We start from the raw sequence: 113,074 nt of genomic DNA, 5'->3' as shown, positions 1-113,074 counted from the left end.
GCAAATTTGCTGGATCACGCACTTACAAAATATTTGAAAAGCACGAAGCAATTAGATGAAGCCACCGTTCCGAAACACGTGAATAATGTAAGAGGGTTTATTCTGCGGATCATATACAGACATGGGAGCTGCACCATAAAGGATATTTTGAAGGAGGTCACACTGTCTCCCTCTGCCACGACCACAGCTCTGAATCATTTAGAGCAGGAAGGGTTTATTGAGAGATCCAGAAATAATAATGACCGCCGCACTGTATGGATTACGCTTTCTGAATCGGGCCGGGGAGCGGCTGAACAAATGATCGAAAACCGCCAGCAGCTGATTGACGGCATGTTTGAACGTTTAACAGCCGAAGAGAAAGAGACGTTCTTGGCGATTATTGCGAAGCTGGCTCAATAGGGATAATAAAAGCCGGTGCGCGAAGCGCCGGCTTTATAGAGATTATTCCATATCGCTCAGGCGTTTGCCTGCGACGGCATAATGGTCTTTTCTCATTTCTTCTATAAAGACAACAATTTTTTCTTCAGAAGCACCGGTTGTTTCCTTTACGGCTTCTGTTACTTTCTCGACAAGATTGCGTTTTTGCTCGTCTGTACGGCCTTCGAGCATTTTGACAGTTACGTATGGCATAGGTGCTGAATCCTCCTTTATCTCGTTTCCTCTCTTTAGAAAAAGAGGCTTCTTATAGTATACTGAATAAAGTAAATTCTTGCATTTTGAGAAAGAGGGATATCTCACTTGGACCGTTTTTTATATTATCCGTTATCTTTAATGCCATACCTCGTCATCACGCTAATTGTGTCGTTTACGATGCACGAGCTTGCCCACGCTTATGTCGCATACAAATTCGGTGACGATACGGCGAAAAAACAAGGAAGACTGACGCTGAATCCCATTAAACACCTTGATCCGTTCGGAACCATTTTGATTTTGGTGGCCGGCTTCGGGTGGGCGCGCCCCATTCCCGTGAATCGCCGCTTCTTTAAGAAGCCTCGGCTTGCCGGTGTGCTCGTATCTATAGCCGGGCCCGTCAGTAACCTGATTCTTGCGTTTATTGGTTTCTTTTTGTTAGTGTTGATGCATGCGTACGGAATGGAAATGCTTGCGGCGTTCAGCACGGGGCTGGATCAGTTTTTTTCTATTTGGATACAGCTGAATCTTGTCTTGTTTTTATTTAATCTGCTGCCGCTTCCTCCGCTCGATGGCTATCGAATTATAGAAGATCTCGTTCCGCCGGGCGTGCGTGCCAAAATGACGCAGGCGGAGAGCTACGGCTTTATCGTATTTTTGGTGCTGTTTGTGACGCCGCTAGGATCTTACGTGCTGTGGCCGATGCTCAATGCAGGAAGAGATTCGATTTTAAAGCTGTTTTCAGCGATATTTCAACCGCTTTTGTAGGAGGTAGAACTTCATGGAAGAAAAAAAGAAAAAATCAATCGGGTTTAATATTATCAAAAGTGACCCGACAGACGGACACGGCGGTTTTGGCGTAGGGGCACTCAGCCTTGATAACATTTCTCCAGTATTCGTCGATGTAGAGGAAAAAGAAGCGTTCGTAGACATCGGTGCCATGCATGCCCGCAGCACCGTTGAAAAAGGAATTAAATTTCTCCCGAATAAAGAAGAAGTTCCGAACGGAAAACCATACTGGCTTGTGTGGGTGACGATTGACAGAAGAGAAGAGGGGCCTTATTACGCTGGTGTGACAGCCTGTGAAATGACGGTCGACAGAAGCATCAGAAGAGGCTACAAGTCACTGCCTGAGCATGTGAATCTGATGGATAAATCCATGAAACGGAAAATCATCGTTGATAAAATGGACGACAGCTCGAAGCGTGTACTAGGCGAATTTCTGAAAAAGCATGATCAGGGCCTATGGGACCGTTCCTCAGATGAGTTAAAAACGAGCCTGCTTCCAGAAAACAATTAATTTATGAATTTTCTGTGAACTTTTAAAGTATTTGAGATATTTTTCGTAAACATTGAGTAAACTGGTGATACAGAAATAGGACATGGAAAATCCCGAGCCGAAACAAGACTCGGGGTTTTTCATTTTTAGGGGGATATGATGTACGAAACCATTCGAGTCGGCGATTGGTTGATAAAAGCCGACGTGGAAGAAACGAGAAAGCAATATGAGAAAGATATAGAGGATATGTGTGAATGCGGTAACTGTCTTAACTATTACGAGGCAGTGAATGAACTGCCAGTCCAAAAAGCACAAGTATTAGAAAGTTTCGGCCTCATTCCGTCCAAATGCACAGATATAAATTATCATGGGGTAAAAGATCATCTGCACTTTTATATAGCGAGTTATTTTATAGTAGGCCGTATTGTTGAAGGAAAACAAGAATGGAATCCGAAAAAGATTGATTTCTCGTGGCATATTTCATTTTCAGTGCCGCAACACCAAATTTACATTCCTAAGGGTTTTCCAAAACCAATTATTCAGCTCGATTGTGTTACGCTTCTTCCATGGGTCATTGACCAACCATACGAATAACCCGGCCTCCGAGGAGCCGGGTTATTTTCAATGATGTCGCCCCAGCCATTTGTCCCACCACTTTTTCTCGGAAGCAGGCTTTTCTTTGGATGGAAGCCGGTCTTTTGTTTGTTTTGCGGGTTCTGCCCCGTAGCACACGTTTGCGGGTTCTGTCCCTTTCACAAAATATGTGTAATGCTTAGCGGCACAGCCGGGACCTGATGAGTAGCCTGTTTCCGGATCAATGTACACACCGGTTACGCCTTTTGGCGGCTTGAACGCGGTTTCCGGTTCGCCTTTGAGCGCGTCCTCCATGAAGTCCGCCCAAATGGTTTTAGCATAGCTTTTTTCTTCGACCGAGTCGATGGTGCTGTTTTTGTCATAGCCGGTCCAAACACCGGCGGCCAGCTTCGGATTGAAGCCGATCATCCAGCTGTCTGCGCTGGTGGTTCCTGATTTTCCGGCATACGTTCTTGTCAGGCGGTTGGCTATCGTTCGCCCCGTAACCGACGTATATCCATTTAAATCGGTATCAAACATGCCTGTCATCATACTCGCTGTGACAAAAGCGGCTTTTTCATCAAGCACCTGTTTATGCTGATTCGGGTTTTCGTACAGCACGTGGCCGGCTGCGTCCGTTACTCTTAAAATAAAAGTCGGTTCGATTTTCTTTCCGCCATTTGCGAGCATGGCATAGGCGTTGACCATCTCAATCGGACGTACGGGTTCGGTGCCGAGTGCCAGGGACGGCAGTGCTTGAAGATGGGCGGTAATGCCGAATTCCTTTGCCGTCTTTACAAGTTTGTTCGTGCCGAGAAAAAGATGCGTTTTCACAGCGTAAATATTGTCGGAAAGCGCCAGCGCCTGCAGAAGCGTAATCGGCTTGTTGGCATAGTATCCGTTATAGTTGCTTGGAGAATAGGTTTCTCCCTTTGCATCAATTTGAAACTCGGTTTCTTCGCTTTTCATCAAAGTGACTGGCGTAAATCCGCTCTGAATCGCTTTATAGTACAGCAACGGCTTGATCGTCGAAGCAGGCTGGCGCTTCGCCTGTGTCGTCCGGTCAAACGGGCTTTTTTGATAATCCCTGCCGCCGACAAGGGCGAGAACGTTTCCGGTGCGGGGATCAATGGCTGAAAACCCGACTTGAATGTCAGATCCCGCGTTAACCGTTTCGGTAATGGTCTCCTCGGCGATGCGCTGCATCCGTTTATCTACCGTTGTATAGACGTTTAACCCGCTCGTTTCAATTTGCTCCCGTGTCATGCCGAGCTTTTTCTCCAGCTCTCTCATCGCATTGTCGTAGAAATAAGGAGCCTTTCTCTTGGAAACTTGCTTATTCAAAGGCTGATAGGAAAGAGGTTCCTTGATCAATTCATCCGCTTTCTTTTGGCTGATCATCTGCTGCTTTTCCATCATCCGCACAATCGTTTTCTGGCGTTCCTTGGCCTTCGTCTCATTGACATACGGTGAATAGCCGGAAGGGCCTTTCGGGATACCTGCCAAAAGCGCCGCCTCCGCATCCGTCAGGTTTTTGGCATGCTTGCCGAAATACAGGCGGGAAGCTGCTTCAATGCCGTAGGCGCCGTGTCCGTAGTAAATCGTATTTAAATAGCCTTCTAATATCTCGTCCTTAGAATAGTTTTGTTCCAGACGGATCGTGTAGAACGCCTCATTCCATTTCCGTTTCCACGTTTTGTCGTGTTCAAGGTATAAGTTTCTCGCATATTGCTGGGTGATGGTGCTTGCACCCTGAACCTTGGCAAATGCTTTGAGGTCAGCAAGCGCCGCGCCGGCCATGCGTTTATAATCAAAGCCGTGATGATCGTAGAAATTCTGGTCTTCAATCGCCACTGTCGCTTTTACGATCGTCGGATTCATGTCCTTTAAGGGGACCCAATAGCGCTTTTCGCCGTAGTTCGTTTCCCCGAGCTTTGAGCCGTCACTCGCATACAAAATCGTGGATTGCGGCACTTGCACCGAGGGAGCGCCCTGGTATTTGGCTATCAAAATGACAGTCATAAACACAGCAGCTGCCGCCAAGGCCGCAAAAGCCCCTAAAAAGATAAAGGCGCGAACGGTTTTCAGCGTCAGTCTCAGCCGTTTATTTGTCATTGCATCCACAACGGGTTCCCCCTTTTTTTATGTTTCTACTATTATGAGAAAAAAAGATCGTTTTTAAACATCGCAGAACAGGACGCATCTTTACTTTTTCCCCGCCATCCTCTATACTTTTTCCTTAGGTGAAAATGAGATTTCAACCGAGAATAAAAGCTGATAAGACGCTTACAATAAATGAATACAGCCTCGAAAGGGAGATGACAATTGAGCGAACTTTGGTACACAGAGAAGCAGACGAAAAACTTTGGCATTACGATGAAGGTTAACAAGACGTTACATACAGAACAAACGGAGTTTCAGCATTTAGAAATGGTGGAAACAGAAGAGTTCGGCAACATGCTTTTTTTGGACGGCATGGTGATGACATCTGAAAAAGACGAATTCGTTTATCACGAAATGGTGGCGCATGTCCCATTATTCACGCACCCAAATCCGGAGCACGTTCTCGTAGTCGGCGGCGGTGACGGCGGCGTTATCAGAGAAATCCTGAAGCACCCAAGCGTGAAAAAAGCGACACTTGTAGATATTGACGGCAAGGTTATCGAATACTCTAAAAAGTTCCTTCCTTCTATCGCAGGCAAACTGGATGATCCGCGCGTTGACGTGCAGGTAGATGACGGATTTATGCACATTGCAAAATCTGAAAATCAATATGACGTCATCATGGTAGATTCGACTGAACCAGTCGGACCGGCTGTAAACCTGTTTACAAAAGGATTCTACGCAGGAATCGCTAAAGCGCTGAAAGAAGACGGCATTTTTGTCGCACAGACGGACAACCCATGGTTTACACCGGAATTAATCACAAATGTACAGCGCGACGTGAAGGAAATCTTCCCGATTACGAAGCTGTATACGGCGAACATTCCGACATATCCGAGCGGTTTGTGGACATTTACAATTGGCTCGAAAAAATATGATCCGCTTGCAGTGGAAGACAGCCGTTTCTTCGATATTGAGACGAAATATTACACAAAAGATATTCATAAAGCGGCGTTTGTTCTGCCGAAATTTGTGAGTGACCTGATTAAATAATGAAGGTATGGCGCAGGAGCGAATCTTGCGCTTTTTTACAGGAAAGCGAGGGTATTATAGATGAGATTTGATGAAGCTTATTCAGGAAAAGTATTTATCGCGAGCCGTCCCGAGTGGGAAGAGGCGGACGCCATTCTTTACGGCATGCCGATGGACTGGACAGTCAGCTATCGCCCGGGCTCACGCTTTGGTCCAAGCAGAATCCGTGAGGTGTCAATCGGCCTTGAGGAATACAGCCCATATTTAGACCGCGATCTGGCTGACTTGAACTTCTTTGACGCCGGCGACATTCCGCTGCCGTTCGGAAATCCGCAGCGAAGCCTGGATATGATTGAAGAGTACGTGGACAGCATTTTAGAAAAAGGGAAGTTCCCAATGGGTATGGGCGGGGAGCACCTCGTGTCATGGCCTGTCATTAAAGCGATGTACAAGAAATACCCAGACCTTGCGATTATCCATTTTGACGCACATACAGATCTTCGTGTTGATTATGAGGGAGAACCGCTTTCTCACTCCACGCCGATCCGTAAGGCGGCAGAATTGATCGGACCGCACAATGTGTATTCATTCGGAATCCGTTCCGGCATGAAAGAAGAGTTTGAATGGGCGAAGGAAAACGGCATGCACATCTCAAAATTTGAAGTGCTTGAACCGCTGAAACAGGTGCTTCCGAAGCTGGCGGGCCGTCCGGTTTATGTCACAATTGACATTGACGTATTAGACCCTGCACACGCACCGGGTACAGGAACGGTTGACGCCGGCGGCATCACGTCTAAAGAACTGCTTGCATCCGTCCATGAAATTGCGCGTTCAGAGGTAAACGTAAAGGGCGCTGATTTAGTGGAAGTCGCACCGGTGTATGACCACTCAGAGCAAACGGCAAACACAGCCAGCAAAATCATCCGTGAAATGCTGCTTGGGTTTGTGAAATAGTTTTTAATAAAAAAGGGTCTGAATTACATCCAGGCCCTTTTTTATCTTTTAATTATTTAAAGTCATTTTATAAGAAATTCTTTTATTAGATTCGTCGTCTATTACAGTATAATAAGCAGATACTTTTGATGATTCAGGATTGAAATTTTTATAATTTACTTTTTCGTCGGGATACAAACTTAATCCTACATATCCTAGTACTGTTTTCCCTGGTGGAATCTCTGTATTGAATTGATACTTATCCGGCAAATCATAATTATAAGGCATCAATTGTTTATTATATTGATACTGACCAAAAAATAAAAAGTTTTTTCCGTCCGGTGAAAGATCTTCTAGAGTAATTTTATGATTAGAAGTATTTTCAGCATTAAAAGGCAAAATGTATATATATTTTATGGAATTTGTATCTTTATCAAATGACTTTACCGGCTTTAATGGTTTTAAAATATGGAATTTTATTCCTTTTCCTGTATCGATTGTTTGGTTTGCGGCAATATTAATATTTTTTGGAGTATATTTATCATTTTGGGCATTCACTGTATAGAAACGAACACAGCTGAATGTTACTATTATTAATAAAACAATAAAGAAAATCCAACGTTTATTCATCTGTATCCTCCAGTTTACCTTCACTAATATCAATAATTCTGTCGACAACACTATTTTCACATAGTGTATCATCATGACTAGCCACTACAATCGTTGTGCCGTTTTCTTTTTCGGTTTTTAGGATATCCAGTATAAGATTAATCCCTTTTTTGTCTAAGGCATTTGTCGGTTCATCTAAAAGAAGTAATTTGGGTTTTTCCATTATTGCTTGAGCAATTCCTAAGCGTTGCTTCATCCCTAAAGAATAGCGTTTGACTTTACGCTTATCTTCGGGGTCTAACCCAACTTTTCTTATTACTTCTTTGATTTCTTCATCAGATACTTTTTTCTTGATAGAAGCAAGGAATTTCAGATTTTGAAATCCCGAATAGACAGGGATGAAGCTCGGATATTCAATTAACAGACCTGTATGTTCAGAGAAGTCAATATCTTTTCCGATCACGAGGCCGTTAACAGAAACTTCGCCTTTTGTTAATGTTAGCAGTCCGGCGATGGCTCTTAAAATCATTGTCTTTCCAGATCCATTATGGCCTCTTAACACGACAAATTCGTTTTCTTTAATTGAAAAACTGATATCATCTAATACATGATTTCCCTTTAATTTTTTTACTATATTTTTACACTCGATATACGACGTCATATTTACTCTCCTAAAATATCTGTTTTTTTAATAAAAACTAGGCTAATAAAAGTACAAGCTGCACAGAAAATAAGTGCAATTAATAAAAAGTCAGAGGCATGAAAAAAACGACCATCTGAGTAGTTAATGTTCATGCGCGAATAATCAATAAAAGCCCACTTTCCAGCCATAGCAAATGAAGCGATGAATAAAGAGCTGTGAAAAAAAATAGATATTACAATATAAGCAACAATAATAATAAATGCTGATATAAAAGATATCATGAAAGTTAAAGTTTCTAGCAAAACTGCATACATAAACGAAACTAAGATTTGAATTAACATAAATAATATTACCTTGCTGTTCAGTTCTGCTGTAAAGCCATTAAATGAGGTAAATAACATAATGTATATAAAAAGCCATACACACCAAATAGATACAATCAGAACAAACAGTGACAGAAGTTTGCTGAATATATATACTCCTTTTTTGGGGAGTTTTGGAAGGATATAAGCTCCAGAAATTTGAATGTCACTAAACATAAAATTACCCACAATCAACAAAGGCAGCACTTGAAAACTAATCCATTGTAGAGGGATAGATAATCTATGCTGTGTATATAAGATATGTAGATCAAAGAAATTCATCGAATGAAATAGTGTGGTCAGGCTGTCGAAAAAACTTTGATGTTCTAGCTGTCCCGTCTTATTGCTATTCCAGAGGAAGCATAAAAGAAGGAGGGCAACAGCTAAGCTAATGACAAAGTATGTAATCTTACTTTCATTGAAACGCATGACAATATCACGTTTCAGCATATTCATAAAAGACAATCAGTTTGCTCCTTTCTCCTCAACCTGCTGTAAATAATTGCGTCGCTTTATAGATTCTATAGAAATCCCGAATAATAACAACATAATCCCTAATCTAATCAATAATAATTCAGCCGAATCACTTAATTCCAGTACAAAACCATTTAAAAAGAGCATACCATTACATGCAAGGTAATCAATTAAAAATAAAAGAATGAATAGAAAAACTACAATGATTTGATTCAAATACAGTAAAATAAATGAAACAACATAACAAATGAAAATAAATGCAAAGACATGAGTGATGAAAGATATCGGGGTCATATACAATAGTCCCGTATCATTGAATACACATAAAGTATATAATTCACCCATAATGATAATCCCGTATACTGCTGAAAATAAAAGTGTTTTTAAAAGGTATATCATTGTTAGATAAGGTGCATTGTTTACTCGGATTACAGTATAAATTGAAAAGTAATCGGATGAGATCAAAACAGAAAATACAACGGCAGCAGGGCATAAAATAGAAACGAGATGCCAATAGGAAAAAATATTTTCCAGTACAAAACTATCATCACTACCATTTTCTTGATGAAAAAAGAAATAAACAGCAATTAACTGCAGCAGTAATGCGACGGTGATACCCGGCCACTTCATTCTTAATGTTGATTTTAGAGTATTATAATAAAACACGGCGTTTTTTTCCCCACATATAAAGTAAAGTAGTTACAATGAACACGCTAAGGTTCAAATAAATAAACTTATCTACACTCAAAAACCCTCCATCGTTAACAATATATTTCATTGGATTGTAATGGTTGTTGAGTAAAGTAAAGCCTATCAAATTAATTAAGAAAGGTATGATATAAACAAAATATTTCTTTTTAATAAAAAATGATAAAGCTAATCCAATGGAAGAGAGAATGGCACCGTACAAACCATTTAGTATAAATAAAATGAGAGTATAAATCAGCGAGTTTTCATAATAAAGGTTTGCTAAATCAGTTCCGCCCAAAACGATTGGGTCCATATAATTGACGATTCCGTCCGGATTTACTGAAGGATATGTCATCATCAGCAAGTAAAGGTTTAATAATAACGGTAAAAAAATAACCAAAAAAGAAATCACAACATTCAATCCGAATAATACTGTAAAGTATTTCTTTTTAGTTGTTTTTGTTATAACATTCATAAAAAATCCAGTATTTTTATCTTCACGGTACATACCGGACATTGGAAGTGATGCTAATAACGGAAGAATGAGAATCCAGACAGTCTGAGCTGAGGTTGTATTTCCTTCTGCAATATTCGATAAAAACGGTGAGTTATGGATTTCATAAGGAAGATTGATCTTCTGATGAAAGAAGAGTATACCTAGATAACTGACGATCATAAGAACGATACTAATGAATAAAGAAAAATAAATCTCTTTATTTTTCAATAAACGCTTTAAAAAGAAAGAAATCATGTGCGAGGCTCCTGTTTTTTTATTAAAACTCTGTGTGAGTTTTGGATAGTTTTATTTTAATAAACAATCTTGAAGAGTGGATATTATTTTTACCTTAAAAAGCGATCTTACATGTTTAATGTAAGATCGCTTTGTTTTGAGAAAGCTATTAATAGATTGTGTAATTTCCCTTAGGTTTTACGCTGTCAGGACTCCAATCAGTTGAGAAGGAATCACTGCTGCGGCTGTAACCGCCAAACCTTACGGGTACATTTCTCCCGTAATCTTCAACAGCAGTGTTGGAAAATAAGTATGTATGACCCGGGTGTACTGTTCCTTCGTGAGTTCCACCACCGGATACATTGTGCCAGTCGCGCCCGCCAGAGTGAACGTTTTTATCTGCCTCTGCCCATACATTAAATTTACCTCCATCATCTTTCTTTAGGAGATGCATATACATGTAGCTTCTATTTTGTTTTCTTCGAGCAGTTGTATAGTCGTAAGGGCTGTACCATCTGAAAGTAAAATGCACCCTTGAATCGCTCGTATTTGCTTTTGCATGAACCGCCTGTGTAACACCCAGTGAGGAAACTGCGATCCCAAACATGATGATGAGTAAACTAATCCTTTTTTTGAATTGAACTTTCAAAATAAATCCTCCATTTTTAAACTTCAATTGAAGTGATACTGAACTTAAGTCATATATATATTAGTTCAAAAAAAAGGAAAAGTAAACATATTTTTATTTTCGTATAATAAAAATTATCTTGTTTCCTATGTTTGTGGGTTAGGTAACCAATTTGAATTAGTTAGTAATAATATTTAGAGATTCAAAAAATAAAACTTTTGTCCCGATTGTTTATTTAACAAAAAAACAACCGGTGAAAACCGGTTGTTTTCATTAAATCATTCCTCGTTGTGCAACTTCAATTTGGTGTGTAGGTGCATTTGCAATAGTTGTTGCCACGAACACAGTGCTTAGAGCCAGACAAAAGAGTAATAGTTTAGACTTCAATTTCATACAAACTCACTCCTCCTTGAATAAGTTGCCTTACTTGTTCCACCTTCAAAAAATAAGCAGAAGCTTTTTGAAAATTTTTACGTTCATGATAATATTTTGCCACATCAATAGCGAAATCTTCAAGATCAGCATACAACATTTTACTTTCGAGAAAATTAAAAAATCCTTGAATTGCTTCTTCATCCGGGCCTGATAAGTATAAAGATTTCAAAAATTCAAACTCTGATAAATATATTACATCTCCGGCCTTTTGTGAATAAGCCATTCCCTTACTATGATATTCATGAGCTTTATCCATTTTTCCTAATTTATAATGGATCTGTGTAATTAAAAAATACGCTTGAGGTAAGGAAGGAAGAATATTTGATTCTTCAAAAACAGCTATTGCTCTTTTGAAATAAGGTATGGCATCCTCATATTGGCTTTGGCTGTTTTTACAAAGCCCGATATTGTACAAAGTTCTCCCCATTAATTGGGGCTGCTTTTCAGCTTCTGCCATAGAATAAGCTTTTTGAAAATGTGAGATGGCATCCTCATACTGTTTTAAATCTAAAAAATTGGTGGCAAATAAAGAATGACACTGCAGCAATCTTATATTATAAGCTTCATGTTCTTTGTATATTTCATATGCTTGCCGTGCATAGTCCATTGAAAAATACGTTTGTTTCATATAGTAATAAGATTCAGACATCTTAAAGAAAAACTCAGCTTTCTCTATCCGATCCTTAACGAATATCAGCTTGCTTTCGGCCTTTTTGAAAAATTTAATAGCCGACAGATATTCCCGCTGGTCCAGCTCATACATGCCTCTGAAGAAATTAAAATAGTACTCAAGCAGACCAGTTAAACGAGCCTGTTTTTTATCAATCTCAAGCAGCAGATCAGACAGTCTCGGCTGTTCCTCAATCCTCATTTTTTCTAACGGTTCAAGGTACTCAAGCATTAGGTTGTGCCGAAACTCCATCAGTGAATAGTACAAATGAAGGTCTTGATCTTCTTCCATTTGATCCAGCTCTTGCTTGATTTCTCGTCGCAAATATTCTGCATCGGGTATGCTGAATCGGCGTATGTACATATACCATTCGTTAATCTTTTCTCCGATGGAAGAAGAAGATATGACACCTGTCACGTTTGCAAATCCCTCCCTTCATAATTCTATATATGTCATATTTTATCATCAACATTCTTGTGAGAAGCGCAAAAAAACCGCAATTTTTTCTTTCGTTACACCGCATGTTTGGAGATATATTTTCAAAAAGAAGCTTTTACCCTCAGTAATTTGTACAAGCAAACACGTTACTCTTCCATATTCTGTTATATCTGCGTGAGCAGTGTATGTCTGAAAAGGAAGTGAAGGAATGAGAAAAAATAAGCTTTCCTTTAAAGAAAAAGCAGGAGCAGAACAAGAAGAGTGCTTATGTTTTTGTGAGGGAGAAGCAAGCCGAGAAGCCATGTTTCAAGCGCCGATTGAGTTACCTGAAGGATTTGTCGTTGATCCGGCTGAAGCTGTTGCAAACGTGACGTGGAATGCAGACAGCCTTTCTTGTGTCAGTGACCGTTGCTTAATTCAAACGGGGCCAGAGCCTGATGAGGTCGGTGTTCAATTTGCAGTGCGCCTGCAGGGAACCGTTACGCTACTCGTCAGTGTCTCACCTGTGCGAAATCAATATGGACAAGGGGACGGGGCTGTTTCCGTCATTCACAATGCAGAAATCGATCAAGTCGTCTATTATTCCGATGAACCGGATGATTGCCCGGATATCAGTGACATCACGATTGAGAACCTTGTTGTTGTTCCGCCGTTTTACGGCAGTCCTTTATCGGTGACGGGGACGATTGTGCTTGTACCGGAGCCGGAACCCGTCTACGCGTTTACAGCGAATCCAAATGATCAATCAGTTTCTGTGATTGATACAAACACCCATACTGTTGTGACAACGATTGCTCTTCCGTACAATCCGGCAGGTATTGAAATTACGCCAGATAAAAGCGCTGTGTTTGTCTTACATCCCAACAATAATGTGATTTCTGTCATCGATTATGACACATTAACTGTGACAGCAACTATATTGCTGGATCAGCCGCCTCGATTGATTAGATTTATCCCTAATCATGAGTTTGCTTATGTTTTCACCGGTACTGCCATTTATGTGATTGGAATTGATACGTTGACTGTTGAGAGGTCTATTCCTGTAGAAGGTTTTGATATTGCAATTGACCCCAATGGGTTGTTCGCCTATGTTCTTAATTTTGGGTTAGTGCAAAAAGTGGACTTATCTACCGGTGAAGTCTTAGGAACGATTGAACGAGAGCTTATCGTATCATCCATAGAAACAGATTCTACGGAGCGGTATGCGTATGTATTAGAACAAGAATTCTTATTCAATTATTTGACGGTTATTGATTTAAATACGTTTACGATCAGGGATACCCAAGAGCTGGAGCCTGACGGGCTATATGTAATGTTTACGAGTGGATCAGAGGTGTATTTACATGACAGCTTCACTGGCAATTTATATTCTGTCAGTCCGAATGGAGCAGGTGTAATTGGAAATCTTCCGCAATCAGCAACAGACTATGCGTTTACCCCGAATGGCGATTTTCTGTATGCAACTCGTTTTATAGAGCAGAGCATCATTGTTTACAACACAGATGATTATTCTGAGGAAACTGTGATATCTCTTGGGGTTTCACCGGGTGCCATTACGATTTAACCGCTGCATGTTGTGCATTTCTAAAAGGACGTGAAATCATGAAAAAGAATGATCTTTCTGCTTTACAGGAAAATTGTTTCTGTTTTTGTGATGAGGAAATTAGCCGGGAAGCGCCGTTTCAAGTGCCGATAGATATCCCTGAGGGCTTCAAGGTTGATTCGGCAGAAGCGTCAGCGGCTGTTACATGGAGTACAGACAATTTGTCCTGTATCAGTGAGCCTTGCTTAATCCAGACTGGGCCGGAACCAGAAGATATCGGTGTTCGATATGCCGTGAGAGTACAAGGGACCATTACGCTTCTTGTCAGTGTGTCGCCTGTACGAAATCAATATGGACAAGGAGACGGGGCTGTTTCGGTGATTCATACCGAAGAGATTGATCAAGTTGTTTATTATGCAGCACAGTCTGACCGCTGTCCTGATTTTAGTCAAATGACAGTGGAAGATCTTCTCATTGTACCGCCTTTCTACGGCAGTCCGCTTACGGTGGCCGGGACACTTGTTTTACCGCCATCGCCAGACCCTCAATCATATGTGTTTACTGCCAATACTGGAGACAGCACGGTTTCGGTCATTGATGCAGATTTAAACACTGTTGTAAAAACAATCCCGTTTTCTGCTGTGCCAACTAATCTAGGCGTTACTTTCGATAAAGCATTCACGTATATCCTCCATGGAAATACCAACCTTGTCTCAGTGATTGATAATAAAACATTAACTATCATAAATACCATTACTGTTGGAGGAGGGCCGAGAAAAATCGAATTTGATCCAACAGATGAGTTCGCATACGTGATGGCCGCCGGATCTATATATGTGATTAACACGGCCTCTCAATCGGTCATTGATGTCATTCCGATACCCGGCGCTTTAGACTTTGCTCTTGATCCGAATGGACAGTATGTCTATACCGCTAATGGAAGCAGTTGGTCGGTTGATAAATATGATGTAAATACTGGGCAGTTGGTAGAAAGTATCATAGATTCATTTGAATTTCCCAGTTTAATTGCAACTCCTTACGCTGGAAATTTTGCGTACGTGTTGAATGGTGAGTTGTGGCCGAAAGGTGTAACGGAGATTAGTTTGTCTCCATTAAGCAGGGGAGGGGACTTCAGCCGTTTATTTGAAACGCTGATGACGATTGTATTTTCTCTCGATAGTACTAGAGCTTATTTTCTAGAGCCATATAGTGAACCGTTTCTCATTAATAACTTATATGTAGTTAATACGGCCAGACAGAGGATCATTGCAAACGTGTCTCTCCCCGGCGCCTTTGACCTCGCCGTAACGCCGGACAAACAGTATATTTATGCGGCACAGCCCAACGACAATGCTGTGACCGTGTACCGCACAAGTGATTATACAGCCGTGACGGTGATTCCGGTTGGCGCGGGTCCGTCTGCGATTGCGATGTAGCTATTTTATAGATCAAGAGAAGCGGTGCTGCGATAAGAGAATCGTTTATAAATAAATGATCCGATTTGCTGAATGGCAGCCAGGATAATCAGAAACAGCAGTTCACTTATAGAGAAACTGAGCATCCACCAAATCCCGGCTGCGGCCAGCGCTCCCGCAAACACTTTTCTGAACAGGCTGCCGTGCCGGAAAAGCTGCCGCAAATAAGTTCGCATGCAAAACAATAAATACAGAATCAGTAGCATCGCAAGTCCCATTGAAAGGGCAGGGGGCGTGTGAAGGCGGAAAGGGACGGCTTTAACGATTTCGAACATGCAGCCGAATATGATGACTTGGCACAACACGGCAGCCATCACGTATGTTTGGCGGACGTTTTTATAGCTGTCACGCAGCGATTTGACGTCTTCTGCATATCGGCTGCACAAGTTGTGTTGCTGAAAGTCACAGCAGCTTTGATGAGACTGTGTGAGTTTCTGAAAAGCTGCTGTCATGTTTTTCACGGATTGGGTGACATAATGAAGATAGAGAAAAGCAGGCAGCATCAGGAGGGCAGCGGTACAAGCCAGCAGCCCGAGCCGCACAGCGTCATTGTTGATCATCTGTACATATTGGGCGGCGGCTTCGGCAACGGCCTGAACCCAGCCGAAGGAATAAGCCGCCATACCTATAAGCAGCAATAAAAGGGTAAAGACAGTGCTTTTTTTCATTGTCTGATCGCCTCTTTCTGAGAAACGTGAATGATCGCTTTGTTAGAAGATGCCATTGCATCAATGAGAGACAAGAAAACCTGCGCATCCATATCTTGAATGATGTGGTACATGTCAAGAAACGAGCAATCGCACCTGTCACACTCGGCTGCCCACTCGAAGCATTTACGCACATAATCGCTGTCATAAATGATCGCGTCAGTCAAAGAGTGCTTGCCGTATTGAAGCCAGGACGTAACCTGTTCTTTCTGCTGCGTGACATAGTATGATGCGACATCGATATAAGCTGAAGAATGGGTCCCTTGACTGTGAAGGATCAAGAAACCGCCATCCTCATATATATAAGTCTCGGCTGACAAGCGATCGATTTCTAGGCGGTACGTTTGCTGAATCTCTTGAAAAAACGGTGAATCTAATTGAAATAGAATACGAGACGCGATATCCCAATAAAGCTTTATCGTCAACAGATCGTTTTGCCTGAGAAGTGCGCCGATCTGTAATCCGGTCCAGGTATCTTCCATCCGCTCCTCATCACCCAGCACCATTTTTTGTGAGAGGGCTGGAGGGCATGCCGGGATGATTTTTCTTTCAGCATGATAATCCGGACGCTTTTCCAGCTGGAGGTGAGGAGGCAAAAGCGTTTCTGTATTTTCTGAGCCTCCAATTAAAAACAGCGTCATCCGATGGGCTTGGTAGGCAGCCTTATAGGCTTTTTGTAAATCATTGATGTCCAGCGCCTCAATATCTTCGATTCTGCCTGCAGGGAAAACGGCAGCTGGTGAGGAGGGAGAAAGCATGCTGATCAGCTGATAATGATATGAGAGCTGATGGTTAAGGTGTGCTGTTTGAATTTCGCTTGTAATCACAGCTTTTTCCTGAGCGACAATCTTCTTGTCAAATGAGTGGTTCCATAAAGCATCAAGCAGGATGGGGATCGTTTGTCTGAGCCGATCCGGTAATGAGGTAAACATGAAATTGGTATCGGTGTAGGTAGTGAATGCGTTTAAAAGCGCGCCATGCGCAAAAAAATCACTGTACAGATTGCGGCCGTTATGCCAGAAGAGAAGATGCTCTAAAAAATGCGCTGTGCCATACGGAAGCAGTGTATCACCGGATTCTGCCCGTATACATACATCCCGGCTTCCAAAATCGATTTTTACATTGCACAGCCGCAGGTGGGCGCGGGGGAATTTCAATCTGAATATTTTTAGTCCGCTGTCTGTGTATCTGATATCGGTTCGTTCATCCAGTTGTTGAAAAAAGGCTTTCTTTTCCATCTCTTCATCCCCTTACTACATGAGCTCCGATATAATTGATGGTCGCTATGAATTGCAATACATCACGGCATGTAACCGCTGAGATGCCATCCAGCAAGGCTTCTTTCGTGCAGGAGAAGCGGCGCAGGATCCCCATATAGGCCAATAGACCTTCGGGAGAATCGAATTGCAGCAGCAATTCATTGCGTAAAAACTGCTTTGCCTGTTCTAGTTCCCGCTCATCTGTATGAAAAGCTGAGACAGCTTCCAAAACGCGCGGGGGAATGTCTTTCTCATGAAGCTGATCTGTACATATTGAAACAAGCAGCAAATTGTTCATGACATCGTAACGGGTGATAACGTGATAGACTGCCAGATCCTTCTCTCTGAAGTGCTTGAATAAAGCGGAATGGCCGTACTTTCCCAGTAATCCGTCTATTAGCAGTATTTTGATATAATCGCTGGCATCTTTCATCTCTCCGAAGTCAAATCCGAGTGTCAAGACGGAAGGACCTGCAGCGCTGCGTGTCTCTGTTTCAAAAACATGCCGGTTTACGGGTATTCTTCCGGACGTTACAGCGGACGTTTGCGGGGCATGTCCCCGAACATCACATGCTTGTACTTGTCCCAATATGTTCAGCTGTTTTTGCTGGGACACTAAATCAACGATAAAGTCCGTTGCGTCGAGAAACCGTTTAGGATGAATCGCCTTTATCCTGTCTCTCCGGCCAAACATGCGTGTGCCGTACATCGGGTTTCCGAAGACCTCCTCAGCCAAGCGCGCCGCCGAGTAGGAGAAGGGATCAGTGAATTTCTTTTCGATTCTCAGCAGCAGCTCATTCCTGGCCTTTTCAACTGCTTCGAATGAAAGAGAAGAAGGGAAAGACAAGTCTGCAAAAGTTTTCAGCAGGGCGTCAACATGAAGATTCCCGTTATATAATGGGTGAATCAAACGGGTCCCGCAGGTTTTCAGCTGCTGATCAAAAAAGAGATTTGCTGAGTACATGAAACGGCTGCCGGCAGCACAACCGAAAGCGTCAATGATTTGCTCCTTCAGGTACGCGGCGGCGCCGTAAAAATAAATTGTTTCTTCCTCAGGTTCCGCCGCGCTTTCGATCGGTTTCAGAAAGCTCGCGGCGATTGATATAGTTGAAAATTGATGAGTCTTCAGCAGGTTAACTTCCAAGCCGTTCTCTTTTGCTTGTATCAAAGAAACCACCATCCTGTTTTTGCAGGTAATAGACTATGACCAGACCGGCTATCGGAATGACCGCCAAGGATACAGCGGTGCCGGCTAATGTGGCTAAGAATAGGGGAAGACAAAACAGATAAGACCGATATTTTGAGAAACCGCTCCATAGCTGCTGCTCCGTCTGCCAGCTGAAGGAGGGCCTTTTTTCATCCGCAGTTAACCTGATAAAAGCTCCCGCCAGCAGCAACTCAATGCACTGCAAAAAAGTGAGAACTGAAATCGGACGGCCGCTGATGAAACCCACAATCATCACGACAAGGAGAAATCCGCCTGCCAATAGGCCTGAATAAAAGCGATATTTCGCCCAAAACATCATTTTCCGCTTGATCGGAAGTGTGATGAGCAGCATCCGGTCATTTTTTTCAATCGAGTACAAAAGGGCGATCGGCGAGCAGATGAGCAAAAGCGCGGAAATCACGATATAAATCACTTGCTGATTGAAGATGCCGGTATTCATCATCTGGAACGAAAAGAAGCCGCTGAATACCGCCATTACCGCGTAATTTAACAGCATCGCTTTAGAAGAGATAAATCGGTTCCACTCTCTTTTGTAAAACGAAAATTCAGATCGCCGCATAAATGAATGCATCTTGCCCTGCTGCGGAGGCGCCTGCAGAAAGACAGGAAAGTCAATGATCACCGCCCACAGCATATGCACCGCGCAAAGCGGAAGCGTGGCGGCCGGCATCAAAGCGGCGCTGAGACATACACAGGCGAATATCGCCGCATGCAGCAGAAACATCAAGTTCTTCTTTTTGACGAAGTGGTTGCTTAGCACAACTCCGAAAATAATGGAGTAAACGGTAAAAAACGAAAACCTGCCGAGCCAAAACAATGTTTGCGCCCCTGACAGCGTTCCGTTTCCAAATAAGAACAGCGGTAAAATAAAAAAGAATAAAGTTCTTCTCAAACAGGTATCGACAAACAAAACGACACTCTGGGCGAGCCAAAAGCTCCGTGAAGAAATCGGCAGCAGGCAGCTCAGTTTCATATAAGATTCCTTCCATTGAGATGTCACAGAAAGAAACACCATATATGCGTTCATTAAGAGAAGCGCGAGTATGATATACGTTTTGCGCAACACCGATTCATCAATGCCGGCCTGGCGGATCAGCCCGATTTCAAACACGGCCAGAATGACAAGGCCTGCGGCAATGCGGATGGCGTCCTTTTTCCCTTGCCGGCTGTAAAGCTGTTTGAACAGCAAAGACATGATGGGGATTATGTTATTCATGGCCGATCACCTCGAAAAATTCCCGCCGCAGATCGGTCTCCTCTCCAATCGGAATGACCTTTTGGATCTGTTTGTTGTGAAGAATAGCCGCATAATCACAAAATCTTTGCACGACATCGAGCAGATGAGAAGAAAACAAAATGGTCCCGCCTGCTTCACAGTACTCGCGCATTTTCTGATAAAAAACCTCTATCGATTCCACATCCAAACCGACGAGCGGCTCATCCAAAATAAACAGGGGAGCGCGCAGCAATAAGCCTGTCATCAATACAACCTTTTGCCTGTTCCCCAAGGACAGCTCCGAAATTCTCCTGTTGATGTATTTCGAAAAATGAAAGGCCTCGGCCAAACTGGCAAACTGCTGCTCTGAAAAATCCTTTTGATAAAGCGAATGGACGAAAGACACATAGTCCTTCGCCGTAATTTCTGTAAATAGCAGCGGATAATCGGCGGCGAAGTAACGGTGAGTCTTCAGCTGATCTGATGTTTTCTGCGGCATGCCGGCCTCCGCTTCAATTCCGCACAGTGTAAAGCGCCCGCTGAAATTGCGGTTCACGCCTGTCAGCGTATTAATCAGTGTCGTTTTTCCGGCGCCGTTTACCCCAAGCAACCCGTAAACGGCGCCTTTTTCTAAATGTAAATCCACTTGTTCTAAGATGACGTTGTCCCGTTCATACCAAACGGATACATCGTGTATATCCAAAATGCTCATCGCGAGTCAGCCTTCCGCGCGCGCATCCCGAACAGAATGGCAATGGCAATGAAAATCAGCGTAAACAGATAATCGCTTTTGACAAAATAGACGACTGCGCCGATGACAAAGATAAATGAAAGGATATACAGTAAAATTCTTCTTTGTGCTGGTGACAAATCGTTTCCCTCCTAAATAAGCTGGACCACGTCTTCTAATTGTTCATTTTTCGCCCAAGAGCAAATGTTTTTCCGGTGATATTTGTTAGAGTTCAGCCCTTTTAAGTAACAGCCTCCGCAATAGCCGCTGAACGGGCATTTGTCTTTCATGCAATGTTCGCTGAACCGCGGCGCTTGCGCTTGCCACAATTTATGGACGAGAGGGGAGTTAAAGATGCTTTCATAGGAATCATGAAAAATATTTCCCAATGAAAATTCCTTTGGAAAGAGGGCGCAAGGACGTACTTCGCCGAACGGGCTGATCACAATGGACTTCCAGCCAGCGCCGCAATTTGCCGCGCGTTTTCGTTCATAAGGAATAATCGGAATCAGATCTTTAAACTCATCAATCACATTTTGCTCGTATTCCATAAACTTGCGGTGCTGCTCGGCGTCTTTCGTTGGATGGACAATATCCCTGCCTCTTCCGAAATCGTCAACCCAATTGTAAGAGAACGCCTTCGCCCCGAGATCCCGAACCTTTTGGGCCATATCGTGGATTTCCCACATGTTTTTTTCGAAGACAGACATGGCGACTCTGACAAATATACCGTGGTCACTCAACAATTTTATCGTTTTACAAGTTTGGGCAAAAGAGCCTTTTCTCCCTCTAAAGGAGTCATGGACCTCGGAATTGACACTATCAAGAGAAATGCCGACGATGATTTTTTGCTTGTAAGCCTTCAAAAGCTCCAAACTCTCTTTTCGCATGAGTGTTCCGTTTGTTAAGACAGCGACTTTTTTGAACTTTTTACACACATAGTCAAGAATCTCATTGGCGTTTGGATGGACAAAAATTTCTCCGCCTGTGATTTCGCATGTCAATACACCGTTATCAAACAGCATATCAGCCGTTTTTTTGAATTGCTCAATCGACACGGTGCCGAGCGCTTCAGGTGAGCTTTCCAAATAACAGTGGGCGCATTTCAAATTACAGCGGTGCGTCAGTTCAAAGGTGGCGTGGAGCGGCATCGGAAATTCATTGCTTCCGCTCGTGGTGATTGTATGGCGGCTGGCCCGGTTTCCAAGCTGAATAACCTGCTTGTTCTGGAGCATGTTGAGCATGTCGTAATACCAATCTTTATGGTCTTCCGGTGATTCATCATACACTGCACATTGCTCAGCTAAAATCTGCTCAGCTGTTTTTTGGCCATCCATGCGCATGCAGAGCTCGTAAGCCGTTTTGTTGAGATCCAAATACTCAAAGTCAGAAATGGAGACATTATCGCGCAAGTAGTCGATTTCTAACACGCCGCCCTCAGGAAGCTGGTGAACTCTTACACTTTCATTAATAAATGGAAACATCTGCTCTATAAACAAAATACCATCCCCTATACATATGATTCAAATGAAAAACGGTTGTGTATGTATATCCAAGAGGTAGATTTTAGTTAAAAATTGTAATTTACTTAAAAAGGGCATAGTAGAATGACTATGCCCTTTTGGGAGATCCTTACCCCCATAGACCGAATAGACCTGTTGCACCGGCAATTTCAAAATCAGGGATAGGACCGTCCACTAGACAAGCGGCTCCGATCGAGCATGTTGCACAACCTTTGTTTTCTACAATGACAGCTTTTTTCATAATTGAATCCTCCCTTTTTTTGTTTTTCTAGCAGATCTATGTTGTACTTTTATCTTAAAACTATCAAATTACTAATTCAATACATATAATTTGAAAAAAATGTGAAAAGGAAATGATAGATTTCGGAAAAATGTAACATTTCCTAAAGGTAATTAGTGATATGATTTTCTCTTCTATATAAGGAAATGCTTTTTATGAGGTTTATCTTCAAATCTGATGAGCAATGATGGTAAGATAGAAGCAGTTGAAGTTTACAAACCGAATGATTATACTATTCAAGTCAAAGTGGAATGATGAAAAGGACGTGTCAGAATGAAGCAAGAGACACCGATAACACTCCATGTGAAGTCTGTGATCGAGGATGACGGAAACCAAGAAGTCATCGAATTCCGCACCACCGGATTTTACTATGTAAAACAAAATAAAGTGTATCTATCTTATTATGAAGAACACGACTTAGGCAAAGTCAAAACGATTGTGAAAGTAAGCGAAGGCGAAGTCCTGGTCATGAGGTCAGGCGCTGTCAAAATGAATCAGCGTTTCGTAACGGGAGCTTCCACAATTGCTAAATATAAAATGTCATTTGGTGAGCTTGAGCTGAAAACAAGCACAAAATCGATTCAATCTGATCTCGATGAAGAAAAAGGCCGTATCAGCATCGCATATGACATGCATGTCGGAGACGAGCAGGAGCATTTACATAATATGACGATCACGTATGAGGGAGGAACTCACGCATGAACATTGCGGAACAAATGAAGGACGTGCTGAAAGAAGAAATTAAAGCGGCCGTTCTGAAAGCGGGACTGGCTGAAGAAAGCCAGATTCCCAATGTTGTTTTAGAAACACCGAAAGATAAAACACACGGCGACTACTCAACGAATATGGCGATGCAGCTGGCAAGAGTGGCAAAAAAAGCGCCGCGTCAAATCGCTGAAGAGATTGTCGCTCATTTTGATAAAGGAAAGGCTTCGATTGAAAAACTGGATATCGCCGGCCCGGGTTTTATCAATTTCTATATGAACAATCAATATTTAACAAAGCTGATTCCGTCTGTACTGGAAGCAGGGGAAGCATACGGGGAAACAAACATCGGAAACGGTGAACGAGTTCAGGTAGAATTCGTATCAGCGAATCCGACGGGAGACCTTCACCTCGGGCATGCGCGCGGGGCGGCTGTCGGCGATTCCTTGTGCAACGTGCTTTCAAAAGCGGGTTACGATGTAAGCCGCGAATACTACATTAACGATGCGGGAAACCAAATCAACAATCTGGCGCTTTCTGTTGAAGTCCGTTACTTTGAAGCGCTCGGATTGGAAAAACCGATGCCGGAGGATGGCTACCGCGGCGAGGATATCATTGCGATCGGAAAGCGTCTCGCTGAGGAATACGGTGACCGTTTCGTTAACGAAGAGGAAAGTGAACGCCTCGCGTTTTTCCGTGAATACGGCCTGAAATACGAGCTGGACAAGCTTCGCAAGGACTTGGAAAACTTCCGTGTGCCGTTTGATGTGTGGTATTCCGAAACTTCACTGTACCAAAATGGAAAAATCGACACGGCGCTTGAAGCGCTCCGCGAAAAAGGCCATGTCTATGAAGAAGACGGCGCGACTTGGTTCCGTTCCACGACGTTCGGCGATGATAAAGACCGCGTATTGATCAAGAAGGACGGCACGTACACGTACCTGCTTCCTGATATCGCGTACCATAAGGACAAGCTTGACCGCGGCTTTGATAAGCTGATCAATGTTTGGGGCGCCGATCACCACGGCTACATCCCGCGTATGAAAGCGGCAATCGAAGCACTGGGCTATGAAAAAGGAACGCTTGAAGTAGAAATCATTCAGCTCGTTCACCTTTACAAAAACGGCGAGAAAATGAAAATGAGCAAACGGACCGGTAAAGCCGTAACGATGCGTGACCTGATTGAAGAAGTCGGCTTGGATGCTGTTCGTTACTTCTTTGCAATGCGAAGTGCGGACACCCATATGGATTTTGACTTAGATCTTGCTGTATCAACATCTAACGAAAACCCTGTGTATTATGCACAATACGCGCATGCCCGTATTTGCAGCATGCTTCGCCAAGGGGAAGAGCAGGGACTTAAACCGGCGGCAGATCTTGATTTCAGCCATATTCAATCAGAAAAAGAATACGATCTGCTGAAAACGATCGGCGGCTTCCCAGAGGCAGTGGCGGAAGCAGCAGAAAAACGAATTCCGCACCGTGTCACAAACTATATTTATGATCTGGCTTCTGCTCTGCACAGCTTCTACAACGCAGAGAAAGTCATCGACCCTGAAAATGAAGAGAAAAGCCGCGCGCGCCTGGCTTTAATGAAGGCAACGCAAATTACGCTGAACAATGCGCTTCAGCTGATCGGCGTATCGGCTCCGGAAAAAATGTAATCACGATCAAAAGGACAAAGTCTTCGGGCTTTGTCCTTTTTTTATGAGAAAAACGTGTGATGTAATTCACAATCCTGTTTGGCGAGTTTTTGTATGATAAGACTGATTATTGAATCATTGAAAGGGGCAAGCCAAATGATCAACCGTCAACACATTCAATTATCGTTACAGTCATTAAGCTTGGTGGCAGGGTTTATGGTTTGGGTGCTGATTTCATCACTCATTTCCCAAATCACATTAGATATTCATTTAAGCAAGGGCGAGATTTCTTTGGTGACGGCGATTCCTGTGATCCTCGGGTCGCTTCTCCGCATTCCTTTAGGGTATTTAACGAACAGGTTTGGCGCGCGGCTCATGTTTATGGTCAGCTTCATCCTGCTTTTATTTCCTGTATTTTGGATCAGTATCGCGGACTCTCTGTTTGATTTAATCGCAGGCGGCTTTTTCTTAGGGATCGGGGGAGCGGTGTTTTCCATTGGAGTGACCTCCCTCCCGAAATATTATCCGAAAGAAAAGCACGGTGTCGTCAATGGGATTTACGGTGCAGGAAATATCGGGACAGCCGTTACGACATTTGCAGCGCCGGTTATCGCTCAAGCCGTCGGGTGGAAATCAACCGTGCAGATGTATCTGGTTTTGCTGGCTGTCTTTGCCTTACTGCACGTTTTGTTCGGCGACAGGCATGAGAAGAAGGTCAAAGTTTCTGTTAAGACTCAAATCAAAGCCGTTTACCGAAATCATGTGCTATGGTTTCTGAGCCTGTTTTATTTTATTACGTTCGGTGCCTTTGTCGCCTTCACTATCTATCTGCCGAACTTTCTGGTGGAGCATTTTGGGCTGAATCCTGCAGATGCCGGCTTGCGGACGGCTGGCTTTATTGCGGTTTCTACGCTGCTCAGGCCTGCGGGCGGATTCCTGGCTGATAAAATGAGCCCGCTCCGCATCTTGATGTTTGTTTTTGCCGGGCTTACATTATCAGGCATTATCCTATCGTTCTCGCCGACAATTGGCCTTTATACGTTTGGATCATTAACCGTGGCTGTCTGCTCAGGCATAGGAAACGGGACTGTTTTTAAACTGGTGCCTTTCTATTTTTCCAAGCAAGCGGGGATTGCCAATGGGATTGTGTCTGCCATGGGCGGATTAGGCGGCTTTTTTCCTCCGCTCATATTGGCGAGTGTGTTTCAGGCAACAGGCCAGTACGCGATCGGGTTTATGGCGCTTTCAGAGGTGGCGTTAGCCAGCTTTGTCCTTGTCATATGGATGTATTGGCAGGAAAGAATGAAAACACACACGGAGAGAAACAGCCAGAGCATCAACTAACACTGGGGCATTCACAAGATTGTTAGTTTTTTCTCGATGGGTACAAATCAATTCACGTTACAATAAACACACAACGTGACTTTCTTCGAGGTGAGCTCATGAATTTTCTCTCTGTTCGACCATCTGATAGTGATCTTATTTCCAGCGATCTGCATGAATTGCTGGAATCGATCAGCACGAAAAGAAAAATGGAAAAACACACGTATTTGTTTCGAGAAGGAATGGATGCAGAAGAGCTTTTTCTGATTCAATCAGGACTCATTGAAATCGGCAAGCTGACATCTGATGGAAAAGACCTGACGCTTAGAATCTGCCAAAAGCATGATATCGTCGGAGAATTAACACTTTTCACTGAAGAACCAAGGTATATGCTCAGTGCAAAAGTGCTAGAGGATGGCGAGGTGCTCGTCATTAATAAAAATAAGCTGGAAAAAGAATTAATCCAAAACGGCGCTTTGACATTTGAGTTCATGAAATGGATGAGCACGCACCTCCGGAAGATTCAGTCCAAAATCAGGGATCTGCTTCTTCATGGCAAAAAGGGGGCGCTCTATTCTACCCTTATCCGCTTATCAAACAGCTACGGAGTGGAGCGAAGCGACGGCATTCTGATTAACATTGTCCTGACAAATCAGGATTTGGCAAAGTTTTGTGCGGCTGCACGGGAAAGCATCAACCGTATGCTGGGAGATCTCCGCAAAAAAGGGGTTATTTCGATAGACGAATCCGGAAAAATTATTTTACACAAGCGGGACTATTTACGATGTGAGATTGAGTGTGAAAATTGCCCGCTGGAGATTTGCAATATTGACTGAAAAAAACAAGGACAGCGGTGTCCTTGTTTTTTTACCTTGTCATAAAGAGGCACATGACGGCAAAAAAGAAGCAGGCATTCACGATTTCCAGAATGCCAATCGTTTTTACGGGCCAATCTCTTCCATGAAAAAACCATGCCCGCAAGCTGCTCGGGATAAAAGCGAGAAACGCCCATCCTGCTCCGAAAAGAGCGGATAAAAAGGGGAGCAGCAGGTGATATCCCCATGACCAGTATGCAAGTGTCCTGTTTTTTCTTTCACGAATCACCGATTTCACATAAAAGGAACTCCCGATAAAAAATAAAGCAGACTGCAAGAAAATAAACCAAGCCCAGCCGTCGAGGGTTCCCATCCCCAGCCAGCAGCTCGCAAACCCGCCCGAACAAAAGAACAAGACACCTGCAACATCATTCAATAGGGCTCGTTCGTTTTTTCGGCGGGCAAAATACATATGTATGAGAAACAGCGGCAGTAAAGAAACGCCCACCCAGATGAGAGGCGGCTTATGAAAGACCGAGATCATCAAAAAGCAGCAGGCGGGAAAACCGTAATAACACATCCACTTTTGATATGGTTTGCTTTGTTTCTTTTTTAAGGCAAGCGTAAAGGGATAAACCGCTAAGTATAGGAAAAGCCAGCCTAGGAAGAGCGGAATATGCCAAATAACGGGGCCTCCCTTGGCCATGCCGAGTAAAAATGGGATCAGCAGCATCGCCCACGCGCCGTGCTGCTTCGGAATCAGCGCCTTCATCGAAATCCTCCTTTTTTCTTTCATTATAAATGCAGTCACCCTCCTGATAAGTGACATTCATCATACAGGCTGTGAAATACATCACTGCTGTACAGGCTCAGTCGAGCTACACTAAAGCTATCCTTAGCACAGGAGGTTTTCCTATGAATCAGTGTGACTATTTATTATTTCTGAAACAACTTCCTATGTTTAATGAAGTGCCTCTATCCATTGTCGAAACCTTGCTGAAAAACGGCACGTTTATCCGCGGCTCATGTGATCAGTCTCCATCTTTTCTTCATTCTCAATCTGTCTATATTGTATTAAAAGGCAGTGTCCGTTTCGTGGACAGCAGGCTCCCTGAAGGGTCGAAAACCGTTGCGCTGTGGGAAAAAGGCGATGTGTTTCCGATTGATGAAAAAGGCGGGCTTTATTTATCGCCCTTTATCTCAGTCAATGCCACTTCAGACATTCTGATTCTCAATATCCCATATTACATATTTAAGAAAATGATGTCTTACCATCCGCAGCTGCAAATGAACTTTTTGGCTATGCTTCAGCAAAATGTTTTTTGTTCCTATCAATTATTTTTGCGGTATCTGCATACATCACAGGATGAAAACGCTGAGCCCGGTTCTTAAATAGAGCCGGTTTTTTTGATCTTTGAATGAAAGGCGGCTAATGACCCAAGCGTCCTGCCTGAACGCAGCCTTCCTTCTCCTTTGTGTGAACATTTTGTGAAAAAAGCAGAGTGTGTGACATAGTTCACAAGGAAACACGCTGTCTCTGTTTATAGTGAACTTAGCATCACCTGACTCGGAAGGAGTGAACTCTCATGAAGAAAAAGAAAAGGAGTCCGTTGTTTAGGAGATTGAATTATTTCTCTCCTATCGAACACCATTCAAATAAACATAGCCAAACCACCCGCGAAGATCGCGATTGGGAGAATGTATACAGAAACAGATGGCAGTACGACAAAGTCGTTCGCTCCACCCACGGCGTTAACTGTACAGGGTCTTGCAGCTGGAATATTTATGTCAAAAATGGAATTGTTACGTGGGAAGGGCAAAATTTGAATTATCCATCAACAGGCCCGGATATGCCTGATTTTGAACCGAGAGGCTGCCCGCGGGGGGCCAGTTTTTCATGGTATATCTACAGCCCGCTGCGTGTGAAATATCCATACGTGCGCGGTGTACTGATTAATTTATGGCGGGAGGCACTGCAAGAACATCAAAATCCATTGGAAGCCTGGAAATCGATCGTCGAAAACCCTGAAAAAGCGAAGTCCTATAAACAGGCGAGAGGGAAAGGCGGGTTTGTGCGCGCTGAGTGGCCGGAGGTGCTGAAGCTGATTTCAGCCTCTCTGCTGTATACAGTGATGAAATACGGGCCTGACCGAAACGTCGGTTTTTCTCCGATTCCGGCCATGTCCATGATCAGCCATGCATCAGGCTCCCGGTTTATGTCGTTAATCGGAGGCCCTATGCTCAGTTTTTATGACTGGTATGCGGATCTTCCTCCAGCATCCCCGCAAATTTGGGGTGACCAGACGGACGTTCCGGAAAGCAGTGATTGGTACAATTCCGGCTATATCCTCACATGGGGCTCCAACGTTCCGTTAACGAGAACGCCTGACGCGCATTTTTTGGCGGAGGCCCGCTATAAAGGCGCTAAGGTCATTTCGATCAGTCCGGATTTTGCGGAATCCTCAAAGTTCGCGGATGACTGGCTGAGTATTCGCCAAGGGACTGACGGGGCACTTGCGATGGCGATGGGTCATGTCATTCTGCAGGAATTTTACGTGAACCAAGAAACTGAACGTTTTATTGAGTACGCGAAGCAATACACTGATTTTCCATTTCTCGTCACCCTGTCAAAAGAAAATGGCGTATACACAGCGGGACGGTTTCTGCATGCGAAGGACATCGGGCGGCAGACAAAGCATGATCAGTGGAAGCCTGCGGTTTGGGATGAACAAACAAGTTCATTTGCCATACCCCAAGGGACAATGGGCTCGCGCTGGGACGGGCAGCAGAAATGGAACCTGCACATGATTGATGAAGAAACCGGGGAACCGATTGAACCCCGTCTCTCTGTGCTGGGAATAGAGGACGAAATCGGCACGGTGCGCATCCCGTATTTTTCAAATGACGGAAACAAAGTGCTCGAGCGGGATCTTCCTATTAAAAAAATGAACCTGAACGGTGAAGAAACGTACATCACGACCGTGTTTGACTTGATACTGGCTAACTACGGCGTGAACCGGGGTATCGGCGAACGATTGGCTGTCTCCTATGATGATCCTGAGCCGTTTACGCCTGCCTGGCAGGAACAAATGACAGGAATCAAAAAAGAAGCTGTCGTTAAGATTGCCAGAGAGTTTGCTCAAAATGCGATCGATACAGACGGCCGGTCCATGATTATCGTAGGGGCCGGCATTAACCACTGGTTCAACTCCGACACGATCTACCGAGCGGTGTTAAATCTTGTTTTACTTGTAGGCGCCCAAGGCGTAAACGGCGGAGGCTGGGCCCATTACGTGGGGCAGGAAAAGCTCCGACCTGCTGAAGGGTGGCAGACGATTGCAACTGCAAAGGACTGGGAGGGCGTGCCCAAGCTGCAAAACGGCACCTCATTTTTCTACTTTGCGACAGATCAGTGGCGTTATGAGGACCAGCCGATCAGTGATTTGGCATCACCGATTGCTGCGTCATCCCGCTACAAGCACCACGCTGATTACAATGTGCTGGCCGCGCGGCTGGGGTGGCTTCCGTCTTACCCGACTTTCAATCAAAATGGCATCGATCTGTATAAAGAAGCTGAAAAAGCAGGGGCAGAAACACCTGAAGACGTTGGTGCGTACGTGGCCTCACAGCTCCAAGAGAAAAAACTGAAATTCGCGATTGAAGATCCTGATAATGAAGTGAATTTTCCAAGAAATCTCTTCGTATGGCGGGCAAATCTGATCTCAAGCTCAGGAAAAGGGCATGAATATTTTCTCAAGCATTTGCTTGGGACGACAAACGGCTTGATGAATGACGATAGCGACAGCATCCGCCCTGAAGAAATCAAATGGCGGGAGCAGGCGCCGGAAGGAAAGCTCGACTTGTTAATCAATCTTGACTTCCGAATGGCCGGTACGGCGCTGTATTCCGATATCGTGCTGCCGGCGGCGACATGGTATGAAAAACACGATCTCAGCAGCACAGATATGCATCCGTTCATTCATCCATTTGCTCCTGCGATCTCGGCTCCGTGGGAATCGAAGTCAGACTGGGATATTTTCAAGGCGCTGTCAAAAGCCGTTTCCGATCTGGCAGAAGAAGTCGATATGGAGCCCGTGAAAGAAGTGGTTGCGACGCCGCTCCTCCATGACACCATGCAGGAATTGGCCCAGCCATTCGGCAAAATCAATGACTGGAGCAAAGGCGAATGTGAAGCCATTCCGGGAAAAACGATGCCGAACATCCAAGTCGTTGAACGGGATTACAAACACATTTTTCATAAAATGACTGCACTTGGTCCGAACGTTGCTTTAAAGCCGAGCGGAACAAAAGGGATGAGCTGGTCAATAGCCGATGAATATGAATCACTCAAACAGAGATTGGGAGAAATCACCTCGGACAGTGTCGCAAAGGGATGTCCAAATATAAGTGAAGCAAAGCAGGCAGCAGAAGCGATTTTAACCCTATCATCCACTTCGAATGGAAAGGTCGCAGTAAAAGCATGGGAATCACTTGAAAACATCACGAACCTGAAGCTGAAAGACCTGGCGGAAGAACGCGAGGAAGAATGCTTTACGTTCGAACAAATTACAGCCCAGCCGAAAACGGTGATCACGTCTCCAGCGTTTTCCGGCTCTGAAAAAGGAGGGCGCAGGTATTCGCCGTTTACAACGAATGTTGAAAAATTAATTCCGTGGCGGACGCTGACAGGCAGACAATCCTATTATGTCGATCATGAACTGATGATGGAATTCGGTGAAACGATGGCGACATTCAAACCGATCCTCCAGCATCGCCCGTTTCTGAGCAAGCGGCCTGATCAAGAGGGAAAAGAAATCGTCCTCAATTATTTGACGCCGCATAATAAATGGTCTGTCCACAGCATGTATTTTGATTCTCTGCCAATGCTGACGCTGTTCCGCGGCGGGCCAACCGTGTGGATGAATAAAGATGATGCAGAGGACACGGATATCAAAGACAACGATTGGATTGAATGCTTTAACCGAAATGGTGTTGTCGTCGCGAGAGCCGTTTTGTCTCATCGGATTCCTAAAGGAATGGCGTTTATGCACCATGCCCAGGACCGCCACATCAACGTGCCAGGAACAAAGCTGACGAATAACCGCGGAGGCACCCATAACAGCCCGACAAGGATTCACGTCAAGCCGACACAGATGATCGGTGGCTACGCCCAGCTCAGCTACGGCTTTAACTATTACGGTCCAACGGGGAATCAGCGCGACCTGAACGTCGTCATCCGCAAGCTGAAGGAGGTCGATTGGCTTGAAGATTAAAGCGCAAATCGGTATGGTCATGAACTTGGATAAATGCATCGGCTGCCACACGTGCAGCGTCACCTGCAAAAACACGTGGACAAACCGTTCCGGTGCGGAATATATGTACTTCAATAATGTAGAAACAAAGCCGGGCATCGGCTACCCGAAGCAATGGGAGGACCAGGACAAATATAAAGGCGGCTGGACATTGAAAAAAGGAAAGCTCGAGCTGAAATCGGGCTCGAAAACCAATCGGCTTGCAGGCCTTTTCTATAATCCGAATCAGCCGTCGATTGATGATTACTATGAGCCCTGGAACTATGATTATGAAACATTAACGAATAGCCCGCAGAAAAAACACCAGCCGGTAGCACGCCCGAAATCGTCCTTGACGGGGGATTTTATGAATATCGAATGGGGACCGAACTGGGAGGATGATCTCGCGGGCGGCCACATAACGGGACTTGAAGATCCCAACGTACAAAAGATGGAGGAATCGATCAAAACAGAATTCGATGAGGTCTTTATGATGTATTTGCCCCGTATTTGCGAGCACTGCATCAACCCGGCGTGCGTATCATCCTGTCCATCCGGCGCCATGTACAAACGCGAGGAGGACGGCATTGTGCTTGTGGATCAAAACGCATGCCGTTCATGGAGATATTGCGTATCATCCTGTCCTTATAAAAAAGTCTATTTTAACTGGCAAACGAACAAAGCGGAAAAATGCACACTCTGCTTTCCGCGTTTGGAGGCGGGACTGCCGACCATCTGCTCTGAGACGTGTGTTGGCAGAATCCGCTACCTCGGCGTCATGCTGTATGACGCGGACAAAGTGGAGGAAGCGGCATCTGTTGAAAATGAAAAGGATCTCTACCATTCACAATTGGACGTTTTTCTTGACCCAAATGATCCTGAGGTTGCCAAGCTGGCAAAAGAACAAGGCATTCCGTCTGATTGGATAGAGGCTGCGCAGCAATCGCCGATCTATAAAATGATCATTGACTGGAAGATTGCGCTGCCGCTTCATCCAGAGTACCGCACGCTGCCAATGGTGTGGTACATTCCGCCGCTCAGTCCGATTATGAATCTCTTTGAAGGAAAAGGCAGCCGGCAATCCGCAGAAGATATTTTTCCGGCTATCGACCAAATGAGAATCCCGATAGATTATTTGGCGCAGCTGTTAACAGCCGGTGATACGGATCATATTCGGTCAACGTTAAAGAAAATGTCTGTCATGCGCCAGTATATGAGAGCGATCCAGACGAATAAATCAATCGACCCGGAACTGATCTCCAGTGTCGGCTTAACAGAACAGCAAATTGAAGATATGTATCGGCTGCTTGCGATTGCCAAATATGATGACCGCTTTGTGATACCGAGCAGTCATCGAGAAGAAGTTTCAGATTTATATGCTGAACAAGGGAGCTGCGGCTTATCATTTTCAGGCGGCCCCGGCTCCTGTTTCTAACTTTTGATAAATGAGGTGTAACAAGATGAACACCACAGACCGGCAAATTACGTTCTCCGCTCTTTCCTCTCTTCTCTCTTATCCGGATGAAGAGTGGAGAGCCGAGATTCCCGAATGGAAGGCTCTTATCCATGAAATCGGCAACCGGCAAATCCGGAAGAAGCTGCTGCACTTTTTCGAGGCGTCAGCCAGCTTTTCACCGGAAGCGCTGATTGAACACTATGTCTATACATTCGACTTTGGGAAAAAAACAAATATGTATGTCACCTACTTTAACTCGGGCGAGCAAAGGGAACGCGGCATTGAATTGCTGCATTTAAAAAACGCATACGAACAATCCGGTTTTCTGCCGACAGAGAAAGAGCTGCCTGATTATCTGCCGCTGATGCTGGAATTTGCTGCGGCTGCAGAAATTGAAGCAGCGAGAAGCGTGTTTGAGAAATATCTGTCCAATGTGAGGGAGCTGGCATCCCGTCTCGAAAAAAATGACAGTATATACGCTGAACTGCTGCACGTGCTGCTGGCCGCGCTTGAAAACATCGGCGTACGTGAAAGCGTTGAAGGGGCTGTTCAGGCATGAGCGGGCAGATCCTCTGGGGTATTATGCCATACATTGTATTGACGATCTTTATCGGCGGCCATATTTACCGCTACCAGCATGACCAATTTGGCTGGACGGCGAAATCAAGCGAGCTGTTAGAAAAGAAAAAACTTGCGGCGGGCAGCACACTTTTTCACTGGGGACTGCTGTGCGTTGTCGGCGGGCATGTCATGGGGATTCTGATCCCGGAAGGCGTGTATGCTTCCCTTGGCATTTCAGAGCATATGTATCACAAAATGGCGATTGGCGCTGGCTTGCCGGCGGGCATTGCGGCATGTACCGGACTTGTCATCCTGACGTACAGAAGGCTGTTTGACAAAAGAATCCGCAAAACGAGCTCGCCATCCGATATCCTTACGCTCCTCCTGCTGCTGTTCATGATGCTGTCAGGCGTTGCGGCCACGTTTCTCAACATTGATTCGAAAGGCTTCGATTACCGGACCACAGTCGGGCCCTGGTTCAGGGAAATCGTTTTGTTCAGGCCTGATGCCTCTTTGATGGAGAGTGTCCCGCTATGGTTTAAGTTTCATATTGTGATAGGATACGTCGTTTTTATCCTGTGGCCGTTTACGAGATTGGTTCATGTGTTCAGTCTGCCGCTCAAGTATCTGACCCGCAGCTACGTTGTATATCGGAAACGCTCGTGAAAATCCCCCTTGCAAGAGGGGGTTTTTTCTGCCAAGGTAATGGCTGGGCGGCCGGGAATCCTGTTGTGTTTGTATTTGGAAATAACATCAAGAATAAAACGGATTTTACTCATTTTAAACCGGCGGAACAGCAGATTATGACTCAGCCTGACTAACTCCTTATTTTCTTTCTGATCAATATCCCGTTTTATATATTTTCTCTCATCAGAATGGGCATCAAATTCACTCTATCCACCGTATTTGCAGTCACAGCGCCGCCTCTTTTTCGGCGCTTGCCGGAGTGCTCAGCGGGTTCAGCCTGCCGCTCATGTTGTCACTCGGCGTTGCCTATAGTCTTGCTTTATTTCTGCAGAAACGATGCGGATGAATTCCTTGACAGTTAGTTTTTTCTAAACCTCTCCTCCTTCGGCGGAGAGGTTATTTACTTACAAGGTTTATCGATTAGAAAAAAGAGGTAATACAGAGGTAATTGAATCAGATTGGAGAGAATCAGGATGCTGAAAAGGAGACTGGAATTTTTCTTTTTATATATGATGCTCATCGGGGCATATGTCATTTGGTTTTTTCCGGTTTCCAGGCTTGAGTTTTACGGAGGATTGCTTTGCTATATAAGCATTATTTTGTTCAGCATCTATTCATTAATTCTTGAAAACCGCACCTCGCAGCACACGCTGCTGTGGATCCATATTCTTGTCTTTTTTCCAATCGCCGGCTACGTGTTTTATCTGTTTTCGGGACAGCTTTATGTAAAGGGAAAGCTGTTTAAGACAAAACGAATGTACAACAGGGAAAAGCTCAGGAAGCTGTTTGACAAGGAGGAAACGCCCGAAGTGACAGGGCTGAAGGACAATCAAGAGAGGTTCTTTACATATTCCATCAGGGCTGCCCATATGAATATCAATACGAAAAGCAACATCAAAGTGCTGAAAAACGGCGAAGAAACCTTCCCGGACATTTTCAAAGCAATGAGAAAAGCGGAATCTTACATACATATTGAATACTACATGTTTAAATCAGACATGCTCGGACGCGGCATGATGGATATTATGATGGAGAAAGCGCGCCAGGGTGTCGAGGTGAGGTTTTTATACGATGCGGCAGGAAGCATGAAGCTGGCAAGAAGAGATATTATGAGAATGAAACAAGCGGGGGTGGACATCGTCCCGTTTTCTCCGCTGAAATACGGGTTTTTCAACCAGAAGCTGAATTTCAGAAATCACCGGAAAATCGTGATCATCGATGGGAAAACCGGTTTTGTGGGCGGATTAAATGTTGGAAAGGAATATATCAGCAGAGATCCGTACATCGGATTTTGGAGAGATACACACCTGCGGCTTGAGGGGGAAATTGTGCAAACGCTCCACGCTATCTTTATGCTGGATTGGGAATACGTCTCCAATGAAGTGCTAATTGATCAAGAGGAGTACAATACCCCGGTTCCCGTGGAAGGAGGAGGCATTTATCAAATTGTCGCGACAGGCCCTGACATGAAGGAAAGCATGAGCGACCTTTATTATGAAATGATTTCTTCAGCGCAGAAATCAATATGGATCGCCACGCCCTATTTTGTCCCCAATGAATCCATTCGCACGGCGCTAAAAGCAGCGGCGACAAAGGGGGTAGAGGTAAGGGTTATGGTGCCGGAGAAGAACGACAGCTTTTTGACCCAATACGCGTCGAGGTCCTATTTCCCGGAGCTGCTTCTTGAGGGCATTGAAGTGTACTCCTACCAAAAAGGCTTCATGCATCAAAAAGTCATGATCATTGATGGTGATCTCGCCTCCGTCGGCACCGCGAATATGGACATGCGCAGCTTTCAGCTCAACTTTGAAGTGAATGTGTTCTTCACGGATGCCGAAGCGATCCGAACCCTTGAGATCCATTTTGAAGAGGATATGCAGGAAAGTGAAAAGCTCAGCCCTGTCGGCTTTTATAAAAGAGGCGTGGCTGACCGGACAAAAGAGTCATTTGCCCGCCTGTTTTCAGGTGTTCTGTAAGAAAAAAGAAATCTGATCTTTCAAAACAGCCCGTGTATAGTATAATTGAGAAATATTATCAGTTATTTATACATTGGGGGAAGATAGGGTGCTGCGGCAATTTTTTTCATATTATAAACCATATAAAACGTTGTTCTTTCTCGACTTTTTCTCAGCGATCGCGGGAGGTTTAATGGAGCTGAGTTTTCCTTTGATCGTCAATTATTTTATTGATACCTTGCTGCCGGGCAGGGACTGGGGGCTGATCATCGCGACCTCAATCGGGTTATTTGCGGTGTACGCGCTCAGCTCGGCTCTTCAGTATATCGTGACCTACTGGGGACACATGCTTGGTATCAATATTGAGACTGATATGAGAAAGTCGCTTTTTGACCATTTGCAAAAGCTCTCGTTCAAATTTTACGACAACAACAAGACGGGAACGCTGATGTCGAAGCTCACGAACGATTTAATGTATATCGGTGAAGTCGCTCATCACGGACCGGAAGACTTATTCATTGCGGTCATGACCATTCTCGGGGCGTTCGGAGTGATGCTGTTTATTAACTGGCAGCTTGCTTTATTAACGTTTATCATTATGCCGATCGTCATTTGGCTAGCGCTTTATTTCAACAAAAGAATGACCAAAGCATTTACCACGCTGAACAAGGATATCGGAGACTTCAGCGCGCGTGTAGAAAATAACATCGGCGGTATCCGGCTTGTGCAGGCGTTCGGAAATGAAGCATTTGAAAAAGAACGCTTCGCCGTCAACAACCAGCGTTTCCGTGCCACAAAGCTTTCTTCCTACAAAATCATGGCGAAAAACGGGTCAATCAGCTATATGCTGACTCGGTTTGTCACGCTGTTTGTTCTTTTGTGCGGGACGTGGTTTGTCATTCGCGGCTCCTTATCGTACGGGGAATTTGTGGCGTTTGTGCTCCTGACGAATGTGCTGTTCAGGCCTATTGACAAAATTAATGCCATTATCGAAATGTATCCGAGGGGGATCGCGGGTTTCAAAAGCTATATGGAGCTCATGGAGACAGAGCCGGACATTCAGGATTCACCTGATGCGAGAGATGTTTCCGGCCTGAAGGGCAATATCCGCTATAAACATGTTTCGTTTGGCTATGATGACCATCACAATGTCCTCAATGACATCAACCTATCCATTCAAGCGGGGGAAACGGTGGCGTTCGTCGGTCCGTCAGGTGCGGGGAAATCAACGCTTTGCAGTCTGCTTCCGCGTTTTTATGAAGCATCGGAGGGCGACATTACGATTGACGGCATCAGTATAAAAGACATGACGCTTTCTTCGTTGCGCGGGCAGATTGGCGTCGTGCAGCAGGACGTTTTCTTATTCTCGGGCACGCTTAGAGAAAATATCGCCTACGGCCGATTAGGCGCATCAGAAGAAGACATTTGGCAAGCTGTGAAGCAGGCGCATCTGGAAGAGCTCGTCCATAACATGCCCGATGGGTTGGATACTATGATTGGCGAACGCGGCGTGAAGCTTTCCGGCGGGCAAAAACAGCGTCTGTCAATTGCAAGGATGTTCTTGAAAAATCCGTCGATCTTGATTCTCGACGAAGCCACCTCAGCTCTTGATACAGAGACGGAAGCGGCGATCCAAAAGGCCCTTCAAGAGTTGTCTGAGGGGCGCACGACGCTTGTCATCGCCCACAGGCTGGCAACGATCAAAGACGCGGACAGAATTGTAGTCGTCACAAACAACGGTATTGAAGAACAAGGCCGTCATCAAGACCTGATCGAAGCCGGAGGCCTATACAGCAGGCTGCATCAAGCGCAATTCGGGCAAATGGTGCATCGATAGGAGGAGAACATGGAAAGAAAAACTGTGCTGTACATTGCTGTTTCATTGGACGGGATGATCGCAAAAGAAGATGGAAGCATCGATTGGCTGGATGAATTTGAAGGTGAAGGTGACAACGGCTACAGTGATTTTTATCAGACTGTTGATACAGTCATTCTAGGGCGGAGCACATATGAGCACGTTAAAGTGCTAACACCGGTTTTCCCGTATCAGGATAAAACCTGCTATGTTTTTACAGGATCGCCCGACAGTTATCAAGATGAACATGTGACGTTTATCAATGAGGGAGCCAGAGCCTTCACTGCCCGTTTGAAACAGGAAAAAGGCTCAAACATCTGGATAGCTGGCGGGGCAGAGCTTGTGAATGACTTTATGAAAGAAGATGCCATCGACGAATTCATCATCACTGTTATTCCCGTCGTTTTAGGAAGCGGCATCCCGCTGTTTCACGAACTAACAAATGAAACAAAACTGCGGTTAAAAGGGACAAAACAATTTGGACAAGCGGTTCAGCTCCATTATGTAAGAGCATAAGAAAAAGGATAGACAGATGTCTATCCTTTTTTGTATGTAAGTTAGAGCGCTTCTCTCTCAGCAGGCTCGATGAGATTTTGGAATTTTTCAATGAGCTGTGATGCTTTTGTTCCTTCAACTACGATCAGATATTCCTTTTCATTATGAGCCATGCGGAATGTTTCAAGCTCAATTAAGCTTTTGATTTTGCACATCGTTTTCTTTGAATAAATATAAACCTCGTGGCTTCCGGAATGGCACATTTTATAAAGATGAATCAAATTTCTTAAAGTAAAGGCCTGTGCGGCTACTTTCAGAGACTTGATATTTTTCATGATCTTTCTCCTCCATCGATTGTTGTCTTATATAGCCTAAGTTCCCAAAGCTGACAAGTCGTAAACCTATTTTTGCACATTTATGATTTCCATTGCAGCGCACCGCCCCCGAGGCGTTTGACACCACGGATGGAGCTTAATTCATCCATCAAACGGAGAAGCGCCTTGTCTTTCTGCTTTGCTTCAATCATGAAATCAATATTCGTTCCCCATTGCCTAAAGCGTTCCAACAGCGGCAGCAAAAAGTTGGCGTCAACATAATCGGCATGGCTGCGTATCGCTTGTTCCGATTTTGGGGAAGACAAGTGAACCTTTGGCTGAAGGCCGATCCGCTCCCACGTTTTGATCATGCGGGGCAGTGCTACATTCAGGTCGGCGTGATCGTCTGGATTGGCGTAAAAATGATGAAAGTCAAAGACAAACGGAACATCCTCCTGCTCACAGACCTGAAGCGTTTCTTCCGTTGTATATGTTTTATCATCATTTTCAAGTGTCATCCGCTCTTTGATCTCCTGCGGCAGCTGTTTTATATTTTGATGAAATTGTGCAGTGGCGGTGTCTTTATTTCCGTAAGCGCCGCCAATATGAATGTTGATAACGGAGCGATCAGCAATGCCCATGGCTTCAAGCATGCGGTAGTGATACGCCATATCGGTTACCGCATTTTTTGTGAGGGATTCCTTCGGGCTCGTAAACAGAGTGAATTGATTTGGATGAAAGCTTGTTCGCAGTTGATGGGTTTTAACAAGCTCTCCAATCTCCCGAAACTCTTTTTGAAACGGTGTTACAAAATCCCACATCACGTCGGGATGCGTAGCCAGCGGCACAATCGAACTGGAAAAACGGTACAAAGGGATGCCGTGTCCGATGATATAGTGAAGGGTTCTCATCGTATTGCGCAAATTGGCTTTTGTCACAGTCAGAAGCGCTTCTTTTCTTTCAGTCTTTGAAAGCTTTGAATAACGCGCGAATGTCAATGTTTTAGCGGGAGACGCATCCCAAAGGCTCATCGCATTTGAAACGAACCCGAATCTGAAAATCATAGGAACTCTCCTTTATAAGAAATAAGATAATGCCCTGCCGAGCCATTCCGCCGGGCGCTGCCTGAATGTGCGCTTGCTGAAATCCTCCATCGTCAGCCGCTCCGACTTTTTCATATCCTCCTCAATCGTGGCATAGACTTCACTTGTAAACGCTTCGTCATCAATTTCGACATTCACCTCTTCATTTAAAAACATGCTTCGTTTATCGAAGTTGGCTGTTCCGATTATGCTGAGGTGGTCGTCTATGATGAGGGCTTTTACATGATAAAACCCTTGATAATAACGATAAATAAGACAGCCGGCATCCAAGAGCTCCGAATAATACGTAAAAGCCGCTTCTCGTACCAGCGGATGGTCTGATTTCATCGGTACAATGATTCTCACGGATACGCCGTTTTTTCTTGCGTTAATGAGGGCCTCTTGAAGCGGCTTTGATGGAATGTAATAAGGCGTGCAAACCGTAAGGCGATTCTTCGCTTGGGCAATATTGGCCAAGTATTTGTTTTCAAGGGAATAACCGTCGGTCGCATATATCTTGTGAGAAATAGTCCCTTGCTGAAGCTTTGGCCAAACATCCGAACCCAGTTGGATTCCGGTATTTCGTTTTAGATCAGAAGCAAAAAGCGTTTGAAGATCATGTACGCCTTCTCCCATCATGCGCAGATGATAATCCTCCCAATTGCCGAACTTCGCCTTCTTTCCAAGATATTCTTCGGCGATATTAAACCCGCCGATATAACCAATTTTTCCGTCTATCACTGTAATCTTCCGGTGATTCCGTTTTTGCATGTGAAAAAAGAAAAAAGGAAAACGGGGACGATTCATCACATGGACATGGACGCCGGCATTTTTCATCGTCTGCAGCGCCGTTTTTTTAATTGCCCGGCAACCAGCCCAATCCAGAAGTAAATAAACGGAGACGCCAGCTTGGGCTTTTGTTTTCAGCAAGGTATACATATTGTGGCTGACCTCATCATTTTTCATAATAAAAAACATCATGTGAACAGAAGAGGCGGACTGGCGAATATCATTCATCATCCGCTCAACGAGATCAGCGCCGCAGTGGATCAATTCGATGTCACTCTTCTTTTTTGAAAAAACAGGCTCGTACGCCTTTTTTCTGTATCCGGCACGGCCCATGAAGATATCAAGCAGAATCAAGGCAAAGAAAATAACGACAATGATCATAATCACGATAAATACCTTCATACCGGCACTCCTTTCCGTAGTAAAGGTAGTGTGCCCGAACAGCAGGAATTTAATTATTGACTGAACACTCATTCATTATTTATCATAAAGATAATCTTATACAGATTCGGGGGTAGGGGATCGCGGTCTTTATCAGTAAAAAGGGGGAATTGGAATGAGCGGCTTTCTCATCGCAAATGCATTATTATTTCTGATTGTAACCGCTTACGCTGTCTATTTGTTTGTGTACTTGGTCAAAACGAGACTGGCCTACATCAAGCTCGGCCAGAAAGAACAATTTGATCAACGGTTCAAGGAACGGCTTCACGCCATTTGGGTGAATGTATTCGGGCAGAAAAAACTGCTCAAGGACAAGAAAAGCGGAGTCATTCACGTCATGTTTTTCTACGGATTTATATTGGTTCAGTTTGGAGCTATTGACTTTATCATCAAAGGACTGGCTCCCGATCGGAATCTGCCGCTTGGCCCTGTCTATCCCGCCTTCACCTTTTTTCAGGAAATTGTTACGTTTCTCATTTTAATTGCTGTTGGGTGGGCATTCTACAGACGTTATATCGAAAAGCTCGTGAGGCTGAAACGCGGTTTCAAAGCCGGACTCGTTCTCATTTTTATCGGAGGATTAATGCTGACCGTTCTGCTTGGGAACGGGATGAATCTGATTTGGCATGAGCATGGGCTTTCTTGGAGCGAGCCAATTGCCTCAGGTATTGCGTTTATGCTTAGCGGTGTCGGGAAAACAGGCGCGGCGGTGATTTTCTATATCGCTTGGTGGATCCATCTTCTGTTCTTGCTTAGCTTTTTAGTGTACGTGCCTCAGTCGAAGCATGCCCATTTAATCGCCGGCCCGGCAAACGTCTTTTTCAATCGGATGGAATCTGCCGGAAAACTTGAAAAAATTGATTTTACCGACGAAACGAAAGAAAGCTACGGAGCGGGAAAAATTGAGGATTTCAGACAGTCTCAGCTGCTTGATCTGTACGCGTGTGTCGAGTGCGGCCGCTGTACCAATATGTGTCCTGCAACAGGCACCGGAAAAATGCTTTCTCCGATGGACTTGATTTTGCGTCTCAGAGACCATCTCACGGAAAAAGGCGCTGCCGTCACCTCGCGCTCCCCATGGGTGCCCGCAGCAGCGTTTCGGCATACGAGAGGCAATCAGCTGGCTGCTTCGTCAGCGGGCAGCGGATCGCAGGAAGCCGCAGCGGCGCTTGATTACAATCCAAGCTTGATCGGCGACGTCATCACAGAGGAAGAAATTTGGGCATGCACCACTTGCCGAAACTGTGAGGATCAATGCCCGGTCATGAATGAGCACGTGGATAAAATCATCGATCTCCGCCGCTACCTCGTACTGACAGAAGGAAAAATGGACAGTGACGCCCAGCGCGCAATGACAAGTATTGAGCGGCAGGGGAATCCGTGGGGACTCAACCGCAAGGAACGTGAAAATTGGCGTGACGAGGCGCCGGATGCTGAGATTCCGACTGTAAAAGAAATGAAAAAAGAAGGAAAAGAATTTGAGTACCTTTTCTGGGTAGGCTCCATGGGGTCTTACGACAACAGAAGCCAGAAAATCGCAATTTCCTTTGCCAAGCTGCTCAATCACGCGGGCGTGTCCTTCGCGATCCTCGGCAATAAAGAAAAAAATTCAGGAGACACGCCGCGCCGCCTCGGAAATGAATTTTTGTTCCAAGAGCTGGTTGAGAAGAATATTTCTGAATTTGAAAAAAATGATGTCAAAAAAATCGTTACGATCGATCCCCATGCATACAATTTATTTAAAAACGAATATCCGGATTTCGGATTTGAAGGCGAGGTTTATCATCATACAGAAGTGCTGGCCGAGCTTGTGAAAAACGGAAAATTAAGACCGCAGCACCCGCTTCATGAGACGATTACCTTCCATGATTCGTGCTATTTGGGCCGGTACAATGAAGTCTATGATCCGCCGAGAGAGATTTTGAAAGCCATTCCGGGCGTGCAGCTTGTTGAAATGGAGAGAAACCGGGAAACCGGCATGTGCTGCGGAGCTGGCGGGGGATTAATGTGGATGGAGGAAGAAACAGGAAACAGGATTAACGTCGCCAGGACAGAGCAAGCGCTCGCAGTCAATCCATCGGTGATCAGTTCTGGCTGTCCGTATTGTCTCACAATGCTTGGGGACGGCACAAAGGCGAAGGAAGCCGAAGACCAAGTCAAAACGTACGACGTCGTCGAGCTTCTGGCTCAATCCGTTTTAGGCGCTGATCTGAAAATGGGGGAGAAGCAATGAATTTTTCATTATCAGAAGAACATGAGATGATACGAAAATTGGTGCGCGATTTTGCGAAGCATGAGGTGGCCCCGACAGCAGCAGAACGAGACGAACAAGAACGCTTCGATCGCGAGCTGTTTCGGGAAATGGCAAATCTGGGGCTGACGGGAATTCCGTGGCCTGAAGATTACGGCGGAATCGGAAGTGACTATTTAGCCTATGTCATCGCGGTGGAGGAGCTGTCAAAAGTGTGCGCCTCCACCGGTGTGACGCTTTCCGCCCATATCTCTCTTTGCAGCTGGCCGCTGTTTGCCTTTGGGACAGAGGAACAGAAGACAGAGTACTTAACACAGCTGGCCCTCGGAGAGAAAATCGGCGCATTCGCTTTGACCGAAGCAGGGTCTGGCTCTGACGCCGGCAGCATGAAAACAACTGCTGAACGAATCGGCGATGACTATGTGTTAAATGGTTCCAAAGTGTTTATCACAAACGGCGGCGTTGCTGATATTTACATTGTTTTTGCCGTCACCGATCCCGAGAAAAAGAAAAAAGGTATTACCGCTTTTATAGTAGAAAAGGATTTTGAAGGATTTTTTACAGGCAAGAAAGAAAAGAAGCTGGGCATCCGTTCTTCACCGACAACGGAAATCATGTTCGAAGATTGTGTAGTGCCCGCATCAAAGCGTCTCGGAGAAGAGGGAGAAGGCTTCAAAATCGCGATGAAGACGCTTGACGGAGGCAGAAACGGCATAGCTGCACAAGCCGTAGGCATCGCCCAAGGAGCGCTTGATGCGGCGCTTCAATATGCAAAAGAGCGAAAGCAATTCGGAAAATCGATCGCCGAGCAGCAGGGCATCGCTTTTAAACTCGCGGATATGGCGACAATGATAGAAGCTTCAAGGCTATTGACCTATCAGGCTGCGTGGTTAGAATCATCGGGCCTTCCATATGGAAAAGCTTCCGCCATGTCCAAACTGATGGCTGGGGATACGGCGATGAAGGTAACGACCGAAGCCGTGCAGATTTTCGGCGGCTACGGCTATACAAAAGATTATCCGGTAGAACGCTATATGCGTGATGCAAAAATCACGCAAATCTATGAAGGCACTCAAGAAATTCAAAGACTGGTCATCTCCAGAATGCTCGCGGATTAACGGAAAACATCTCTCAGTCGGATCACTCTTGTAAAATTATTTAAATTAACGCTGTTAAGGGTAGCATATTCTGTTTTATTTTGTTTATAATGAGAGGTATGGTTTGTATAAGAACGATACAAAATCGCTTTCATTATTGATAAAACAGATACATATAAGTAATAGAAAGGGAGTGTCCGACCTTGGGTATCAAACAATATTCACAGGAAGAGCTAAAGGAAATGGCTTTAGTTGAAATCGCTCACGAATTATTTGAAGAACATAAAAAACCAGTTCCTTTTCAGGAGCTTTTAAATGAAATCGCATCTTTGCTCGGCGTGAAAAAAGAAGAGCTTGGAGACCGCATCGCTCAATTTTATACAGATTTAAACATTGACGGCCGCTTCCTGGCGCTTTCTGACCAGACGTGGGGGCTTCGCAGCTGGTATCCGTATGATCAGCTTGATGAAGAAACTCAGCCGACAGTCAAGGCGAAAAAGAAAAAAGCGAAGAAAGCAGTCGAAGAAGATCTTGATCTTGACGAGTTTGAAGAGATCGACGAAGACGACCTTGATTTGGATGAAGTTGAGGAAGAACTCGATCTTGAAGCTGACGATTTTGACGATGAAGATCTTGATGAAGACGACGATGATCTTGAGATCGAAGAAGATATTATTGATGAAGATGATGAAGACTATGATGATGAAGAAGAGGAAATTAAATAGTATCAGATTTCATCTTCAAAACGATCTTGACTTTCATAGTCGAACTATGTAGTATGTATTTTGGGCTCTTCAAAAACGAAGAGAGAACATAGTACGTTATGCTCCCTTTCAAGAAATTGAAAGGGAGCTTTCTTATTTTCACCCCTCATTTTTCTTATAAATCATTTAAAAGGCTAAATGATTTTTTATAAAATAGTACATTTTAAAAATGTAGCTAAGAGCGAAGAGAGGAGCAAACGAAATGACGAAATATATTTTTGTAACCGGGGGAGTTGTATCCTCACTTGGAAAGGGTATTGTAGCAGCTTCATTAGGGCGTTTGCTGAAAAACCGCGGACTGAACGTGACGATTCAGAAATTCGATCCATACATCAACGTTGACCCGGGAACAATGAGCCCGTACCAGCACGGTGAAGTATTCGTAACGGATGACGGCGCTGAAACAGACTTGGACCTTGGTCACTATGAGCGTTTTATCGACATTAACCTGAATAAATTCAGCAACGTGACAACAGGTAAAATCTATTCAACAGTTCTTAAAAAAGAACGCCGCGGAGATTACCTTGGCGGAACCGTACAGGTCATTCCGCACATCACAAACGAATTGAAAGACCGTGTTTACCGCGCAGGGAAAGAGACAAACGCAGATGTTGTCATTACAGAAATCGGCGGTACTGTCGGAGACATCGAATCACTGCCATTCCTTGAAGCGATCCGCCAAATGAAGAGCGACATCGGCCGTGAAAACGTAATGTACATCCACTGTACGCTCGTACCTTACATTAAAGCTGCTGGCGAATTAAAAACAAAACCGACACAGCACAGCGTAAAAGAATTGCGCAGCTTGGGCATTCAGCCAAACATCATCGTCGTTCGTACAGAAATGCCGATTTCTCAAGATATGAAAGATAAAATCGCGCTTTTCTGCGATATCGATACAAAAGCGGTTATTGAATGTGAAGATGCGGACAACCTTTACTCCATTCCGCTGGAGCTTCAAAAACAAGGGCTTGATAAGCTTGTTTGCGAGCACATGAAATTGGCATGCAAAGAAGCGGAAATGTCCGAATGGAAAGAGCTTGTTAACAAAGTCAGCAACCTGTCTCAAACGATTACAATCGGCCTTGTCGGCAAATACGTTGAGCTTCCTGACGCATACATTTCTGTTGTCGAGTCTCTCCGCCATGCGGGCTATGCGTTTGACACAGATGTAAAAGTGAAATGGATCAACGCGGAAGAAGTGACAGAAAACAATATCGCAGAACTCACAAGCGGAACAGACGGCATCATTGTGCCGGGCGGATTCGGAGACCGCGGTGTTGAAGGCAAAATCGTCGCGACAAAATACGCGCGCGAAAACAACATTCCGTTCTTGGGCATTTGCTTGGGCATGCAGGTGGCGTCTATTGAATACGCACGAAACGTATTGGGCTTAAAAGGCGCTCACTCAGCGGAAATTGATCCGTCAACTCAATACCCGATCATTGATCTTCTTCCTGAACAAAAGGATGTGGAGGATCTTGGGGGAACGCTTCGTCTCGGCCTTTACCCTTGTAAGCTTGAAGAAGGCACGAAAGCCTTTGAAGTGTATCAGGATGAAGTGGTGTACGAGCGCCACCGCCACCGCTATGAGTTTAACAATGAATTCAGACAGCAAATGGAAGAGCAAGGCTTCGTATTCTCAGGCACAAGCCCTGATGGACGCCTTGTTGAAATCATCGAGCTGAAAGACCACCCTTGGTTCGTAGCTTCTCAGTTCCACCCAGAGTTCAAGTCAAGACCGACAAGACCTCAGCCTCTATTCAAAGGCTTTATCGGAGCGTCTGTCGAAGCTGCAAATCAGAAGTAATAAAAAAGACTTGCCGTTTGTCAAAAGCGGGCAAGTCTTTTTTATTTGTTTCCGGCAAGTTCCAGCATGTACAATAAGATATTATGCATACTCTTGCAGAATTTCTTTTAGTGTAAACGATAAAGCGTGATAGACATACAGTGCTGTCATTAAAGAGGGAAACCCGTAACGGGTGCCGTCTTCATCCGGAACAAGCGGCATTTTTAATTTAGAATCAATATGCACATCACAATACTGTTCTATTCCCGCACTGTCTTTGGCTGCGGGCGATACGCATACGACTCCCGCACCTTTTTCATAAAGCTCTTTTGCGAGCGCCTGTTCTTCGGCTGTGCCCGTCCCTGAGCAAAACATCAGCACCCTGTCGCTTTCTGTCACTTCCTCAGCGCTTTCTGGAAAGGCTTTGACAGATGGGAAGGGTTCTTTGCTTTCAGTGGCCTCAAAAAAGACGCCCTGCAGCTCATTTGCTCCGTATAAATAAATGGAATGCCCGCTGATCACCGCTTGAGCAAGCAGCCGCGCCCCATCTTCAATCGCGTCAGATTCCTTATCCTGAATGCGGGAAAAAATACCTGTTAACTGCGTCGTGAATATTTTCAACATAAGTGAATCCTCCTTTATAACGTACAATATCAGTATACAACAAAAGAGAAAATGCTCAGAAAATGTCGTAAAGTAGACTATTATAATTAAAGGAAATAGGAAAATCAAACAGAATACATACAATACTGCTTACTTTTGACGAAAATCATAATATTGGGGTGTAAAATGATGAATGAAAAAATTTTAATCGTTGATGATCAATACGGCATTCGTATTTTGCTAAATGAAGTGTTCAATAAAGAAGGCTACCAGACGTTTCAGGCTGCGAACGGCCTGCAGGCGCTTGACATTGTGACAAAAGAACGGCCCGACCTTGTGCTTTTGGACATGAAAATTCCCGGCATGGACGGAATCGAAATCTTAAAACGGATGAAGGTCATTGACGAAAACATCCGGGTCATTATCATGACGGCATACGGAGAGCTCGACATGATCCAGGAATCGAAGGAATTGGGCGCTCTGACGCACTTTGCCAAGCCGTTTGACATCGACGAAATCAGAGACGCCGTCAAAAAATATCTGCCCCTGAAGTCTAACTGACAAAAAGAAGAAACAAATGAATCATGTCATTATGTTGCCGATTTGTCGAAAAGTTGGTATCCTAGTTATGGAGAAAAAGCGATCTGAGTATTTACATATGACAGCAATATATGGGTCATGCTAGGGTGGAAAGCTTTTTTCGCTAGAAGACAATCAGGCTACATAAGGAGGACATTCGACATGCCTTTAGTTTCTATGACGGAAATGTTGAATACAGCTAAAGAAAAAGGGTACGCTGTAGGACAATTTAACTTAAACAACCTTGAGTTTACTCAAGCGATTTTACAAGCAGCTGAAGAAGAAAAATCTCCAGTGATCCTTGGTGTTTCCGAAGGTGCGGGACGCTACATGGGCGGCTTCAAAACAGTCGTTGCTATGGTAAAAGCACTTATGGAAGAGTACAAAGTGACAGTTCCTGTTGCGATTCACTTAGACCATGGTTCAAGCTTTGAATCTTGTGCGAAAGCGATTCATGCAGGTTTCACATCTGTAATGATCGACGCTTCTCACCATCCATTTGAAGAAAACGTAGCAACAACTGCTAAAGTTGTTGAGCTTGCTCATTTCCACGGAGTATCTGTAGAAGCTGAGCTTGGAACAGTAGGCGGACAAGAAGATGACGTTATCGCTGAAGGCGTAATCTACGCTGATCCTAAAGAGTGCCAAGAGCTTGTTGAGCGCACTGGCATCGACTGCCTTGCACCTGCATTAGGTTCTGTTCACGGCCCTTACAAAGGTGAGCCAAACCTTGGCTTCAAAGAAATGGAAGAGATCGGAAAATCAACTGGTCTTCCGCTAGTTCTTCACGGCGGTACTGGAATTCCGACTGCTGACATCAAAAAATCAATTTCACTTGGTACAGCTAAAATCAACGTGAATACTGAAAACCAAATTTCTTCTGCAAAAGCTGTTCGCGAAACATTGGCAGCTAAGCCTGACGAGTACGATCCACGTAAATACCTTGGACCAGCTCGTGAAGCGATCAAAGAAACAGTTATCGGTAAAATGCGTGAATTTGGTTCTTCAAACCAAGCTTAATTCAATTGGAACTTTTTATAGCCGCCTGACAGCTTGACAGGCGGTTTTCCGTCTATCTTTAGAAAGCGCAATCATATTCGCAGTTCAGAAAATTTCTTAATCAGGGAGGCTTTTTGAAAATGTTATTCTTTGTTGATACAGCCAATATCGATGAAATTAGAGAAGCGAATGAATTAGGAATTCTCGCCGGTGTAACGACGAATCCTAGTTTAGTAGCAAAGGAAGCTAACGTATCATTCCACGACCGTCTTCGCGAGATCACAGACGTCGTGAAAGGGTCTGTAAGCGCAGAGGTTATTTCTTTGAAAGCTGAGGAAATGATCGAGGAAGGAAAAGAACTGGCGAAGATCGCTCCGAACATTACGGTGAAAATCCCAATGACGTCTGACGGTTTAAAAGCGGTAAGAGCACTTACTGACTTAGGCATCAAAACAAACGTTACATTGATCTTCAATGCCAACCAGGCGCTTCTTGCTGCCAGAGCGGGGGCAACATATGTATCTCCATTCCTGGGACGTTTAGATGACATCGGCCACAACGGGCTTGACCTGATTTCAGAAGTTAAACAGATTTTTGACATTCACGGCCTTGACACGCAAATCATTGCAGCGTCAATCCGCCATCCGCAGCACGTGACGGAAGCTGCTCTTAGAGGGGCTCATATCGGCACAATGCCGCTGAAAGTCATTCATGCGCTCACTAAACACCCGTTAACAGACAAAGGAATCGAACAATTCCTGGCAGACTGGAACAAATAATGAAAGGGGCGGCAAACAGCTTTATGCCTGTTTGCCGCGGCCTTTGTATTTCACCGACCTGATACAGCGGATCTTCAGATGCTGACGCCGCTTTACAGAGAAGGAATCATTGGGCTGCAGAAGCTGATATTGGAATGAAGGGTATGCGTACTGCTTTTGCCGGATGACGACGATGTCTCTCGAGCCGGCGGGTCTCTGTGCATCTTTTGAAACCTGTACCCCCCCAAAGCTTCGCTATTTTCTTCCTGATATTTTACAATGTGTTGTATTCTTTCTCTTCGAATTGGCTAGATTTTGGACATGAGCTTTATTTGCAGAGACAGAATAAAATGACATTTTATTTAGCTCCGCAGCTATCTTCTTATGGAAGGAGACTATCATGGAAAAGTTGAATATTGCCGGCGGTGACTCGTTAAACGGTACAGTACATATCAGCGGCGCTAAAAACAGCGCTGTTGCGTTAATACCCGCAACCATTTTGGCAAATTCCGAGGTGACAATTGAAGGGCTTCCAGAGATTTCAGATATTGAAACGCTGCGTGACCTGTTAAAGGAAATCGGCGGCAACGTGCATTTTGAGAATGGGGAAATGGTTGTTGACCCTACGTCGATGATCAGCATGCCGCTTCCTAACGGGAAAGTAAAAAAGCTTCGCGCGTCATATTATTTAATGGGGGCGATGCTCGGCCGCTTCAAGCAGGCGGTCATTGGATTGCCTGGCGGCTGTCACTTAGGGCCCCGTCCGATTGATCAGCATATCAAAGGCTTTGAAGCACTCGGAGCTGAAGTAACCAATGAACAAGGCGCCATTTATTTGCGAGCTGAAAGGCTGAGAGGCGCAAGGATTTATTTAGATGTCGTAAGCGTTGGGGCAACGATTAACATTATGCTCGCCGCTGTTTTGGCAGAAGGGAAAACGATCATCGAAAACGCTGCCAAGGAGCCTGAGATCATTGACGTCGCGACATTGCTTACCAGCATGGGCGCCAAAATCAAAGGTGCGGGTACCAATGTGATTCGAATCGACGGCGTGAAGGAACTGCACGGCTGCAAGCATACGATCATTCCGGACAGAATTGAAGCCGGGACATTTATGATTGCAGGGGCTGCAATGGGCAAGGAAGTCATTATCGATAACGTCATCCCCACTCATCTTGAGTCGTTAACGGCAAAGCTGAGAGAAATGGGCTATCATATCGAAACAAGCGACGACCAGCTCCTCATTGTCGGCGGGCAGAAGAACTTAAAGCCGGTTGACGTCAAAACCCTCGTATACCCGGGGTTTCCGACTGATTTACAGCAGCCGATGACGGCGCTCCTGACAAGGGCGAAAGGGACGAGTGTCGTCACAGACACCATCTATTCGGCAAGATTCAAGCACATTGATGAGCTGAGACGAATGGGTGCCAATATGAAAGTAGAAGGCAGATCTGCCATCATCACAGGTCCTGTCGAGCTTCAAGGCGCAAAAGTGAAGGCGAGTGATCTGCGTGCCGGAGCCTGCTTGGTGGTAGCCGGACTAATGGCTGATGGCGTCACGGAAATTACGGGACTGGAGCATATTGACCGCGGATACAGCAGCCTTGAGAAGAAGCTTGAGGGGCTTGGAGCGACAATTTGGCGTGAAAGAATGACTGACGAAGAAATAGAACAGCTTCAAAATTCATAATGGTTTCTTGTGAGAGGAGATCGTGTTGAAATGGAAAGAAGTTTATCAATGGAATTGGTACGTGTAACCGAGGCTGCGGCATTGGCATCAGCAAGATGGATGGGCCGGGGAAAAAAAGATGAGGCTGATGAAGCAGCAACAAGTGCAATGAGAGACGTTTTTGATACAGTGCCGATGAAAGGGACCGTTGTAATCGGTGAAGGGGAAATGGACGAAGCGCCGATGCTGTATATCGGGGAAAAACTCGGAAACGGGTACGGCCCTCGCGTTGATGTCGCAGTTGACCCTCTTGAAGGCACAAACATCTTAGCAAGCGGCGGCTGGAACGCGCTGACGGTGATCGCGGTCGCAGACCATGGCACGCTTCTGAATGCTCCTGACATGTATATGCAAAAAATTGCAGTCGGTCCGGAAGCGGTGGGCTGCATTGACATCGAAGCACCTGTCATTGACAACCTTAAAGCGGTGGCAAAAGCGAAAAACAAGGACGTTGAGGACGTCGTTGCCACAATTTTAAACCGTGAAAGACACGAAAAAATCATTTCCGAGCTTCGTGAGGCCGGCGCCAGAATCAAATTGATCAATGACGGCGATGTCGCAGGCGCCATCAACACGGCTTTCGACCACACGGGCGTTGATATCCTGTTCGGATCAGGCGGCGCTCCCGAGGGTGTGCTTTCCGCTGTTGCGCTAAAAGCACTCGGCGGAGAAATCATTGGTAAACTTCTTCCGCAAAGCGAAGAAGAAATCACTCGCTGTCACAAAATGGGCCTTGATTTAAGCAAAGTCCTTCGCATGGAAGACCTTGTGAAGGGTGATGACGCGATTTTTGCAGCTACAGGGGTTACTGACGGCGAGCTGTTAAAAGGAGTTCAATTCAAAGGCTCTGTCGGTACAACTGAAAGCTTAGTTATCCGTGCAAAATCAGGCACTGTTCGTTTCGTTGACGGCAGACACAGCTTGAAAAAGAAACCAAATCTTGTAATCCGTCCATAACAAACAGAAAAAGCGGGTGTGAGCCCGCTTTAACTTTTGCAGAAAAGCGTCAACTCTATCAATTCCGTGTCAAAACCTTATTTCAGTTGAATAATTTTTTGAAATAAGGTAAAAATAAAGAGTGCTGCGAATTTTACTGCGTAATACCTTCTTTTAAGCACTAGGAAAGTTTCAATTTCTACCGCATACAGACGATATAAGTATTGATCTTCTCATGTTTTTGTCCTCGCTTCCTTCAAAACTCATTAAGACAATCCTTTTAACAAAAGCGCCGATCATGGGTGGAAGTGTTACCGATAGAAGTTCCTTTATGTTAAAAAAAGAATGTGCTTTGGCGGATGTTGTGCAAAAGCAGCAGATGACATGTTCAGAGTAAGATATTGACTATGAAAAGCGTGGTGTTTTTATGAAAGACGTATCTATTTCCTCTTTGGAAAATATGAAATTGAAAGAGCTTTATGAACTTGCAAGACATTATAAAATCTCCTATTACAGCAAACTGACAAAAAAAGAACTCATTTTCGCCATTCTGAAAGCGAATGCAGAACAAGAAGATCTGCTGTTTATGGAAGGCGTTCTTGAGATCATCCAGTCTGAAGGTTTCGGCTTCCTGAGACCGATCAACTACTCTCCAAGCTCAGAAGACATTTACATCTCAGCTTCACAAATCCGCCGTTTCGATTTGCGGAACGGAGACAAAGTATCAGGCAAGGTTCGCCCGCCAAAAGAAAATGAGCGCTACTATGGACTTTTGCACGTTGAAGCAGTAAATGGGGATGATCCCGAATCTGCAAAAGAGCGTGTGCATTTCCCGGCTCTTACGCCACTTTATCCGGATCGTCAAATGGTGCTTGAAACAAAGCCGAACTTCTTGTCTACAAGAATTATGGACATGATGGCGCCGGTTGGATTTGGACAGCGCGGATTGATTGTTGCGCCGCCGAAAGCCGGAAAAACGATGCTGCTGAAGGAAATTGCCAACAGCATTACAGCGAACCAGCCTGAAGCAGAGCTGATCGTGCTTTTAATTGACGAAAGACCTGAGGAAGTAACCGATATCGAGCGCTCTGTAGCTGGGGATGTCGTCAGCTCAACGTTTGATGAAGTGCCGGAAAACCATATCAAAGTGGCCGAGCTTGTGCTTGAACGTGCGATGCGTCTCGTGGAACACAAAAAAGACGTCATTATCCTGATGGACAGTATCACACGGCTTGCCCGCGCCTACAACTTAGTGATTCCGCCAAGCGGAAGAACGCTTTCCGGGGGGATTGACCCAGCGGCGTTCCACCGTCCGAAACGCTTCTTCGGGGCTGCGAGAAATATCGAAGAGGGCGGCAGCTTAACCATCCTTGCTACGGCTCTGGTCGATACAGGTTCACGTATGGATGATGTCATTTATGAAGAATTCAAGGGAACAGGCAACATGGAGCTCCATCTTGACCGCTCTCTTGCCGAGCGCCGCATCTTCCCTGCCATCGATATCCGCCGTTCAGGAACGCGCAAAGAAGAGCTGCTTGTGCCTAAAGAGCATCTTGATCGTTTATGGTCTATCCGCAAAACGATGTCTGATTCACCTGATTTCGCAGAAAAGTTCATGAGAAAAATGAAAAAAACCAAAACAAACCAGGAATTTTTCGATATTCTCAATCAAGAATGGAAACAGGCAAATCTATCATCTGCTAGAAGGTAAATTGTATTTGCAAAAGAAGTAAATCACTGATATAATTTTCTCATATGCGTTTCGGACAAATGCTCCGAAATAATAACTCTGTTTCCACACGGGATTCAGGGCGGAAGGAGATGGATACAATGAAAGCAGGAATTCATCCTAATTTCAAAAAAGCAACAGTTAAATGCGCTTGCGGAAATGAATTTGAAACAGGCTCAGTAAAAGAAGAGGTACGCGTTGAGATTTGCTCTGAATGCCACCCATTCTACACTGGCCGTCAAAAATTCGCTTCTGCTGATGGTCGTGTTGATCGCTTTAACAAAAAATACGGTCTTAAGTAATAATAGATTTCTCAACAGGCAAGCAGCAGTCTTGCCTGTTTTTTATATTGTCTAAAACACAGCTGGCAGAGAGAGGGGAGCGAAGCCTATGTACATAATGAAACAAAGCGGGTGGCTTGAGCTGATTTGCGGCAGCATGTTCTCGGGGAAATCTGAAGAGCTGATCAGAAGAGTGAAGAGAGCGACTTACGCCAAGCAGGAAGTCAGGGTATTTAAGCCTGTAATTGATAACCGATACAGCGAAGCTGCTGTTGTCTCCCATAATGGAACATCGATGACGAGCTATGCCATTTCGTCTGCTGCGGACATTTGGGATCACATCAGTGAAAGTACAGATGTGGTTGCGGTTGATGAAGTGCAGTTTTTTGATCAGGAAATTGTTGAGGTTTTATCATCTCTTGCCGATAAAGGCTACCGTGTGATAGCAGCAGGCCTTGATATGGATTTTAGGGGAGAGCCGTTCGGTGTCGTCCCGAATATCATGGCGATTGCGGAAAGTGTGACAAAGCTGCAAGCCGTCTGTTCTGTTTGCGGATCACCGGCGAGCAGAACACAGCGCCTCATTGACGGCAAACCTGCTTCTTACGATGATCCGGTCATTTTGGTTGGTGCATCTGAATCATATGAAGCAAGATGCAGACATCATCACGAAGTCCCAGGAAAATCTAAAAAATAGTCCAAAACATGGGTATAAAGATAGAATGCACCGGCTAAAAACACCGGTGTTTTTTTTATATTCTGATAATATTCAATTAAAAAATTTAAATAAGTATATTAAAAAATTAAGTAATTTTCTTCCCTTGAATTTTGATTTTGACAGGCATACAATAGCTTACGTAATGTAAATAGTTTTGAGACATTGTTCGAATAATTGTCACAAAGTCGCATAAAGATCATGATCGGTCATATTTTAGATGGGTTATTACTTAACTTGGTTAACTATTTCAAGAAAGAAGGAGATTTGCTTGAATAACATAAAAAAAACGAAAGAAGGCCACTTAGAAACAACTCTTAGAGGAAAAGAAGTTTTATCTATTCCTACTTTAAATAAAGGCGTTGCTTTTTCACTAGAAGAAAGACAAGAACTCGGCTTAGAAGGGCTTCTGCCGCCAACTGTACTTTCTCTTGATCAACAAGCACAACGCGCGTACGAGCAATTCCAAGCGCAGCCTGACCGCCTTCGTCAAAATGTTTACTTAAGTGATCTTGCAAACCGTAACGAAGTTCTTTTCTATAAATTGCTGAAAAACCATCTTCGCGAAATGCTTCCTGTTGTGTACACGCCAACAGTTGGTGAAGCGATTCAGGAATACAGCCATGAATATAGAAGACCTCAAGGAATCTACTTGTCAATCGACAACATTGACGGTATTGAAAAAGCGTTTGAAAACCTTCATGCGACAGCAGGCGATATTGATCTTATCGTTGCTACTGACTCCGAAAGCATTCTCGGTATCGGTGACTGGGGTGTAGGCGGTATTAATATCGCAATCGGTAAATTGGCTGTTTATACTGCTGCAGCTGGTATTGACCCTAGCCGTGTTATCCCGGTTGTGCTTGATGTCGGTACGAATAACGAAAAACTTCTAAACGATCCTTTATATATTGGTAACAAGCATGAACGTGTTCAAGGTGAACGCTACGAAGCTTTCATTGACGCTTATGTAAAAGCTGCATTGAAATTCTTCCCTAAAGCGCTTCTTCACTGGGAAGACCTTGGCAACAAAAATGCACGCAACATCATGAAAAAATACAATCATGAAATCCTGACATTTAATGATGATATTCAAGGTACTGGCGCGATTACACTTGCAGGTGTGCTTGCTGCTATGAAGAAAACCGGCGCTTCTATTAAAGATCAGCGTGTTGTTATCTTCGGTGCTGGTTCTGCTGGTATCGGTATTGCTGACCAAATCCGTGACACAATGGTGCTAGCCGGATTATCTGAAGAAGAAGCTAACAAACGTTTCTACACACTTGATTACAGAGGCTTGCTGACTGAAGACATCGAAGGCATCCTTGATTTCCAAAAACCTTACCTTCGCAATGCGGATGAAGTGAAAGACTGGAAGCGCGATGAAAAAGGTCAAATTCCATTCGATGAAGTGGTTCGTCAAGCGAAACCAACAATCTTGATTGGTACTTCAGGGGTTTCAGGTGCATTCACAGAGGAAATTGTAAAAGAAATGGCATCTCACGTAGACCGTCCGGTTATCATGCCGATGTCTAACCCGACTCACCTTGCTGAAGCTGTTCCTGAAGATCTGTTCAAATGGACTGACGGAAAAGTGCTTATTGCAACAGGAAGCCCATTTGACAATGTAGAATACAACGGTGTTTCTTATGAAATCGGACAATCTAACAACGCATTCGCGTTCCCTGGTCTTGGACTTGGTTCAATTGTAGCTGAAGCGCGTATCATTACACCTGCTATGTTTGCTGCAACTGCTGATGCGATTGCTGAAATGGTTGATCTTGAAACACCTGGAGCAGGATTGCTTCCAAGCATTGATAAGCTTCAAGAGGTTTCTATCCAAGTTGCGATTGCCGTTGCTGAAGCAGCAATTAAAGACGGCGTGGCAAATCGTCAGCCTGAAGATGTGAAACAAGCGGTACTTGATGCAATGTGGACACCTGAATACAAAAAAGTCATCGCGAAATAATTAGCGAGTAAATTTTTCTGTCCGAGGGAAAGCTTTTTGTAAAGCTAAAGTATACGGACATAGGATTTGGAGGAGAATATTTTGAGCATCTTAGATATCTTAATCCTCCTGGCGCCGATCTTCTTTGTTATCGTGCTGGGTTGGTTTGCAGGACATTTTGGAAGTTATGATGCCAAGTCGGCAAAAGGGGTAAGTACGTTAGTAACGAAATACGCACTTCCAGCTCACTTTATCGCTGGTATTTTGACAACTTCCAGAAGTGAATTTTTATCACAAGTACCTTTAATGATTTCTTTAATTATTGGGATTGTTGGTTTCTATATCATCATTCTTTTGGTTTGCAGATTTATTTTCAAGTATGATTTAACGAACTCATCTGTATTTTCTTTGAACTCTGCACAGCCGACATTCGCATTTATGGGTATCCCGGTATTGGGAAGCTTATTCGGAGCGAATGAAGTTGCGATTCCGATCGCGGTCACAGGTATCGTGGTTAACGCGATTCTTGATCCGCTCGCGATCATTATCGCTACTGTTGGTGAGTCTTCTAAGAAAAACGAAGAGAGTGGCGACAGCTTCTGGAAGATGACAGGAAAATCAATCCTGCATGGTCTTTGTGAGCCGCTTGCAGCTGCTCCGTTAATCAGTATGATCTTAGTGCTGGTTTTCAATTTCACTCTTCCTGAGCTGGGTGTTAAAATGCTTGATCAGCTTGGAAGCACAACATCTGGTGTTGCTCTCTTTGCTGTCGGTGTTACCGTTGGTATTCGTAAAATTAAACTCAGTATGCCGGCTATCGGTATTGCGTTACTAAAAGTTGCGGTTCAGCCTGCATTAATGTTCTTGATTGCTCTTGCTATCGGACTTCCGGCTGACCAAACAACAAAAGCAATCCTTCTTGTTGCATTCCCTGGTTCTGCCGTTGCAGCCATGATTGCGACTCGTTTCGAGAAACAAGAAGAAGAAACTGCAACTGCGTTTGTGGTCAGTGCGATTCTGTCATTGATTTCACTTCCAATCATTATCGCGCTTACTGCGTAACAAAAAAAGCTCCCTTTACGGGAGCTTTTTGCTTTAGGTTTGAAATTTGAACAGTGACAGCAGCGGTTTTTTTCTCGTTTTGGTTTTTTCAGAAGCAGCAGCAGTCTCGGGGATCGGCTGAGCGGTGAATTCTTTCATTTGTGAGGTCAGTGATTGCAGATCTGCAAGAATATCATCGATTTCTCTGCGGTGCTGAAGCAGCTGGTAAGATACACCTTCATCGGCTTTTTGTTTCAGCTGGCGTTCCAGTTCCGACATTCTTGCCATCAATTCACTTTCGTCCTGCCTTTGCTGTAAAAGGGTGTCCAGCTTTTGTTCAAGCTGCTCGATTCTTCGTTCTGTGTCGCTATTTGTTTTTTGGACAAGGAAGCCTGTGCGCTTTTTAGCGCTTTTCGGCAGATGAATATCCTGAATCGCCGTGCCTTCAGAGATTTGTTTTTGAACGGATTTTAGAACCTTCACGTCTTCTGCCGTGAACGAATAGTGTCCGAGCTCATTGCGTTCGGCCGGAAGATTCAGCTGCTTCACCCACCGCTGCACCGTTTTTGCGGAGACGCCGAGTTCACTTGCTACCATATTTGTATTCATGATCCCATACCTCCTTTTAAGCTAGGTATTCGACCATAGAATGAGGTTCCCTTCCCGTTAGACAAAACAAGAAAAGATTCGGCAAAGAAAGTGGGTATCTCCTTTTTTTCTTCAAAAACTGTTATTGTTCATACAGTTCTAATGGAAGCTGGTCAGGATCAAAAAAGAAGGTGAAACGTTTGCCGGTCAGCGGGTCTGTTCTGATTGGCTCTGTTTCGATTCCTTTTTCATGAAGCTCCTGAACCGCCTTATCCAAGCTGCTGACTGTAAAGGCGAGGTGGCGCAGGCCTGCGGCTTCAGGCCGGGTTTGTCGTTCGGGCGGATCGGGAAACGAGAACAGCTCAATGACATACGAGCCGTTAAGCGACAAATCAAGCTTATAGGAGCCGCGCTCTTCGCGGTACGTTTCTTGAATCACCTGAAAACCAAGCTTATGTACGTAGAAAGCTTTCGACTTTTCGTAATCTGAACATATGATTGCAATATGATGTATGGATTTCAGCAACATCATCCCTCCTCGAATTCCAGTATAGCAGAGGGGGCTTTTCCAGCTGGGATTGAAATGCTTTTGACTGGGGTTAATCACTATACTATAATGAGAATGTTACGCACAGGAAAACAGAGGTGAAGACCGTGTTAGACCGTTTAAAATCAATTGAAGAACGATACGAGAAATTAAATGAGCTTTTGAGCGATCCAGAAGTAGTCAACGATCCGAAAAAGCTGAGAGAATATTCAAAAGAGCAATCTGATATACAAGAAACAGTTGACGTATATAGACAATACAGAGATGCGTCAGAACAGCTGGCTGATGCAAAAGCGATGCTTGAAGAGAAGCTGGACGCTGAGATGCGCGACATGGTGAAGGAAGAGATTTCTGAACTTCAGAAGGAAACGGAAACACTGTCAGAACGGCTGAAAGTGCTCTTGATCCCGAAAGATCCTAATGATGACAAAAACGTTATTATGGAGATCCGCGGGGCTGCGGGAGGCGAGGAAGCCGCTTTATTCGCGGGCAACCTGTACAGAATGTATTCCCGTTATGCCGAGCTTCAGGGCTGGAAGACAGAGGTCATGGAAGCGAATGTAACCGGAACAGGCGGCTACAAAGAGATCATCTTTATGATTACGGGAAGCGGCGCGTATTCTAAACTCAAATATGAAAACGGCGCCCACCGCGTACAGCGTGTTCCGGAAACAGAATCAGGCGGACGCATCCATACATCCACTGCAACAGTAGCATGTCTTCCTGAGGCAGAAGAGGTAGAGGTTGACATCCATGAGAAGGATATCCGTGTCGATACGTTTGCTTCAAGCGGACCGGGCGGACAAAGCGTTAACACAACAATGTCTGCGGTTCGTCTGACTCACTTGCCGACAGGTGTAGTTGTATCATGCCAGGATGAAAAATCTCAAATTAAGAACAAAGAAAAAGCAATGAAGGTTCTCCGTGCCAGAATCTATGATAAATTTCAGCAGGAAGCCCAGGCTGAATATGATCAAACACGGAAATCAGCAGTCGGATCTGGTGACCGCTCTGAACGTATCCGCACATACAACTTCCCGCAAAACCGTGTGACGGATCACAGAATCGGTTTGACGATTCAAAAGCTTGATCAGATTCTTGAAGGAAAACTTGACGAAGTGGTTGAAGCGCTGATTGTTGAAGATCAGGCAAGCAAGCTTCAGCAGTCGGAAGGTTAAGATGAAGACGATATTCGAAGCCCTGAAATGGGCTTCTTCTTATTTAACCGAAGCGGGAAGAGAAGAAAATGCTGCCGAGCTCCTATTGCTTTATGATACCGGAATGGAGAGAAGCAAACTGCTCGCAAGCTTACAGGAACCGATTGGTGAAGACGAGCTGTATCGCTTTAAGCGTCACGTTGAGATGCATAAAGAGGGCGTGCCGGTTCAATACATTATAGGAAAAGAGTTTTTTTATGGACGGGAATTTATGGTGAATGATGATGTGCTGATCCCGCGGCCGGAAACTGAAGAAGTTGTCTTTCATTTGCTTGAAAAATATCGGAGTGTCTTTTCTGAAGACGGCAAGCTCGAAGTTGTTGACGTTGGTACAGGGAGCGGCGCAATAGCCGTCACGCTTGCGCTTGAAAACCAAAGCTTTTCTGTGTCGGCGGTCGATATTTCGAAAGAGGCGCTGCAAGTCGCCTCTGCCAATGCAGAAAAACTCGGAGCAAATGTGCGCTTTTATCAGGGCGATCTGCTTGAGCCTTTTATTAAGGCGGGAAAAAAAGCGGATATCATTGTCTCAAACCCGCCATATATATCAGAGGAAGAAATGGCTGATCTATCGGAAATTGTCCGTTTTCATGAGCCGCTGCACGCGCTCACCGATGGCGGAGACGGGCTGAAATTTTATAAGCGGTTTATGGAAGACATTCCGCTTGTCATGAAGGATAAAGTATTTGTCGTTTTTGAAATCGGCTGGAACCAGGGAGCGGCGGTCAAAGACCTGATCCTCAAGGCGTTTAAGGGAGCGGAAGTGGAAGTGCTGAAAGATATTAATGGAAAAGACAGAACCATATGCGCTCTGATTCATAAAAATAAATAAGCAGCTTGCTGGCGAGTGAATGGATCAAGCTGTTTAACACCAGCAAAGGGGATGTAAACATGAAAAAGGCCCTGACAGCAGGAATCCTGCTCATTGCGATTGAGAGCATGATTGGCACCATTTTTCCGCAGGCTCTTTCATATGAAGCGATTTTTGGCGTTGCGTCTCTCGTTTTAGTGGGGCTCGCGATCATTACATCGGGTTTGGCTGTAAGCGGAAGCGATCAGCGGGCAAACTACCATTCAGAAACCAAAGAAGGCCGTACATCTCGCATGAAAATGGCGGCCGCTTTCTTTGTTGCGGCGATACCTTCCATTCTATGTTATTTGCTGACGATTTTGTTTTAATAAAAAAGGAAGCCTCTTAGGCTTCCTTTTTTTGCAGTAAAACAGAGTCCCATATCCAATAGATAAGAGCTGTTAATACAGCGAAAAGATAGAAGGCTGTATTTTGAAACAAAGATTGTCCCGAAGGCTGAAGCACGCCGAAAATGATCGCGTTGGCAATAAAAGCAGCGGCAAGGTAATACAGCAGATACAAAGGGCTGAACCGTTTCGGCTTTTTATTCATCATGATTTGAAGCGGCAGTGCGAAGATCAAATAAGGAAACAGAAAATAAAATGCCATTGTGATGAGAGCGGCAATGATAAATGAATGAATATAAATTACTGAATAAAGAACGGACATCGTGAATGCTGATAACAGCACTGTATAATTGTATTTCATCTTAAACCTCCTAAAACACTATCGTACCATAAATAAGATTAACAGCTTGCTAGATTTTTTTCACCCTGCACGTTTACCCCCGGCTCTCCTTGTCCATAATAGGGCTAGAAACAAAGCACGGAGAGGAACGGTGGGGACCGATGAAAAAAACAGTAATCATTTGTATATATATCTTTCTTTTATTATCTGGAGCGCTCGTAGGGCTGGCAAAAGAAGAGACGGCACAAAAATCGGAAAATCAGCCGGTGGTCATACCGGATCAGGCGATTCGTTTGAGAATATTGGCAAACAGCGATAGTGATCAAGACCAGCAATTAAAACGTCATATAAGAGACGCGGTGAATAAAGAAATCACAACTTGGGTAAAGGATATTACTTCTATTGAAGAAGCGCGTCGCGTGATTCGTTCAAAGCTGCCTGAAATCAAAGCAATTGCAAAGGAAACAATGGAGAAAGAAGGAGCGAATCAGTCGATATCCGTTGATTTTGACAAAATCTCGTTTCCGACAAAGCTTTACGGCAACATGGTATATCCTGCCGGTGAGTATGAAGCGATTTTGATTACGCTTGGAAACGGAGACGGCGCCAACTGGTGGTGTGTGCTGTTCCCGCCCCTCTGCTTTCTCGATTTTTCTAACGGGGAAGCCGTCAAAGAACAAGAAGATAAAGAAGCCTCAAAAAAGCAGACTGAAAAAGTGCTTGAGGACGTAACCGCTAAAGCGGAAAAAGCCAAAAAAGAAGAGAACGAAGAAAAAGAAGACGGCACAGAAGTGAAATTCTTTTTAGTCGAATGGATTTCCGACCTTTTTTCCTAATCATCTGGTCTAAAAATAGATTTGCCTCATAGATTGGAAGAAAGAACGCAAAAACGGGGTGAACGGATGTTTTATCAACTGCGGGTGGCAAGGGAAAAAGACGGAGATGTGCTCGAGGCATTTTTAAAACAGGCAAAAACCAGCTATGAAGGCGTGAAAGAAGGCTTCACTCAATTTCTTATGCTGGAGGACAGTGAGAAAAACATTGCCGGATGCCTCGGTATTGAAAAAATAAGCTGTGACCAGGGGCTGCTGCGATCACTTGTCATATCGGACAAGCTTCACCAAGGCCACATTGTCACGCTTTTTCAAAGCATGGAGGTGCTGTGCGAAAAGCATCAGATCAAAACCGTGTACCTAGTAGCAAATCAGCATTCCTCTGCGGACTTTCTGACGGCTATGGGTTTTGAAAGAGCTGAGAGTGTACCGGAGGAGCTGTTTTCTTCTGATCACTTCTGTGAATCGCGGCAAACAGAAGGAGCCGTTTTGATGAAAAAAGCGTCTGGATAAGTGCAGTTTATACACATACTTATCCACTTCTTTATTAGCGTTGTCCACAATTTGTGGATAACGCTTGTTTTATTACAGGACATCTTTTATACTTTCAAAAGGATTACACGCGTAAAACAATCGTTTTATTGTTGTGAATAAGGAGTTTGGTCAGAAATGAAAACGAAAAGATGGTTTGTGGATGTAACTGACGAGTTATCCACAAATGATCCACAAATTGCACAAGCAGCCGCTTTGCTCCGAGAAAATGAGGTCGTTGCCTTTCCGACAGAAACAGTATATGGCCTAGGCGCAAACGCAAAAAATACGGATGCCGTCAAAAAAATATATGAGGCGAAAGGACGGCCGAGCGATAATCCCCTGATTGTCCACATTGCGGATATCAGCCAGCTTGAGGATTTAACGGGCCCAGCGCCGGAAAAGGCGAAAACATTGATGAAACGGTTTTGGCCGGGAGCACTTACGCTCATTCTGCCTTGCAAACCTGATGCGCTTTCACCTCGTGTAACGGCAGGTCTTGAAACGGTTGCCATTAGAATGCCGGATCATCCGCTTGCCCTTGCATTGATTCGCGAATCGGGACTGCCGATTGCAGCACCGAGCGCCAATCTATCAGGCAAGCCAAGTCCCACAAAAGCAGAGCATGTGGCTCACGACTTGGATGGCCGCATAGCCGGTATTATGGATGGAGGCCCTACCGGAATCGGGGTCGAATCAACCGTGCTTTCATGTGCGGACGACATCCCTGTTCTCTTGCGTCCTGGCGGCATTACGAAGGAACAAATTGAAGCGGTGATCGGGCCGATCCATGTGGATAAAGGGCTCAGCGACCAAAACGTGAAGCCGATTTCTCCAGGGATGAAATATACACATTATGCGCCGACAGCGCCTCTTGCCATTTGCGAAGGCAGCCCAGAGCGCATTCAGCACCTCATTCAAGAATATCAACAGGGCGGAAGACGGGTCGGTGTCCTGACGACAGAAGAAAACGCGGGCGTTTATTCTGCTGATTATGTGAAGAGCTGCGGAAGACGGGCTCAGCTTGAGACTGTTGCGGCAGGGCTGTATGATGCTTTGCGCAGCTTTGATGAGAATAAGGTGGACTTTATTATTGCGGAATCCTTTCCGGACACAGGTGTCGGTCTTGCTATTATGAACAGGCTGATGAAAGCCGCCGGAGGAAGAGTGATTCGCTGAAAGCAGTCAGATGTTCTAACCCTTTTTGGACACGCATAGGCTAAAAAAGCGGGGCGTGTCCAAGGGGGTTATTTATGTATGTCGGATTTGTTTATAGGCGAACTGATTACATTAAGCATCATGGCGTTTGCTTTAGGGATGGATGCTTTTTCTGTCGGCCTTGGAATGGGCATGGTCAAACTTAGAAAGAAGCAGATATTCTATATTGGTTTCATCATCGGCCTCTTTCACGTCATCATGCCTCTCGCAGGGATGGCGGCCGGTAACATGCTGTCAGGGCTCCTCGGCGTGTTAGCGGTTTATATCGGTGGGGCGCTGCTTTTTGTTCTTGGGGTTCAAATGCTTATGGCCTCTTTTAAACAGTCAGAAGAACGATTCATGTCACCGGCAGGGCCGGGCTTATTGCTGTTTGCCATCGGCGTCAGCCTTGACAGCTTTTCCGTCGGCTTGAGCTTGGGGATATACGGCTCGCATCCGCTCCTCACAATTACCCTGTTCGGGCTGTTCAGCATGATGTTGACATGGCTGGGCCTGCTGGTCGGAAAACAAGTGCAGTCATGGCTTGGCACATACAGCGAAGCGCTCGGGGGCATCATATTAATCGTGTTTGGATTAAAGCTGCTTTTGCCAATTTAATATACCAATAAAAGAAACGAAGTCGCCGTTTCTTTTTTCTTCATATATAATAGAGAAAAATAAGGGGTGACTGACATGGATATTATTTTTGTCTGTACTGGAAATACGTGCCGCAGCCCAATGGCTGAGGCGCTTTTTAAATCAATTGCAGAAATGGAAGGGCTGAATGTCAATGTCCGCTCGGCAGGCGTGTTTGCTTCACCTAATGGGAAAGCGACGCCTCATGCAGTCGAAGCGCTGTTTGAAAAACACATTGCCCTTAATCATGTGTCTTCTCCATTAACTGAAGAGCATATGGAGTCGGCTGATTTGGTTCTGGCTATGACCCATCAGCACAAGCAGATCATTGCCAGCCAATTTGGACGTTATCGTGATAAAGTGTTTACGTTAAAAGAATATGTCACAGGCAGCCATGGTGATGTCATCGATCCGTTCGGCGGCTCAATTGACATCTATAAACAAACGCGAGATGAGCTTGAAGAGCTTCTTCGGCAGCTGGCAAAACAGCTGAAAAAAGACCGCAGATAAGTTGTCAGAAAATCTGTAAACAGGTCATTTGCAAATCCTGCGTGAAGGAGTAGAATATAGTGAAAAGCACATCATATGGTGTGAATCAAAGAGCGGACAGGCTGCGCGGTCAATAAAGCGGGCGGGCCGCATCACACACGCTGGGAGGAAAAGCAGATGAAAGTAGCCATTGCATCGGATCATGGCGGCGTTCACATTCGAAATGAAATCAAAGAGTTAATGGACGAATTGCAAATTGAATATATTGATATGGGCTGTGACTGCGGCAGCGGCTCTGTCGATTATCCGGATTATGCTTTTCCGGTGGCCGAAAAAGTGGTTAGCGGCGAAGTTGACAGAGGCATTTTAATTTGCGGGACAGGCATCGGCATGAGCATTTCCGCTAATAAAGTAAAAGGGATTCGCTGCGCGCTGGCGCACGATACCTTCAGCGCGAAGGCGACGAGGGAGCATAATGACACAAACATCCTTGCGATGGGTGAACGGGTGATCGGACCTGGTTTGGCTCGGGAAATCGCAAAAATCTGGCTGACTACTGAGTTTACCGGGGGAAGACACCAAACGCGTATTGGAAAAATCTCAGATTATGAAGAGAAAAACCTGTAGGGGTGCTGTTTAATGAATGAGTTGAAACAAACGTGGAAGACGATGCTGTCTGAGTTTCAGGACCAAGCGGAATTGAAACAAGATCAGCTCTTCGTCCTTGGATGCAGCACGAGCGAAGTGGCCGGCAGCCGGATCGGCACATCGGGCAGTGTAGATATCGCTGAAAGCATCTACAGCGGACTTGCTGAGCTTCGGGAAAAAACGGGAATCCATCTGGCGTTTCAATGCTGCGAGCATTTAAACAGAGCGCTTGTCGTCGAAGCAGAAACGGCCAAGCTGTTCAGGCTTCCAACCGTTTCTGCCGTGCCCGTTCCAAAAGCGGGCGGAGCGATGGCGTCTTATGCGTTTAAGCAGATGAAGTCTCCTGTTCTTGTTGAAACCATTCAGGCTGACGCCGGAATTGATATAGGCGATACGTTTATCGGCATGCATCTGAAGCCGGTGGCTGTCCCTGTGCGTGTCTCTCAAAACAGCCTCGGTTCAGCTCATGTGACATTGGCGCGTACACGGCCGAAACTAATCGGCGGAGTGCGGGCGGTTTATGAGTGCGAATGAAAGGACTGCATAGCCAGTCTTTTCTTTTATTTTAAGACAGTGAAATAAATTCCGAACTTTAAATTAAATTTAAGTTATTAATATTCGTTTTTACCAATAAAAATTTAGATTTTTTAAAAATAATCTTTTACATCGGCCTTAAAAACCATGTACAATAGTGATGGTAAAAACAAAGAACAGGATACGGATAGGAGAGGATCTCGCTGATGAAACATTTACCTGCGCAAGACGAACAAGTGTTTAACGCCATTAAAAATGAGCGTGAACGCCAACAGACTAAGATCGAATTGATTGCTTCTGAGAACTTTGTAAGTGAAGCGGTTATGGAAGCACAAGGATCTGTTTTGACAAATAAGTACGCAGAAGGATATCCGGGCAAACGCTACTACGGCGGATGCGAGCACGTCGATGTCGTTGAAGATATCGCCCGTGACCGCGCGAAGGAAATCTTTGGAGCGGAGCATGTAAACGTTCAGCCTCATTCAGGCGCGCAAGCAAACATGGCAGTGTACTTCACGATTTTGGAGCAAGGCGATACTGTACTTGGGATGAACCTCTCCCACGGCGGCCATTTAACACACGGAAGCCCAGTCAACTTCAGCGGTGTTCAATATAACTTTGTTGAGTACGGCGTAGATAAAGAAACTCAATATATTGATTACGATGACGTGCGTGAAAAAGCCCTCGCTCATAAACCGAAGCTTATCGTAGCAGGAGCAAGTGCGTATCCTCGTACAATCGACTTTAAGAAATTCCGTGAAATTGCTGATGAAGTCGGCGCTTACTTCATGGTGGATATGGCACATATCGCAGGACTTGTTGCGGCAGGCCTTCATCCAAACCCGGTTCCTTACGCTGATTTCGTTACAACAACAACACATAAAACACTTCGCGGTCCTCGAGGCGGTATGATCCTTTGCCGTGAAGAGTTTGGCAAGAAAATTGATAAATCGATTTTCCCTGGAATTCAAGGCGGCCCGCTGATGCACGTTATTGCCGCAAAAGCTGTTTCATTCGGTGAAGTATTGCAGGACGATTTCAAAACATATGCACAAAACGTCATTTCAAACGCGAAACGTCTGGCTGAAGCCTTAACGAAAGAGGGCATCCAGCTCGTTTCAGGCGGAACAGACAACCACCTTATCCTTGTTGATCTTCGTTCGCTCGGACTGACTGGTAAGGTTGCGGAGCATGTACTTGATGAAATCGGTATTACGTCTAACAAAAACGCGATTCCATATGATCCTGAAAAACCTTTTGTAACAAGCGGCATCCGTCTTGGTACAGCTGCTGTAACCAGCCGCGGTTTTGACGGAGACGCATTAGAAGAAGTCGGTGCTATCATTGCGCTTGCATTGAAAAACCACGAAGATGAAGGAAAACTTGAAGAAGCAAGACAGCGTGTAGCTGCTCTGACTGATAAATTTCCTTTATATAAAGAATTAGATTATTAAGATCCTAAAACCCGCTGGGGCTTATGCCCGGCGGGTTTTTTGACGATGTTCTTGAAACTCAATGTCTTTTTTTGTAGAATCAATAGAAGTGTGTAATTGTTGATGGGACAATAAAAAAGGAGCTGAAACACAGTATGGGAAAGGTTTATGTATTTGATCATCCTTTAATTCAGCACAAGCTGACATATATACGGAATGAAAATACAGGTACGAAGGATTTTAGAGAGCTAGTAGATGAAGTGGCTACACTCATGGCATTTGAAATTACCCGCGATCTTCCTCTGGAAGAAGTGGATATCAATACACCGGTTCAGGCTGCGAAATCGAAAGTCATCTCAGGGAAAAAACTCGGAGTGGTTCCTATCCTCAGAGCAGGATTGGGAATGGTTGACGGCATTTTAAAGCTGATTCCTGCGGCAAAAGTGGGACATGTCGGCCTTTACCGTGATCCAGAAACCTTAAAACCCGTGGAATACTATGTCAAGCTTCCTTCTGATGTGGAAGAGCGTGAATTCATCGTGGTTGACCCGATGCTCGCTACAGGCGGTTCCGCAGTTGAAGCCATTCACAGCCTTAAAAAACGCGGTGCGAAAAATATCCGTTTCATGTGTCTTGTAGCAGCGCCGGAGGGTGTGGAAGAATTGCAGAAGCATCATTCGGACGTTGATATTTACATTGCGGCGCTAGATGAAAAATTAAATGAAAAAGGATATATTGTTCCAGGTCTCGGAGATGCGGGTGACCGCATGTTTGGAACAAAATAAAAAATGAAATCCCCAAAAGGGGGTTTCATTTTTTTATCCAGTTTTTTGCTATTCGGTGAATCTGTATACAATTATAGGTGAAAATGTGAACATTCTGTGGAGACGTAAAGTATAAAAAGTTTTTTAACTTTAAACAGATTGACACATGTTAGGGGCTATTGTATGCTAAACGAGGGTATTATGAGAAGGTTTTCATAGCTTTCATTATAGTCCTCATCCTCAATGTAAATCCTCTCAGCAAACCCGTATTATGAGGATTTATTTAAGCGAATGAAACAGCATCCCTGCAAGGCTTGCGGATGAATGATTTTTTCGAACAGGCCCGTTTTGCCGGTCAAAAAAGGTCTTCTACTAAGGGTTAACCGCTGATTTTTGCCGTATCCAAGCTATACATTATTTTTTCATCAGGAGACAGATAATTGATGGACGATCCCAAGCTTACATTTAGCAGACAACGCAAATATTTATTGTTCATTTTGGCAGTGTATGTACTGGGTTATGGTTTAACAGCGTATAAAACCGTTTTTTTAGGCCTTATTCTGGGAACTGTTTTCAGTTTGTTTAATTTTTTACTGCTCGTCAGAAGAATGAATGCTTTTGACAGAGCTGTTGAGAAAGGAAAGTCCATACGATCTCTCGGGAGCGCAGCGCGGTGGTGCAATGCGATTCTTGCTGTGGCTGTTGCCTATAAAAATCCCGAATACTTTCATATGGCAAGTACAGTTATTGGATTAATGACAATATACCCTGTCATTATGATAGATTCCTTTATCCAGCTTAAACGTTCATCAATGGAAGAGAGGTGAAAACCCTTTGAATCATGGTTACAGAACTATAGAATTTCTAGGTCTTACTTTTAATCTGACAAACATTCTGATGATTACTGTGGCGAGTGTGATTGTTTTATTGATTGCTATATTGACGACAAGAACGCTTTCGATCCGTCCCGGAAAAGCCCAGAACTTTATGGAATGGATTGTTGATTTCGTCCGCAATATTATTGGCAGTACAATGGATTTAAAAACAGGGGCTAACTTCTTGGCACTTGGTGTCACATTGCTGATGTACATATTTGTGTCGAATATGCTGGGGCTGCCGTTCTCTATTACAATCGGACATGAGCTCTGGTGGAAGTCTCCGACAGCCGATCCTGCCATTACATTAACGCTAGCCGTGATGGTTGTTGCTTTAACCCACTACTATGGTGTGAAGATGAAAGGGCTCAAGGAATATTCCAAAGACTATTTAAGACCTGTTCCATTCATGCTCCCGATGAAAATCATCGAAGAGTTTGCGAATACGCTGACTCTAGGTTTGCGGCTGTATGGTAACATCTTCGCCGGTGAGATTCTTCTCGGCCTGCTTGCGGGATTAGCAACAAGCCATTATTCGCAAAGCGTGGCTCTCGGTCTTGTCGGTACAATCGGTGCCATTCTGCCGATGCTGGCATGGCAAGCATTCAGTTTATTTATTGGTGCTATCCAGGCATTTATCTTTACAATGCTGACGATGGTGTACATGTCTCATAAAATCAGTCATGATCATTAAAACATTATATCCAAACGGATAACATTTTAAAGGAGGAACTTTTTCATGAATTTAATAGCAGCTGCGATTGCAATTGGTTTAGGCGCACTTGGTGCAGGTATTGGTAACGGTTTGATTGTTTCACGTACGGTAGAGGGGATTGCCCGTCAGCCGGAAGCAGGTAAAGAACTGAGAACTCTTATGTTCATGGGTATCGCATTAGTTGAAGCCCTTCCTATTATCGCTGTCGTTATCGCATTCTTAGCGTTCTTTGGCTAAGCATAAAAGCCTTATATGAACTAAAAATGGCGAAGATCATTCCAAGAGAACCTTCGCCATTGCTTTATGTCTGATAAGCATCCCGCCTTGCCGGCTGAAAAGAGACAAGTGCGGCTGCTGGATCAGCAAAGAAAAACCTGCAGAAGGGAGTTGCCGTAGTAGATGTCTCAATTACCACTTGAACTAGGATTGTCGTTTAACGGCGGAGATATCCTGTTCCAACTGTTAGCTATGTTAATCTTATTAGCGCTTCTGAAGAAATACGCTTTAGGGCCGCTATTAAACATAATGAAACAGCGTGAAGACCACATCGCTGGAGAAATTACGTCTGCTGAAGAAAAAAATAAAGAAGCGCAGCAGCTTATTGAAGAGCAGCGCGTTCTTTTAAAAGAAGCAAGACAGGAATCCCAAACTCTTATCGAAAACGCAAAGAAACTGGGAGAGAAGCAAAAAGAAGAGATTATTCAGGCTGCACGTGCAGAATCTGAACGTCTGAAAGAAGCAGCAAGAACTGAAATCGTGAAGGAAAAAGAACAGGCGGTTTCTGCTCTCCGTGAGCAAGTAGCGTCTCTTTCTGTCATGATTGCGTCGAAAGTGATCGAAAAAGAACTGGATGAACAAGCGCAAGAGAAATTGATCCAGGACTATCTTAAAGAGGTAGGAGAAAGCCGATGAGTGGATCAGCTGTCTCTAAACGATATGCATCAGCTCTTTTTGATATAGCCAATGAGTCCGCTCAGCTGAATCAAGTAGAAGAAGAGCTAACTGTTGTAAAACAAGTATTTCAAAATGAAAAAGCGCTTAATGATGTGTTGAACCATCCGAAGGTGCCGGCTGCGAAGAAAAAAGAGCTGATCCAAAATGCATTTGGCTCTTTGTCACAGTCCGTGCTTAATACGATTTTTCTTTTGATTGACCGCCATCGTGCCGCGATTGTGCCTGAGCTCACAGATGAGTTTATCAAACTCGCAAATGAGGCCCGTCAAACAGAAGACGCAATCGTATATTCAGTGAAACCGCTGACGGATGCTGAAATTTTACCATTATCACAAGTGTTTGCAAAAAAAGCCGGAGTCGCTTCACTGAGAATCAGAAATGAAGTGCAGACGGATTTAATAGGCGGCATTAAAGTCCGCATTGGAAACCGGATTTATGACGGCAGCGTAAGCGGGAAGCTTCAGCGCATTGAACGTCAATTAGCCGGGGAAAATCGATAGAAGGGGTGAAACCTAAGTGAGCATCAAAGCTGAAGAGATTAGCACGCTGATAAAACAGCAAATACAAAATTATCAATCTGATATTGAAGTTCAAGACGTAGGTACAGTCATCCAAGTCGGTGACGGTATTGCACGTGTGCACGGCCTTGACAACTGTATGGCCGGTGAACTTGTCGAATTTTCAAACGGTTGGGTATGGCTCAAAACCTTGAGGAATCAAACGTAGGTATCGTCATCTTAGGACCTTTCAGTGAGATCCGTGAGGGAGACGAAGTAAAAAGAACAGGCCGCATCATGGAGGTTCCTGTTGGTGAAGAGTTAATCGGCCGTATTGTAAATCCGTTAGGCCAGCCGGTAGACGGACTTGGCCCGATCCTTACAAGCAAAACTCGTCCGATTGAGAGCCCTGCACCAGGCGTTATGGACCGTAAATCCGTTCATGAACCGCTTCAAACCGGTATCAAAGCGATCGATGCACTGATTCCAATCGGCCGCGGCCAGCGTGAGCTGATCATCGGTGACCGTCAAACAGGTAAAACATCTGTTGCGATCGATGCGATCCTGAACCAAAAAGACCAAGACATGATCTGCGTATATGTTGCGATCGGTCAAAAAGAATCAACAGTCCGCGGCGTAGTAGAAACATTGCGTAAACACGGCGCGCTTGATTATACAATTGTTGTAACGGCGTCTGCGTCACAGCCGGCACCGCTTCTGTACCTGGCACCGTATGCTGGGGTTACAATGGCAGAAGAATTTATGTACAGCGGCAAGCACGTTCTTGTTGTATACGATGATCTTTCTAAACAAGCGGCTGCTTACCGTGAGCTGTCCTTGCTTCTTCGCCGTCCGCCAGGCCGTGAAGCGTTCCCTGGGGATGTATTCTATCTTCATTCCCGTCTGCTTGAGCGTGCAGCAAAGCTTAGCGACGCGAAAGGCGCAGGATCAATTACAGCTCTGCCGTTCGTAGAAACACAAGCTGGAGATATCTCTGCTTATATTCCGACGAACGTCATTTCCATCACCGACGGACAGATCTTCCTGCAATCTGATTTGTTCTTCTCAGGCGTACGTCCAGCGATCAATGCCGGATTGTCTGTATCCCGTGTCGGCGGCTCAGCGCAAATCAAAGCGATGAAAAAAGTATCAGGTACTTTGCGTCTTGACCTTGCGTCATACCGTGAGCTGGAAGCATTCGCTCAATTCGGTTCTGACCTCGACCAAGCGACTCAGGCAAAACTGAACCGCGGTGCGCGTACAGTTGAAGTGCTGAAGCAGGATCTGAACAAGCCGCTTCCGGTTGAAAAGCAAGTAGCCATTCTTTATGCGCTGACAAAAGGATATCTCGATGATATTCCTGTGGCGGATATCAGACGTTTTGAAGAAGAGTACTACATGTACCTTGACCAAAACCATAAAGACCTGCTTGACGGAATTGCGAAAACAGGAAACCTTCCTGCTGATGAAGACTTCAAAGCTGCAATCGAAGGCTTCAAACGCACATTTGCACCAAGCAACTAACTCGAATGCTGATGAGAGAAAAAGGTTCTCTTTTTCTCTCTTTTTACGCAGATGAAGAGAAAAGGTGGTGAAATCTTTGGCCTCATTACGCGATATTAAGTCAAGGATCACGTCAACGAAAAAAACAAGTCAGATTACAAAAGCCATGCAGATGGTATCTGCGGCTAAGCTGAATCGTGCTGAAAACAATGCAAAATCATTTGTGCCATATATGGATAAAATCCAAGAGGTTGTGTCAAACGTCGGAAGAGTTTCCGGAAACGTGAAGCACCCGATGCTTCTCAGCAGAGAAGTGAAAAAAACGGCATACCTTGTCATTACGTCTGACCGCGGTCTTGCCGGCGCTTTTAACAGTTCGGTTTTACGGAGTGCTTATCAGGCCATGCAAGAACGTCATCAGTCTAAGGATGAGTATGCGGTGATTGCCATCGGAAGAGTGGGCCGTGATTTCTTTAAGAAACGTGAGATTCCGATCATTTCCGAGTTAACAGGACTTGGGGATGAAGTAACGTTTACAGAAATTAAAGATCTTGCCCGTCAAACGATCCAAATGTTTATAGACGGTGCGTTTGATGAATTGCACCTTGTTTATAACCATTTTGTCAGCGCCATTACTCAAGAAGTAACGGAGAAAAAACTTCTGCCGTTATCTGATTTGGGCAACGGCGGCGGAAAAAGAACGGCGTCTTATGAATTTGAACCATCTGAAGAGGAGGTTCTGGAGGTTTTGCTTCCTCAATATGCAGAAAGCTTAATCTTCGGTGCGCTTCTTGACAGTAAAGCAAGTGAGCACGCTGCAAGAATGACGGCGATGAAAAATGCGACAGACAACGCGAAGGAACTTATCGATTCACTTTCGCTTTCTTACAACCGCGCTCGCCAAGCAGCCATCACACAAGAAATTACGGAAATTGTCGGCGGAGCAGCCGCTTTAGAATAGAAAGATTTTGTCAGGAGGGATAGCGATGAAGAAAGGACGCGTTAGCCAGGTATTAGGACCGGTCGTCGACGTGCGTTTTGAAGACGGTCACTTGCCTGAAATTTATAATGCGATTAAAATTTCACAGCCAGCTGCAAGTGAAAACGAAGTAGGTATTGATTTAACGCTTGAGGTCGCTCTTCATTTAGGTGATGATACAGTCCGTACAATCGCAATGGCATCTACAGATGGTGTTCAGCGCGGTATGGAAGCTGTAGATACAGGAGCGCCAATCTCAGTACCGGTTGGTGATGTAACACTTGGACGTGTATTTAACGTTCTCGGAGAAAATATTGATTTGAATGAGCCGGTTCCTGCGGATGCGAAAAAGGATCCGATTCACAGACAGGCGCCTTCATTCGATCAGCTTTCAACAGAAGTTGAAATTCTTGAAACAGGTATTAAGGTTGTTGATTTGCTTGCTCCTTACATTAAGGGCGGTAAAATCGGATTGTTCGGTGGTGCCGGTGTAGGTAAAACCGTATTAATCCAGGAATTAATCAACAACATCGCGCAAGAGCACGGCGGTATCTCTGTATTCGCCGGCGTAGGAGAGCGTACTCGTGAAGGGAACGACCTTTTCTACGAAATGAGTGACTCTGGCGTTATCAACAAAACAGCCATGGTATTCGGACAAATGAACGAGCCGCCGGGCGCACGTATGCGTGTTGCTTTGACAGGCCTTACAATGGCTGAGCACTTCCGTGATGTACAAGGACAGGACGTACTGTTCTTTATCGATAACATTTTCCGTTTCACACAAGCGGGTTCAGAGGTTTCAGCCCTTCTTGGCCGTATGCCTTCAGCGGTTGGTTATCAGCCGACGCTTGCAACTGAGATGGGTCAGCTCCAAGAGCGTATCACGTCTACGAACGTTGGATCAGTTACATCTATCCAGGCGATCTACGTGCCTGCCGATGACTACACTGACCCGGCGCCGGCAACAACGTTCGCTCACTTGGATGCGACAACAAACCTTGAGCGTAAATTAACTGAAATGGGTATTTACCCTGCGGTTGATCCGTTGGCATCTACATCACGCGCCCTTGCTCCTGAAATTGTTGGAGAAGAGCATTATGCGGTTGCGCGTGAAGTACAGTCAACGCTTCAGCGTTACAAAGAGCTTCAAGATATCATTGCGATTCTCGGTATGGATGAATTAGGCGAGGAAGACAAACTTGTCGTTCACCGCGCTCGTCGTATCCAGTTCTTCCTTTCTCAGAACTTCCACGTGGCTGAACAGTTCACTGGACAAAAAGGTTCTTACGTGCCTGTAAAAGAGACGGTACAAGGCTTCAAAGAAATCTTAGCCGGTAAATATGACCATCTTCCAGAAGATGCATTCCGTCTTGTAGGCCGTATCGAAGAAGTTGTTGAGAAAGCAAAAGAAATGGGTGTAGAAGTTTAATCTGGTCCTAGGAGGGTAAAAGCATGAAGACCGTTAAAGTCAATATCGTTACTCCCGACGGCCCAGTATACGATGCGGATATCGAAATGGTGAGTGTGAGAGCCGAAAGCGGCGATCTCGGTATTTTGCCAGGCCATATTCCAACCGTGGCTCCTCTTAAAATCGGCGCTGTCCGTCTGAAAAAAGACGGGCAGACTGAAATGGTTGCCGTCAGCGGCGGATTTGTCGAAGTCCGTCCTGATCAGGTCACCATCCTTGCCCAGGCTGCCGAGACAGCGGAAGGCATCGATAAAGAGCGCGCTGAAGCTGCACGCCAGCGGGCGCAGGAGCGTTTGAATTCTCAATCAGATGATACTGACATTCGTCGGGCTGAGCTTGCGTTACAGCGGGCTTTGAACAGATTGGATGTAGCAGGGAAATAAGAAAAATCCTTCTCTTTATGAGAAGGATTTTTTTATGAACGCACAAGAGAATCAAACAGCGATAACAGCGGGCGATCCTCTTTTGGACGCAGGTATAAACCATCACAGGCATTCATTGTATGCCACGATTTGCGATGTCTTCTAAAGCCAAGTGTATAAGCGCCGTCTTTATAGGGATAAGGTTTTACAACCCATTCAGCATCTTCATGGCGGGCAATCACGCAATCTATAAGATAAACACTGATCATTTTCTCGAATTCTTCAATAGGAAGATTCCAATCAGCAAGCAAAAGCTCTTGTATACTTTGAAAATAAAGGTTTTCAAGCTCTTCAAGGCTTTCTCTCGTATAGGTAAGAGAAATGTTAAAAAACTGACACAATTCATTCAGTTCTTCAATCTGTGACTGTCTATAATCATAATAGAATGCAATTGCTTCCCATTCCTGATCAAAAATTGGCAGGTCCTCACCATATTGCTTTTCAGGCTGAAAAAAAGAATGATTCACATTTGCCAGCTCCTTTCCAATAAAGTATACCATGTAAAAGAATCGCACTTTAAGCGGGGATTAGCCCTAGATTTGGCTGATTATTCCGTTCTGTATAAAATGTATCATCTTTATCTGTGCTTCTTATATAATAAGAAAGGGTATGAACGCAGAGAAAGGAGTGTAATAGATGAGTGTATTGGGACAGCAGGCTGCAATCGGCATTGTCGTTCACCTGATTTTTATAGCAGTGACTTGGTGGGCGTTGCAAGCCGTCAATATAGATCCGTTAATCAAAAAAGGCAAAGTCGTGCAGGCTAGACTCCTGATGATTTTGCTGACAATTGCCATTGGAACGGCCGTTGCCAATTTCTTTTTAGATTATCTCAATTATTCACAGCAGCTTCCCTATCTATTTTAATAGGTTTTGAACATTATTATCATTAAATGGTTGGGAGAAGCGGGTTGAAGCGAATAGCTCGAGTTTTGACGAAGATTTTTACGTATGGCGCCTCTTGCCTCCGGTAAAACTGGGGATAAGGGGGAGAGATGAACATGAAGAAAAAACAAGTAAGCCACGCTATTATCATTTCCGTCATGTTAAGCTTCGTCATTGCTGTTTTCCATACCATTCATGCGAGTGAATTAACGCCGTTAGCAAAAATGGCAGAGGGGATGGAACGCCAAGATGTGTCAATAGATAAGTGGACATTGCATGCAAAACAAAACATGTCACTGACCGAAAAAGAATTTTATCAAAAAGTGCAACGTTTAAAATCAGAGTATCGTCAATATGATTGGGTGATTGCACGGGAAGATAAAATGATAAAGGCAATTGGCACATATACTGACAAAAAAAATCGTACTTCTTTTAGACTGCAGCTTGTCACAACCCTCAAAAAACACAATCCAACTTCGTATTTATTATATGAGCAAATGAGTCTAGAGACACCGGATAGCTGGAATGATACATATGAACAGTTTGAACGGGAGACACTTGGGATATTCCAAGAAAAAGTAGTTATTTTTACTTGTCTAAATGGTCACTTAGATGATAATATGAATATTGTTTTGCAAAAAAAAGCAAATCAGTTATTAAATGAATTTCAAGCAAGATCAGTAGAACATGTAGTTGAGCCAAATTTCGTTTCTATTTCTGCGTTTACAGATGAGTGGGAAGAGTACATTATGACCTCGAAACATAAAATGAATTTGCAAATTGCACTTAGAAGTGCAGGAATGGGCGGAAAACATACCGTTACGGTTGGCACACCAATCGTTACGACTGAATATTAATATAGAGAATTTAGGGACGCGGAGGGGAATACCTTGGAAAAAATCATCGTCCGCGGCGGTCAGAAGTTAAACGGCACAGTCAAAGTTGAAGGCGCTAAAAATGCCGTTTTACCTGTTATCGCTGCATCTTTATTAGCAAGTGAAGAAAAAAGCGTAATTTGTGATGTACCTACGCTCTCCGATGTATATACAATTAACGAAGTGTTGCGTCATTTAGGAGCAGATGTGCATTTTGAAAATAATGAAGTGACTGTAAATGCTTCATACGCTTTGCAAACTGAAGCACCTTTTGAATATGTTCGTAAAATGCGTGCGTCTGTGCTTGTCATGGGGCCGCTTCTTGCGCGTACAGGTCATGCAAGAGTTGCACTTCCGGGCGGATGCGCAATTGGTTCCAGACCGATTGATCAGCATTTAAAAGGTTTTGAAGCAATGGGCGCAGAAATCAAAGTCGGTAATGGCTTCATTGAAGCTGAAGTAAAAGGCCGACTGCAAGGCGCAAAAATTTATCTGGACTTCCCAAGTGTAGGAGCTACAGAGAACCTGATTATGGCAGCCGCTCTAGCTGAAGGAACAACAACGCTGGAAAACGTGGCAAAAGAACCCGAAATCGTTGATTTAGCAAACTATATCAACGGCATGGGCGGAAAAATCCGCGGAGCTGGCACCGGCACCATCAAAATTGAAGGAGTCGAAAAGCTTCACGGCGTAAAACACCATATTATTCCTGACCGTATTGAAGCGGGCACATTTATGGTTGCTGCTGCAATCACTGAAGGAAACGTATTAGTAAAAGGAGCGGTTCCTGAGCACCTCACCTCTTTAATTGCAAAAATGGAAGAGATGGGTGTAACAATTAAGGATGAAGGTGAAGGCCTGCGTGTCATCGGCCCGAAAGAACTTAAACCGATTGACATCAAAACAATGCCTCACCCGGGCTTCCCGACTGATATGCAGTCACAAATGATGGCGCTTCTGCTTCGTGCAAGCGGCACAAGCATGATTACAGAAACCGTTTTTGAAAACCGTTTTATGCATGCGGAAGAATTCCGCCGTATGAATGGTGATATCAAGATTGAAGGACGTTCTGTCATCATTAACGGTCCTGTACAGCTTCAGGGAGCTGAAGTTGCAGCGACTGATTTGCGTGCAGGTGCAGCGCTGATTCTTGCGGGGTTAGTGGCTGAAGGTCACACACGTGTTACTGAATTGAAGCACTTAGACCGCGGTTACGTTGATTTCCATCAGAAGCTTGCCGCTCTGGGCGCAGACATCGAACGTGTAAATGATGAGTCTGCTTCTGAGCAAGAGAATAAAGAAGTCGTTTCTGACTTAAATGCATAAACTTACTTGAAAATCAGTATGTCACTCTGGCATACTGGTTTTTTATTTTTTGTGTATTATCATCATTATGCGCAAAATAGCAAAAAAGAATACGTAAATGACAAATAAAGTTTCTGTCCAAAACGAGAGTCATATTAGCTTGTCCCTGCCCATAGACTAGACTAGAGTCGAATCCCGAGCAGGAGGCAGCTGAATATGAAACAATTCGCAATCACACTATCCGTACTATGTGCATTGATTCTCTTGGTTCCCACATTCTTGGTTATACCATTCCAGCATAATAAGGAAGCGGGGGCCAGCGTAGAATCAGAAAAGACAGCAGTCAGCACGAAACCAGCATCGAAAGGAGCAGAAACATTGAAAGCATCACCTGTTTCTATTCCCGTCTATCGAACCGCAAATCAATCCGTAGAAGACATTCCGCTTGAAGAGTATGTGATTGGAGTCGTCGCCTCCGAAATGCCGGCAACCTTTGAATCTGAAGCACTGAAAGCCCAGGCTCTCGCCGCCAGAACATTTATTGTCAGACTGATGGTGTCAAATTCAGCGGTTGAGGCTCCTAAAGGCTCACTGGTGGATGATACACAGATGTTCCAGGTGTATAAAAACAAAGCGGAGCTGAAAAAACAGTGGGGAACAAGCTATGAGACAAAACTGAAGAAAATCACAGCTGCGGTAGCCAGTACGCAAGGCAAAATCTTAACGTACAACAACCAGCCGATTGAAGCATCCTTTTTCTCCACAAGCAACGGCTACACAGAGAATGCAGAAGCTTATTGGACAAGTGCTATCCCATATTTAAAAAGCGTCAAAAGCCCATGGGATAAAAAGTCTCCGAAATATAAGGCAACGAAAACCTTTACAGCGGCAGAATTTCAGCAAAAGCTTGGCGTCAAGCTGGATGGATCTAGCGCAGTAGGGAAGATTACCGGCGAGACACCGGGCCACCAGGTCGCAACTGCCGTCATTAACGGCAAGACGCTGAAAGGAAGAGACATACGTGAAAAGCTGGGTCTCAACTCCGCCGATTTTGAATGGAAGCGAAATGGAGACACAATTACAGTCACGACGAGAGGATTTGGCCACGGTGTTGGGATGAGCCAATACGGAGCGAATTTTATGGCCAAAGAAGGCAAAACGGTTGATGACATTGTAAAGTACTATTACCAAGGCACACAAATTTCTGAGGCAGATGCGTTTTTGAATAAATATATGGCGAAAAAGTAGAAAAAGACGCTCATTGGGCGTCTTTTTCTGTTCCTGAATATCTTTTATCTAAGAGCAGCTGAAACGGTTTAGAGGAGCTTCTGACCGTCTTTAAGGATCAGTCCTTTTTTCCTGATTTCAGGCTTTGAGATTGTGGTAAAGTCATCCACATTTGTCGACAGACTTCGACAGACTCATATAACGAAAGCCGAAAGGCGGACAATCTTCTCTTTTCATAGGGGCGTTAGGTGGAAATCACTAATAAAAACATAGGTTTCTATGCAAAAGTAAACAACAGCAATGGGGAAGCCCGCCCTATTTATTTCTCGGTTTTTGTTGATTACGATAGATTATGTTCAGCGTTGAACATCTGCACGCAGAAACAAATTGGTAAAGGGGTACGAACATGAAGAAAAGATTTTCACTGATCATGATGACAGGATTGCTTTTTGGATTAACTTCACCTGCTTTTGCAGCTGAAAAGACAGAAACGGAGGCTAAAGCGCCGGCGAACGTGGCGGTCTTGCTTGATGCCAGCGGAAGTATGGCGAAAAGAATAGACGGTGTCTCTAAATTTAATTCAGCCAAAAAAGAAATTTCAAAGTTTGCGAGCTCACTGCCAGAAGGAACTCAGGTGAAAATGAGCGTGTTTGGCTCTGAAGGAAACAATAAAAATTCCGGAAAAGTTCAGTCATGTGAAGCCATTCGCAACGTATACGGCTTCCAAAGCTTTAATGAGCAAAGCTTCCTCAATTCTCTCAATACAATTGGGCCGACTGGCTGGACGCCAATTGCCAAAGCGCTGAACGAGGCGAAATCTTCTTTTGACCAGCTTGATGCAAAAGGGGAAAAAGTGGTGTATCTGCTGACAGACGGTGAGGAAACGTGCGGAGGAAACCCGATTAAAACAGCAAAGGAACTGCAAAAAGACAATATCATTGTTAATGTGATCGGCTTTGATTATAAAGAGGGATACAAAGGCCAGCTGAACGCAATTGCGAAAGTAGGCGGCGGTGAATACTTCCCGGCTTATACCCAAAAAGATGTTGAGAAAATTTTCACTCAGCAATCACTAATGTTATCTAAATAAGAAAAAGAGGCTGGTGATGGTCAGCCTCTTTTTGTATGTAACAAAAACTTCAAAACTAATTAGCTGTCAGCCTGTAGCATAGTAGCAGATTTCCGTTTTTCTGTCATAATCAAGGCGAAAAAAGAATGAATGATCACACAATCTGTTTATGCTTTCTGGGCGGAAATGGCTAAAAATGAACGGCATTTCAAGCGATTTTGGACAGATCGTGAAAGCAGCACAAAAGGCAGCATGTCCTATATCTTTTTGCATTTTCGTATTCTAGCATAAAGAAGAATCCAACATATAGTTGGAAAATATGAAAAAGAAAGGAAGTAATCATATGAAAAAATTGCTGGCTGCCGGTATCATTGGATTGTTGACTGTTTCCATTGCCTCCCCGTCTTTTGCCGCTGAGAAACAGGCTGATACAAATGTAGCTGTTTTGTTTGATGGAAGCGGAAGCATGGTTCAAAAAACAGGAGGAGAGCGCAAAATAGACATTGCAAAAAAATCAGTAAAATCTTTTGCCGAACTTCTTCCAAAGGATACAAATCTTATGCTTCGCGTTTTCGGGCATGCAGGGAACAATAAACTGTCCGGTAAAGCCCTTTCGTGCAGTACAACGGAAACCATTTACGGCCTTCATCCATATGAAGGGTCTCTGTTTGACAATTCATTGAGTGAGCTCAAGCCGACTGGATGGACACCGATAGCCAAAGCACTTGCAGACACAAGAAAAGAATTTGAAGCATTTGACGCAGACGGGAAAAACGTGGTGTATTTAATCACTGACGGTGAAGAAACGTGCGGCGGAGACCCTGCGGCGGAAATCGAAAAGCTCCGTGCATCAAATGTGGATACGATTGTAAACATCATTGGCTTCAACTTTGATGTCAAGGGTAATGAAGAGATGAAACAAGCAGCTGTCGCTGGCGGCGGAGAATATATTTCAGCGAACAGTACGGATGAGTTCGAACAGGCTTGGGAAAAAGAAGCACAAAAATTTACTGAGTAAGGAACCTAAAAATCAGGCGCTCCCCCAGGCGCCTTTTTTTATTGGTTTAAAAACAATTTGGGCGGGAATGATACCCTAAAAAGGGGTTGAACATATGAAATTATTAGGAATGATTTTTCTTATAGCCACCGTTGCATTTATATTGCTTGGTGTTCTTCTAAAACTGGCAGCCTTCTTTTTTGTCAGCATTCTCACCTTGATCGCAGCTATTGTGCTGTTTACGGTTCTGAAAAAGAATCAGTATAATCAACCATAGAGTCCTTTCTATAGAGGGCTCTCAGCGTGTCGACAAGCCCAGCGTTCGTTGTCAATGCACATTGGTAAAAGGAATGGCGGCTAAATGCTTAGGCGCCCTGCCTAAACACCGCCGTCATCACATCCTGTGAAAGCCCTTTATATAGAGGGCTCTTTTTGTGTCTCAGAATTCGACAAAATCCGAGGAGTGTGAAAAAATATAAAGGCAGGAACATTGCGGAGGGGAAGAGACATTGAACGATAAAGTAACTGCGGTCAGGGATGTATGGCGCTATGAACAAGGGGAAATAAGCAAAGTAGAAGACCGGATGGTGACGGAATTCCCTTTGACAGTGATACTCAATGGCAGTGAATTTGTGACGCTCGTTTGTACGCCTGAGCATATCGAAGAGCTTGTCATCGGATTTCTCGCATCAGAGGGTGTTATACGATTTCAAAAAGAAATTAAAAGGTTTACAATAGATGAAAGTCTCGGTTTTGTATATGTCGACCTCGTTCACCCTGAGACATTGGATCAAAAGGATTATACGAAACGGGTGATCGGCTCATGCTGCGGAAAGGGCCGTCATTTTTATTTTCAGCAGGATGTCAAAACAGCCAAGACGGCTGTCAGCCAAATCAAGATATCGCCTGAGGCATGTCTGGCGCTTATGAAAGACATGCAGCAAGGGAGCGGGACGTTTCAGGATACGGGAGGCGTCCATAATGCGGCGCTTTGCGACACAGAGAAGCTTCTGTTGATGCGCACAGATATCGGTCGGCATAACGCACTTGATAAACTATACGGACACTGCCTTTTAAACGGGATGTCCGTACGCGACAAACTGATTGTGTTCAGCGGCAGAATCTCATCAGAGGTCCTGTTAAAAGCGGCCAAAATCGGCGTGTCGATTGTCATTTCCAAATCGGCCCCGACGGAGCTTGCGATTCAAATGGCTGAAGAATTGAATATCACAGCGATTGGATTTGTCAGAAACGGATCATTTAATGTATATACACACCCTGAGAGAATCAGGGAGTAGGAAGGGGCTGTAGCTATGATTACAGAGTCGCGTCAGATGTTGGATAAAAGAAACAGACCGCTGAGAGACCTTCGCATTTCTGTTACAGACCGCTGCAACTTCCGATGCACGTACTGTATGCCCGCCGAATTATTCGGCCCTGATTATCCTTTTTTAAAGAAAGAGGAGCTGCTTTCATTTGAGGAGCTGGAACGGCTTGCGACATTGTTTGTCACAAGATTTGGCGTTGAAAAAATCCGCTTGACCGGCGGAGAGCCCCTCATGAGAAAGGATATGCCGGAGTTAATCAAAAAACTGGCCCGCATACCGGGTATTCGTGACATCGCGATGACGACAAACGGATCACTGCTGCCTGTTTATGCTAAGAGGCTCAAGGAGGCTGGGCTGAAAAGGGTTACGATCAGCCTTGATTCTTTAGAAGACGAGCGTTTTAAGAAGATAAACGGGCGCGGTGTTTCTGTCAGCAAGGTGCTGGAAGGCATTGAAGCGGCGAAGCAAGCGGGGCTCGGTGTTAAAATCAATATGGTCGTTCAAAAGGGCGTCAATGAAAAAGATATACTGCCTATGGCCCGTTATTTTAAAGAAAAAGGGCATATCCTGAGATTCATTGAATTTATGGACGTAGGCAACACCAACCAATGGGAAAAAAAAGACGTCATGACAAAGGCGGAAATCATAGATTTGATCAATGAACACATGCCTGTTGAGCCGATAGCGCCTAATTATATAGGCGAAGTGGCTTCCAGATTCCGCTACTTGGACGGCTCCGGAGAAATCGGCGTCATATCATCTGTATCTGATGCGTTCTGCGGATCTTGCAACAGAGCCCGTCTTTCTGCGAGAGGAGAGCTGTTTACCTGCTTATTCGCTTCAAGCGGATTTGACCTCAGAGCTCCGGTTCGCCAGGAATTAAGTGATGACGAACTATCAGAAATGATCGGGACAGTATGGAAAAATCGGATCGATCAGTATTCAGTCGATCGTACGCTATCAAAAGCATCTGGCAAAAAGAAAGTGGAAATGTCTTATATTGGCGGGTAAAATGAAGTCAAAAGCTTATCGGCACTGTCCGGTAAGCTTTTTTATTAGAATCCGAGTGCAAAAAATACGTATAAAAACCGAAATATATAAGGATAGGCATAAAGAAGGAATCATTGTAAGAAAATTTAATTCCAAAGCCATACATTATGATAAAATATAACCAATTAGAAAATTAGAAAGGGTTGGAGGGGCATGGCCGCGTACGAGATCCCGTCATCTCAAGTAGGAGTGAAAATCAATAAGTGGTATAAGCACATTTTAGCATTTCAAGTGGCTGATGCCGTAAAGCTGAAGGAAGAAATTGATCTAGATATAGAACAGATGGAAGAGGATCAGCTGCTTCTCCTGTATTATCAGCTGATCAGCTACCGGCACCAAATTATGCTGGATTATGTAAAGCCTGACCTGCACGAGGAATCTCAGCTTCAATATCGTGAATTGATCAAAACGCTGGAAAGCAATCAGGACAGCATCTCCGGATTATCTGAGTATTATTTTCACTTGTTTAGAGGAATGTACGAATTTGAACAGAACAATTACATCTCGGCTATATCCTTTTATCGGAAAGCTGAGAAGATGCTTGCGTTTGTAGAAGATGAAATTGAAAGAGCGGAATTTCATTTTAAAGTGGCGGAAGTCTTTTATATTATGAAGCAGACGCACTTTTCCATGAACCACGCCGTACAGGCGCTGGAGACGTATAAGGCTCACGATTTTTACAGAGTCAGAAGAATTCAATGCCATTTCGTCATATCAGGAAACTACATTGACTACAGAAATTATGAAAAAGCGCTTGAACATTTAGATGACGCGTATCGCCTTGCTTTATTGGAAGGACAGCCCCGTTTAATCGGATCAGCCCTTTATAACATTGGGAATTGCTATGATGACAAGGGGGAGCTGGATCAGGCCGCCGAATACTTTGAAAAAGCGCTTCCTGTCTTCGAAGATTATCAGCTGGAACAGCTTCCAAAAGCGCTCTTCAGCCTGACTCGCGTTCTTTTCAAAAAACAAGATAGCGAAGCCGCGATGCGGTACTATGAAAAAGGGATTGCCATTGCCCAAAAACGAAACGACTTCTTCAGTCTGGCAAAATATAAATTTCTGCAGGCATTATATGTGGAATCTGTCAATTTGGATATGATTCAAGAAGTATTTGATTATATGGAAGAAAAGGGCCTGTACGTATATATTGAAGAATTTGCTTTAGATGCTGCCTCCTATTTCAGTCATCGCGAACAATATAAAGAAGCGGTGTATTTTTATGAAAAAGCGGTCAGCATGAGAGAGATGATTCAAAGGAACGATTGCTTATATGAAGTATGAGACAAAACCATCTGCTGGCAGATGGTTTTTTTTTATGCAAAAAAAGGGGAGCATCGGAACGTTTATTTCCGGGGAGAACAGGAAAAATCGCTACAGCACTGTTTTTTGAACAAAAGCCGTTTTGGGATGCATCTGCACGTGAGGGGGAATTCAATGTTTGGTTTTAATGATATGGTGAAGTTTCTGTGGTCTTTCCTCATTGTTCTGCCGCTTGTACAGATTATACATGTTTCAGGGCACAGCTTTATGGCTTTTATTTTTGGCGGAAAAGGATCGTTGGATATAGGCATGGGAAAAACGCTGCTTAAAATTGGACCCATACGGTTCAGAACGATTTATTTTATCGATTCTTTTTGCCGGTACGGGGAGTTGAAAATTGACAATCGATTCTCAAATGCACTCGTGTATGCAGGGGGCTGCTTGTTTAACCTCATCACGATTTTTGCAATCAATCTGCTGATTATACACAGTGTATTAAAGCCGAATGTGTTTTTCTATCAGTTTGTCTATTTTTCTACGTATTATGTGTTTTTTGCCCTGCTGCCGGTCCGATATTCGGAGAAAAAGTCATCAGACGGGCTGGCGATATACAAGGTGCTCCGTTACGGAGAGCGCTACGAAATCGATAAATAACATTAGAATGTTTATTGCCTCTCAGATCGGGAAGGTAACAAGTACACACATAATTGAGAGGGGAGAATTAACATGGGTAACGATAGTGTAAAAGACAAAATGAAGGGCGGCTTCAATAAAGCCAAAGGAGAAGTGAAGGATAAAGTCGGAGATATGGCTGACAGAACGGACATGCAGGCTGAAGGCAAAAAAGATAAGGCGAAAGGCGAAATCCAAAAGGATATCGGGAAAGCCAAGGATAAATTTTCAGATAAAGATTAATCGTACGGAAGAGGCAGGAAACGAAATGTTTCTTGTCTTTTTTTGTTCGCTTTTTCTGATGTGAATAAATATAACAAAAAAAGAAGCTGATTTGGTCAAGGTAACTAAATTTTTTAAATATTCTTTGAATTAATAGACGTCTTCTATATAATAATGACATAAGTTGTAAACTTTTATTACATCATTTGAGAAATCAAACAAAGGAGTTTGGATGACGGAATGTACTGCACCGAAGAAAGTGTCGGAAGCCAGCGGGAGTGCGAAAAAACAGTTGATATCGACACAAGCGGGATTCAGTGAAGGCCGGAATTCTTCACTCGTTAAGAGGAACGGTGGCGATTAGCGAAGTGACCGTCCATGATGCGGAGTTAATGGCAATAGTCGGGTTCTCGGTATCGTGGAGGACGGCGCCTCAGACTGGCCTCCATGCATGCTTCCGGTTGCGGAGCAAAACAACGGGCTGCCATCAGGAATGTAACGTCTGGTTATGATCAATCGATGGTTTAGCACAGCCTTAGCATAGAGGTTCACCCGGGGCAGATTGTTGCTGTATTAGGCCGACTCCGGCTAAACAGGGGGGCTATTTGTTTTAATCAAACGTTTGTTCAAAACGAAAAGGCGGTCAACAGCAGCAGCTTGCAATTGCCAGAGCGCTGATGGTAAATCTGAAAAATATTTTACTTAATGAACAATCGGGAGGAATTCAGATTTTAATTGTCGAACTAGTCAGACAAGTTATTATAGAAATTTCCAGAAAAAAAGACATTTCTGTTATCTTGGTCGAGCGCAGTCTGGAAAACGTGTTAATCTGTGCTGACTATCTTTCTGTGATCGACAGGGGAACGGTTGTTGACCATGGCAAGGCTGATGAAGAAACGGCATGCCGCTTTGAAAGACATCTTACCGTATGACCCCCATTCTCGAAGAAAGGGAGGTGATGTCCCGCCTGACTGTTCCGCAAATTCGTAGTAGCCGCATCTGCTTTATATGACAAAAGAAGGAGGACTACAGATGAAACTGACACCGGTTGAACAAGAAAAATTGCTCATTTTTGCAGCGGGGGAATTAGCCAAACAGCGAAAGGCGCGGGGCGTTCTGCTGAACTATCCTGAGGCTGCTGCTTATATCACCTGCTTTATTATGGAAGGCGCACGTGATGGGAAGGGAGTAGCAGAGCTGATGGAAGCCGGCCGCCATGTATTAACGGAAAAAGATGTGATGGAGGGGGTGCCTGAGATGCTTGACAGCATTCAGGTGGAGGCCACATTTCCGGATGGAGTAAAGCTTGTTACGGTACATCAGCCAATTTCTGCGGAGGTGAAGTCATGAAGCCGGGAGCATTTCAAATTGTTGAGGGAACCATTACGATTAATGAAGGGCGTGAGATACGGGAGGTAACGGTAAAAAACACCGGATCACGCTCCATTCAAGTCGGTTCGCATTTTCATTTTGCGGAGGCCAACGGGGCTTTATTATTTGACCGTGAGCTGGCGATCGGCATGCGTCTTGATGTTCCATCAGGCACGTCGGTCCGTTTTGAGCCTGGAGAGCAGAAAACGGTCTCACTAGTGGAAATCAGAGGACGCAAGACAATTAGAGGGCTGAACGGAATGGCCGACACGTTTATCGATGAACGCGGCAAAGAAAAAACGTTGGCCAACTTAAAACAAGCCGGCTGGATGGAGGGTGTAATCCGATGAAAATGTCACGGGAGGAATATGCGGAACTGTTTGGCCCGACAACGGGCGATAAAATCAGATTGGGCGACACGGATTTATGGATCGAAGTCGAAAAGGATTTCACAGTATATGGTGAAGAAATGATCTTTGGCGGCGGAAAAACTATCCGCGACGGCATGGGCCAAAACGGCAGAATCACAGGGAAGGACGGCGCTTTGGATTTGGTTATCACCAACGTCGTGCTATTGGATTACACAGGCATTGTCAAAGCGGATGTCGGTGTGAAAGACGGCCGGATTGTCGGTGTCGGAAAAAGCGGAAATCCTGATATCATGGATGGAGTCGATCCGCACATGGTCATAGGAGCGGGGACAGAGGTGATTTCCGGTGAAGGCAAAATTTTAACAGCCGGGGGAGTGGACACGCACATTCATTTTATTTGTCCTCAGCAGATGGAAGTTGCGCTTTCTTCAGGTGTGACGACCCTTTTGGGAGGCGGAACAGGACCCGCTACAGGAAGCAAAGCGACAACATGTACGTCCGGGGCGTGGTATATGGCGAGGATGCTGGAAGCGGCCGAGGAGTTTCCGATCAATGTCGGCTTCTTAGGGAAAGGGAATGCATCCGATAAAGCGCCGCTGATCGAGCAGGTGGAAGCAGGCGCCATCGGCCTTAAGCTTCATGAAGACTGGGGCACGACGCCAAGCGCCATTAAAACGTGTATGGAAGTCGTGGACGAGACTGATATTCAAGTTGCCATCCATACCGATACGATTAACGAAGCGGGCTTTTTGGAAAACACGCTCGACGCGATCGGGGATCGGGTCATTCATACTTATCACATTGAAGGTGCAGGCGGCGGCCATGCCCCGGATATTATGAAGCTCGCCTCTTACGCGAACATTCTGCCGTCATCTACAACGCCAACCATTCCTTATACCGTTAATACGATGGATGAGCATCTTGACATGATGATGGTCTGCCACCATTTAGATGCGAAAGTGCCTGAAGATGTGGCGTTCAGCCATTCCAGAATCAGGGCTGCGACGATTGCCGCGGAGGATATTCTCCATGATATCGGTGCGATCAGCATGACATCATCGGATTCCCAAGCGATGGGGCGGGTCGGTGAAGTGATCATCCGAACATGGCAGGTAGCCGATAAAATGAAAAAACAGCGCGGCGCTCTTGCCGGCGAAAACGGAAATGACAATGTGCGCGCAAAACGGTACATTGCCAAATACACGATTAATCCGGCAATTACGCACGGGCTCAGCCATGAAGTCGGCTCGGTGGAAAAAGGGAAGCTTGCTGATCTCGTACTGTGGGACCCGGTATTTTTCGGCGTAAAACCGGAACTGGTCTTAAAGGGCGGCATGATTGCACGTGCGCAAATGGGAGATCCGAACGCGTCCATCCCGACTCCTGAACCGGTTTTCATGCGCCAAATGTATGCGTCTTACGGAAAAGCCAACCGTTCAACCTCGATTACATTTATGTCTCAGGCAAGCATAGAGCGTGGTGTGGCGGAAAGCTTAGGGCTGGAAAAAAGGATTTCTCCAGTCAAAAATATCAGAAAGCTGAGCAAGCTGGATATGAAGCTGAATTCGGCTTTGCCGAAGATTGAGATTGATCCAAAAACCTATCAGGTCTTTGCTGACGGGGAGGAATTGTCTTGCCAGCCTGTCGATTATGTCCCACTTGGACAAAGATATTTCTTATTCTGATAAGACGCGGCCGGAGTGCATCCGGCCGTTCTATTGACTAAAAACGGTGCACAAAACCCGTGTATTTAGTGTATATTAGATGTTGACAAACGAATCAAATGTAACTATTATAGTTACAACGGTGGTGAAAAAACATGATTAACAGCCGTCTTGCTGTTGCCATTCATATTTTATCCCTCATCTCGATGGATGAAAAAACATCTTCAGAAATCATTGCAGACAGTGTCAACACGAATCCAGTAGTCGTGCGAAGAATGATCAGCCTGCTGAAAAAAGCTGATATTCTCACATCACGCGCAGGGGTGCCGGGTGCAAGCCTTAAAAAAGATCCTGCTGATATTTCTCTTTTAGAAGTGTACCGGGCTGTCCAAAAGCAAGAAGAACTCTTTGCGGTTCATGAAAACCCGAATCCGAAATGTCCGGTAGGGAAAAAAATTCAGAACGCTCTGGATGAAACGTTTGAAAGTGTGCAAAGAGCGATGGAAAATGAACTGGCAAGCAAGTCATTAAAAGATGTTATGAATCATCTCTTTTAATCAAAAGGGATGACTTCTCACCACTAACATGTAACTAAAATTGTTACAAATAAGGAGGAAATGAAAAATGAAAATTGGTATTATCGGCGCAAGCGGGAAAGCGGGAAACGAGATTTTGAAAGAAGCGAAAACAAGAGGCCATGAAGTGACAGCCATCGTCAGAAACGCTTCAAAAGTGCAGGAGCAGGACGTAGCGGTTTTGGAAAAAGATGTGTTTGAACTGACTGCGGAAGACATCAAGCCTTTCGACGCGGTCGTAAACGCTTTTGGAGCAGCACCCGGCCAAGAACATCTTCATGTTGAAGCAGGAAGAGCACTCATCAGCATTTTAAAGGACGCGAAGCACACAAGATTGCTTGTTGTTGGCGGAGCGGGAAGCCTGTTTGTTGATGAAGCCAAAACAACCCGTTTAATGGATACGCCGGAATTTCCGAAAGAATATTTGCCAACTGCATCAAATCAAGGCGAGAACCTGAAAGATTTGCAGCAGACAGACTCCATTTCCTGGACGTTCCTCAGTCCTGCGGCATTTTTTGATCCAGCAGGAAAACGGACTGGCTCTTACCAAAAAGGAAAAGACAATGTCATCGTAAATGCAAAAGGCGACAGCTATATCAGCTATGCAGATTATGCCATTGCCGTGTTGGACGAGCTTGAACATCCCGAACACAAAAATGAACGCTTCACAGTGGTAAGCGAAGCGGAATAATAAAAAACCCGGAGCCAGCTCCGGGTTTTTCTCATTAATAAGTGCTGTACGTATCGCTGAAAAGGCCATCAGCAATCCCAAGCATTAAAAAGATGAAGAAGGCGATAATCGCAAGAATGGATACAGCAATGCTTACGATCAAATAAATCCCTTGCATCTTTACGAATTTCGCGTAATTCTCCAGCATTAAGTCTTCAGACTGTCCGCTATTGTGTTCAGCCATTTGGCCTGCTTCCCTAGCTGACCTCATCAAAAAGATACCGGAAATAATTTGCAGTACGCCTGGCACGGCACCGATTAGAAAAAAGAACGCGCCTGAAAGCGCGGTAATTGCGCCCATAATAATAAATAAAATGCCTGTAGCTTTTCCCCATTTCGAAATGCTGATGAGGGTTTTGTTCATTGTTTCAGGATTCATGTATACTGGCTCCCCTTTACAAAAAAATACTCACTTTTCTTTTATACACTATTTGTGAGAAGTTTTGTATATAGAAAATAACATTTTGGGGATTGACCCTAACGTTGCGTGATTGTTTACGATAAAAAAGAGGAGGTGTTATGTATGAAATATCAAGTTAAACAAGTGGCGGAGATATCAGGCGTTAGCATTCGGACGCTTCATCACTATGACAATATTGAGCTTCTGAATCCTTCAGCGCTTACTGATGCTGGGTATCGTTTGTACAGTGACGCAGACCTGGAAAGACTGCAGCAGATTTTATTTTTCAAGGAAATCGGGTTTCGTCTGGATGAGATTAAAGAGATGCTGGATCATCCGAATTTTGACCGGAAAGCGGCACTTCAGTCGCAAAAGGAGATATTGATGAAGAAAAAACAAAGAATGGATGAGATGATTCAAACAATTGACAGGACGCTTTTGTCCGTTGATGGAGGGGAAACGATGAATAAGAGGGATTTATTTGCCGGATTAAGCATGAAAGACATTGAAGAGCACCAGCAGACATACGCTGATGAAGTCAGAAAGCTGTATGGAAAGGAAATTGCAGAAGAAACAGAGAAAAGGACATCTGCATACTCGGCAGATGATTGGAGCTCGATCATGGCTGAATTTGATTCGATTTACAGACGAATTGCGGCTCGAATGAAGCATGGGCCCGATGATGCAGAGATTCAGGCCGCTGTGGGGGCATTTCGCGATCATATTTGCCAATATCATTACGATTGCACACTCGACATTTTCAGAGGACTCGGGGAAGTGTATATCACTGACGAGCGATTTACCGATTCAATCAATCAATATGGAGAAGGTCTTGCCGCTTTTTTGCGGGATGCGATCATCATTTACTGTGACCATCAGGAAAACCCCCGGCCGTAAAGGCCGGGGGTTTTTGGCGCATCTTATAAGATCGGCGACAACAGCCGCGAGACGGATTCTTTTATTCGAATCCACAACGGGCGCTGCAGATACTCCTCATAGGTGAATTTTCTGGATACTAGCAAATCTTCTTTAAAAGTTGAAACCAGTTTTTTAGCAATGGTGATATCGTATATAAATGCATTAACCTCAAAATTCAGCCTGAAGCTTCGGACATCAATGTTGGCTGTGCCGACTGACGCGATTTCGTCATCCACCACGATGGTTTTCGCGTGAATAAAGCCGTTATCGTAAATATAGACAGTGGCTCCGGCTTTCAGCAGATCGCCGATATACGAAAGTGTCGCCCAGTATACAAAGGCGTGATCGGGCTTGTTCGGAATCATAATGTTAACGTCAATGCCCGAAAGGCAAGCGATCCTTAAAGCATCCAGCAGGCTTGCATCTGGGATAAAATAAGGTGTTTGTATCAAAATGGAACGCTTGGCGTTTGAAATCATTTTGATGTAGCCATTTTTAATTTGTTCCCATTCCGAATCAGGGCCGCTTGTGACAATCTGCATCCCGACGTTGCCTTTTGGGCCGTAATCAGGAAAGTGATTTGGAATATATGTCAGCGTATGGTGATGAGAAGCTTGGTTCCAGTCAAGGATGAACCGTGTTTGGATGGCGTGCACGGCCGTTCCTTGCAGCCGGATATGCGTATCCCGCCAATAACCGAATTTTGGATTAAGCCCTAGATACTCATCTCCGACGTTAAAGCCTCCGACATAACCGGTCATACCGTCTATGATCACAAGCTTTCGATGGTTCCGGTAATTCAGCCGCAGGTTAATCGGCCTGAGCTTTGACGGGAAAAAGACCTCCACATGCCCGCCAGCCTCGCGAAGCTCTTTAAAAAACTTTTTTCTCAGCGTTCTAGACCCGAGTTCATCATAAAGCACTCTGACCTGAACACCTTCTTTTGCCTTTTGGATGAGAGCGTCCCGCAATTTTTTGCCTAATTCATCGCCTTTATAAATATAATACTGTAAATGGATATGATCCTTAGCCTTTGAAATGTCACTCAGCAGCCGCTGAAATTTATCCCGTCCATCTGTAATGACGTCAACTGAATTATCCTCTGTAAACACAGCATGGTTATTCATAATCAGCATATAAATTAAATCTTTGTTATCAAAGGTTGCCCGGTTGTTAAACTGGAATTGCTTGGTTTCTAAATCTTCAAGCTGATGCTTCAGCAGCCTTTCAATTCCAATCTTTTTCCGGTCTTCCCATTGAAACAAATGCTTGCGTCTGAGATTATGGCCGAATAATAAGTATAAAATAAAGCCTAAAACGGGAATAAAGAAAAGAACAAGCAGCCACGCCCAAGATGCACTGGCATCGCGCCGTTCTTTGAAGATGACAATGATGGCCAAAAGAATATTTAAAATGAAAAAAAGTGATAAAAGGATGGAAGAAATACTCACTTTGTAACCCCGCTCATTCATATTTATCAAGAAGATTGCCATTAGTATTCCATGAATAACAGTGATCTGATTCCCATTACAAATTATAACACTCACATTTTAAAAGAATAAAGAGCGGCGATCCAGATTCTTCGTGAAAAATACGGGCAGATTTCTTTAAAACCAGCTTGCACCTGCGTTAAAATAAACACATATGATAACGTTCGTGAAGCTTGAAACATCAAATAAAGGGGGAGGATTACATGAACTTTTACAGAGTCGAACAAATGCCGGGGTTCATCAAAACAGAAATGCAAAAAATTCAAAAGGCCGTACAGCCTTTCATGAAAAAAACCGTCATTTACCGTTTTCTTGCTATTCCGCTTGCTGCATTCTCTCTCTTTAATTTAGCTGCTTTTCTATTTCATGCTTCAGCTGACAGGGAGTCCCTGATCAGCGCAGGCATATTCGCCCTTTTGGCGGCGCTCGGGCTCGCATTTTTTAAAGAGGCAGGCTATCAGCATAAACAAATCCAAAAAACGGTTCACATCTATATGCTGAACAGGATCAAAAAGAGCGAAATCCTTTCAGAAGAGCGGAAAAGCTCCTACGCACGACAAATAAAGGAAGAGCCTTTTGCGATGCGGAGTTTTGTTGAATTTTTGACTGAGGAAGACAGACGCAAAAAAATGTATTAAAGAAGATCTGCACCCGGATTGTTAATATTTTCCAGACGATCCGGGTGTGTTTTTTTGCATGCAGACACCCGAAATAAAAAGTGCGGTTTCGGATTGATTCCGACTTCATCCGTTTTTTTGATATTCATTTCTGGGTAACAGCGTTGCTTTGTTGATTTCCTCTACTAGAGATGTCTATTGTATGCTTGCTTCAGGATTTGGTGTTTACGCCGGCCTGCTTTGAATAGTCAAATAAAATAGGCATGGTCCCGTTTATATGGAACTCATGCCCTGTCCTGTCTCATCATTATTCAAACACCGGATCATCCTCATAATAATAAGAATCCGGATCATCATACGAAGGCGTGTTCTCAAAAGCAGCAATGCCGATTACCACCAGCACGAAAATGGCTACAATGATCCCGATCAGGACAGTAACGATACTGGATGCTGCATAAAACAGCTGCATTTTTATAAATGTCCCGTAATTTTCAAGCATGCTTTCGCCAGCGCTGCCGGCTAGATTTCCGTCGGCTTCCGCGGCTGCTTTTGCTGAGCGCATCAAAAATACGCCTGAAATAATGAGCAGTACGCCCGGAATGGCGCCAATCACTGTCATCAAAACAGAAAGAGTGACAAGCGATCCCATAATGATTAACAAGATGCCAGAAATTTTGCCCCACTTGGCAATGTCGGATAGCGACTTGACAGCAGAGGCACTCAGCTGGCGGGTCTCCTGCTCAACAGGTGCAGTCTCCTGTTTAACAAGGCTATTTTCTTCATTATGATTTTCAATTTCGTTTTCATCTTTATCCAGACTAATCATGAAAGCTCTCTCCCTAAAATTTTTAAATCGTATCTTTTCCCGTCCATTTCGGCGATGCCGGGGAATAGTCCCCATTCTGCAAACCCGTGCTTTTCAAACAGCTTCAGGCTTGGTTTATTATGCCCGAAAATGAAGGCCATAAGTGAGCGGATGCCAAGATTCGGGGCAATGCGGAGCGCTTCTTGAAGCAAATATGATCCAACACCTTTGCCGCGGCATGCTTCGTCAATGTATATGCTGACTTCCGCTGTTTTATTATAGGCTGGCCTTCCATAAAATGTTTCAAAGCTGATCCAGGCAGCGACGTTTCCGTTTTCATCCTCGGCCACATAGAGCGGACGTGCCTCTGTATGTCCCGAAAACCATTCCATCCGGTCTTCAGGAGTTACCGGTTCGGTATCGGCTGTTACCATTCGAGAAGCAATCGTTGAATTATAAATCGCCACAACAGCCTCCAGATCTTTATTTTCAGCAAGGCGCAATGTCATGTTCATACGTTTTTGGCACTCCTCTCAAAAAAATACATATTTTCGTTCAGTCTGTGCAAACTACATCTAAAAAAGTTTTTTTGGATAGGTTGTATATATTTTCAGAAAAGTGTTCAGAATGTTGCTGAGGTGATGAAACAATGAGAGAGGAAGAAAAGAAAACTTCTCAAGTCAAAAAACTTCAGCAGTTTTTTCGTAAACGCTGGGTGTTCCCTGCAATTTACTTAGTCAGTGCGGCCGTCATTTTAACAGCTGTCCTTTGGTATCAATCAGTATCAAATGATGAGGTAAAGGATCAGTTGGCTGATAACGGCGGAAACTCCGCATATGACAACAACGACGATGCAGTTGAAGTAGGAAAGTCAATGGAAAATGTCGCAATGCCGGTTGTTGATTCTGAAAACGTTTCTGTTGTGAAAAAGTTCTATGAAACCGATGCCGCAAAAGAAGAGAAAGAAGCAGCACTCGTTACCTATAATAACACGTACAGCCTAAGCAAAGGAATTGACTTAGCTGAGAAAGACGGAAAAGATTTCGATGTCTCTGCTTCTCTGAGCGGTACGGTTGTTAAAGCTGAAAAAGATCCAGTGCTGGGATATGTTGTGGAAGTAGAACATGCCGACGGTTTATCGACTGTGTATCAATCTCTTTCCGAAGTAAGCGTTGAGCAAGGTGACAAAATAAAACAAAATCAAGTGATCGGAAAATCTGGCAAGAACCTTTACAGTGAAGACAGCGGAAACCACGTGCACTTTGAAATCCGTAAAGATGGGGTCGCAATGAATCCGTTAAACTTTATGGACAAACCAGTTTCTTCTATTGAAAAAGCAGCAGCTGCTGAAGAAAAAGCTGCCACCCAAGAAACAGAAGAATCCATTCAGCAATCTTCCGAGAAAAAGGACGGATCAACTGAAAAAGGAACAGAAGAAAAATCCGGTGAGAAAAAGGATGATTCAACTGACAAATCTGGTTCTAAAGAAAGCAGCACAACAGAAGACACTGAACAGTCTTAATGAAGAAAACGTCTATCCTTGTGATGGGCGTTTTTTTCTGTTACTTTTTGCTTTGTTTTACCGTCTATGTTGTTACATGTAGGCACGTACGTTATAAAGGAGGTTATGTCATGAACCGCCTATTGCTCGCAGGCTGGATCTTTTTTATCCTGCTTTCTGTCTGTACGGAAAGCTTCAGCGGCATGGTCGTATCGCAAACGGTGGCTTTTCATTTTCAGCCGCACCCTGATCTGTCTCAATTTTTAGTTATGGATTTTACTGAGCTTACTGTACCTGAAGCGTTTATTCAAAAAATCGGACACGCGTTTTCCTTCTTTGTGCTGACATATTTGCTGTGGAAACAGCGGGGCAGCATAAGATCAGCTGCAGCCGGCTCATTTGCGTTTGCTTTTTTCACAGAAGTTCTTCAGCTCTTCTTCAGCAGGAATGGTTGTATCCGGGATGTGCTCATCGATGCTGTTGGAATTGGATTGTTTTATGGTTTATATGTGTTGGCGAAGCGAAGAAAACAAGAGATGTATGAGAAATATTAAAGCCGGCTGTCTTGATTTCAGACGCCGGCTTTTGTCTTTCTTAGAAATTTTGATCGGTTGGTTTTTTCGTCAGTTTATTGATAATGGCTTCGTAGATCCTCACGACCAAATCGACGAACGGGCGAAGCAGATCTGAAAATCTAAAGAAAAGGAACCCGATAATGATGGCGACAACGAGGCTGCCCAATACATCTACCGGATAGTGATGTCCCACCCAAATTCTCGAAAAGCCTGTCAAAAGCCCAAAAATGACAAGCGGCCAGCCGATTTTGCGGTTTCTGAAAAGCATCGCAATAGAAATCGCTAATGCACCTGTCGTGTGGTCACTTGGAAATGAAGCATCCGCAGCATGCGGAATCAGTGTATGCACTGTATGCGCAACGAACGGGCGCGGTTCGAAATAAACAAGCGTAATCAAATAGTTGATCACAAGGCCTGCAATTCCTGTGATGCCTGCGTATAGCACATGTTTTCTGCTTTGTGTGTTCCCAAACAGCCAGATTGCCAATAGGATAAGGGCATAGGCGACAATGGCATATTCCGTGATGAAGACCATAATGGAATCGAGAACTGAATTGTGATGAGATAGTCCATGGATTGCTTTAAAAATTTCGTAGTTCAAATAATCACCTTTTACATTTTTATATTTAGTAGACTAATCTTACTCATGAAAAGTTTCAAATAAAAATAGAGATTGTCTGAAATAACGGCGCTTGAAGAGAATTCGAAGAGGAATCGCGGTTTCTGGGGGGATTCTGTGCACAAAAAAAGAGATCCGGAGTGTCCGAATCTCGTACCGATATTAAAGTGCTTCAGGTCCTTCTTCGCCTGTGCGGATGTTGATCGTATTGCTGATTTCATAGACAAATATTTTACCGTCACCCGGTGATCCCGTTTTCAGCACCCTTTTAGCGGTCTCTGTCACTTGATCAACAGGAACCTTGCTGACCACGATTTCTATTTTTAAACGCTCGTATACATTGCTTTCTATTTTTACCCCTCGATAGAGCTCCGTATGTGCTTTTTGAAGGCCGCAGCCGTGTACATTGGAGAAAGTCAGAGAGGTCACTCCGATTTTTCCGAGTTCCTGCTTCAGCTTTTCAAAATTTGCCGGACGCGTTACAATTTCTACCTTGAACATTTGACCGCTCATAGCGTCACTCCTCACATAGAATCTTGATATGCTTTTTCCCCGTGCATCGTTAAGTCAAGCCCAAGTGACTCTTCTTCTTCAGTTGCGCGAAGGGGAAGGAAGAGGCTTACAATTTTAATAATAACGAAAGTGACAATAAATACAAAAACATAAGTGGCGGCGATGGCGACGATTTGTTTCCAGATTAAGCTTGCATCACCGTAAAATAACCCATCTGCGCCCGCTGAGTTAACAGAGGTTGTTGCGAATAATCCTGTTGCGATTCCGCCCCATGTGCCGCCGATCCCGTGCAGGCCAAAGGCGTCAAGCGCGTCGTCGTATCCGAATTTCTTTTTAAGCGAGAATACTCCCCAGAAACAAACTGCCCCGCCGATGATGCCGATAATAATAGAAGCGAACGGTGTGACAAATCCGGCAGCCGGCGTAATGGCGACAAGCCCGGCGATTGCGCCAGATACCGCTCCGAGCATTGTCGGTTTTTTGTTAATGATCCATTCTACTAAGATCCAGCCGGCGATCCCGGCTGCAGCCGCGGTGTTTGTGTTGATGAACGCGTACATGGCTACACCATCTAAAGTCAAAGCGCTGCCGACGTTAAAGCCGAACCAGCCGAACCAAATCAAAGCTCCTCCTAAGAAGGTGTAAATGAGGTTATGCGGAGAAGACGCTGTACCGTCTTTCCGTTTGCCGAGCACAATGGCAAGAACAAGTCCTGCCACACCGGAGGAAATATGAACAACATTGCCGCCAGCAAAATCGAGCGCTCCAAGCTGGCCGATCCAGCCGCCGCCCCATACCCAGTGCGCTACGGGTGTGTAAACCAAAGAGGCCCATAAAACCGAGAATAAAAGAAAAGCGCCGAATCGCATCCGCTCTGCGAAGGCCCCGGAAATAATCGCTGTAGTCAGAACGGCGAACGTCATTTGGAACATCATAAATAACGAGTGGGGGATGGTATCGCTGTAATCTCCCGGATCAAATCCGACCCCTTTGAGGCCGGCCCACTCCAGCCCGCCGATGATTGAATTGCCTGGTGCGAAGGCAAGTGTATATCCGAACAGCACCCAAACGATGGAAACGATGGCAATGGAAGAGAAACTGTGCATGGCAGTGCTCAGCACATTTTTGCTCTTTACCATTCCTCCATAAAATAACGCTAATCCCGGGGTCATCAGCCACACGAGTAAAGCGCAAAAGAACATAAAAACTGTATCGCCCATTTGCATGTCTCATTCCTCCGTATCTTTCAGAATAAAAAGCAATTATTATATTTCTTCATTATAGAGAAAAAAGAATGATAAAACATTTTCATGTAAGATTTCCTGACATGGTTTTTAAGGAATGTTATCGAGGGACGGAAAGAAAGGAGAACGGCATTTTTTACGATATAAGACTTTGTATCTATAAAAGAAGCTATTCATATGAGCTGAAAAGGGAATTGACATTAATTAGAATACTATATACTGTATTAAGTGTACTATATCAAATAATACACTGAGGGGGATGTATGATGAAGAAAGGCGGCAGGCTGAGGAAAGCGGTACGCAAGTCGATTCCCGCGACGTTCCGATTGTTTTTAGCCTTTAATTTTTTCGTGTACGGTCTGGCGAAAGTGGTAATTGGCCAGTTTGGCGAGGTGACGCCTGAAATCGAGGCGGCTGCCGGGAAGGGGTTTACGATCGCGTGGACATTTTTCGGTTATTCTCATGTCTATGAACTGTTTATAGGTTTTGGTGAAATCCTGGCAGCTGTTTTATTACTGATTCCGCGAACGGCTGCATTAGGGGCGGTTATTTTTATGCCCATTATTGTGAACATCGTCTTGATTAACTATTGTTTTGATATTGGCGTGCAGGATCTTAGCACGATATTAATGGTTATGTGTCTTATCCTGCTTTGGATGGACCGCCGCAAATTCATGGGCATTTTCAGGCAGGAACCGATAGACAGCAGGCAGGTGATGAAGCGATGACGCCCCTTATGATTACAGTGCTTGCCGGTTTGTTCGTATGCACAACCTGTTACTACTACATAAAAGAAAAATCATGAGAAAACGTTCCTTCTGAGAATTTCACAAGCATCATAAAAGAACTTAGGCAGTGTGAAGAGTAAAATATGCAATGTGAGAAACACTAACAGTATCAGGAGGGAACGTATGATGAATACACTCAACATTGATTTTCAAAAAACAGCATTGGTTATCATTGATTTACAAAAGGGGATTGTGCCGATTGATCAAAGCGGCCAGGTTGTCCCGAACGCGAAAAAGCTCGTAGATGAATTTCGGAAACATAACGGGTTCATCAGCTTTGTAAATGTAGCCTTTCATGATGGAGCGGACGCCCTGAAGCCGCAAACGGATGAGCCTGCGCAGAGAGGTTCAGGGGAAATGCCGGCGGACTGGGCCGAATTTGTTCCCGAAATCGGTGTGCAGGATGGCGATTATACTGTGACAAAACGGCAATGGGGTGCTTTTTTTGGCACAGATTTAGACTTGCAGCTGAGACGTCGCGGCATTGATACGATTGTATTGTGCGGCATCGCAACGAATATCGGGGTGGAAAGCACAGCACGGGAGGCATTTCAGCTTGGCTATCAGCAGATTTTTATTACAGATGCCATGTCCACATTTAGCGATGAAGAGCATGAAGCCACACTGCGCTTTATTTTCCCGAGAATCGGTAAATCGCGGACAACGGAAGAGTTTCTGGAACAAGTGAAATGATGTTATCGAAAAAAAGCCGGGCTGTTTTTTTAACAGCGGTGGCTTCGGGAACAATGCTGAATCCGCTGAACTCGTCTATGATCTCTCTTGCGCTCCATAGCATCCAGCATGAGTTTCGCCTCTCGTTTACAACGGTTTCCTGGCTGATTTCCTCGTTTTACTTGGCGAGTGCCGTAGCGCAGCCCGTAACGGGAAAGCTCGGTGATTTGATTGGGCGGAAACGCTTGTTTTTATTCGGGCTTATTCTTGTTGCGGTTTCTGCCATCGGAGCGCCGTTTGCGCCGACGTTTATGACATTATTGGTCATGCGGCTGTTTCAATCGGTGGGGAGCAGTGCGATTTATCCGTCAGGTGTCGGCTTGATTCGGAATCATATTCATGAGCGCCAAGCTTCAGCCTTGGCTGTACTCTCTATTTTTGCGTCCGCCATGACGGCGCTGGGGCCGACAGTCGGCGGGTTTTTGATTGTATGGGGAGGCTGGCCGGCGATCTTTATCGTTAATTTGCCGTTTATTTTCCTCAGCTTCTTACTGGGCCTGTATATGTTCCCGAAAGATCAGAAAAAAGGGGCAGGAATCAAAACCATTATTCGGCAGCTCGACATTCTTGGAATTGTTTTATTTGCCGGGGGAATCATTTTCCTTCTATCCTTTTTGCTGTCGTTCAGCACGTCGCCGCATGCGGTTGAAGGTGTGCTTGGCTTACTTCTGCTCTGTGCGTTTGTCTGGCGCGAGCTGAAAACGGATAAGCCGTTTATTGATGTCCGTCTGTTTAAAATACAGCGAAACCTGTCAGCCGTGTATGTTCAGTTTATTTTATTGAATGTTTTCTTCTATTGTTTATTTTTTGGTTTGCCAAGTTACTTTCAGGATGAAATGCATCTTTCTGTTCAAACGAGCGGCCTGTTTATGCTGTTTATGTCTGGAATGAGCATCGTTGTGTCACCTCTAACCGGCAAATGGATCGACCGATCTGGTGTCGTCAAGCCGATCTTTGCGGGAGCGCTTTTGATGACGGCTGGAGCCGTGCTCTTAACCATCTTTTTTATCAATGTCCAGACCATCGGTAAAGGCCTCATTCTGTCGCTCCTGGGTATAGGCTACGGACTGGGCAATGTCGCGCTTCAGGCAGCGATGCTGGAAACGAGTCCTTCCAACATGGTAGGAACGACTTCAGGCCTGTTTCAAACCTGCCGTTACCTAGGATCGATTTTGTCTTCGGTGATCCTTGGCATTCTTTTTGGTAAAGAAATCACGGCAGCCCATTTTGATATGATGGGAATCATTATGATTATAGCGGGCGGAGCAAGCCTGTTAATGGCTGTGAGATTTGCTGCATTAATGAAAACTGCATCTTAAGAAAGAGACGGGCTCTGAGGTCTGTCTCTTTTTCTTGTTTAAGCTGTTCAAATACAAACGGGAAAATTGTATATCATAGCCAGTGTTATTGTCTGACTCTTCAGTTATATTAAGTGACATCTAATGTCAAAAAACATAACGTGTGACGACATATAGACAATATGGAAAGGGGAGCCGGCTATGAAATTAAAAGAGAGTCAGCAGCAATCCAACAGGCTGAGCAATGAAGATCTGGTGCCTTTGGGACAGGAAAAACGGACGTGGAAAGCAATGAACTTTGCCTCCATTTGGATGGGATGTATACATAACATACCGACCTACGCGACCGTGGGAGGATTAATTGCGATCGGCCTTTCGCCTTGGCAGGTGCTGGCGATCATTATTACGGCATCACTTATCCTATTTGGCGCTCTTGCCTTAAACGGCCATGCGGGGACAAAATACGGGCTGCCGTTTCCAGTGATCATTCGGGCTTCTTACGGGATATACGGCGCGAATATCCCCGCGCTTCTAAGGGCGTTTACAGCTATCATGTGGCTTGGCATCCAGACATTTGCGGGTAGCACGGCACTGAACATTTTGCTTTTGAATATGTGGCCAGGCTGGGGAGAAATTGGCGGCGAGTGGAACATTCTCGGCATTCACTTGTCCGGTTTGCTTTCCTTTGTATTCTTTTGGGCTATTCATTTACTCGTATTGCATCACGGCATGGAGTCGATTAAACGTTTTGAGGTGTGGGCAGGGCCTTTAGTGTATCTGGTATTTGGCGGCATGGTATGGTGGGCCGTTGATATTGCCGGAGGATTGGGCCCGATATACTCTCAACCAGGAAAGTTTCATACGTTTTCAGAAACATTCTGGCCGTTTGCTGCCGGAGTTACTGGCATCATCGGCATCTGGGCGACGTTGATCTTAAATATACCTGATTTTACACGCTTTGCTGAAACACAAAAAGAGCAAATCAAAGGACAATTTTACGGCTTGCCGGGAACGTTTGCGCTGTTCGCATTCGCAAGTATTACGGTGACCTCCGGCTCGCAGGTCGCGTTCGGAGAGCCGATTTGGGATGTTGTCGATATTTTGGCGCGATTTGATAACCCTTATGTCATCGTTTTGTCCGTGATCACGCTCTGCATCGCCACGATCTCTGTAAATGTCGCGGCGAACATCGTATCGCCCGCTTATGATATAGCGAATGCCCTGCCGAAATATATCAATTTCAAACGTGGCAGCTTTATCACAGCGTTGCTCGCTTTATTTACGGTTCCATGGAAGCTGATGGAGAGCGCGACAAGCGTGTATGCGTTTCTTGGCTTAATAGGCGGCATGCTTGGACCGGTGGCAGGCGTGATGATGGCCGACTATTTTATCATTCGCAAACGTGAGCTCTCGGTAGATGACCTGTATTCCGAAACAGGACGGTATGTGTATTGGAAGGGCTACAATTACCGTGCGTTTGCAGCCACAATGTTAGGGGCGCTGATTTCGCTGATTGGCATGTATGTTCCTGCATTGAAAAGCTTATACGATATTTCTTGGTTTGTAGGTGTGCTAATCTCCTTTCTTTTCTACATTGTTCTGATGCGTGTTCACCCGCCTGCATCATTGGCAATTGAAACGGTTGAACATGCGCAGGTCAGTCAGGCTGAATAAGATCTATTTAGACGGTATATTTTCATATTTTTGAATGGTTTTCCATAAATAGAACATTTATAATGGTTTTAGAAATCTATTCTAAAACGAAATGGGAATCGAAAATGAGAAAATGGTATTTTATTCTTTTGGCGGGTGTTTTAACGGCTGTCATCCTCGCTTTCGTTTACGATAAGACAAAAGCGAATGAGGAAGGATCTGGGGATTATCTGTATGTTTCGCCAAATGGCAGTGATCAAAATGAAGGAACAAAAGAAAAGCCGTTTCGTACATTGGCACACGCATCTGAGAAGGCTGCTGCCGGCACAACTGTCATGATTCGGGAGGGCACGTATCATGAGACCCTTGATGTAAAGCACAGCGGTACGGACGGAAAGCCTATCACATTCCGAAACTATGAAAATGAAAACGTCGTGATTAGCGGTGAATCCGTTACGGACGCTGAATATGAAACACCGCTTATTCGTATTCACGATAAACATGACATTGCCATCAGCGGTTTAACAATTCAAGATCTTTCTGTTTCATCTGAGGAAGCAACTGCTATAGGGATTTATGTATCAGGGTCCAGCAGTCATATCGCCATTAAGGATAATCACATCCGGGGGATTAAGACAACAGCGGATGAAGGAAATGCTCACGGAATCGCAGTTTATGGGACTGGCAGCATGAAAGACATCCGAATCGAGGACAATACAGTTGAGAAACTGACGCTTGGAGCGAGTGAAGCAGTTGTGCTGAACGGTAATATCGACGGCTTCACAGTTGCAGGCAATGTGGTCCGCAACAATAATAACATCGGGATTGATCTAATTGGTTATGAGGGAACCGCGGATAAAAACGATTACGTGCGAAACGGAGTCGTAGAAAACAATACAGTTTATCAAAACTCGACTTACGGCAATCCTGCTTATGGAGATGAATACTCAGCGGGCGGGATTTATGTCGATGGAGGACACGATATCGAAATTAAGAACAACACAGTTTACGATAACGATATTGGGATTGAAGCAACGTCTGAACACAAAGGAAAGTATGCAAATGCCATTCAGATCACTGACAACAAAGTGTACAACAATGCGTACACCGGTATTTCAATCGGAGGATATGACAAAAAGCGGGGCGGCACCAGCAATTCTCTGATTGCCCGCAATATTATGTACCGGAATGACACAAAGGGACTGTATGGCGGACAGCTGCTGCTGCAGTACGATACGAAAAACAACACAATTGAAAAGAATATATTGACCGCCGGTGATTCCAGATTATTTATCGGAAACGATTTTACAGAAAATGAAGGAAATACGGTCAATCATAACGTGTACCACAAGGAAGCGGATCAAGACGGCATATGGATGTGGAAAAAGAAAGAATATGATTCATTCTCTTCGTATCGAAAAGCAACAAAAAACGATCAGCAATCCATTTATGCCGATCCGATGTTTCGTGATGAAGCGTCCTATGATTTTTCGTTAGATCCTGATTCACCTGCGCGGCCTGTCATTGAATAATTGCTATAAGCGGCGTTCTCTCGTTCAACCGAGAGGGACGCCGTTTTTTATATGCAAAAAAGACTGCCGGGATTTCCCGGCAGCCTGAAATTTATTCTGCAATAGACACTTTTCCTTCAGCCTCTGCAGGTTTTTTCTGGCTCCACGTATAGAGAAGCAGAGCAATTAAAACGAACAGCCCCGCTGTTAAATAAATGGCAGAGAAGCCGGCAGATGCTACAAACAATCCGAATACATACGATCCTACAGCAATTCCGCTGTCAAAGAAGGTAAAGAACGTTGCCGTTGCAAAACCGGAGCGGTGAGCCGGAGATTTCTGAATCGCCAATGTTTGCATGCAAGGAACGATTGATCCGTAGCCAAGACCGATAACCGCCCCTGAAAGCAGAAGCATTAAGCCGCTATGTGTGAAGGACAGCATGCAGAGTCCAACAGAGAAAATCAGGATTGATGGATAAATGACAATGCCCGGTCCGACTTTGTCGAACAATTTCCCTGTGAACGGGCGTGCAATCATCATTGTCACCGCAAAGCAAACAAAGAAATATCCGCTGATATCCGAAAGGTCAACTGATTTGGCGAATACAGACAGATATGATGTGACTGTTGAATAACAGAAAGAAATAAACAAACCGACCGTCGCAATTTTGAGTGCGCCCTTTTCAAACATATCCGAGAACGCAAAACGGAATACAGTCGTGCCGCTGTCCTTACTTTGCGGCACTTTTATCAAGAACGAAACAAGTAAGCCCGCAACCATAAACAGCGCAAAGGCTGTAAAGAATACAGGAAAGCTTACCACTCTCATCAAATTCAGACCAAGGAAAGGCCCGATCGCCATAGCGAGGTTCATAGACATGGCAAAGTATCCAAGCCCTTCACCGCGCCGTTTGGCTGGAATAATATCAGCGGCAATTGCACCTGTAACAGTCGTTAAAATGCTGAACCAAATTCCTTGGAAGAACCGCAATCCGAGCAGCAGGGAAAAGTTATGAATCGGCATATACAGAAAAGATGATAGGGCGAAGAGCGCCATTGATACAATCGCCATTCTTTTCTTCCCGAAACGCTCAACGATGGCTCCGGAGAAAGGCCGTGTAATGATCGCAGACAGAAGGAACAGGCTGATTAAAAGCCCGCCTTGTGATTCTGTGCCGCCAAGCTCTTGCAGTGTATAGATCGGCAATACAGTTAAAAATGTATAAAAGAACACAAACACAAATAAATTGACAAGCAGGACCATAATAAAATCCTTGGTCCATATCGCATCCGCTTTTTTCAAATGTATGTCACTTCCTTATTTTCATTGTTGTAAAAACATGCGGAATAAATGAGAAAAAGCTTCTTTATCTTCATCCCGGAAATCTGCAAGCAGCTCTTCCTCGAATTTCAGCATTTTCACATTGATTTCTTCGTATTTTTTCTCGGCTTCTTTTGTGAGGACAACAAGTTTTTCCCGTTTGTCTTCACCTTGCCGTCTCTGAACCCAGCCGTTCTCCTCCAGGCGTTTGATCGTCCGAGTCACAGTCGGCGCTTCCACATTTAAATAGGACCAAATCTCTTTTTGAGTCATTGGTCCGATCGTACGCAAACAATATAAAACTGACCATTGAGATGAATAAAGGCCGAATGGCTCTAGCTGTTCATTGGCTTTCTTGGCAATCAGGCGGGCGCTTTGGTTGATTTGATGAATGAGGTGTCTGTTGACGTAGGACATGTCGGTCTCCTTCTAAAAAACTTACCTAAGTAACTAATTGCTTATTTCATTTTACAGGAGCGATCAATAGTTGTAAAGATGAAAATTTAGTGACGCGAAATAGTTTGCTGAATCTGAAAAAGTTCGTTTCACCCCTTGTCCTTATTGAGTTTTTAGCATATTCCCAAAAGAATGCTAATACACTGTTACAAACCTAACAAAGAGAGTGTTTGAGGTGAGGGATCGTGGGCATATTTCACAAACTTACTTTTAAAACCATACAACGAAGAAGCGGCATAATGAACGACTCTTTACAGAATACGGATCTCATTTCACACTTCTCACATCCATTTTAGGGAGGTCGAGTGGTGTGCACGATTACATCAAAGAGCGAACAATCAAGATAGGGAAGTACATCGTGGAGACAAAGAAAACCGTTCGTGTCATTGCGAAGGAATTTGGTGTTTCCAAAAGTACAGTACACAAGGATTTAACAGAGCGTCTGCCTGAAATTAACCCCGACTTGGCAAACGAAGTGAAAGAAATACTCGATTATCATAAATCCATCAGGCATTTAAGAGGAGGAGAAGCGACAAAGCTCAAATATAAAAAAGATGAAATTCTTGAAGGAGAGCCTGTTCAGCAATCGTAATCACCTGGCATTGCCTTCTTGAAATCGTTCATAAAACATCCGCAAAAATTTGTAAAGAACTTATTGTGCTTCCAACTTTTTTTCTATATTTTATGATAATATATATAATTAGGGCACAATGTGGATATTTACTGTGAAACAGATTTTCAAGGAGGATATAAATAGATGTTTGCAAGGGATATTGGTATTGACCTCGGTACTGCAAATGTACTGATCCATGTTAAAGGTAAAGGAATTGTTCTGAATGAACCTTCCGTTGTTGCACTTGATAAAAACAGCGGCAAAGTGCTGGCGGTTGGCGAAGAGGCAAGACGAATGGTTGGACGTACACCTGGGAATATTGTTGCGATTCGCCCGCTGAAAGACGGAGTTATTGCTGACTTTGAAGTAACAGAAGCAATGCTGAAACATTTTATTAACAAGCTGAATGTAAAAGGCCTGTTCTCAAAGCCGCGCATGCTCATTTGCTGCCCGACGAATATTACATCCGTTGAGCAAAAAGCAATTAAAGAAGCTGCAGAAAAAAGCGGCGGGAAACATGTGTACCTTGAAGAAGAACCTAAAGTTGCCGCTATCGGCGCGGGTATGGAAATATTCCAGCCAAGCGGTAACATGGTTGTAGACATCGGAGGCGGGACGACGGATATCGCGGTTATTTCAATGGGCGATATTGTCACCTCCTCTTCTATTAAAATGGCTGGGGACAAGTTTGACATGGAAATCTTAAATTATATCAAACGCGAGTACAAGCTGCTGATCGGCGAACGTACTGCGGAGGATATTAAGATTAAAGTCGCAACTGTTTTCCCAGACGCACGTCACGAGGAAATTTCCATTCGCGGACGGGACATGGTTTCCGGACTTCCAAGAACAATTACAGTAAACAGTAAAGAAGTTGAAGAAGCCCTTCGTGAATCTGTCGCTGTTATTGTTCAGGCTGCGAAACAAGTGCTCGAAAGAACACCGCCTGAACTTTCTGCTGATATTATTGACCGCGGCGTTATTATTACCGGCGGAGGCGCGCTCTTAAACGGCCTTGACCAGCTGCTTGCTGAAGAGCTGAAGGTACCGGTCCTCGTTGCTGAAAATCCTATGGATTGCGTAGCCATCGGCACAGGTGTCATGCTTGATAATATGGACAAGCTTCCTAAACGCAAACTAAGCTGATTTCACAAACCTCATTCTGAAAAAGAATGAGGTTTTTTTATGAAAAAGCCTTCACGAAAAGATGTTAAATGACGATAATAGGATAAAATACTGAGTTTTTATTATAGAACGAACGTTCCTATATGACAACTGGAAAAAATGCCATTTTTAGAGGTGGGAAATTTGTTAAAAGGATTATATACAGCAACATCCGCAATGATTGCCCAGCAGCGAAGAACGGAAATGCTTTCAAATAATATTGCTAACGCAAATACATCAGGATATAAAGCTGATCAAGGCTCTATGCGCGCGTTCCCTGAGATGCTGCTCAGCAGAATAGAATCAAAATCTCCGGCCGGGACATCAAGGACGGAAATCGGTTCCGTGAATACCGGAGTATATATGCAGGAGCTCAAGCCTCTCTTTACACAGGGAAGCCTGAAGTCCACAGACCAGCCTACAGACATTGCATTGATCGAAAATCAAGTTCCGATGAATGCGGAAACCAATGAAAAAGCTGCTCTTTTTTATCCGGTTCAAACAGCGGATGGAATCCGTTATTCAAAAAGCAGCACATTTTCACTAAATGAAAACAATCAGCTGACGATCAACGGACGCCCTATTTTATCGACGGATCGCCAGCCAATCACTGTTGATAATGAGAATTTCACTGTGTCTGAAAACGGTACTGTGACAACGAACGGACGCACAGCCGGCCAGATTGATGTCAGAATGGCGGAAGATGTCCGCAATCTCAAACGGGACGGAAATGATTTGTACAGCACGGCGGACGGTAATGATCTGCCAAGCGCAGCCGGAAATAATCAGGTAGCCTATTCATTAAAACAAGGCGTCTCAGAGCTTTCAAACGTGGATGTGACAAGCGCCTATACAGAAATGACTGAAGCGTACAGATCGTTTGAGGCGAATCAGAAGGTTATTCAGGCTTACGATAAAAGTATGGATAAAGCAGCAAATGAAATTGGAAAAATTTAAGATAACGGAAGAAAAAACGGGGGACATCAACTATGCTCAGGTCAATGCTAACGGCATCAACAACCTTAAACCAGCTGCAGCAGCAGATTGACACAATCAGCAGCAACCTTTCAAACAGCAACACAACCGGCTATAAGGCAAAAGATACGAATTTTTCTGAGCTTGTCAGACAGCAATTCGATCAGGTTGATGAAAAAAACGAGGAAGTGGCAAAAGCCCGAAAAACGCCGCCCGGCTTGCGCCTTGGCGTTGGAGCGATGATGAATTCACGCCTGGTCTCTGATCAAGGAAGCATTCAGAAGACCGATCGCGATCTGGATATCGCATTTACGTCTCCATACCAGTATCTTCAGGTAAATGTAAATGGAAACCGCCAGTATACGAGGGACGGGGCGCTGTATGTAACGCCGTCCGCTGCGAATGCCAACCAGCTGCAGCTTGTCACTGGAAATGGGTATCCCGTACTTGATGAGAACGGCAATACAGTGAACATCGACAGCTCAATGAAGAATATCACCATCAATAAGAACGGCACCTTAACCGCATCTGACGGAAACGCGGTTCAGCGGTTTAATCTTGGCGTTGTCCAAGTGAATAACCCTCAAGAGCTGAAATCCGAAGGGAATAACCTTTTCTCTATTGATAATGCGGCAGCTTTTGAAGAGCTGAACGGCGCTAATAGACAAAACATCGGCATGCAGCAGGGCTCACTTGAGATGTCCAATGTCGATATTTCAGAACAAATGACAGATTTGATCACGTCCCAGCGTTCATATCAGCTGAACAGCAGAACGATCACAATGGGAGATCAAATGCTCGGTTTAATCAATTCAGTCAGATAATAAGAAAATGGGCGTTTTTCAATCAGCCGCGCATGATAAAAAAAGCGGCTTTTTCGAAATCGTCCTTTTTTTTGTAGTATTCCGTAATATCTTCTAACAGCACTTCTAAATCCACCCACGCCTCGATTTTTTCTAATTCAAGCACATATTCGAGCAACTGCTCATAAGGGTCTTCGGCTGATGTGTAGAGGGCTTCAAGCGTTTTTAATTTTAAATAAATGGTTTGAATGTCTACCTTTTCAGATAATTCTTTTCCTTTTTGAAG

General features: G+C 44.5%; 126 protein-coding genes and 5 pseudogenes (2 of these 131 running past the window's edge). 92 read left to right on the top strand and 39 right to left on the bottom strand.

Annotated features, from left to right (window positions below; translation table 11 throughout):
* A protein-coding gene (locus tag M1D65_RS18730) for a MarR family transcriptional regulator (protein ID WP_003227535.1) crosses the window boundary here: on the top strand, positions 1-399 show its 3' portion. The gene continues 21 nt to the left of window position 1, outside the view; 399 of the gene's 420 nt are visible here — the last part of the coding sequence; its start codon lies beyond the left edge, outside the window; the stop codon is at positions 397-399.
* Positions 400-441: 42 nt separating this feature from the next.
* Here the strand turns inward: M1D65_RS18730 and M1D65_RS18725 are convergent, their stop codons facing one another.
* A complete protein-coding gene (locus M1D65_RS18725; protein ID WP_003222038.1) occupies positions 442-630 on the bottom strand; it encodes a 2-hydroxymuconate tautomerase in 189 nt (62 codons plus the stop codon).
* Positions 631-738: 108 nt separating this feature from the next.
* Between M1D65_RS18725 and M1D65_RS18720 the strand changes: the two genes are divergently transcribed.
* The 3 genes from M1D65_RS18720 (at position 739) to M1D65_RS18710 (ending at position 2,503) form a co-directional block, all read left to right on the top strand.
* Complete coding sequence (locus M1D65_RS18720) at positions 739-1,398, top strand: site-2 protease family protein (RefSeq protein ID WP_003243167.1); 660 nt, start codon at positions 739-741, stop codon at positions 1,396-1,398.
* 13 nt (positions 1,399-1,411) lie between these two features.
* A complete protein-coding gene (locus tag M1D65_RS18715; RefSeq protein ID WP_003227538.1) occupies positions 1,412-1,930 on the top strand; it encodes a YwhD family protein in 519 nt (172 codons plus the stop codon).
* Between the two features lie 135 nt (positions 1,931-2,065).
* Positions 2,066-2,503, top strand: coding sequence for a hypothetical protein (locus M1D65_RS18710; RefSeq protein WP_031601096.1), 438 nt, complete (start codon positions 2,066-2,068; stop codon positions 2,501-2,503).
* 27 nt (positions 2,504-2,530) lie between these two features.
* Here the strand turns inward: M1D65_RS18710 and M1D65_RS18705 are convergent, their stop codons facing one another.
* Positions 2,531-4,606: a transglycosylase domain-containing protein gene (locus M1D65_RS18705; protein ID WP_151869989.1), complete on the bottom strand. Its 2,076-nt coding sequence runs from the start codon at positions 4,604-4,606 to the stop codon at positions 2,531-2,533.
* Between the two features lie 201 nt (positions 4,607-4,807).
* On the opposite strand from M1D65_RS18705, the gene speE reads away from it, so the two are divergent.
* Entirely contained in the window at positions 4,808-5,638 is an 831-nt protein-coding gene (gene speE, locus M1D65_RS18700; RefSeq protein ID WP_003227543.1) for a spermidine synthase, read from the top strand.
* 60 nt (positions 5,639-5,698) lie between these two features.
* Positions 5,699-6,571, top strand: a complete 873-nt coding sequence (gene speB / locus M1D65_RS18695; protein ID WP_456270680.1) for an agmatinase — start codon at positions 5,699-5,701, stop codon at positions 6,569-6,571.
* A gap of 48 nt (positions 6,572-6,619) precedes the next feature.
* On the opposite strand, the gene M1D65_RS18690 is transcribed toward speB, so the two are convergent.
* The 8 genes from M1D65_RS18690 to rapF all read right to left on the bottom strand — a co-directional run bounded on the left by M1D65_RS18690 (position 6,620) and on the right by rapF (position 12,208).
* Entirely contained in the window at positions 6,620-7,180 is a 561-nt protein-coding gene (locus M1D65_RS18690; protein WP_015714897.1) for a hypothetical protein, read from the bottom strand.
* A complete protein-coding gene (locus M1D65_RS18685; RefSeq protein ID WP_015714896.1) occupies positions 7,173-7,820 on the bottom strand; it encodes an ABC transporter ATP-binding protein in 648 nt (215 codons plus the stop codon). Before M1D65_RS18685 ends, M1D65_RS18690 begins: the two co-directional genes overlap by 8 nt.
* Positions 7,821-7,822: 2 nt before the next feature.
* A complete protein-coding gene (locus tag M1D65_RS18680; RefSeq protein WP_223497729.1) occupies positions 7,823-8,620 on the bottom strand; it encodes a hypothetical protein in 798 nt (265 codons plus the stop codon).
* A 9-nt stretch (positions 8,621-8,629) separates the two neighbouring features.
* Positions 8,630-9,304 (bottom strand): hypothetical protein, encoded by a 675-nt coding sequence (locus tag M1D65_RS18675; protein WP_021480844.1) that lies wholly within the window; start codon positions 9,302-9,304, stop codon positions 8,630-8,632.
* Positions 9,291-10,079 (bottom strand): membrane protein, encoded by a 789-nt coding sequence (locus M1D65_RS18670; protein ID WP_015714893.1) that lies wholly within the window; start codon positions 10,077-10,079, stop codon positions 9,291-9,293. The genes M1D65_RS18675 and M1D65_RS18670 overlap by 14 nt, the downstream gene beginning before the upstream one ends.
* 148 nt (positions 10,080-10,227) lie before the next feature.
* Positions 10,228-10,707, bottom strand: coding sequence for a hypothetical protein (locus M1D65_RS18665; protein ID WP_015714892.1), 480 nt, complete (start codon positions 10,705-10,707; stop codon positions 10,228-10,230).
* Between the two features lie 252 nt (positions 10,708-10,959).
* Positions 10,960-11,079, bottom strand: a complete 120-nt coding sequence (phrF, locus tag M1D65_RS18660; RefSeq protein ID WP_085185514.1) for a phosphatase RapF inhibitor PhrF — start codon at positions 11,077-11,079, stop codon at positions 10,960-10,962.
* Positions 11,063-12,208 (bottom strand): response regulator aspartate phosphatase RapF, encoded by a 1,146-nt coding sequence (rapF, locus tag M1D65_RS18655; protein WP_038829812.1) that lies wholly within the window; start codon positions 12,206-12,208, stop codon positions 11,063-11,065. Before rapF ends, phrF begins: the two co-directional genes overlap by 17 nt.
* 2 nt (positions 12,209-12,210) lie before the next feature.
* Here rapF and M1D65_RS18650 point away from each other — a divergent pair.
* The 3 genes and pseudogenes from M1D65_RS18650 (at position 12,211) to M1D65_RS18640 (ending at position 15,208) form a co-directional block, all read left to right on the top strand.
* A pseudogene (locus M1D65_RS18650) lies at positions 12,211-12,441 on the top strand (hypothetical protein).
* Positions 12,438-13,793, top strand: coding sequence for a YncE family protein (locus tag M1D65_RS18645; protein WP_015250986.1), 1,356 nt, complete (start codon positions 12,438-12,440; stop codon positions 13,791-13,793). Before M1D65_RS18650 ends, M1D65_RS18645 begins: the two are co-directional and overlap by 4 nt.
* Positions 13,794-13,831: 38 nt before the next feature.
* Positions 13,832-15,208: a YncE family protein gene (locus M1D65_RS18640; RefSeq protein ID WP_014481223.1), complete on the top strand. Its 1,377-nt coding sequence runs from the start codon at positions 13,832-13,834 to the stop codon at positions 15,206-15,208.
* 5 nt (positions 15,209-15,213) lie between these two features.
* On the opposite strand, the gene albG is transcribed toward M1D65_RS18640, so the two are convergent.
* The 9 genes from albG to sboA are packed head-to-tail and all read right to left on the bottom strand — an operon-like array spanning position 15,214 to position 22,151.
* The gene (gene albG / locus M1D65_RS18635; RefSeq protein ID WP_046160959.1) at positions 15,214-15,915 is read right to left on the bottom strand and encodes an antilisterial bacteriocin subtilosin biosynthesis protein AlbG; all 702 of its coding nucleotides are present in this window, start codon (positions 15,913-15,915) and stop codon (positions 15,214-15,216) included.
* Positions 15,912-17,192 (bottom strand): M16 family metallopeptidase, encoded by a 1,281-nt coding sequence (locus tag M1D65_RS18630; RefSeq protein ID WP_456270679.1) that lies wholly within the window; start codon positions 17,190-17,192, stop codon positions 15,912-15,914. Before M1D65_RS18630 ends, albG begins: the two co-directional genes overlap by 4 nt.
* 4 nt (positions 17,193-17,196) lie before the next feature.
* On the bottom strand, positions 17,197-18,357 hold the full coding sequence (albE, locus tag M1D65_RS18625) for an antilisterial bacteriocin subtilosin biosynthesis protein AlbE (protein WP_456270873.1): 1,161 nt from the start codon (positions 18,355-18,357) through the stop codon (positions 17,197-17,199).
* Complete coding sequence (gene albD, locus M1D65_RS18620; RefSeq protein ID WP_128740807.1) at positions 18,347-19,657, bottom strand: antilisterial bacteriocin subtilosin biosynthesis protein AlbD; 1,311 nt, start codon at positions 19,655-19,657, stop codon at positions 18,347-18,349. The genes albE and albD overlap by 11 nt, the downstream gene beginning before the upstream one ends.
* The gene (locus M1D65_RS18615; RefSeq protein WP_003227564.1) at positions 19,650-20,369 is read right to left on the bottom strand and encodes an ABC transporter ATP-binding protein; all 720 of its coding nucleotides are present in this window, start codon (positions 20,367-20,369) and stop codon (positions 19,650-19,652) included. Before M1D65_RS18615 ends, albD begins: the two co-directional genes overlap by 8 nt.
* Positions 20,366-20,527 carry an antilisterial bacteriocin subtilosin biosynthesis protein AlbB gene (gene albB / locus M1D65_RS18610; protein WP_003222006.1) on the bottom strand — a complete coding sequence of 54 codons (162 nt, stop codon included), beginning with the start codon at positions 20,525-20,527 and terminating at the stop codon, positions 20,366-20,368. The genes M1D65_RS18615 and albB overlap by 4 nt, the downstream gene beginning before the upstream one ends.
* A 12-nt stretch (positions 20,528-20,539) precedes the next feature.
* The gene (gene albA / locus M1D65_RS18605; RefSeq protein WP_015714887.1) at positions 20,540-21,886 is read right to left on the bottom strand and encodes a subtilosin maturase AlbA; all 1,347 of its coding nucleotides are present in this window, start codon (positions 21,884-21,886) and stop codon (positions 20,540-20,542) included.
* A gap of 24 nt (positions 21,887-21,910) precedes the next feature.
* Positions 21,911-22,063 (bottom strand): bacteriocin-like protein SboX, encoded by a 153-nt coding sequence (gene sboX / locus M1D65_RS18600; RefSeq protein WP_010886632.1) that lies wholly within the window; start codon positions 22,061-22,063, stop codon positions 21,911-21,913.
* A complete protein-coding gene (gene sboA / locus M1D65_RS18595; protein ID WP_003222002.1) occupies positions 22,020-22,151 on the bottom strand; it encodes a subtilosin A in 132 nt (43 codons plus the stop codon). Before sboA ends, sboX begins: the two co-directional genes overlap by 44 nt.
* Positions 22,152-22,463: 312 nt before the next feature.
* Between sboA and M1D65_RS18590 the strand changes: the two genes are divergently transcribed.
* The 4 genes from M1D65_RS18590 to fnr all read left to right on the top strand — a co-directional run bounded on the left by M1D65_RS18590 (position 22,464) and on the right by fnr (position 26,697).
* Entirely contained in the window at positions 22,464-22,892 is a 429-nt protein-coding gene (locus tag M1D65_RS18590) for a DUF1934 domain-containing protein (RefSeq protein WP_003243604.1), read from the top strand.
* On the top strand, positions 22,889-24,559 hold the full coding sequence (argS, locus tag M1D65_RS18585; RefSeq protein ID WP_015250994.1) for an arginine--tRNA ligase: 1,671 nt from the start codon (positions 22,889-22,891) through the stop codon (positions 24,557-24,559). Before M1D65_RS18590 ends, argS begins: the two co-directional genes overlap by 4 nt.
* A gap of 135 nt (positions 24,560-24,694) precedes the next feature.
* Positions 24,695-25,882, top strand: coding sequence for a nitrate transporter NarK (gene narK / locus M1D65_RS18580; RefSeq protein WP_014478287.1), 1,188 nt, complete (start codon positions 24,695-24,697; stop codon positions 25,880-25,882).
* A 98-nt stretch (positions 25,883-25,980) separates the two neighbouring features.
* Positions 25,981-26,697, top strand: coding sequence for a fumarate/nitrate reduction transcriptional regulator Fnr (fnr, locus tag M1D65_RS18575; RefSeq protein ID WP_064671462.1), 717 nt, complete (start codon positions 25,981-25,983; stop codon positions 26,695-26,697).
* A gap of 31 nt (positions 26,698-26,728) precedes the next feature.
* Here fnr and M1D65_RS18570 read toward each other — a convergent pair whose 3' ends face one another.
* A complete protein-coding gene (locus tag M1D65_RS18570; protein ID WP_064671463.1) occupies positions 26,729-27,448 on the bottom strand; it encodes a YwiC-like family protein in 720 nt (239 codons plus the stop codon).
* Between the two features lie 143 nt (positions 27,449-27,591).
* On the opposite strand from M1D65_RS18570, the gene arfM reads away from it, so the two are divergent.
* From arfM to M1D65_RS18525, 9 genes and pseudogenes are all read left to right on the top strand, one after another.
* On the top strand, positions 27,592-28,068 hold the full coding sequence (gene arfM, locus M1D65_RS18565; RefSeq protein ID WP_064671464.1) for a Crp/Fnr family transcriptional regulator ArfM: 477 nt from the start codon (positions 27,592-27,594) through the stop codon (positions 28,066-28,068).
* A 194-nt stretch (positions 28,069-28,262) separates the two neighbouring features.
* Positions 28,263-31,949 carry a nitrate reductase subunit alpha gene (locus tag M1D65_RS18560; protein WP_064671465.1) on the top strand — a complete coding sequence of 1,229 codons (3,687 nt, stop codon included), beginning with the start codon at positions 28,263-28,265 and terminating at the stop codon, positions 31,947-31,949.
* Complete coding sequence (gene narH / locus M1D65_RS18555; RefSeq protein ID WP_032727059.1) at positions 31,939-33,402, top strand: nitrate reductase subunit beta; 1,464 nt, start codon at positions 31,939-31,941, stop codon at positions 33,400-33,402. Before M1D65_RS18560 ends, narH begins: the two co-directional genes overlap by 11 nt.
* A gap of 25 nt (positions 33,403-33,427) precedes the next feature.
* On the top strand, positions 33,428-33,982 hold the full coding sequence (gene narJ / locus M1D65_RS18550) for a nitrate reductase molybdenum cofactor assembly chaperone (RefSeq protein WP_064671466.1): 555 nt from the start codon (positions 33,428-33,430) through the stop codon (positions 33,980-33,982).
* Positions 33,979-34,650: a respiratory nitrate reductase subunit gamma gene (gene narI, locus M1D65_RS18545; protein WP_003242665.1), complete on the top strand. Its 672-nt coding sequence runs from the start codon at positions 33,979-33,981 to the stop codon at positions 34,648-34,650. Before narJ ends, narI begins: the two co-directional genes overlap by 4 nt.
* A gap of 158 nt (positions 34,651-34,808) precedes the next feature.
* A pseudogene (locus M1D65_RS18540) lies at positions 34,809-35,014 on the top strand (YitT family protein); the annotation flags it as partial.
* A 130-nt stretch (positions 35,015-35,144) separates the two neighbouring features.
* On the top strand, positions 35,145-36,647 hold the full coding sequence (cls, locus tag M1D65_RS18535) for a cardiolipin synthase (RefSeq protein ID WP_021480827.1): 1,503 nt from the start codon (positions 35,145-35,147) through the stop codon (positions 36,645-36,647).
* Between the two features lie 88 nt (positions 36,648-36,735).
* The gene (locus tag M1D65_RS18530) at positions 36,736-38,463 is read left to right on the top strand and encodes an ABC transporter ATP-binding protein (protein WP_064671467.1); all 1,728 of its coding nucleotides are present in this window, start codon (positions 36,736-36,738) and stop codon (positions 38,461-38,463) included.
* 9 nt (positions 38,464-38,472) lie between these two features.
* Entirely contained in the window at positions 38,473-38,997 is a 525-nt protein-coding gene (locus M1D65_RS18525; RefSeq protein WP_003227595.1) for a dihydrofolate reductase family protein, read from the top strand.
* Between the two features lie 41 nt (positions 38,998-39,038).
* Here the strand turns inward: M1D65_RS18525 and M1D65_RS18520 are convergent, their stop codons facing one another.
* The 3 genes from M1D65_RS18520 to cls (M1D65_RS18510) form a co-directional block, all read right to left on the bottom strand.
* Positions 39,039-39,311 (bottom strand): hypothetical protein, encoded by a 273-nt coding sequence (locus tag M1D65_RS18520; RefSeq protein ID WP_003227597.1) that lies wholly within the window; start codon positions 39,309-39,311, stop codon positions 39,039-39,041.
* Positions 39,312-39,391: 80 nt separating this feature from the next.
* Complete coding sequence (gene uvsE, locus M1D65_RS18515; protein WP_064671468.1) at positions 39,392-40,354, bottom strand: UV DNA damage repair endonuclease UvsE; 963 nt, start codon at positions 40,352-40,354, stop codon at positions 39,392-39,394.
* Between the two features lie 12 nt (positions 40,355-40,366).
* Positions 40,367-41,563 carry a cardiolipin synthase gene (gene cls / locus M1D65_RS18510; protein ID WP_456270678.1) on the bottom strand — a complete coding sequence of 399 codons (1,197 nt, stop codon included), beginning with the start codon at positions 41,561-41,563 and terminating at the stop codon, positions 40,367-40,369.
* A gap of 154 nt (positions 41,564-41,717) precedes the next feature.
* Between cls (M1D65_RS18510) and M1D65_RS18505 the strand changes: the two genes are divergently transcribed.
* The 4 genes from M1D65_RS18505 (at position 41,718) to pyrG (ending at position 47,524) form a co-directional block, all read left to right on the top strand.
* Complete coding sequence (locus tag M1D65_RS18505; protein WP_456270677.1) at positions 41,718-43,835, top strand: heterodisulfide reductase-related iron-sulfur binding cluster; 2,118 nt, start codon at positions 41,718-41,720, stop codon at positions 43,833-43,835.
* Positions 43,832-44,971, top strand: coding sequence for an acyl-CoA dehydrogenase AcdA (gene acdA, locus M1D65_RS18500; RefSeq protein ID WP_014478272.1), 1,140 nt, complete (start codon positions 43,832-43,834; stop codon positions 44,969-44,971). The genes M1D65_RS18505 and acdA overlap by 4 nt, the downstream gene beginning before the upstream one ends.
* 182 nt (positions 44,972-45,153) lie before the next feature.
* The gene (gene rpoE / locus M1D65_RS18495; RefSeq protein ID WP_003227609.1) at positions 45,154-45,675 is read left to right on the top strand and encodes a DNA-directed RNA polymerase subunit delta; all 522 of its coding nucleotides are present in this window, start codon (positions 45,154-45,156) and stop codon (positions 45,673-45,675) included.
* 241 nt (positions 45,676-45,916) lie between these two features.
* A complete protein-coding gene (pyrG, locus tag M1D65_RS18490; RefSeq protein ID WP_003227612.1) occupies positions 45,917-47,524 on the top strand; it encodes a glutamine hydrolyzing CTP synthase in 1,608 nt (535 codons plus the stop codon).
* Positions 47,525-47,605: 81 nt separating this feature from the next.
* Here the strand turns inward: pyrG and M1D65_RS18485 are convergent, their stop codons facing one another.
* Complete coding sequence (locus M1D65_RS18485; RefSeq protein WP_014481199.1) at positions 47,606-48,127, bottom strand: DUF2529 domain-containing protein; 522 nt, start codon at positions 48,125-48,127, stop codon at positions 47,606-47,608.
* A 165-nt stretch (positions 48,128-48,292) separates the two neighbouring features.
* Between M1D65_RS18485 and spo0F the strand changes: the two genes are divergently transcribed.
* The 11 genes from spo0F to M1D65_RS18430 all read left to right on the top strand — a co-directional run bounded on the left by spo0F (position 48,293) and on the right by M1D65_RS18430 (position 58,842).
* Complete coding sequence (gene spo0F / locus M1D65_RS18480) at positions 48,293-48,667, top strand: sporulation initiation phosphotransferase Spo0F (RefSeq protein WP_003227621.1); 375 nt, start codon at positions 48,293-48,295, stop codon at positions 48,665-48,667.
* A gap of 180 nt (positions 48,668-48,847) precedes the next feature.
* A complete protein-coding gene (locus tag M1D65_RS18475) occupies positions 48,848-49,705 on the top strand; it encodes a class II fructose-bisphosphate aldolase (RefSeq protein WP_003243339.1) in 858 nt (285 codons plus the stop codon).
* 119 nt (positions 49,706-49,824) lie between these two features.
* Entirely contained in the window at positions 49,825-50,463 is a 639-nt protein-coding gene (fsa, locus tag M1D65_RS18470; protein ID WP_003227626.1) for a fructose-6-phosphate aldolase, read from the top strand.
* 379 nt (positions 50,464-50,842) lie between these two features.
* Positions 50,843-52,132, top strand: a complete 1,290-nt coding sequence (locus M1D65_RS18465; protein WP_003227628.1) for a UDP-N-acetylglucosamine 1-carboxyvinyltransferase — start codon at positions 50,843-50,845, stop codon at positions 52,130-52,132.
* A gap of 30 nt (positions 52,133-52,162) precedes the next feature.
* Positions 52,163-53,128, top strand: coding sequence for a class II fructose-bisphosphatase (gene glpX, locus M1D65_RS18460; RefSeq protein WP_014481197.1), 966 nt, complete (start codon positions 52,163-52,165; stop codon positions 53,126-53,128).
* 214 nt (positions 53,129-53,342) lie between these two features.
* The gene (locus M1D65_RS18455) at positions 53,343-53,504 is read left to right on the top strand and encodes a hypothetical protein (protein ID WP_003227632.1); all 162 of its coding nucleotides are present in this window, start codon (positions 53,343-53,345) and stop codon (positions 53,502-53,504) included.
* A 30-nt stretch (positions 53,505-53,534) separates the two neighbouring features.
* Complete coding sequence (gene rho, locus M1D65_RS18450) at positions 53,535-54,818, top strand: transcription termination factor Rho (protein ID WP_003221939.1); 1,284 nt, start codon at positions 53,535-53,537, stop codon at positions 54,816-54,818.
* Positions 54,819-54,937: 119 nt separating this feature from the next.
* Positions 54,938-55,138, top strand: coding sequence for a 50S ribosomal protein L31 (gene rpmE, locus M1D65_RS18445; protein ID WP_003151132.1), 201 nt, complete (start codon positions 54,938-54,940; stop codon positions 55,136-55,138).
* A gap of 88 nt (positions 55,139-55,226) precedes the next feature.
* Positions 55,227-55,814, top strand: coding sequence for a thymidine kinase (locus M1D65_RS18440; protein ID WP_024572668.1), 588 nt, complete (start codon positions 55,227-55,229; stop codon positions 55,812-55,814).
* 289 nt (positions 55,815-56,103) lie between these two features.
* Positions 56,104-57,801 carry an oxaloacetate-decarboxylating malate dehydrogenase gene (gene malS, locus M1D65_RS18435; RefSeq protein WP_003244309.1) on the top strand — a complete coding sequence of 566 codons (1,698 nt, stop codon included), beginning with the start codon at positions 56,104-56,106 and terminating at the stop codon, positions 57,799-57,801.
* A gap of 81 nt (positions 57,802-57,882) precedes the next feature.
* Positions 57,883-58,842, top strand: coding sequence for an AEC family transporter (locus M1D65_RS18430; RefSeq protein WP_003242497.1), 960 nt, complete (start codon positions 57,883-57,885; stop codon positions 58,840-58,842).
* Between the two features lie 33 nt (positions 58,843-58,875).
* On the opposite strand, the gene racA is transcribed toward M1D65_RS18430, so the two are convergent.
* Together racA and gloA2 are read right to left on the bottom strand one after the other, a co-directional pair.
* Complete coding sequence (gene racA / locus M1D65_RS18425; RefSeq protein WP_021480817.1) at positions 58,876-59,430, bottom strand: chromosome-anchoring protein RacA; 555 nt, start codon at positions 59,428-59,430, stop codon at positions 58,876-58,878.
* 121 nt (positions 59,431-59,551) lie between these two features.
* Positions 59,552-59,938, bottom strand: coding sequence for an SMU1112c/YaeR family gloxylase I-like metalloprotein (gene gloA2, locus M1D65_RS18420; RefSeq protein ID WP_021480816.1), 387 nt, complete (start codon positions 59,936-59,938; stop codon positions 59,552-59,554).
* Between the two features lie 125 nt (positions 59,939-60,063).
* Between gloA2 and prfA the strand changes: the two genes are divergently transcribed.
* From prfA to M1D65_RS18405, 3 genes are read left to right on the top strand one after another with little or no spacing between them, the layout of a single operon-like run.
* Positions 60,064-61,134 (top strand): peptide chain release factor 1, encoded by a 1,071-nt coding sequence (gene prfA / locus M1D65_RS18415; protein WP_003227645.1) that lies wholly within the window; start codon positions 60,064-60,066, stop codon positions 61,132-61,134.
* 1 nt (position 61,135) lies between these two features.
* Positions 61,136-62,002, top strand: a complete 867-nt coding sequence (gene prmC / locus M1D65_RS18410) for a peptide chain release factor N(5)-glutamine methyltransferase (RefSeq protein ID WP_021480814.1) — start codon at positions 61,136-61,138, stop codon at positions 62,000-62,002.
* Positions 62,003-62,061: 59 nt separating this feature from the next.
* Positions 62,062-62,349, top strand: coding sequence for a DUF5316 family protein (locus tag M1D65_RS18405; protein ID WP_003244050.1), 288 nt, complete (start codon positions 62,062-62,064; stop codon positions 62,347-62,349).
* Positions 62,350-62,365: 16 nt separating this feature from the next.
* Here the strand turns inward: M1D65_RS18405 and M1D65_RS18400 are convergent, their stop codons facing one another.
* Positions 62,366-62,728 carry a UPF0715 family protein gene (locus M1D65_RS18400; RefSeq protein ID WP_014478265.1) on the bottom strand — a complete coding sequence of 121 codons (363 nt, stop codon included), beginning with the start codon at positions 62,726-62,728 and terminating at the stop codon, positions 62,366-62,368.
* Positions 62,729-62,868: 140 nt separating this feature from the next.
* Between M1D65_RS18400 and spoIIR the strand changes: the two genes are divergently transcribed.
* The 18 genes and pseudogenes from spoIIR to M1D65_RS18310 all read left to right on the top strand — a co-directional run bounded on the left by spoIIR (position 62,869) and on the right by M1D65_RS18310 (position 77,146).
* Positions 62,869-63,543 carry a stage II sporulation protein R gene (gene spoIIR, locus M1D65_RS18395; RefSeq protein ID WP_003227654.1) on the top strand — a complete coding sequence of 225 codons (675 nt, stop codon included), beginning with the start codon at positions 62,869-62,871 and terminating at the stop codon, positions 63,541-63,543.
* A 66-nt stretch (positions 63,544-63,609) separates the two neighbouring features.
* Positions 63,610-64,053: a GNAT family N-acetyltransferase gene (locus tag M1D65_RS18390; protein ID WP_003244265.1), complete on the top strand. Its 444-nt coding sequence runs from the start codon at positions 63,610-63,612 to the stop codon at positions 64,051-64,053.
* A 156-nt stretch (positions 64,054-64,209) separates the two neighbouring features.
* Positions 64,210-65,250 (top strand): L-threonylcarbamoyladenylate synthase, encoded by a 1,041-nt coding sequence (locus tag M1D65_RS18385; protein ID WP_032727049.1) that lies wholly within the window; start codon positions 64,210-64,212, stop codon positions 65,248-65,250.
* A gap of 78 nt (positions 65,251-65,328) precedes the next feature.
* Positions 65,329-65,886, top strand: a complete 558-nt coding sequence (locus M1D65_RS18380) for a manganese efflux pump MntP (protein WP_003227661.1) — start codon at positions 65,329-65,331, stop codon at positions 65,884-65,886.
* A gap of 75 nt (positions 65,887-65,961) precedes the next feature.
* Positions 65,962-66,414 (top strand): protein arginine phosphatase PrpB, encoded by a 453-nt coding sequence (prpB, locus tag M1D65_RS18375; RefSeq protein WP_015384897.1) that lies wholly within the window; start codon positions 65,962-65,964, stop codon positions 66,412-66,414.
* A gap of 156 nt (positions 66,415-66,570) precedes the next feature.
* A complete protein-coding gene (rpiB, locus tag M1D65_RS18370; protein WP_003221910.1) occupies positions 66,571-67,020 on the top strand; it encodes a ribose 5-phosphate isomerase B in 450 nt (149 codons plus the stop codon).
* A 12-nt stretch (positions 67,021-67,032) separates the two neighbouring features.
* Positions 67,033-67,575 carry a TIGR01440 family protein gene (locus M1D65_RS18365; RefSeq protein WP_003227667.1) on the top strand — a complete coding sequence of 181 codons (543 nt, stop codon included), beginning with the start codon at positions 67,033-67,035 and terminating at the stop codon, positions 67,573-67,575.
* A gap of 206 nt (positions 67,576-67,781) precedes the next feature.
* Positions 67,782-69,029, top strand: coding sequence for a serine hydroxymethyltransferase (gene glyA, locus M1D65_RS18360; RefSeq protein ID WP_003227669.1), 1,248 nt, complete (start codon positions 67,782-67,784; stop codon positions 69,027-69,029).
* 134 nt (positions 69,030-69,163) lie between these two features.
* Positions 69,164-69,793 carry a uracil phosphoribosyltransferase gene (gene upp, locus M1D65_RS18355; RefSeq protein ID WP_003227670.1) on the top strand — a complete coding sequence of 210 codons (630 nt, stop codon included), beginning with the start codon at positions 69,164-69,166 and terminating at the stop codon, positions 69,791-69,793.
* 422 nt (positions 69,794-70,215) lie between these two features.
* A complete protein-coding gene (gene atpI, locus M1D65_RS18350; protein ID WP_003243159.1) occupies positions 70,216-70,599 on the top strand; it encodes an ATP synthase subunit I in 384 nt (127 codons plus the stop codon).
* A gap of 7 nt (positions 70,600-70,606) precedes the next feature.
* Complete coding sequence (atpB, locus tag M1D65_RS18345) at positions 70,607-71,341, top strand: F0F1 ATP synthase subunit A (RefSeq protein ID WP_003242621.1); 735 nt, start codon at positions 70,607-70,609, stop codon at positions 71,339-71,341.
* 45 nt (positions 71,342-71,386) lie between these two features.
* Complete coding sequence (atpE, locus tag M1D65_RS18340; RefSeq protein ID WP_003151167.1) at positions 71,387-71,599, top strand: F0F1 ATP synthase subunit C; 213 nt, start codon at positions 71,387-71,389, stop codon at positions 71,597-71,599.
* 162 nt (positions 71,600-71,761) lie between these two features.
* A complete protein-coding gene (gene atpF / locus M1D65_RS18335) occupies positions 71,762-72,274 on the top strand; it encodes a F0F1 ATP synthase subunit B (RefSeq protein ID WP_003244051.1) in 513 nt (170 codons plus the stop codon).
* Complete coding sequence (locus M1D65_RS18330; protein ID WP_003227679.1) at positions 72,271-72,816, top strand: F0F1 ATP synthase subunit delta; 546 nt, start codon at positions 72,271-72,273, stop codon at positions 72,814-72,816. Before atpF ends, M1D65_RS18330 begins: the two co-directional genes overlap by 4 nt.
* A gap of 16 nt (positions 72,817-72,832) precedes the next feature.
* Positions 72,833-74,337 (top strand): annotated as a pseudogene (atpA, locus tag M1D65_RS18325) (F0F1 ATP synthase subunit alpha).
* Between the two features lie 76 nt (positions 74,338-74,413).
* A complete protein-coding gene (atpG, locus tag M1D65_RS18320) occupies positions 74,414-75,277 on the top strand; it encodes an ATP synthase F1 subunit gamma (protein ID WP_032727048.1) in 864 nt (287 codons plus the stop codon).
* Between the two features lie 25 nt (positions 75,278-75,302).
* Positions 75,303-76,724 carry a F0F1 ATP synthase subunit beta gene (gene atpD / locus M1D65_RS18315; protein WP_003227686.1) on the top strand — a complete coding sequence of 474 codons (1,422 nt, stop codon included), beginning with the start codon at positions 75,303-75,305 and terminating at the stop codon, positions 76,722-76,724.
* A gap of 23 nt (positions 76,725-76,747) precedes the next feature.
* Positions 76,748-77,146, top strand: coding sequence for a F0F1 ATP synthase subunit epsilon (locus M1D65_RS18310; RefSeq protein WP_014478254.1), 399 nt, complete (start codon positions 76,748-76,750; stop codon positions 77,144-77,146).
* 32 nt (positions 77,147-77,178) lie between these two features.
* On the opposite strand, the gene M1D65_RS18305 is transcribed toward M1D65_RS18310, so the two are convergent.
* Positions 77,179-77,652 (bottom strand): hypothetical protein, encoded by a 474-nt coding sequence (locus M1D65_RS18305; RefSeq protein ID WP_003243900.1) that lies wholly within the window; start codon positions 77,650-77,652, stop codon positions 77,179-77,181.
* 169 nt (positions 77,653-77,821) lie between these two features.
* On the opposite strand from M1D65_RS18305, the gene M1D65_RS18300 reads away from it, so the two are divergent.
* The 20 genes and pseudogenes from M1D65_RS18300 (at position 77,822) to M1D65_RS18205 (ending at position 92,753) form a co-directional block, all read left to right on the top strand.
* Positions 77,822-78,052: a DUF1146 family protein gene (locus tag M1D65_RS18300; RefSeq protein ID WP_003227691.1), complete on the top strand. Its 231-nt coding sequence runs from the start codon at positions 77,822-77,824 to the stop codon at positions 78,050-78,052.
* A 134-nt stretch (positions 78,053-78,186) separates the two neighbouring features.
* On the top strand, positions 78,187-78,927 hold the full coding sequence (locus tag M1D65_RS18295; RefSeq protein WP_032727046.1) for a YwmB family TATA-box binding protein: 741 nt from the start codon (positions 78,187-78,189) through the stop codon (positions 78,925-78,927).
* Positions 78,928-78,960: 33 nt separating this feature from the next.
* Entirely contained in the window at positions 78,961-80,271 is a 1,311-nt protein-coding gene (gene murA / locus M1D65_RS18290; RefSeq protein WP_003227695.1) for a UDP-N-acetylglucosamine 1-carboxyvinyltransferase, read from the top strand.
* A gap of 195 nt (positions 80,272-80,466) precedes the next feature.
* Positions 80,467-81,498, top strand: coding sequence for a stage II sporulation protein D (spoIID, locus tag M1D65_RS18285; RefSeq protein ID WP_064671476.1), 1,032 nt, complete (start codon positions 80,467-80,469; stop codon positions 81,496-81,498).
* A 385-nt stretch (positions 81,499-81,883) separates the two neighbouring features.
* On the top strand, positions 81,884-82,567 hold the full coding sequence (locus M1D65_RS18280) for a vWA domain-containing protein (protein ID WP_064671477.1): 684 nt from the start codon (positions 81,884-81,886) through the stop codon (positions 82,565-82,567).
* A 129-nt stretch (positions 82,568-82,696) separates the two neighbouring features.
* The gene (locus M1D65_RS18275; RefSeq protein WP_014478246.1) at positions 82,697-82,837 is read left to right on the top strand and encodes a hypothetical protein; all 141 of its coding nucleotides are present in this window, start codon (positions 82,697-82,699) and stop codon (positions 82,835-82,837) included.
* 52 nt (positions 82,838-82,889) lie between these two features.
* Positions 82,890-83,564 carry a vWA domain-containing protein gene (locus tag M1D65_RS18270; protein ID WP_456270676.1) on the top strand — a complete coding sequence of 225 codons (675 nt, stop codon included), beginning with the start codon at positions 82,890-82,892 and terminating at the stop codon, positions 83,562-83,564.
* Positions 83,565-83,658: 94 nt separating this feature from the next.
* Positions 83,659-83,820 carry a hypothetical protein gene (locus tag M1D65_RS18265; protein ID WP_021480806.1) on the top strand — a complete coding sequence of 54 codons (162 nt, stop codon included), beginning with the start codon at positions 83,659-83,661 and terminating at the stop codon, positions 83,818-83,820.
* 232 nt (positions 83,821-84,052) lie between these two features.
* The gene (gene fdhD, locus M1D65_RS18260) at positions 84,053-84,841 is read left to right on the top strand and encodes a formate dehydrogenase accessory sulfurtransferase FdhD (protein WP_003227709.1); all 789 of its coding nucleotides are present in this window, start codon (positions 84,053-84,055) and stop codon (positions 84,839-84,841) included.
* A gap of 15 nt (positions 84,842-84,856) precedes the next feature.
* On the top strand, positions 84,857-85,882 hold the full coding sequence (gene moaA / locus M1D65_RS18255; protein WP_015483814.1) for a GTP 3',8-cyclase MoaA: 1,026 nt from the start codon (positions 84,857-84,859) through the stop codon (positions 85,880-85,882).
* A gap of 192 nt (positions 85,883-86,074) precedes the next feature.
* Positions 86,075-87,208 (top strand): response regulator aspartate phosphatase RapB, encoded by a 1,134-nt coding sequence (rapB, locus tag M1D65_RS18250; RefSeq protein ID WP_032727043.1) that lies wholly within the window; start codon positions 86,075-86,077, stop codon positions 87,206-87,208.
* A 153-nt stretch (positions 87,209-87,361) separates the two neighbouring features.
* Complete coding sequence (locus M1D65_RS18245) at positions 87,362-87,841, top strand: hypothetical protein (RefSeq protein WP_003244390.1); 480 nt, start codon at positions 87,362-87,364, stop codon at positions 87,839-87,841.
* Between the two features lie 72 nt (positions 87,842-87,913).
* Complete coding sequence (csbD, locus tag M1D65_RS18240; protein ID WP_003227718.1) at positions 87,914-88,102, top strand: stress response protein CsbD; 189 nt, start codon at positions 87,914-87,916, stop codon at positions 88,100-88,102.
* Positions 88,103-88,313: 211 nt separating this feature from the next.
* Positions 88,314-88,526: pseudogene (locus M1D65_RS18235) on the top strand (urea ABC transporter substrate-binding protein); the annotation flags it as partial.
* Between the two features lie 232 nt (positions 88,527-88,758).
* Positions 88,759-88,919, top strand: a pseudogene (locus tag M1D65_RS18230) (hypothetical protein).
* Positions 88,920-89,113: 194 nt separating this feature from the next.
* Positions 89,114-89,431, top strand: coding sequence for an urease subunit gamma (ureA, locus tag M1D65_RS18225; RefSeq protein WP_003227724.1), 318 nt, complete (start codon positions 89,114-89,116; stop codon positions 89,429-89,431).
* A complete protein-coding gene (gene ureB / locus M1D65_RS18220) occupies positions 89,428-89,802 on the top strand; it encodes an urease subunit beta (protein WP_041850426.1) in 375 nt (124 codons plus the stop codon). The genes ureA and ureB overlap by 4 nt, the downstream gene beginning before the upstream one ends.
* The gene (ureC, locus tag M1D65_RS18215) at positions 89,799-91,508 is read left to right on the top strand and encodes an urease subunit alpha (RefSeq protein ID WP_038429770.1); all 1,710 of its coding nucleotides are present in this window, start codon (positions 89,799-89,801) and stop codon (positions 91,506-91,508) included. Before ureB ends, ureC begins: the two co-directional genes overlap by 4 nt.
* Positions 91,509-91,642: 134 nt before the next feature.
* Positions 91,643-92,044 (top strand): Rrf2 family transcriptional regulator, encoded by a 402-nt coding sequence (locus tag M1D65_RS18210; RefSeq protein ID WP_003227734.1) that lies wholly within the window; start codon positions 91,643-91,645, stop codon positions 92,042-92,044.
* A gap of 67 nt (positions 92,045-92,111) precedes the next feature.
* Positions 92,112-92,753, top strand: a complete 642-nt coding sequence (locus M1D65_RS18205; protein ID WP_015714860.1) for an NAD(P)-dependent oxidoreductase — start codon at positions 92,112-92,114, stop codon at positions 92,751-92,753.
* Between the two features lie 34 nt (positions 92,754-92,787).
* On the opposite strand, the gene M1D65_RS18200 is transcribed toward M1D65_RS18205, so the two are convergent.
* Positions 92,788-93,171, bottom strand: a complete 384-nt coding sequence (locus tag M1D65_RS18200; RefSeq protein WP_003227738.1) for a DUF5362 family protein — start codon at positions 93,169-93,171, stop codon at positions 92,788-92,790.
* A gap of 144 nt (positions 93,172-93,315) precedes the next feature.
* Here M1D65_RS18200 and mta point away from each other — a divergent pair, with 144 nt between their 5' ends.
* Entirely contained in the window at positions 93,316-94,089 is a 774-nt protein-coding gene (gene mta / locus M1D65_RS18195) for a transcriptional activator Mta (protein ID WP_120027576.1), read from the top strand.
* 23 nt (positions 94,090-94,112) lie between these two features.
* On the opposite strand, the gene cls (M1D65_RS18190) is transcribed toward mta, so the two are convergent.
* Positions 94,113-95,561, bottom strand: coding sequence for a cardiolipin synthase (cls, locus tag M1D65_RS18190; RefSeq protein ID WP_003243311.1), 1,449 nt, complete (start codon positions 95,559-95,561; stop codon positions 94,113-94,115).
* 242 nt (positions 95,562-95,803) lie between these two features.
* Between cls (M1D65_RS18190) and M1D65_RS18185 the strand changes: the two genes are divergently transcribed.
* Positions 95,804-96,238 (top strand): DUF5392 family protein, encoded by a 435-nt coding sequence (locus tag M1D65_RS18185; RefSeq protein WP_003244359.1) that lies wholly within the window; start codon positions 95,804-95,806, stop codon positions 96,236-96,238.
* Here M1D65_RS18185 and M1D65_RS18180 read toward each other — a convergent pair.
* From M1D65_RS18180 to M1D65_RS18170, 3 genes are all read right to left on the bottom strand, one after another.
* Complete coding sequence (locus tag M1D65_RS18180; RefSeq protein WP_456270675.1) at positions 96,235-96,366, bottom strand: hypothetical protein; 132 nt, start codon at positions 96,364-96,366, stop codon at positions 96,235-96,237. The two genes, M1D65_RS18185 and M1D65_RS18180, sit on opposite strands and share 4 nt — an antisense overlap.
* Positions 96,367-96,524: 158 nt before the next feature.
* On the bottom strand, positions 96,525-97,043 hold the full coding sequence (locus M1D65_RS18175) for a DUF5362 family protein (protein WP_070547938.1): 519 nt from the start codon (positions 97,041-97,043) through the stop codon (positions 96,525-96,527).
* A complete protein-coding gene (locus M1D65_RS18170) occupies positions 97,040-97,531 on the bottom strand; it encodes a GNAT family N-acetyltransferase (RefSeq protein ID WP_072173812.1) in 492 nt (163 codons plus the stop codon). The genes M1D65_RS18175 and M1D65_RS18170 overlap by 4 nt, the downstream gene beginning before the upstream one ends.
* Before the next feature lie 140 nt (positions 97,532-97,671).
* Here M1D65_RS18170 and spoIIQ point away from each other — a divergent pair, with 140 nt between their 5' ends.
* Together spoIIQ and M1D65_RS18160 are read left to right on the top strand one after the other, a co-directional pair.
* The gene (gene spoIIQ, locus M1D65_RS18165; protein WP_021480797.1) at positions 97,672-98,544 is read left to right on the top strand and encodes a stage II sporulation protein spoIIQ; all 873 of its coding nucleotides are present in this window, start codon (positions 97,672-97,674) and stop codon (positions 98,542-98,544) included.
* Between the two features lie 110 nt (positions 98,545-98,654).
* On the top strand, positions 98,655-99,077 hold the full coding sequence (locus tag M1D65_RS18160; protein ID WP_003227753.1) for a VanZ family protein: 423 nt from the start codon (positions 98,655-98,657) through the stop codon (positions 99,075-99,077).
* 40 nt (positions 99,078-99,117) lie between these two features.
* Here M1D65_RS18160 and bcrC read toward each other — a convergent pair whose 3' ends face one another.
* The 3 genes from bcrC to amtB all read right to left on the bottom strand — a co-directional run bounded on the left by bcrC (position 99,118) and on the right by amtB (position 101,456).
* The gene (gene bcrC / locus M1D65_RS18155) at positions 99,118-99,699 is read right to left on the bottom strand and encodes an undecaprenyl-diphosphate phosphatase BcrC (RefSeq protein ID WP_003243362.1); all 582 of its coding nucleotides are present in this window, start codon (positions 99,697-99,699) and stop codon (positions 99,118-99,120) included.
* A 180-nt stretch (positions 99,700-99,879) separates the two neighbouring features.
* Positions 99,880-100,230, bottom strand: a complete 351-nt coding sequence (locus tag M1D65_RS18150; RefSeq protein ID WP_003221829.1) for a P-II family nitrogen regulator — start codon at positions 100,228-100,230, stop codon at positions 99,880-99,882.
* A gap of 11 nt (positions 100,231-100,241) precedes the next feature.
* A complete protein-coding gene (gene amtB / locus M1D65_RS18145) occupies positions 100,242-101,456 on the bottom strand; it encodes an ammonium transporter AmtB (protein WP_003227757.1) in 1,215 nt (404 codons plus the stop codon).
* 281 nt (positions 101,457-101,737) lie between these two features.
* On the opposite strand from amtB, the gene M1D65_RS18140 reads away from it, so the two are divergent.
* The 5 genes from M1D65_RS18140 to M1D65_RS18120 all read left to right on the top strand — a co-directional run bounded on the left by M1D65_RS18140 (position 101,738) and on the right by M1D65_RS18120 (position 107,477).
* The gene (locus tag M1D65_RS18140; RefSeq protein ID WP_072173785.1) at positions 101,738-102,202 is read left to right on the top strand and encodes a hypothetical protein; all 465 of its coding nucleotides are present in this window, start codon (positions 101,738-101,740) and stop codon (positions 102,200-102,202) included.
* A gap of 183 nt (positions 102,203-102,385) precedes the next feature.
* Entirely contained in the window at positions 102,386-102,955 is a 570-nt protein-coding gene (locus M1D65_RS18135; protein ID WP_038829842.1) for a hydrolase, read from the top strand.
* Positions 102,955-104,313, top strand: coding sequence for an MFS transporter (locus M1D65_RS18130; RefSeq protein ID WP_456270872.1), 1,359 nt, complete (start codon positions 102,955-102,957; stop codon positions 104,311-104,313). Before M1D65_RS18135 ends, M1D65_RS18130 begins: the two co-directional genes overlap by 1 nt.
* A 180-nt stretch (positions 104,314-104,493) precedes the next feature.
* Positions 104,494-105,966 (top strand): allantoin permease, encoded by a 1,473-nt coding sequence (gene pucI / locus M1D65_RS18125; RefSeq protein ID WP_014481153.1) that lies wholly within the window; start codon positions 104,494-104,496, stop codon positions 105,964-105,966.
* 104 nt (positions 105,967-106,070) lie between these two features.
* Positions 106,071-107,477: a right-handed parallel beta-helix repeat-containing protein gene (locus M1D65_RS18120; protein WP_456270674.1), complete on the top strand. Its 1,407-nt coding sequence runs from the start codon at positions 106,071-106,073 to the stop codon at positions 107,475-107,477.
* Between the two features lie 91 nt (positions 107,478-107,568).
* Here M1D65_RS18120 and M1D65_RS18115 read toward each other — a convergent pair whose 3' ends face one another.
* On the bottom strand, positions 107,569-108,759 hold the full coding sequence (locus tag M1D65_RS18115; RefSeq protein WP_003227769.1) for an MFS transporter: 1,191 nt from the start codon (positions 108,757-108,759) through the stop codon (positions 107,569-107,571).
* A 21-nt stretch (positions 108,760-108,780) separates the two neighbouring features.
* Positions 108,781-109,194 (bottom strand): MarR family winged helix-turn-helix transcriptional regulator, encoded by a 414-nt coding sequence (locus M1D65_RS18110; RefSeq protein ID WP_003227771.1) that lies wholly within the window; start codon positions 109,192-109,194, stop codon positions 108,781-108,783.
* 224 nt (positions 109,195-109,418) lie between these two features.
* Between M1D65_RS18110 and M1D65_RS18105 the strand changes: the two genes are divergently transcribed.
* The 5 genes from M1D65_RS18105 to flhP all read left to right on the top strand — a co-directional run bounded on the left by M1D65_RS18105 (position 109,419) and on the right by flhP (position 112,809).
* Positions 109,419-109,529 (top strand): protein usd, encoded by a 111-nt coding sequence (locus M1D65_RS18105; protein WP_010886628.1) that lies wholly within the window; start codon positions 109,419-109,421, stop codon positions 109,527-109,529.
* 14 nt (positions 109,530-109,543) lie between these two features.
* Positions 109,544-109,825 (top strand): sporulation transcriptional regulator SpoIIID, encoded by a 282-nt coding sequence (gene spoIIID / locus M1D65_RS18100; RefSeq protein ID WP_003221804.1) that lies wholly within the window; start codon positions 109,544-109,546, stop codon positions 109,823-109,825.
* Positions 109,826-109,990: 165 nt separating this feature from the next.
* Complete coding sequence (gene mbl / locus M1D65_RS18095; protein WP_003227776.1) at positions 109,991-110,992, top strand: cell shape-determining protein Mbl; 1,002 nt, start codon at positions 109,991-109,993, stop codon at positions 110,990-110,992.
* Positions 110,993-111,154: 162 nt separating this feature from the next.
* Positions 111,155-111,967, top strand: coding sequence for a flagellar hook-basal body complex protein FlhO (gene flhO, locus M1D65_RS18090; protein ID WP_032727034.1), 813 nt, complete (start codon positions 111,155-111,157; stop codon positions 111,965-111,967).
* A 32-nt stretch (positions 111,968-111,999) separates the two neighbouring features.
* The gene (gene flhP / locus M1D65_RS18085; RefSeq protein WP_014478212.1) at positions 112,000-112,809 is read left to right on the top strand and encodes a flagellar hook-basal body complex protein FlhP; all 810 of its coding nucleotides are present in this window, start codon (positions 112,000-112,002) and stop codon (positions 112,807-112,809) included.
* 22 nt (positions 112,810-112,831) lie between these two features.
* Here the strand turns inward: flhP and rapD are convergent, their stop codons facing one another.
* A protein-coding gene (gene rapD / locus M1D65_RS18080) for an aspartate phosphatase RapD (protein WP_456270673.1) crosses the window boundary here: on the bottom strand, positions 112,832-113,074 show its final stretch. 822 nt of this gene lie beyond the right edge of the window; 243 of the gene's 1,065 nt are visible here — the last part of the coding sequence; its start codon lies off the right edge, out of view; its stop codon occupies positions 112,832-112,834.

Source organism: Bacillus sp. JZ39, assembly GCF_053903145.1.
This window is presented reverse-complemented; position numbering and strand designations above follow the sequence as displayed.

Excerpts from the sequence above, each read along its gene's own strand:
- M1D65_RS18485 (WP_014481199.1), bottom strand. The coding sequence starts at position 48,127 with ATGTTGAAAATATTCACGACGCAGTTAACAGGTATTTTTTCCCGCATT.
- rpiB (WP_003221910.1), top strand. The coding sequence starts at position 66,571 with ATGAAAGTAGCCATTGCATCGGATCATGGCGGCGTTCACATTCGAAAT.
- spoIIR (WP_003227654.1), top strand. The coding sequence starts at position 62,869 with ATGAAAAAAACAGTAATCATTTGTATATATATCTTTCTTTTATTATCT.
- M1D65_RS18120 (WP_456270674.1), top strand. The coding sequence starts at position 106,071 with ATGAGAAAATGGTATTTTATTCTTTTGGCGGGTGTTTTAACGGCTGTC.
- M1D65_RS18310 (WP_014478254.1), top strand. The coding sequence starts at position 76,748 with ATGAAGACCGTTAAAGTCAATATCGTTACTCCCGACGGCCCAGTATAC.
- upp (WP_003227670.1), top strand. The coding sequence starts at position 69,164 with ATGGGAAAGGTTTATGTATTTGATCATCCTTTAATTCAGCACAAGCTG.
- M1D65_RS18150 (WP_003221829.1), bottom strand. The coding sequence starts at position 100,230 with ATGAGCGGTCAAATGTTCAAGGTAGAAATTGTAACGCGTCCGGCAAAT.
- M1D65_RS18690 (WP_015714897.1), bottom strand. The coding sequence starts at position 7,180 with ATGAATAAACGTTGGATTTTCTTTATTGTTTTATTAATAATAGTAACA.
- M1D65_RS18175 (WP_070547938.1), bottom strand. The coding sequence starts at position 97,043 with ATGATTAGTCTGGATAAAGATGAAAACGAAATTGAAAATCATAATGAA.
- ureB (WP_041850426.1), top strand. The coding sequence starts at position 89,428 with ATGAAGCCGGGAGCATTTCAAATTGTTGAGGGAACCATTACGATTAAT.
- M1D65_RS18140 (WP_072173785.1), top strand. The coding sequence starts at position 101,738 with ATGATGAAGAAAGGCGGCAGGCTGAGGAAAGCGGTACGCAAGTCGATT.
- M1D65_RS18270 (WP_456270676.1), top strand. The coding sequence starts at position 82,890 with ATGAAAAAATTGCTGGCTGCCGGTATCATTGGATTGTTGACTGTTTCC.
- M1D65_RS18615 (WP_003227564.1), bottom strand. The coding sequence starts at position 20,369 with ATGAGCATTTTGGATATACACGATGTATCCGTTTGGTATGAACGGGAC.
- M1D65_RS18645 (WP_015250986.1), top strand. The coding sequence starts at position 12,438 with ATGAGAAAAAATAAGCTTTCCTTTAAAGAAAAAGCAGGAGCAGAACAA.
- M1D65_RS18590 (WP_003243604.1), top strand. The coding sequence starts at position 22,464 with ATGAAGCAAGAGACACCGATAACACTCCATGTGAAGTCTGTGATCGAG.
- M1D65_RS18505 (WP_456270677.1), top strand. The coding sequence starts at position 41,718 with ATGAGCGGCTTTCTCATCGCAAATGCATTATTATTTCTGATTGTAACC.
- uvsE (WP_064671468.1), bottom strand. The coding sequence starts at position 40,354 with ATGATTTTCAGATTCGGGTTCGTTTCAAATGCGATGAGCCTTTGGGAT.
- speB (WP_456270680.1), top strand. The coding sequence starts at position 5,699 with ATGAGATTTGATGAAGCTTATTCAGGAAAAGTATTTATCGCGAGCCGT.
- M1D65_RS18185 (WP_003244359.1), top strand. The coding sequence starts at position 95,804 with ATGAACTTTTACAGAGTCGAACAAATGCCGGGGTTCATCAAAACAGAA.
- M1D65_RS18680 (WP_223497729.1), bottom strand. The coding sequence starts at position 8,620 with ATGAATATGCTGAAACGTGATATTGTCATGCGTTTCAATGAAAGTAAG.
- M1D65_RS18180 (WP_456270675.1), bottom strand. The coding sequence starts at position 96,366 with ATGAATATCAAAAAAACGGATGAAGTCGGAATCAATCCGAAACCGCAC.
- spo0F (WP_003227621.1), top strand. The coding sequence starts at position 48,293 with ATGATGAATGAAAAAATTTTAATCGTTGATGATCAATACGGCATTCGT.
- M1D65_RS18465 (WP_003227628.1), top strand. The coding sequence starts at position 50,843 with ATGGAAAAGTTGAATATTGCCGGCGGTGACTCGTTAAACGGTACAGTA.
- M1D65_RS18390 (WP_003244265.1), top strand. The coding sequence starts at position 63,610 with ATGTTTTATCAACTGCGGGTGGCAAGGGAAAAAGACGGAGATGTGCTC.
- albG (WP_046160959.1), bottom strand. The coding sequence starts at position 15,915 with ATGAAAAAAAGCACTGTCTTTACCCTTTTATTGCTGCTTATAGGTATG.
- rho (WP_003221939.1), top strand. The coding sequence starts at position 53,535 with ATGAAAGACGTATCTATTTCCTCTTTGGAAAATATGAAATTGAAAGAG.
- M1D65_RS18380 (WP_003227661.1), top strand. The coding sequence starts at position 65,329 with ATGTCGGATTTGTTTATAGGCGAACTGATTACATTAAGCATCATGGCG.
- M1D65_RS18570 (WP_064671463.1), bottom strand. The coding sequence starts at position 27,448 with ATGAAGGCGCTGATTCCGAAGCAGCACGGCGCGTGGGCGATGCTGCTG.
- M1D65_RS18330 (WP_003227679.1), top strand. The coding sequence starts at position 72,271 with ATGAGTGGATCAGCTGTCTCTAAACGATATGCATCAGCTCTTTTTGAT.
- M1D65_RS18405 (WP_003244050.1), top strand. The coding sequence starts at position 62,062 with ATGAAAAAGGCCCTGACAGCAGGAATCCTGCTCATTGCGATTGAGAGC.
- racA (WP_021480817.1), bottom strand. The coding sequence starts at position 59,430 with ATGAATACAAATATGGTAGCAAGTGAACTCGGCGTCTCCGCAAAAACG.
- M1D65_RS18685 (WP_015714896.1), bottom strand. The coding sequence starts at position 7,820 with ATGACGTCGTATATCGAGTGTAAAAATATAGTAAAAAAATTAAAGGGA.
- mta (WP_120027576.1), top strand. The coding sequence starts at position 93,316 with ATGAAATATCAAGTTAAACAAGTGGCGGAGATATCAGGCGTTAGCATT.
- M1D65_RS18520 (WP_003227597.1), bottom strand. The coding sequence starts at position 39,311 with ATGAAAAATATCAAGTCTCTGAAAGTAGCCGCACAGGCCTTTACTTTA.
- M1D65_RS18670 (WP_015714893.1), bottom strand. The coding sequence starts at position 10,079 with ATGATTTCTTTCTTTTTAAAGCGTTTATTGAAAAATAAAGAGATTTAT.
- M1D65_RS18280 (WP_064671477.1), top strand. The coding sequence starts at position 81,884 with ATGAAGAAAAGATTTTCACTGATCATGATGACAGGATTGCTTTTTGGA.
- ureC (WP_038429770.1), top strand. The coding sequence starts at position 89,799 with ATGAAAATGTCACGGGAGGAATATGCGGAACTGTTTGGCCCGACAACG.
- narK (WP_014478287.1), top strand. The coding sequence starts at position 24,695 with ATGATCAACCGTCAACACATTCAATTATCGTTACAGTCATTAAGCTTG.
- M1D65_RS18265 (WP_021480806.1), top strand. The coding sequence starts at position 83,659 with ATGAAATTATTAGGAATGATTTTTCTTATAGCCACCGTTGCATTTATA.
- M1D65_RS18640 (WP_014481223.1), top strand. The coding sequence starts at position 13,832 with ATGAAAAAGAATGATCTTTCTGCTTTACAGGAAAATTGTTTCTGTTTT.
- M1D65_RS18245 (WP_003244390.1), top strand. The coding sequence starts at position 87,362 with ATGTTTGGTTTTAATGATATGGTGAAGTTTCTGTGGTCTTTCCTCATT.
- M1D65_RS18475 (WP_003243339.1), top strand. The coding sequence starts at position 48,848 with ATGCCTTTAGTTTCTATGACGGAAATGTTGAATACAGCTAAAGAAAAA.
- spoIIQ (WP_021480797.1), top strand. The coding sequence starts at position 97,672 with ATGAGAGAGGAAGAAAAGAAAACTTCTCAAGTCAAAAAACTTCAGCAG.
- M1D65_RS18400 (WP_014478265.1), bottom strand. The coding sequence starts at position 62,728 with ATGAAATACAATTATACAGTGCTGTTATCAGCATTCACGATGTCCGTT.
- atpF (WP_003244051.1), top strand. The coding sequence starts at position 71,762 with ATGTCTCAATTACCACTTGAACTAGGATTGTCGTTTAACGGCGGAGAT.
- fnr (WP_064671462.1), top strand. The coding sequence starts at position 25,981 with ATGAATTTTCTCTCTGTTCGACCATCTGATAGTGATCTTATTTCCAGC.
- glpX (WP_014481197.1), top strand. The coding sequence starts at position 52,163 with ATGGAAAGAAGTTTATCAATGGAATTGGTACGTGTAACCGAGGCTGCG.
- M1D65_RS18440 (WP_024572668.1), top strand. The coding sequence starts at position 55,227 with ATGTACATAATGAAACAAAGCGGGTGGCTTGAGCTGATTTGCGGCAGC.
- atpI (WP_003243159.1), top strand. The coding sequence starts at position 70,216 with ATGGACGATCCCAAGCTTACATTTAGCAGACAACGCAAATATTTATTG.
- M1D65_RS18135 (WP_038829842.1), top strand. The coding sequence starts at position 102,386 with ATGATGAATACACTCAACATTGATTTTCAAAAAACAGCATTGGTTATC.
- prmC (WP_021480814.1), top strand. The coding sequence starts at position 61,136 with ATGAAGACGATATTCGAAGCCCTGAAATGGGCTTCTTCTTATTTAACC.
- amtB (WP_003227757.1), bottom strand. The coding sequence starts at position 101,456 with ATGCAAATGGGCGATACAGTTTTTATGTTCTTTTGCGCTTTACTCGTG.
- M1D65_RS18715 (WP_003227538.1), top strand. The coding sequence starts at position 1,412 with ATGGAAGAAAAAAAGAAAAAATCAATCGGGTTTAATATTATCAAAAGT.
- arfM (WP_064671464.1), top strand. The coding sequence starts at position 27,592 with ATGAATCAGTGTGACTATTTATTATTTCTGAAACAACTTCCTATGTTT.
- sboA (WP_003222002.1), bottom strand. The coding sequence starts at position 22,151 with ATGAAAAAAGCTGTCATTGTAGAAAACAAAGGTTGTGCAACATGCTCG.
- M1D65_RS18295 (WP_032727046.1), top strand. The coding sequence starts at position 78,187 with ATGAAGAAAAAACAAGTAAGCCACGCTATTATCATTTCCGTCATGTTA.
- M1D65_RS18200 (WP_003227738.1), bottom strand. The coding sequence starts at position 93,171 with ATGAATCCTGAAACAATGAACAAAACCCTCATCAGCATTTCGAAATGG.
- M1D65_RS18710 (WP_031601096.1), top strand. The coding sequence starts at position 2,066 with ATGATGTACGAAACCATTCGAGTCGGCGATTGGTTGATAAAAGCCGAC.
- M1D65_RS18205 (WP_015714860.1), top strand. The coding sequence starts at position 92,112 with ATGAAAATTGGTATTATCGGCGCAAGCGGGAAAGCGGGAAACGAGATT.
- atpD (WP_003227686.1), top strand. The coding sequence starts at position 75,303 with ATGAAGAAAGGACGCGTTAGCCAGGTATTAGGACCGGTCGTCGACGTG.
- gloA2 (WP_021480816.1), bottom strand. The coding sequence starts at position 59,938 with ATGTTGCTGAAATCCATACATCATATTGCAATCATATGTTCAGATTAC.
- M1D65_RS18130 (WP_456270872.1), top strand. The coding sequence starts at position 102,955 with ATGTTATCGAAAAAAAGCCGGGCTGTTTTTTTAACAGCGGTGGCTTCG.
- M1D65_RS18170 (WP_072173812.1), bottom strand. The coding sequence starts at position 97,531 with ATGACATTGCGCCTTGCTGAAAATAAAGATCTGGAGGCTGTTGTGGCG.
- M1D65_RS18455 (WP_003227632.1), top strand. The coding sequence starts at position 53,343 with ATGTTTTTGTCCTCGCTTCCTTCAAAACTCATTAAGACAATCCTTTTA.
- flhP (WP_014478212.1), top strand. The coding sequence starts at position 112,000 with ATGCTCAGGTCAATGCTAACGGCATCAACAACCTTAAACCAGCTGCAG.
- ureA (WP_003227724.1), top strand. The coding sequence starts at position 89,114 with ATGAAACTGACACCGGTTGAACAAGAAAAATTGCTCATTTTTGCAGCG.
- atpE (WP_003151167.1), top strand. The coding sequence starts at position 71,387 with ATGAATTTAATAGCAGCTGCGATTGCAATTGGTTTAGGCGCACTTGGT.
- csbD (WP_003227718.1), top strand. The coding sequence starts at position 87,914 with ATGGGTAACGATAGTGTAAAAGACAAAATGAAGGGCGGCTTCAATAAA.
- albD (WP_128740807.1), bottom strand. The coding sequence starts at position 19,657 with ATGAATAACATAATCCCCATCATGTCTTTGCTGTTCAAACAGCTTTAC.
- M1D65_RS18365 (WP_003227667.1), top strand. The coding sequence starts at position 67,033 with ATGAATGAGTTGAAACAAACGTGGAAGACGATGCTGTCTGAGTTTCAG.
- argS (WP_015250994.1), top strand. The coding sequence starts at position 22,889 with ATGAACATTGCGGAACAAATGAAGGACGTGCTGAAAGAAGAAATTAAA.
- cls (WP_021480827.1), top strand. The coding sequence starts at position 35,145 with ATGCTGAAAAGGAGACTGGAATTTTTCTTTTTATATATGATGCTCATC.
- acdA (WP_014478272.1), top strand. The coding sequence starts at position 43,832 with ATGAATTTTTCATTATCAGAAGAACATGAGATGATACGAAAATTGGTG.
- moaA (WP_015483814.1), top strand. The coding sequence starts at position 84,857 with ATGATTACAGAGTCGCGTCAGATGTTGGATAAAAGAAACAGACCGCTG.
- cls (WP_456270678.1), bottom strand. The coding sequence starts at position 41,563 with ATGAAGGTATTTATCGTGATTATGATCATTGTCGTTATTTTCTTTGCC.
- rapB (WP_032727043.1), top strand. The coding sequence starts at position 86,075 with ATGGCCGCGTACGAGATCCCGTCATCTCAAGTAGGAGTGAAAATCAAT.
- M1D65_RS18210 (WP_003227734.1), top strand. The coding sequence starts at position 91,643 with ATGATTAACAGCCGTCTTGCTGTTGCCATTCATATTTTATCCCTCATC.
- rpmE (WP_003151132.1), top strand. The coding sequence starts at position 54,938 with ATGAAAGCAGGAATTCATCCTAATTTCAAAAAAGCAACAGTTAAATGC.
- pyrG (WP_003227612.1), top strand. The coding sequence starts at position 45,917 with ATGACGAAATATATTTTTGTAACCGGGGGAGTTGTATCCTCACTTGGA.
- M1D65_RS18385 (WP_032727049.1), top strand. The coding sequence starts at position 64,210 with ATGAAAACGAAAAGATGGTTTGTGGATGTAACTGACGAGTTATCCACA.
- narI (WP_003242665.1), top strand. The coding sequence starts at position 33,979 with ATGAGCGGGCAGATCCTCTGGGGTATTATGCCATACATTGTATTGACG.
- spoIID (WP_064671476.1), top strand. The coding sequence starts at position 80,467 with ATGAAACAATTCGCAATCACACTATCCGTACTATGTGCATTGATTCTC.
- M1D65_RS18725 (WP_003222038.1), bottom strand. The coding sequence starts at position 630 with ATGCCATACGTAACTGTCAAAATGCTCGAAGGCCGTACAGACGAGCAA.
- M1D65_RS18525 (WP_003227595.1), top strand. The coding sequence starts at position 38,473 with ATGGAAAGAAAAACTGTGCTGTACATTGCTGTTTCATTGGACGGGATG.
- M1D65_RS18275 (WP_014478246.1), top strand. The coding sequence starts at position 82,697 with ATGATCACACAATCTGTTTATGCTTTCTGGGCGGAAATGGCTAAAAAT.
- M1D65_RS18110 (WP_003227771.1), bottom strand. The coding sequence starts at position 109,194 with ATGTCCTACGTCAACAGACACCTCATTCATCAAATCAACCAAAGCGCC.
- prpB (WP_015384897.1), top strand. The coding sequence starts at position 65,962 with ATGGATATTATTTTTGTCTGTACTGGAAATACGTGCCGCAGCCCAATG.
- M1D65_RS18560 (WP_064671465.1), top strand. The coding sequence starts at position 28,263 with ATGAAGAAAAAGAAAAGGAGTCCGTTGTTTAGGAGATTGAATTATTTC.
- pucI (WP_014481153.1), top strand. The coding sequence starts at position 104,494 with ATGAAATTAAAAGAGAGTCAGCAGCAATCCAACAGGCTGAGCAATGAA.
- M1D65_RS18300 (WP_003227691.1), top strand. The coding sequence starts at position 77,822 with ATGAGTGTATTGGGACAGCAGGCTGCAATCGGCATTGTCGTTCACCTG.
- M1D65_RS18160 (WP_003227753.1), top strand. The coding sequence starts at position 98,655 with ATGAACCGCCTATTGCTCGCAGGCTGGATCTTTTTTATCCTGCTTTCT.
- mbl (WP_003227776.1), top strand. The coding sequence starts at position 109,991 with ATGTTTGCAAGGGATATTGGTATTGACCTCGGTACTGCAAATGTACTG.
- fsa (WP_003227626.1), top strand. The coding sequence starts at position 49,825 with ATGTTATTCTTTGTTGATACAGCCAATATCGATGAAATTAGAGAAGCG.
- M1D65_RS18630 (WP_456270679.1), bottom strand. The coding sequence starts at position 17,192 with ATGGAAAAGAAAGCCTTTTTTCAACAACTGGATGAACGAACCGATATC.
- narJ (WP_064671466.1), top strand. The coding sequence starts at position 33,428 with ATGAACACCACAGACCGGCAAATTACGTTCTCCGCTCTTTCCTCTCTT.
- glyA (WP_003227669.1), top strand. The coding sequence starts at position 67,782 with ATGAAACATTTACCTGCGCAAGACGAACAAGTGTTTAACGCCATTAAA.
- phrF (WP_085185514.1), bottom strand. The coding sequence starts at position 11,079 with ATGAAATTGAAGTCTAAACTATTACTCTTTTGTCTGGCTCTAAGCACT.